This is a genomic window from Planomonospora sp. ID91781, from assembly GCF_015711595.1.
GTDB lineage: Bacteria > Actinomycetota > Actinomycetes > Streptosporangiales > Streptosporangiaceae > Planomonospora > Planomonospora parontospora.
Genome location: NZ_JABTEY010000002.1, coordinates 449398 through 560082, shown reverse-complemented (window position 1 = coordinate 560082; position 110685 = coordinate 449398). Strand labels below are relative to the sequence as shown.

Sequence of the window (110685 nt, the reverse complement as noted above, 5' to 3'; positions counted from 1 at the left end):
CCGGGCGCTTCCGGCGGGAGCTCGGGAGAGCTCCCGCCGGGACCGCCGATCAGGCGCCGCGAGCGGCGATGCGGGTGATGAACGGCTGGACCAGGCGCGCGGCCAGCGGGCCGAAAGCCGCCAGGATGAGGACGTAGGCGGCGGCCAGCGGCCCCAGGTCCGGGTGGGCGCCGGCGGCCACCGCCAGCCCGGCGATCACGATGTTGAACTCGCCGCGCGGGATGAGCGCGATGCCGGCGCGGATCCGGCCCGCCCGGGCGATGCCCGCCCGCCGGGCCGCGTAGACGCCGGTGAGCAGCTTGGTCGCCATGCTCACCAGGGCGAGCGCCGCGGCCAGCCCGGCGACGGGCAGGATCTTCGCCGGGTCGGTCTGCAGGCCGAAGAAGACGAAGAAGACCGCGGCGAACAGGTCGCGCAGCGGGGCCAGCAGCGCCTGGGCGTCCTCGGCCAGCTCCCCCGACAGGGCGATGCCGACCAGGAACGCGCCCACCGCGGCCGACACCTGCAGGTGCTGGGCGATCCCGGCGACCAGCAGCGCGAGCCCGACGACCTTCAGCAGCAGCACCTCGGAGTTCGGACTGGAGACGAACGCCTCGATGAACCGCCCGTAGCGGAGCGCGACCAGCAGCACCACGCTGACCGTGGCCAGCGCGATCGCCACGGTGACCGCCCCGCCCGCCAGGGACAGGCCCGCCAGCATGGCGGTCAGGACCGGCAGGTAGACGGCCATGGTCAGGTCCTCGAAGACCAGCAGCGAGAGCACCACCGGGGTCTCGCGGTTACCGATCCACCCCAGGTCGGACAGGACCTTGGCGGTGATGCCGGAGGAGGTGGCGTAGGTGACGCCGGCCATCGCCACGGCCGCGACCGGGCCCCAGCCGAGCAGCAGCGCGCAGACCGCGCCGGGCGCGGCGTTGAGCACCAGGTCGACGATGCCGGCCCGGGCGTTGCCCTTGAGGCTGGTCACGAGCTCGTCGGCGTTGTACTCCAGGCCGAGGGTGAGCAGCAGCAGGATGACGCCGAGCTCGGCGCCGGTGGCGATGAACTCCTCACTGGTGGCCAGGGGCACGATGCCGCCGGTGCCGAAGGCCAGACCGGCGATCAGGTAGAGGGGGATGGGGGAGATGCCGACGCGCAGCGCCAGCGCTCCGAGGATGCCGAGTCCGAGCAGGACCGCGCCGAACTCCAGGAACAGGATTGCAGTGTGGTGCACCAGCGGCCTAACCGTTGCTGAAGATGTCGGCGACGGCGTCGGTGCTGTCCGGGCTGCCCACCACGACCACGATGTCGTCGCCGGTGAGCCCGAAGTCCGGGGCCGGGCTGGCGAAGACCTGACCGGCGCGGACCACGGCCACGATGGACGCGCCGGTGCGGGAGCGCACGCGCGCGTCGCCCATGGTCCGCCCGTCGTACGGCGAGCCGGGGGCGATCGGCAGCTGCAGGCTGACCAGGCCCTCGACCTCGCGGTGCAGGGCGTTGAGGCGCTGCACGATGCGCGGGGCGCCGAGCAGCTCGACCAGGGCGTCGGCCTCCTCGTCGTTCAGCTTGACGACCTCGCACGCGCGGTCGGGGTCCTCCTTGTCGTAGATCACCAGGTCGCGGCGGCCGGTCCGGTGGGAGACGACCCCGATCCGGCGTCCGGAGCGTGTGGTGAACTCGTGCCGCAATCCGATCCCCGGCAACGCCGTCTGCTCGACTTCCACCGCGCCGATCCTCCGCTTGTCCATGTATCTCCGATGTTTCCCCGAACCTACCAACCAGGGCGGCCACCCGCCGAACGAGCCCGTGGCGGTGATCGCACCGGCCGGGGCCCTTCCGGCGCGGGGGTTGCGGAAGGGCCTCCGGCGGGGGACCCTTCCCCCATGTCCGACGACCGTCCGTACGACATCGTGCTGTTCGGCGCCACCGGGTTCACCGGTGCGCTCACCGCGCAGTACCTCGCCCGCAACGCCGGTCCGGAGCGGCGCTGGGCGCTGGCCGGGCGCGACCGGGCGCGGCTGGAGGCGGTCCGCGAGCGGATCGGCCTGCCGGAGCTGCCCCTGCTGCACGCCGACGCCTCCGACCCGGCCTCGCTGGCGGAGATCGCCCGGCGGACCCGGGTGGTCGCCACCACCGTGGGCCCGTACGTCCTCCACGGCGAGCCGCTCGTCGCCGCCTGCGCGGCGGCGGGCACCCACTACGCCGACATCACCGGCGAGCCGGAGTTCGTCGACCTGGCCTTCGCCCGGCACCACGCGACCGCCAGGGAGACCGGGGCCAAGCTCGTGCACGCCTGCGGGTTCGACTCGGTCCCGCACGACCTGGGCGTCTACTTCACCGTGCAGCGGCTCCCGGAGGGGGTGCCGATCAGCGTCGACGGATACGTGCGGGGAGGCGGGCGGCCGTCGGGCGGCACCGTGCACTCGGCCGTCACGGCGCTCTCCCGCGCCCGGCAGAGCGCGCGGGCCGCGCTCGTGCGGCGGAGGCTGGAGGAGCGCCCGGCCGGCCGCCGGGTGCGGGGCCTGCCCGGCCCGCCGCGCAACGTCGGAGGCTGGGCGCTGCCGCTGCCCACGATCGACCCGCGCATCGTCGCCCGCTCCGCCCGTGCGCTGGAGCGCTACGGCCCGGACTTCACCTACCGCCATCACCTGGCGGTCAGGCGGCTGCCCGAGGCGCTGGGCCTGGCCGCGGGGGCCGGGGCGCTGGCGCTGCTGGCGCAGCTCCCGCCGGTGCGCTCCCGGCTGCTGGAGCGCTTCCCGGCCGGCGGCGGGCCCACCCCGGAGCAGCGGGCGAAGAGCTGGTTCACCGTCACCTTCGACGGGCGCGGCGGCGGCGAGCGCGTGGTCACCGAGGTCTCCGGAGGCGACCCCGGTTACGACGAGACCGCGAAGATGCTGGGCGAGTCCGCGCTCTGCCTGGCCTTCGACGACCTGCCGGAGACGGCGGGCCAGACCACCACCGCGGCGGCGATGGGCGAGGCGCTGATCGGCCGCCTGCAGCGGGCGGGGATCACATTCAGGGTGCTGCGGGACTCACGCGGGTGAGATCCGGCGCGACCCCGGAGCGCCCTGCCGCGATGATGCGGGTGCAGCCCCGGCGGGGCGCTCCGGGAGGCCGCGGCCCGTGCGGGCGGGGCACGCCGCCGGTCCGGGTCTCCTCAGCGGCTGCGCACCCCGTGGGCGCGGAACTGCGCGTGCACGCGCTCCAGCAGCGCGGCGTCCGGCGGCTCGACGCCGGGCAGCGGGTAGGGCAGGCCGAGCCCGGCGTACTTCGCCTCGGCCATCCGGTGGTACGGCAGGACGTCGACGTGCTCGACGTTGGGCAGCGTGGCGACGAAGGCTGCGAGGCCGTCGACGTCGTCCTCGGCGTCGGTCAGGCCGGGAACCAGGACGAAGCGGATCCAGGTGGGCTTGCCCAGCCCGGCCAGGCGGCGCGCGAAGCGCAGCGTCGGAGCGAGCTCGTTCCCGGTGACCTTCCGGTAGGTCTCCGGGTTCCAGGACTTGACGTCCAGCAGGACCAGGTCGACGTCGGCCAGCATCGCGTCGCTCGCGCGCTCGCCCAGGAAGCCGGAGGTGTCCAGGGCCGTGTGCAGGCCGCTGTCGTGGCAGCGGCGCAGGAGCTCGCCGGTGAAGAGCGGCTGCTGCAGCGGCTCTCCGCCGCTGACGGTGACGCCGCCGCCGGCGATCCGGATGAACCGCCGGTAGCGCTCGGCGCGGGCCACCAGCTCGTCGACCGTGGTGGGCCGCCCGTCCCGCATCCGCCAGGTGTCGGGGTTGTGGCAGTACAGGCAGCGCAGCGGGCAGCCGGAGGTGAACACCACGAAGCGGGTGCCCGGCCCGTCCACCCCGGTGGAGAGGTCCCAGGAGTGGACGGAGCCGGTCACGGGCGCGGTCCCGGCTGTGGTGGCGGCCGTGGTGGCGGTCCGGGCCGCGGGGTCAGACCGAGCCGTGGAAGGTGCGGTTGAGGACATCGAGCTGCTGCTCTCTGGTGAGGCGGACGAAGTTGACGGCGTAGCCGGAGACGCGGATGGTGAGCTGCGGGTACTTCTCCGGGTGCGCCATCGCCTCCAGCAGGGTCTCCCGGTTGAGGACGTTGACGTTCATGTGGAAGCCGCCGCCGTCGAAGTAGCCGTCGAGCACGCCCGCGAGGTTGGCGATCCGCTCTTCGGGCGTACGTCCCAGCCCGGCCGGCGTCACCGTGCTGGTCAGCGAGATGCCGTCCTTGGCCTCCTGGTACGGGAGTTTGGCGACCGAGAGCGCGGAGGCGACCATGCCGTGCCGGTCGCGGCCGTTCATCGGGTTGGCACCGGGGGCGAACGGCTCGCCCGCGCGGCGGCCGTCGGGGGTGCTGCCGGTGTGCTTGCCGTACACCACGTTGGAGGTGATGGTCAGCACCGACTGGGTGTGCTCGGCGCCGCGGTAGGACGGGTAGGCGCGGATCTTGTTCATGAAGCTCCGGACCAGCCCGGCGGCGATGTCGTCGACCCGGTCGTCGTCGTTGCCGAAGGCGGGGTAGTCGCCCTCGACGACGTAGTCCACCGCCAGGCCGGTCTCGTCGCGGACCACCCGCACGCCGCCGTACCTGATGGCCGACAGGCTGTCGGCGGCCACCGACAGGCCGGCGATGCCGCAGGCGAGGGTGCGCTTGACCGGGTAGTCGTGCAGCGCCATCTCGATGCGCTCGTAGGCGTACTTGTCGTGCATGTAGTGGATGACGTTGAGCGCGTCGACGTAGGTCTCGGCCAGCCAGTCCATCATCCTGTCCAGGGCGGCGGCGACCTCGTCGTAGGAGAGCCGGTCGCCGGTCACCGGCGGGTGCGCGGGGCCGACCTGCTCGCCGGTGATCTCGTCGCGGCCGCCGTTGATGGCGTAGAGCAGGGTCTTGGCCAGATTCACCCGGGCGCCGAAGAACTGCATCTGCCGGCCGACGGGCGCGGCGGACACGCAGCAGGCGATGGCGGTGTCGTCGCCGAACGTAGGCCGGAGCAGGTCGTCGTTCTCGTACTGGATCGAGCTGGTCTCGATGGAGGTCCGCGCGCAGAACCGCTTGAAGCCCTCCGGCAGGTCGGGCGACCAGAGCACGGTCAGGTTGGGCTCGGGCGCGGGCCCGAGGTTGTGCAGGGTCTGCAGGAAGCGGAAGCTCGTCCTCGTGACCAGGGGGCGGCCGTCGCGGCCCATGCCGCCGATCGACTCGGTGACCCAGGTCGGGTCGCCGGAGAAGAGCTGGTCGTACTCGGGGGTGCGCAGGAACCGGACGATCCGCAGCTTGATCACGAAGTCGTCGACCAGCTCCTGGGCCCGGACCTCGTCGATCACGCCCTCGTCCAGGTCGCGCTGGAGGTAGACGTCCAGGAAGGTGGAGGTGCGGCCCAGCGACATGGCGGCGCCGTTCTGCTCCTTGACCGCGGCCAGATAGCCGAAGTACAGCCACTGGATCGCCTCCTGCGCGCTCGAGGCGGGCCGGGAGACGTCGAAGCCGTAGGAGGCGGCCATCTCCGCCAGTTCGCCCAGGGCGCGGATCTGCTCGGCCAGCTCCTCCCGGTCGCGGATGACGTCCGCGGTGGAGGGCGCCTCGTCCAGGGTGTGCAGTTCGGCCTTCTTGGCCGCAATCAGTTGATCTACACCGTAAAGGGCCACGCGTCGGTAATCGCCGATGATCCGGCCCCGGCCGTAGGCGTCGGGCAGACCGGTGACGAGGTGCGAGCGCCGGGCCGCGCGCACCCGCGGCGTGTAGGCGTCGAACACGCCGGTGTTGTGGGTCTTGCGGTACCTGGTGAAGATCTCCTTGACCCGGGGGTCGAGCGTGTACCCGTAGGCCGCCAGGCCGCTTTCGACCATCCGCAGCCCGCCGTTCGGCATGATCGCCCGCTTCAGCGGGGCGTCGGTCTGCAGGCCGACGATCAGCTCGTTCTCCCGGTCGATGTAGCCGGGGGCGTGCGAGGTGATCGTCGAGGGGGTCGAGGGGTCGGCGTCGTGGATGCCGCGCTCCCGCTCGGCGGGGAACATCGCGGTCAGGCGCTCCCAGACGGCCAGCGTGCGCGCCGTCGGCCCGGCCAGGAAGCCGTCGTCCCCGGTGTAGGGGGTGTGGTTGGCGCGCACGAAGTCCCGCACGTCGACGGCGGAGCACCAGATGCCCGGCTGGAAGCCGCGCCAGGCGCCCTGCCCGGCCACTCGCCCGGTCTCGGTCGTCGTGCTCATGGGGACCTCCTGTTTGATTCCGTCTGCGGTCAATGGTCGTCCCCCGGAGGGCGTGCGGGCCGGAGGCGGACGTCACCGGGGGATGGGACCTTCGTCACGAACCGGCCGCCCGTACGGCGTCACCACCGGCCGTTCACGCGGCGCTGAGGACCTCCGGGACCGGGCGCCGGGGCGCACGCGGCACGGCCGGCCCGTAGCCGATCCGGACGATCATCTGAGGGTGGCCGCGCCGGTGCCGCGGATCGCTGTGGCGGCGCATGTCGCGCAGGTCCAGCGGCTGGTTGAGGAACGAGGCCGACACCCCGTGCAGGGTGGCGACCAGCAGCATGCGTTGCAGCGCCTGGCCGGCGCGGAGCCAGTCCTGCGGCCCGTCCCCGGTGGTCGTCACGACCACCAGCTGCGGCCGGGCCTCGAAGCGGGCGGTCTCCCCGTTCGTCCGCGCGAAGCCGCGGACGGGCACGGAGACGCCGTCGGGGCGCGGGCCCTGGACGTAGGGCGGGAGCCCGTCGCGGCGCCGCCCGTCCCCGCCGGTCCACCGGGCGAGCTCGGCGCGGTACCCGGCGTCGCTCGCCAGCCGCTCCTCGGCCATGGCAACCTCCTCCAGCAGGGCGGTGCCCGCCGGGCCGTCCACGCGGACCAGTTCGGCGCCCTCCAGCCGGACCGCCGCGGCCAGCTCCGCCATGACCCCCGCGGGGACGAGGGCGCCGGAGAAGGGCCGGCGGTTGGTGCGCCGGTCCTGGATGGCGGCGTACAGCTCGTGCTCGGCCGCCGAGGCGAGCGGAGCCCGCACCGGCCGCACCGCGGCGAGCAGGGTGGACCCGGCGTCCCCGATCGCGGGCAGCGGCCAGGAGACGGGCCGCCAGCCGGCGACGCGCAGGGCCAGGCGCAGGTTGAACAGGGCCGCGCCGCAGCTGATGTGGAGCGACCGGCCGCGCGGGTCGGCCACCGGGAGCCGGCGGTCCGGGTCGGCGTGGAGTTCGATGTGCTCGCGGCGGTGGACGCCGAAACGCCACGGCTGGGTGTTGTGCACCGACGGTGCGGCGCCCGCCGCGGTGACGAGCCGCCGCAGGCCGGCGTGGGTGGCGAGTGGGCTGAGCATGGCGGAACCTCCTTGGTTCTCTTCGAGGCTGGCGCACCGCCCGGCCCCGCGGGCAGGGCCGAAGGTCCCCGGGGAAGGGGACCTCGGGACCGGGCAGCCCTCGCCCCGCCCCGCCGGGGCGGGCGCTCTTTCCGGCCACCCCGTGCCGGGTGGGAGACTTGGGGTGAGCCGGGGCGTGACGGAGGGATGGGCGTGGGCGAGAGATCTCTGATTCCGCACATGCGGCTGGACGACCTGCTGTCGGAGCTGCAGGACCGGCTGGAGACGGTGCTCGCCACCCGCGACCGGGTGCACGCGCTGCTGGAGGCCGTGGTCTCGGTCGGCAGCGATCTCGACCTGGAGACCGTGCTGCGGCGCATCACCGAGGCCGCGGCCAAACTGGTCGACGCCCGCTACGCGGCGCTCGGCGTGATCGGCGAGGGCGGCACGCTCGAGCGCTTCATCCCGGTGGGCCTCACCGAGGAGGAGATCGCGCGGATCGAGCACTGGCCGCACGGCAAGGGGCTGCTCGGCCTGCTGATCAAGGACCCGCAGACGCTGCGGATGGCCGACCTCGCCGAGCATCCCGAGTCCTACGGCTTCCCCGCGGGCCATCCGCCGATGCGCAGCTTCCTGGGCGTGCCGGTGCGGGTGCGCGACGAGGTGTTCGGCAACCTCTACCTGACCGAGAAGGCCGGCGGAGGGGCCTTCGAGGAGGAGGACGAGGCGGTCGTCAACGCGCTGGCCGCCGCCGCGGGCGTGGCCATCGAGAACGCCCGGCTGTACGAGGAGACCCGGCGCAGGGAGGACTGGCTGAGGGTCTCGTCGGAGGTGACCACCAGCCTGCTCTCCGGCGACGACCCGGGCGAGGTGCTCACGATCATGGCCCGCCGCGCCCGGGAGCTGACCGGGGCCGACACCGCGATGGTCAGCTTCCCGCACGAGGACGTGGTGCGGATCGAGATCGTCGAAGGGTTCGGTGAGGAGCTGCTGCGCGCGCGGGACATGCAGATGGACAGGTCGCTGGCGGGCGTGACGCTGCGCACCGGCCGGCCGCAGAGTACGCCGGACCTGCAGGAGTCCACCGGGCACCCGCCGCACCTGGAGGGCGTGCCGCTGGGCCCGGCCATCGCCGTGCCGCTGGGCGGGACCGACGGGGCCCGCGGTGTGCTCGTCCTGGCCAGGCGGAGCGGGGCGCCGCCGTTCGGCGAGCCGGACCTGCGGATGGCGGAGGCGCTGGGCGGGCAGGCGGCGATCGCGCTGGAACTGGCCGCCGCGCGCCGCGACGCCGAGCGGCTGGGCCTGCTGGAGGACCGCGACCGCATCGCCAAGGACCTGCACGACGTCGTGATCCAGCGGCTGTTCGCGGTGGCCATGACCCTGATGAGCACGGTCCGCATGGTCGAGCACCCCGCCGCGTCGGCGCGGCTGCAGCACGCGGTGGACGAGCTGGACCAGACCATCAAGGAGATCCGCTCCACCATCTTCGCACTGCAGACGCCGCCGCAGGCCGGTCCGGCCCGCACGCTGCGCGGCCGGGTGACGGAGCTGGTGGAGGCCGCCCGCGAGCAGCTCGGCTTCATGCCCGGCATCCGGATGGAGGGGCCGCTGGACAACACGGTGCCCGAGGAGATCGGAGAGCAGCTGCGGGCGGTGCTGCGCGAGGCGCTGTCCAACGTCGCCCGCCACGCCCGGGCGAGCAGGGCGCAGGTGCTCGTGGAGGTGAGCGGCGGCGCGCTGCTGCTGGAGGTGAGCGACAACGGCGTCGGGATCCCCGAGGACGGGCGGCGCAGCGGGCTGCGCAACCTGGCCGAACGGGCCGAGCGCCTGGGCGGGTCCTTCACCGCCGAGCGCGCCGAGGGCGGGGGCAGCCGCCTGCGCTGGCGGGTCCCGCTCGGCCGGGGCTGACCCCTCGGCCCGCCGCCGGGCTCACCAGGGGCGGAGGTCTCCCCGCTCGCCGCGTTCGGCCTTGAGCCGGGTGACCAAAGCCGCGGCCTGGGTACGGCGCTGCATGTCGAGTTTGCCCAGCAGGTTGGAGACGTAGTTCTTGACCGTCTTCTCCGCCAGGAACATCCGCTCGCCGATCTGCCGGTTGGTCAGGCCCTCGCCGATCAGGTCCAGGATCTGCCGCTCCTGCGGTGACAGGGCCGCCAGCGGGTCCTTGCGGCTCTCCTGCTCCCGCAGGCGCGCCAGCATGGACGCGGTCGTCTGCGGGTCCAGCAGCGACTGGCCCGAGGCCACCGTGCGCACCGCGCCGACCAGGTCGGAGCCGTGGATCTGCTTGAGGACGTACCCCGAGGCGCCCGCCATCACCGCGTCGAACAGCGCGTCGTCGTCGGCGAAGGAGGTGAGCATCAGGCAGGCCAGGCCGGGCATGCGGGAGCGGACCTCGCGGCACACGTCGATGCCGCTGCCGTCGGGCAGGCGCACGTCCAGCACCGCCACGTCCGGCTGGAGCGCGGTGATGCGGGTGACGGCCGATTCGGCGGTCCCGGCCTCCCCGACCACCTGGATGTCGTCCTCGGAGTCGAGCAGGGCCGCGACGCCGCGCCGTACCACCTCGTGGTCGTCCACCAGGACCACGCGAATCACGTCCATGCCGTCGGCTCTCCTCACCTCGGCCGCCGGTGACCGGGCCTTCCAGGCACCCCTGTCCGGCGGGAGACCATCAAAACACGGATCAGAGCGGCGCGGGCACCCGGGCGCCCGTGGGCGCCCGGGTGCAGGGGCCGCAGGATCACGGGCGGTGCCGGATCCGGCGGCCGGAGACCTCGCTGGGAACGATCTTGATGTAGAGGTCGCGGGTGCCGCCCGCCCAGGACCGCACGCCCGCCGCCTCCACGGCCGCCTGCTCGTCGGGGGAGGAGACCAGGTGCGCCCCGCCCCGGATGAGCACGCTCCAGCCCTCCCGGTTGGGGTCGTCGATCCGGTCGACCTCGAAGGCGACCTTGAACTCGACGCCCGGGACACCGGTGCGCAGGTTCTCGCCGAACGGCCCGTCGGCGGCGGTGCGGAAGACCACGGCGTTGTCGTGCAGCACGTAGTTGACCGGCAGGATCGTCGGGCCGCCGCCGTCGTCGAAGGCGACCCGGCCGACGCCGCCGGGGAAGATCAGGTGCAGGCACTGGTTGGGGTCGAGCTTCTCCAGCGAGGCCCCGGCGGCGCCGGGACCGCGTCCGGGCGGCAGGTCGACCGTGCCTCCCAGCAGCTCCTCCGGGCTGGTCTCCAGGGCGGTGGCCAGCCGCTGCACGGTCTCGCCGGCGGGGGAGGCCGCGGCCTCCTCCAGGTAGGCGAGGTAACCGAGGTCGATCCCCGCCCGCTCGGCCAGCCCCTCCCTGCTGAGGCCGAGGGTCTCACGCCTGGCCGCGACCCGGCGGCCGAGGTCGCCGGAGGCCGTGATGCGTTCGGTCATGGGTTCTCCCGATGAAGAAGGCGGAGGTGGTCCCGGCCGCCGGAGCGCCCCGGAGCGGGCGTGCCCGGAACCGGATCACTCCGGACCTCCCCCCGCTCGCGTGACTCTAACCCGTGCTCCGGCCGCCGGACGACCGTCATGATCGATCGCCATCGTAGGGCAGGGGCCGAGCCTCCGGCGGGCCGGAGGTCCCGCGCAGCGGGGTCTTTCGGCCCCTGCGCCGGGCACCGGCGGGCGGTCGAATGGGAGTGACCGCAGGAGGACGACATGGTGATGCACCGGCCGCCGGCCGCAGACGGTTCGTACGCCCTGCCTCGATCCGACGGCCTGCCCCGGGCCGCCGACGCCGGGGCCGCCCTGCCCGCGACCGGCATCCCGGCCGCGGGCGCGCCGTCCCGGGGGCCGCTGCGCACGGCCCAGAACCGCCTGGTGAACCCGTTCGTCCGTCGGCTGCTCCGCTCCCCCCTGCACGACCTGCTGAGCGCCTCGGTCGCCCTGGTGACCGTGAAGGGCCGCAGGACCGGCCGCGAGGTCACCGTACCCGCGGACTACGTGGAGAGGGACGGCGAGCTGCTGCTGGTCAGCCGCCGGAGCCGGACGTGGTGGCGCAACCTGTCCGGACCGGGGAGTGCCCCGGTCCGCGTCCGCCTGCGAGGGCGCGAGTGGGAGGGCGCCGCGAGCGTGTCCTCCGACGGCCGGCGGGTGGCGGAGACCCTGCTGGAGATGGCGGCGGCGCCCGGCCGGCCGACGGGGGCGGCCCGGCCCGCCTGGGCCCGGGACGGGGTGGCGATCCGGATCCGCCTGGAGCGGCCGGTTCCCGGCGGGCCGGGCGCGCAGGACGCGCACGGCCTGTGGCGGCGCTGGTTCCTGGCCACCCTGACCGGGGAGATCGCCGGCTTCACCCTGCCCGCCGTGGTCGCGGCCCTCGTGATCGACTCCGCACGCCTCGGGCCGCTGGCCCAGGTCTTCCTGCTGATCCTGGCGGGAGCGGGGGAGGGTGTCCTGCTCGGGCTCGGCCAGGCGTACGCGCTGCGCGGCGCGCTGCCCTCGGTGCCGACGCGCGCGTGGGTGCGGGCGACCGCCGCAGGGGCCGCGGTCGCCTGGGCGATCGGCGCGGTCCCCGTGCTGCTCGGCGAGGGGATGCAGGCCGTCCCCTGGCCGCTCCTGGCCGTCATGGGCCTGGCCCTGCTGGTGTCGATGGGGTTGTTCCAGTGGGGTGTCCTGCGCGGCCGCGTCACCGGCGCGTGGCGATGGATCGCGGCGAGCACGGGCGGCTGGTGCCTGGGCCTGGCCGCCTTCGGCCTCGTGACCACCCCGCTCTGGCAACCGGGGCAGCCTCCGGCGCTCGTGGCGCTCATCGGACTGCTCGGCGCGGTGGTCATGGCCGCCGCGGTGGCGGCCGTCACGGGGACCGCGCTGGTGGCACTGGTGCGGACGGGACCAAGGTCCCAGCGGAGGAGGACGGCAGGCCCTACGGAGTGACTCCGTCATATCGGGACGATTGCCGTGAAATTACTCTTGAGACGGAGTCCCCATGGACGTTTTGGACCTCTCCCGCTGGCAGTTCGGGATCACGACGGTCTACCACTTCCTCTTCGTGCCGCTGACGATCGGCCTGTCGGTCATCGTCGCGGGCCTGCAGACCGTCTGGCACCGCACCGGCAAGGAGCACTACCTGCGGTTGACGAAGTTCTTCGGGAAGCTCTTCCTGATCAACTTCGCGATGGGCGTGGTCACCGGCATCGTGCAGGAGTTCCAGTTCGGCATGAACTGGAGTGACTACTCCCGCTTCGTCGGTGACGTGTTCGGCGCCCCGCTGGCCATGGAAGGGCTGATGTCCTTCTTCCTGGAGTCCACCTTCCTCGGACTGTGGATCTTCGGCTGGGACCGTCTCCCGCCCCGGCTCCACCTGATGACGATCTGGCTGGCCGCGATCGGCACGAACCTGTCGGCCTACTTCATCCTGGCGGCCAACTCCTGGATGCAGCACCCGGTCGGCTACCGGCTCAACCCGGAGACCGGCCGTGCCGAACTCACCGACATCTGGGCGGTGCTCACCAACATCACCACCCTGGCGACCTTCCCGCACGTCATCTTCGGCGCGTTCGTCACCGCCGGCGCCTTCGTCCTCGGCGTCAGCGCCTGGAAGCTGATGAAGAAGAAGGACGTCGAGCTGTTCCGCGCCTCGGCGCGGATCGCGATGGCCGTCACCCTCGTCGCCTCGGCCGGCGTCGCCCTCAGCGGCCACTGGCAGGCGCAGGTCATGACCGAGCAGCAGCCGATGAAGATGGCCGCCGCCGAGGCGCTCTGGGAGGACGAGAAGTCCGCCGGGTTCTCGCTGTTCGCCGTCGGCGACGTGGAGAACGGCCGCAACCACGTCAACATCCAGATCCCGTACGGCCTCAGCCTGCTGGCCACCAACACCCTGGACGGCGAGGTCGAGGGCGTCAACGACGTCCAGGCCCGCTACGAGGCCCTCTACGGCCCCGGGGACTACACGCCCGGCATCGGCCTGGCCTACTGGACCTTCCGCCTGATGATCGGGTTCGGCGTGCTGGCCGGGCTGCTCGCCCTGGCCGGGCTCTGGCTCACCCGCCGCGGCCGGCTCCCGAGCAGCCCGTGGTTCTACCGGATCGCCGTCCTCGGCATCGGCCTGCCGTTCCTCGCCAACTCACTGGGCTGGATCTTCACCGAGATGGGCCGCCAGCCGTGGACCGTCTACGGGATCATGACCACCGCCTCGGCGGTCTCGCCAGGGGTGGACGTCGCCGAGGTCGCCACCACGCTGGTCGGTTTCACCCTGCTCTACGGGGTGCTCGCGGTGATCGAGATCCGGCTCCTGCTCAAGTTCATCAAGATCGGTCCCGTGGAAGGGACGACCGGGTCCGGCGACGAGTCCGAGACCGAGACCGGCACCACCCCCGCGCTCTCCTACTGAGGATCCCCCCATGGAACTCACCACCGTCTGGTTCCTGCTCATCGCCGTCCTGTGGATCGGCTACTTCGTCCTGGAGGGCTTCGACTTCGGCGTCGGCATCCTGCTGCCGCTCGTCAGCAGGGACGAGAGCGACCGCAGGACCGTACTGGCCACCATCGGCCCCGTCTGGGACGGCAACGAGGTCTGGCTGCTGGTCGCCGGCGGCGCCACCTTCGCGGCCTTCCCCGAGTGGTACGCCACCCTGTTCAGCGGTTTCTACCTGCCGCTCTTCCTCATCCTCGTCGCGCTCATCCTGCGCGGCGTGGCCATCGAGTACCGCAACAAGAGCGACGGCACCCGGGGCTGGGACCGCTCCCTGTTCATCGGCTCGCTGGCGCCGGCCCTGCTGTGGGGTGTGGCGTTCGCCAACATCGTCCGCGGCGTGCCGCTCGACGCCGACCACGAGTACACCGGCTCGCTGCTCACCCTGCTCAACCCCTACGCCCTGCTGGGCGGCCTGGCCACGCTGACGCTGTTCACCCTGCACGGCGCGCTCTTCCTGGCGCTGCGCACCGAGGGCGAGCTGCGCACCCGGGCGGTGGGCTGGGTCAAGAGAGCCGGCGCGGCCGCGCTGGCCTCCGGCGGAGCCTTCCTGGTGATCACCCAGATCACGGTGGGCAAACCGGCCACCTGGGCCACCGCCGTGCTGGCCGCGCTCGGCGTCGCCGGTGCGCTCCTGGCCACCCTGCGCGGCCGGGACGGCTGGGCGTTCACCGCGAACGCGGTGGCGATCCTCGCGGTGACCGTCACCCTCTTCGGGAACCTGTGGCCGAACGTGATGCCCGCGCTCGACCCGGCCAACAGCCTGACCGTCGCCAACGCCGCCTCCTCGCCCTACACGCTCACGGTGATGAGCTGGGTGGCGGCCGTCTTCACCCCCGTGGTCCTGGCCTACCAGGGCTGGACGTACTGGGTGTTCCGCAAGCGCCTGACCACGGGGGCGTAGACCCCGCGGCGGCCCCGCGACCGGTTGCGAAGGTCCCTGCCGACGAGGGACCTTCGGCGCTTATCCCGCCGGATCCGCCCGGGGATGCTGGAAGCAGGGAGGCCGACGGGAGGACGCCGGCCGGGAACGGGATGCGAGGTGCGGAGATGAACGTCCACCCGGCGAGGAGCACGACGCCCGAGGAGACCGCCTTCGCGCTCCGCACGGCGGTGGAGGCCGCCGTGCAGGCGCCGTCGGTGCACAACACCCAGCCGTGGGCCTTCACGATCGAGGGCGGGGAGATCCGGCTGGACGCCGACTCCGGCAGGAGGCTGCGGGTCGGCGATCCGGCCGGTCGCGAACTCCTGATCAGCTGCGGCGCCGCCCTGCTGAACGCGCGGCTCGCCCTGCTCAAGCTCGGCTACGAGCCGCGGGTGCGGGTGCTGCCCGATCCGGACCGCCCCGCCCTGCTGGCGACGATCCGGATCGACGGGGAGGCTCCCCCCGACGAGCACACCCGCCTGCTGCACGCCCAGATCGAGCGCCGCCGCACCCACCGGGCGGGCTTCACCGACCTGCCGGTGCCGGAGCGCCTGGTCGAGGCGCTCGTCGCGCAGGCGTCGGCCGAAGGGGCGCGCCTGACCCCCGTCCGGTCGGAGGCCGCGGTCCGGGTGCTCGCCGCGCTGACCGGCGCCGCGCAGGACGTGCAGTCGCAGGACCGGGTCTTCGGCCTGGAGGTGGTCCGCTGGGCCCGCCCGCCCGGCAGCCCCCGCGGGGACGGCGTCCCGGCGCAGGCCTACCCCCGTGAGGTGAGGACCGATCCCCCCTTCGCCCAGCGGGACTACGCCCGGGGCCACTCCTGGGGCCACGCCGCCGACCAGTTCGCCGCCACCTCCGCCGGGGTGGTGGCGGTGCTGACCACCTCCGGTGACTCCCGCGAGGAGTGGCTCGCCGCGGGCCAGGCGCTGCAGCGCGTCCTGCTGCACGCCTTCGCCTACGGGATCAGCGCGGCGTTCCACAGCCAGGCGCTGGAGATGTTCCACCTGCGGGAGTTCCTCCGGCAGGAGATCTGCTCGGGGGAGTACCCGCAGATGATCATGCGGTTGGGCTTCACCTTCGACGACACGCCGGGCGTCCGGCGGCCGGTCTCCGAGGTGCTGGAGGAGCGCTGAGCGTCCGGTCCGGACAGGAGGCCCGATGGGCCCGGCGCCCGTACGGCGCCCGCGGGCGCCCGTACCGCGCACGCGCGCGGAGCGGTTCCCCGGAGCTCCGCGCCGGGCCGCCCGGGCCGCCGGGCCGTCCGGGCGGCTCAGTCCCGGGCGTGCTCCCAGTAGGGGTCGCGGTAGAGCACCACGGTGGTGCCGCGCAGCAGCTCGTCCGGGGCCGAGACCAGCACCAGCTCGCCCGCCGCCTCCAGGCTCCGCAGGACGTCGCGCACGCGGGGACCGACCGGCAGCCGGCCCACCGGCAGGCCCAGGGCGTCCCGGACGGCGTCGGCGACCTGGGAGAGGCGGAACGGCCCGGGCAGCAGGGCGATCAGCGCGCGGACGACGTCGACGGTGATCACCGTCTCGGCCTCGGCGTAGGCGAGCTGCCACTGCAGTTGCGCCCTGCGCCGCCCGCTCCCGGCGCAGGAGGTGCAGGGCTGGGCGTAGTCGGGCACGACCTGCTCGGTCCCGGAGCCCAGGCAGGTGGTGCACTGGTCGGTCTCCATCGCGTGCAGCTCGGCCGCCGTCCGGTCGCCCAGCTGCTTGCCGCACAGGCAGAGATAGACCCGGAAACCGCCGCCGACCACGGCGAGGTCGTCGGCGTCGTCGGGGATCTCCTCCCACAGTGCGGTGATCGTGTGTTTTCTCATGGTCTCCGCGACTCTACCGACCCGCCCGGGACGGGGCCGCCGGAGGAGGCCTCCGGGGGCCGGTTATCGCTACTTTAGGGGGCATGACGACATATCGCGGGAGCGTTCAGCGGGTGCTGCGGTGGCCGGTGAAGTCGCTGCGGGGCGAGGAGATCGAGCAGGCGCGGCTCGACGAGCGGGGGATGGCCGGAGACCGGGCCTACGCGCTGGTCGACGAGCGCGACCACCACGCCGGCAGGGTGCTGACCGTGCGGCAGCGCGCGGAGATGCTCCACTGGCGCAGCGGCTACCCGGGGGAGGACCGTACGGGAGAGGGGACGCCGACGCTGACGGCGCCGGACGGCTCCGAGTGGAAGTGGGACGACCCCGGGCTGGCCGGTGCGCTGGCGGAGTCGCTGGGGACGCCGCTGCGCCTGCGGGCCGCCGACGGCCAGCAGGACCGGGGGCCCACCGTGCTGGTGACGACCGAGGCGTCCCGGGCCGCGCTGGAGGAGGAGCTGGGGGCGCCGGTGGACCTGCGCAGGTTCCGGCCGAACCTCCACCTCCTCCTGGACGCGCCCGCCTTCGCGGAGGAGGAGTGGACGGCCGGCACCGTGATCACCGTCGGGGACGCGGAGCTGGCGGTGGAGGGGACCGTGGCGGGACCGTGCATCAGGTGCGCGGTGCCGAGCTGGGACCCCGACGGGCGGGAGCGCTGGCCGCGGCTGCAGAAATGGATCATCGAGCGGCACGCCAACAAATTCGGAGTGATCATGACGGTGGCCCGTCCCGGCACCGTCCGCAGGGGCGACCCGGTGGCGGCCGCCCCGGCGACCGGAGCGTAGCCGGGGGACGGGTACGGACCCCGCCGCCCGGAGGGGAGGGCGGGGCGCGATGCCGGATGCGGGAGGCCCGGGACGGGCTCCCGGGTGAGGAGGAGACGGAGATGTCAGTGCTCGTGGCGTTCAGCGTGACGCCGATCGGAGCCGGCGAGGACGTCGGCGAGACCGTCGCCGAGGCCGTCCGGGTGGTGCGGGCCTCCGGCCTGCCGAACCGGACCGACGCGATGTTCACGACGATCGAGGGCGATGACTTCGACCAGGTCATGGGTGTCGTCAAGGACGCCGTGGCGGCGGTCGAGGCCCGGTGCGGGCGGGTCAGCCTGGTGCTGAAGGCCGACATCCGCGCGGGCGCGGGCGGCCGCATGGACGCCAAGGTCGCCACCGTGGAGCGGCATCTGGCCTGACCGCGAGGCGCGCGGCGGCCCGCGGGCCGGGGAACACCGGAGGCCGGTGATCAGTTGAACCGTCTGGGTCGACGCGCGAGGAGAGTGTGCCGCATGGCGGGAAGAGGATCGGTCGGACGACTGGTCGCGGGCGGGCTGGCGCTGGCCGCGGCCGGGTGGGCGCTGCGGGACGTCCCGGCGGAGCTGGGCGGCAGGGCCGCCGGCGAGCGGCTGGCGCGCGTGCTCCGGTCGCCGCAGTTCCGTGACGGGGCCTTCCGCAACTCCGTGCCGGCGGACCTGGTCCCGCCGAGCAGCGCGCCGGCGATCCTCGCCCGGATGCTCCTCGACCGGGACGGCCGTCGGCCGGCGGGACCCGTCCCGCTGGTGGGCTCCCCGGCCACGCCGCCGTCCGAGACCGGCCTGAGCGTCGTCTGGTACGGCCACGCGACCACGCTGGTGGAGATCGAGGGACGGCGGGTGCTGTTCGACCCGGTGTGGCGCGAGCGCGCCTCCCCCGTCCCGATGGCCGGCCCGCGGCGGCTGCACCCGCCACCGGTCCCGCTGGCGGGCCTTCCGGCGCTCGACGCGGTCGCGATCTCACACGACCACTACGACCACCTCGACCGGGCGACGGTGCGCGCGCTCACCGCGACGCAGACCGCCCCGTTCCTGGTCCCGCTGGGGATCGGCGCCCACCTGGAGCGCTGGGGCGTGCCCCCCGCCCGGATCGTCGAGCTCGGCTGGGAGGAGGAGGCGATCGTCGCGGGCCTGAGGTTCACCTCCACCGCGGCCCGCCACTTCTCCGGCCGCACCCTGCGCCGCAACGACACCCTGTGGGGCTCCTGGGTGGTCGCGAGCGCGCAGCGGCGGGTGTTCTACGCCGGCGACTCCGGCTACTTCGACGGCTACGCCCGGATCGGCGCCGCGCACGGGCCCTTCGACCTGACGCTCATGCCGATCGGCGCCTACAGCCCCAGCTGGCCCGACATCCACATGGACCCCGAGCAGGCGGTCGCCGCCCACCTGGACCTGGGCGGCGAGCTGCTCCTTCCCGTGCACTGGGCGACGTTCAGCCTCGCTCTGCACCCCTGGGCCGAGCCCGTCGACCGGTTGTGGCACGAGGCCAAGGCCCGTGACGTACGGCTCGCGATCCCCCGGCCGGGCGACCGGATCGACGCCGACGACGCGCCGCAGATCGACCCCTGGTGGGAGCTGCTCGGCGAGATGTAGAACCTTTGCATCATGCGCCCGTTATGTCGGTTTTTTTAGGGTATGGCGCCTCCGGGTCCGGCGAGCCGTGGCGGGGCCCTCGCTCAGCGCGACCGCCGCACGTGGACCGCGAGTGTGAGGGGGTGGGACGCGTGACCTCCGTTCCCCTGCCGCCCGACGAGGAGGAGCGCCTCGCCGAGCTGGCCGAGCTGCAGTCGCTGCGGACCGTGCCCGAACCCGACTTCTCCGCCATCGCCGAGCTGGCCGCGACCGTCTGCCAGACGCCGATCGCCCTCGTCACCCTGGTCGGCGCCGACGGCCAGGAGTACAAGGGCCGGGTCGGCGTCACCGCGACCCACGGCTCCAGAGAGGCGACGGCGTGCGCGTACGTCATCTGCGGCCGCCGGGTGCTGGAGATCCCCGACGCGCTGGCCGACCCGCGCTTCCGCGAGAACCCCTGGGTGACCGGGCCGCCGTACGTGCGCTTCTACGCGGGCGCGCCCATCGTCAGCAGCCACGACCACGCCCTGGGCGCGGTGGCGGTGATGGACCACGTGCCGCGCACGCTGAGCCCGCCCCAGCGGCAGGCGCTGGTCACCCTGGGAGCCAGTACCGCCGGGCTGCTGGAGGCCCACCACTACACCCAGCGGGCCGACGAGATCATCCACCGGCTGCGCGACGTGGAGGAGCTGAAGAACCAGTTCCTGCGCACCGTCAACCACGAGCTGCGCACCCCGCTGACCTCGATCGGCAGCTACCTGCAGCTCATCCAGGACGGTGATCTGGACGAGGTGACCGAGCAGAGGTTCCTGCGCGTCATCGAGCGCAACAGCCACCGCATCCTGCGGCTGATCGACGAGCTGCTGCTGATCGCCAGCCTCAACGCCCGCACCGTCTCCCACCGCCCGGCGCGGACGGACCTGGTCGCCCTCGCCCGCCGTACGGTCGACCGGTTCACCCCCGACGCCCGCACCGGCCAGCTGGACATCCGCCTGCACGCGCCGGAGCACGTGATGGTGTGGGCCGACGCCGGCCGCCTGGAGCACGCGCTGGACCAGGTGGTGGACAACGCCGTCAAGTTCACCCCGCCCGGCGGGAACGTGGACGTCACCGTCATCGCCGGTCCCGTCCCGGCGGTGGAGGTGCGCGACAGCGGCATCGGCATCGACCCCGCCGACATCGACCACGTCCTGAAGGACTTCTACCGCGCCCCCGGCGCCGAGGAGCGGGCGATCGGCGGCACCGGGGTGGGCCTGGCCATCACCGACAAGATCGTCACGATGCACGGCGGCGAGGTGCGCATCAGCAGCAGGCCCGGCCACGGCACCTGCGTGCGCATCACGCTGCCCGCCGCGACCGGCGGCCCGGTGCCGGTGGGCTGACCGCGGGGTCCGCGCCGGGACGCGGCGCCGGCCCCGCGGTCGGCCCCGGGAAGGCCGGGCTCCGGCGGGATCGGCTCCGGGAGGACCCGGCTCCGGCCGCCAGGCGGGTGCGGACGGCCAGGTCGTGCAGGACGCCGTCCGCGGTGGCGGTCTCCGACCGCCAGGCGGGGAGCGTCGCGGTCACAGCAGGGCCTTCCGCACGGCGGTCAGGTAGTCGTCGACGGCGCTGCGGTCGGGGAGTCCGGGCAGGGCGCTCCGGTCGCCGAGGGCGGTGAAGGCGGCGCCCAGCTCCGCACGCCAGCGTTCCACCTCCGGCCACGGGATCTCGCCCCGGCGCAGCGCCAGCAGCCGGTCGCGGTGGGCGTCCATCCGCACCAGCGGCTCACCCTCGCGGACCAGGTGCAACCCGCTGATCATCAACCTGATCATGTGCATCGCCTGCTTCCACTTCGGCCGGGCGGGATCGAGCCTGCGGAACTGGGCGTCGGCGTAGCCGGTGAACGTCCGGCAGGCGCGCCGGGACAGGAACGCCCGCCGCAGCTCCAGCAGGTCGCGGCCCGCCGGGGCGCAGTGCTCGACGATCGGCGACCACAGGCATTCCAGGACCGTAGGGTTGGCCTCCAGCGCCAGCACGCAGAACCGCTCGACCTCCCAGGAGAACTGCTCGGGCAGCGGTCCCTCGACGTGGGTCGGGGGTTTGTCCAGCCGCCAGAACAGCGGGGTCGGCGCGGCGAAGACGCCGCGCCGGTCCACGTCGGACTCCTCGGTCTCCAGCCCGTACGCGCGGGAGCCGACCACCACCGACAGCACCAGATGATCCGGGACGAACCGCATGCTCACCGTCCCAGCCTGCCAGAGGGGGCGCGGCTCCCCGTACGGGGTTCCGGAACGCGCGGCTCAGCCGGTCCCGAACGGGTTGTTGACGGCGTAGCGCCACACCCCGTCCGGACCCCGACGGGCGACGTCGGCCGCGGTCCCCTGAAGGCGGACCTCCTCGCCGTTGCCCGCCGTGCCCTGGACGGACCAGTCGACGATGAGCAGGGCGACGTCGCCTGCGACGTAGGCGTGCCGCAGCCGGGCGTCGATCGGGAGGCCGAGCCCGAGGAGGTGCCGGTCGGCGGCGGCCCGTGCCTCGCCCGTGACGGGATGCCCCGGTCCGGGGACGAGCACGCCCGGGTCGTCGTAGAGCCGGTCGAGGTGCTCCGCGTCGCCGGAGTTGAATGCTTCGGCGAACGCCGCGGGAAGTTGCGCGGCGTCTCCGGGGAGGATCGCACGCGAGGTGCCGTCGTCATGAGTCGTCATGACATACGCATCGTACCACATTGATGATCTTCAGGGTGGGAGCCGCTCCAACGCGCGCCGCCGGCGCCCTGGGAGGGGGCGGGCCACCGGGCGGTCGCTCTCGATCTCCCGTACCCCTCACCCCCCGCCCGGCCGGTGCGCCGCCGTGGAGGACGCACCGGCCGGGGTCGCGGCGGGCCGGGTGACCGGGGGCCGGTGGAGTACCCTCAGTCCTTCACCGCGCCGCCCAGCCCGGCGACCAGCCGCCGCTGCACGGCGACGAAGAAGACCAGGACCGGGACGGTCATCAGCGTCGACGCAGCCATGATCCCGCCCCAGTCGTTCTCATCGGGTTTGAAGAAGACGAGCAGCGCCGCGGGCAGGGTCTGGTTGTGGGTGGCCGAGATGATGAAGGTCCGGGCGAAGATGAAGTCGTTCCAGGCGGTGATGAAGGAGAACACACTGGTCGCGACGAGGCCGGGGGCGACCAGCGGGAAGATGATCCGCCACAGGACGACCGCCCGGCCCGCTCCGTCGATCATCGCCGCCTCCTCGATCGCCTCCGGCACCGCGGCGACGAAGCCCCGCATCATCCAGATCGCGAACGGCAGCGAGAAGGCGAGGTGGACCAGGACGAGCGAGCCCAGGGTGTTGAGCCCCACGCCGGGCACCACTCCGCCCAGATCCCGGACCAGGAAGAACAGCGGGATGGTGAGCGCCTCGACCGGGACCATCTGCGCCACCAGGAACATGATCAGTACGCTCGTGCGGAACCTGAACCGGAACCGGGTCACCGCGAAGGCCGCCAGGAACGCCACCACCGCGGAGAGCACGACGACCGAGAGCGCGACGGCCGCGCTGTTGAGGAGGTACCGGCCGAAGTTCTCGGCGCCGAGCACCCGCCGGAAGTGCTCCAGCGTGGGCGCCAGGGTCCACGGGCGGGCCTGGAGCGACTGGATCTCACCGGCCGGTTTCACCGCGGAGAGGACCATCCAGTAGATCGGGAAGAGCGTCACGGCGGCGGCGGCCACCGCCACCGCGTTCGCCACGAGCCGGGACCTGTTCACAGGCTCTCCCCCCTGCGGTGCAGCGCGCGGATGTAGAGCAGGGTGACCGCGAGCAGGATCAGCGTCATGACCATGCCGATCGCCGAGCCGAGGCCGTACTCGGAGGATCCGAAGGCGGTCTGGTAGGCGTACACGTTGAGCACAGAGTTCTGCCCCGCGATGCCTCCGCCGTTGGTCATCACGTAGATCTGGGTGAATATCTTGAAGTCCCAGATGATCGACTGGATGACCACGATCGTGATCAGCGGCCGCAGGATCGGTACGAGGACCTTCCAGAACGACTGCCACGCCGAGGCCCCGTCCAGCGCGGCGGCCTCGATGACCGAGGCGGGGACCGCCTGGATCCCGGCGTACAGCGTCACCATGACGAACGGGAAGGAGTGCCAGACCACGGTGGCGCCGACCACCCCGAACGCGACCCACCGGTCGTAGAACCAGTTGAAGCCCTCGATGCCCAGCACCTGGTTGACCAGGCCGAGGTCGGCGTCGAACAGGAACATCCAGACCGTGGAGCCGGTCATCGCCGGGGCCGCCCACGCCGCCATCGCCGCCAGGGAGAGCAGCAGGCGCGGCACCCGCCCCGCCCTGGACAGCACCACGGCCAGCGTCGCTCCGACGGCCAGCGTGGCGGCCACGAGCGCCGCCGCGAAGGCCACGGTCTGCCCGAGGACCGACCAGAAACGCTGGTCGCCCAGGAGGGTCGCGTAGTTGCCGAGCCCGACGAAGGTCGTCGGCTCCCCGCCGCTGACCTGGGCCTGCCGGTAGTCGAACACCGACAGCAGGCCCAGCATGTAGATCGGATAGCCGAGCAGCGGGAGCAGTACCGCCGCCGCGGGCAGCAGGTAGAGCCAGGGCCGCAGCCCGTCCCTGCGGCGGGGGCGGGGTCCCGTCCGGCGGGCCCGGGACTGCGGGCCCGCCGGGGTGGTGGCGAGCGTGGTCATGACCGGCCGAAGGCGGCGTTCACCGCCGCGGCGGCCTCGGTGGTGGCCTGCTCCACCGTGGCCTGCCCGGTCGCGACCTTCTGCAGCATGGTCGGGATGACCTTCTGGTTGTCGATCTTCACCCAGGCCGGGTCGACGGGTACGAAGCGGGTGCCGGCGGCGACCGTGTCGAGGAACGGCTTGAGGAAGGGGTCCCTGGCCGCCAGTTCCCGCCTGGCCGAGGTGAGCGTGGGCAGGTTGCCCATCGCCTCGTACATCTTGACCTGGTAGGTCTTGCCCGCGAGCAGCTGGACGAACTGTACGGCCAGCGTGCGGTGCCCGCTGCTGCGCATCACGCCGAGGTTGTTGCCGCCGGCGAACGCGGGGGCGGGCGTGCCCGCCGTGGATCCCGGGAGCGGCACCACGGCGTACTTGCCCGCCGCCGGTCCCGCGTCCACCGCGGACCGGCTGAAGTTGCCCAGGATGCCCATGGCGGCCTTGCCGCTCGCGAACAGCTCGACGGTCTTGCCGCCGGTCAGCGCGGCGCACGCCTGCGGCGGGCAGACGTCGTCGCTCAGCAGGTCGGTGTAGGCCTTGACGCCCTTGCGGGACTCGGGGCTGTCGAGCCTCTCGATGTCGCCGCCCGCGTCCCAGACGAACGGCAGCGCACCGAAGGTGTACTCGCCGCCGACCGCGATGCCGTACAGGTCGGGCTTCTTCGCGCGGACGGCGCGGGCGGTGGCGGCCAGCTCCTCCAGGGTGGCGGGCGCCTTCAAGCCGAGCTCGTCGAAGACGTCGGTCCGGTAGTAGAGCGCGCGGACGCCGATGTACCACGGCACGCCGTACAGCCTGCCGCCCGCGGTGGCCGACTTCAGCAGGTCGGCGTTGATCTCCTTGCCCTCGGCCCAGGCCCCGACGTCGGCGCCGAGGTCGGCGAAGCCGCCCGCGGCGGCGTACTCGGCGAGGTCGGTGTTGCCGTACTCGGCGACGTCGGGCGCGCTGGCGGGGTCGTTGAACGCGCCCTTGAACTTCTCGTGCCTGGCCGGGGAGGTCGGGATGTAGGAGACCTCGACCTTCACGTCCGGGTGGGCGGCGGTGAACTCCCTGACCGCCTCGGCGACGACCTTCTCCTTGGGGGCGCGGTTCGGCTCGTCGAAGAGCCACACCCGCACGGTCCCGGTCCTGTCGTCCCCGCCGGCCGACGACGGCGCGGTGGACGGTGCGCAGGCGGCAAGGGCCAGCAGGGTCAGCCCGGCGGCATACGACTTCAGGATCTTTACGCGTTTCATGGTGTTCGTTCCTTCTCGTACGGCTGGCTCAGTCTGGTCAGTTCGTTGACAACTCGTCAATATGCTGAACAGAATTTCTATAAAGAAGGTGGCCGGGGGCGGCGGTCCGGCGATGGACCTGAGAAGCTGTCACCAGCACCGGTCCGAGAAGGAGTCCCATGCCCACCCCTCCCGCGCCCGAGACCTCGGCGGCCCGAGATCTCGCCGATCTCGAACCGATCCTGCGGCCGATCATGAAGGCCGTCGCGGCCGCGGTCGGCCCGCACTGCGAGGTCGTCCTGCACGATCTCTCGGGCGACGGCATGGAGCACACCATCGCCGCGATCGAGAACGGGCACGTGACCGGGCGCGCCGTCGGCGGGCCCTCGACCAACCTGGGCCTGGAGATGCGCCGGCAGGAGGCCGAGGACCATGACGAGTACGGCTACCGCGGACGTACCGCTGACGGCCGCGAGCTCCGCTCATCCTCGGTCTACCTGCGCGACCCCGACGGCCGGGTCATCGCCGCCCTGTGCGTCAACGTCGACATGACCCCGCTGCAGGCCGCCCGGGCCAGCCTCGACGAGGTGCTCAAGAGCACCGGGGCGGCCCCCGACCGCGACGAGATCTTCGCCGGTGACATCAACGAGGTCCTGGACAACCTGATCGAGACCGCCATCGCCAACACCGGTAAAGCCGTGGCCCTCATGGATCGGGAACACAAGATCGAGGTCCTCCGGTTCCTCGACCGGAAGGGCGCGTTCTTCGTCAAACGTGCCGTCGACCGGGTGGCCCGGCGGCTCGGGGTCTCCCGCGTCACCGCCTACAACTATCTCGACCAGATCCGGGCGGGGACCGGCTGACCGCCGGCCGGGGAAGGGCAAACGGACGGCCACGCCGGGAGAAGGAGCGCCATCCGGGAAAGGGCGCCCGGGACCCGCCGGCCGCTCACGCGCCGATCGGGCCCGGACGCCCTGTCCGCTCCTCCTTCTCCGGGGTGCCTTCCCGCAGGATCAGGCGCCGGAGCCGTGCTCACGCGCCTGCGGGCTCGCGGTCCCAGCGCACCACCACGGCGCCACCGCTCTCCGAGCCGACCGAGACCCTGCCGTCCGGAAACTCGGCGGCGGCCCATCCCTCATGCGCGAGGTCGTAAGTCGCCCAGACCATGCCCACCTTCTGATAGCGCATTTCTGTGAAAGGCCGCCGAAACGTCAGCCCCCGCCGCGCCAGTACAAGCCCGTGACCAGGAGGGCTTTGCCGTCCTCAACTCGGATCCCCACCGGGTGCTCAGGATGGTCCTTCACAAAGGACTCCGGAGCCGGGCAGTCGTCGTATCCGCCGGCGAGGTAGGCCTGTCCGTAGGTGTCTGCTCCACCTCGCCCGGAGAGGGCAGGCTCATTCCGCTTGACCTGCAGAAACAGGATCACGCGAAGGCCGGTTCATACACCAACGTGTTTGCTAGGGAGGAAGGAGGTCGAGGTCTGCAGCCTCGGCATGCTGACCCCGATAGAGTTCGAGAACACGACCATCGTGGCATGAGGATCCAGAAACGCGACTCCACAGGACCCGGGGCAGAGCAGGGCCTCCACGAAACCCGGATCGGTTCAGTACGCCGCCCCGGCGCCGGCCTTGCGGTGGCGTCCTCGGCGCTGCCACGCGGTTCTTCGGGCGGGGCGCCGACGGCATCGGCCATCGGCCGGGCGCGCATGCGCCGCTCAGTAGCGCCAGCGGCTGCGCGCGACGACCTCGTCGGCGCTCACGCCGTCGAACAGGGCGATCTCGCCGCGCCGTACCGCCGCGACGGTGTCCACGACCTCGGGCCCGAGCGCCGCGCCCAGGACCGGGTCGGTCTCGAACGCGGCGACGGCCTCGGCCAGCGAACCCGGTAGCGCCGCGATCCTCCTCCTGCGCCGGGCCTGGCCGTCCAGGTCGGCGGGATCGGACTCGACCGGCTCGGGCAGGCGCGCCCCGTCGGCGATGCCCGCCCGTCCGGCGGCCAGCAACGCGGCCAGCAGCAGATACGGGTTGGCCGCCAGGTCGACGCACTTGACCTCCAGGTTGGCGGCCCGGTCCCGCTCTCCGGACGATCCGGTGACCAACCGCAGCGCCGCCTCCCGGTTCTCCCTGCCCCAGCAGGCGAACGCGCCGGCCCAGCGCGAGGGCACCAGCCGCAGGTAGCTGGCGACCGCCGGCGCGCCGACCGCGAGCAGGGCGGGCAGCCGCGCCAGGATCCCGGCGGCGAACCCCTCGCCCTCGCGCGTCAGCCCGCAGGGGCCGGGACCGCCGGACATCAGGGACACGCCGTCGCGCCACAGACTCAGATGCACATGGCCGCCGTTGCCGACCTCGCCAGCGAGCACCTGCGGTGCGAAGGTGGCGCGCATCCCGGCGCGCGCGGTGACGGCGCGGACGGTCTCGCGCACCAGCACGGCGCGGTCGGCCGCGCCGACCGGGTGCGCCGCGGCGGCGGAGACCTCGTACTGGCCGGGGGCGTATTCGGGGTGTACCTGCTCGACCGCGACCCCTTGGGCGGCCAGGGCGGAGAGGATCTGTCGCAGATAGCCGGCGAGTGCGGTGAGCCGGGCCATGCCGTAGGCGGGCCCCTGGCCGGCGGGGACGAAGTCGTCGCCGGTGCCGGTCGAGGCGCACCATTCGATCTCGAACGCCGCGCGCACCGTGTAACCGTCGTGGGCCAGCCGGCCGGTCTCGCGTCGGGCGAGCAGGCGCCCGTCCAGCGGGTGCGGCGCGCCGTCCTGGTCGTAGCGGTCGGCCGGTGCCCAGGCCCAGCCGGGAAGCGCGGCCAGCCGGGTGAGCGGGCCGAGGTCGGGGAGCAGCCGCAGGTCCCCGACCGGGCCTCCGGCGTAGCGGCCGCGGACGGCCGAGTCGTCGAGGAGGAACGTGTCGAACACCGGCGAGGCGCCGATGCCCCAGGCGGCGGCGTGCTCCAGGCGGGCCAGGGGCACCGCCTTGACGCGGGTGATGCCGCTGGTGTCCACCCAGGTCACCGCGACAGCCTGGATTCCGGTGGCCAGGCCCGCGGCAGCTGTGCGGGCCTGTTCGGCGCGGCGGGCCCGCTCGGGGGCGCTCAGCGGCCCGGCCGGCGACTCGGTCGGCGGCTGGGGTGTCGGTGGTATCGGCGCGGCCTCCACGACTCCAGCCTAAAGACCGGGCGCCCGGCGCTCTCCGGCCGGTGCTGCCCGCCGAAAGGGCTCGCGGCACGAGCGCTCCTCGGCCGCCGACCGCCCTCTGGGGAGGCGTGGAGGGTGGGTGGTACGTGGCCACACCCGGCCATCACCGGGCCGCGGCATTGCCCGCACCGCAGCGGGATGGGAATGTCGGGGTTGCGGCACAACGTCACCGGGAGATCACCATGAGCCAGGGCACGCACGGCACCGCAGATCCCAAACAGGTCCGGATGGCCGCCGTGCAGGCGGCCCTGGACCAGACCCCGATGACCACCGCGCGATTGTGGAACCCGTGGCCGCAGGTCGTCGACGACAGCCTCGACATCACCACCCTGCAGGCTCCGGCCCGGCGGGGCGAGGTCCCCGACATCATCGCCGACGGCATGACGTTCGCCACGCTCAAGCCGGTGCACCGCGCGCCTTTGGGGCAGGCCGCGGGGCTGGACGGGCCGGTGACCGAGGCCACGTTCGACCAGGCCCGCGCGGAGCTGAAGCGCAGGTACGTGGCCGCCGGGCGGGCCAAGTACCGCACGCTCGCCGACGGCAACTGCACGCTGCTGGCCTGCTGCGTCATCGGGATGCTCGCCGACCGGCCCGAGCTGCTGGGCCCCGGCGTCACGGTGGAGCTGGTCAACATCGTCGACACCACCGGCGGCCACGGCCACGCCTACGTGGTCATCGGACGCGCCGTGGGGGATGTGGGCAAGGTCGGCGGGTACGGGCCCGGCTGCTTCTTCGTCGACCCGTGGTACGCCCGCCAGCAGGCCGCCCCGCCGGGTACCCGCGCCGTCAAGGACGCCACCTCGATCTACGGCGACGGAACGAGCCCGTTCTGGGACCTGGACTTCATCGCCTTCATCGACGACGACACCACGCCCGTGGTCCGGCTCACCTTCACCAGCGACGAACTCGCCCAGCTCGGCACCTGACCACCCCGGCCTCCCCGCACCGGCCGCAGAAGGCGGGTGCCGGCCGCTTGCGGGGAGGCCGGGAGCAGACCCGTTTCCTTCCGGACCGGTCGGCGGCCGCCACGGGGGGAAGGCGGACGGCGGCCACCGGACCGATGCGTGGGAATCCGGAGGAAGCAAGGCGCCCATGGCCATGGGTGTGGTGCGGCCAGCGGCCGCGCCACGGGTGCCCGGTAGCGGTACGGCGCACCGCCGGGCGGCGCTCACCGCGCTGTACGTCACCGCGGTGCCCATCGGCCGGATGGATCTTGATCGGCGGGACGGCACCAGATCCGGCGTTCCCCCGGTAGGGCGAGAAGCGCCGCTACACCCGGCCCGGAATGCCGTCTCGAAGGCAACGACCGGGGCCGAAGTGCAGTAGTGCTTGGGGTCGGTCCGCCGAAGCCCGGGGCGGGAGGTCTTCCGGTGGCGGAGGGGTGAACCCGTCCGGGATATCGAAGTCCCAGTACTCGCTGGTCATCGAGACGAGCCCGTAAAGGGCGCGCTGGCTGCGCAGCGTGGCGGCATGGGAGCGGACGCGCCGCACGCGGTCGTCTGCGGTGAGCCAGACCTCCCAGGTCATCCGGTCGGCGCCGTACAGTCGCAGGTACTGATACAGGTCAGCGGCTACCGGATCCTCATCGTGGCGCGGTCGCAGCAGGAAGGTGTAGTGACGCAGTTCCTCCCCGTCCTGGTCTTCCCGGGCGAAGGACCGCATCTGCCCGCTGCGCTGAATCAGGGCGCTGGTCGGGCCCCACCCGCGATGGGTGTGTCCCGGCAGGCTTCTAGCCCAGATCCATCGCTTGCCGGTCTTGCGCTGCTCGGCCTCCGACAGCCGGTGGTAGATCTCAGAACCGATCCGCAGCATGCGCACCGGCCCGTCTCCCGTCGTCATCACGCCGATCTCGAGGTCATCGGCGATGTTCGCGACGCCCTGGGTACGGATCACGGTGTCGCCGTTGTGGCCGTCCAGCACAGTGGTGTGCGATGTCCGGGCGGTGCGGGGCTCCCACCGGCCGGCCAGGAAATCCACGGGCGGGCCGACCGGTGAGCGGTCTGCGGTCAGCAGTCGGCGAAGTCGCACCATGCGCCGCAGCATATGCCCAATAGGGAAGATAGCGGGCGTCTCTTCCCGGTGAGCACATTGACGCGATCTGATCTGTCAACGCTCCCGCAATTTTGGTTCTGGCACGAATTCCGTGATCTTCCAGCGGTCTCCGAGATGCCCTGTTGACCATGATGTGTGACGGTCTCGGAGTTGCTCTCGGTCCTGTTCCCCCACCTGGCTCGTCTGGACATCGACCAGGTGCACCGATCTGGGAGATCGGTACGGATCCGGGCCCGAACACGCACGTCACAGGCGGCCTGCCCAGGATGCGGAACGATCTCCGCCCGGGTGCACAGCAGCTATGAGCGGCGCCTGTGCGACACCGCCGTCAGTGGTCAGGAGATCATCGTCCATCTGCGCGTTCTACGGTTCCGGTGCGGCAACGACGACTGCACCAAGAAGACCTTCGCCGAGCAGGTGCCCGGGCTGACCATCCGCTACGGTCGCCACAGCGTCCACCTCCGCCAGGTACTGCAGATGATCGCCCTGGCCCTGGGCGGACGAGCCGGCGCCCGCCTGGCCCACCGACTCGCCACCGCGGTGAGCCGGATGACGCTGATCCGGCTGATCCGCTCCCTGCCCGACCCGCGGCCGGCTTCTGCGCCCCAGGTGCTGGGCGTGGACGACTTCGCGCTGCGGCGCGGCCACACCTACGGCACGATCCTCATCGACATCACCACCAGCCGGCCCCTCGACGTGCTGTTCGACCGGTCCGCCGATTCGCTGGCCGCCTGGCTGCGCGCCCATCCCGGCATCGAGGTCGTCTGCCGGGACCGGGCCGGTTACTACGCCGAGGGAACCAGCCGCGGCGCGCCCGAGGCCATCCAGGTCGCCGACCGCTGGCACCTGTGGCGCAATCTCAGCGAGGCCGTCGAGCGCACCGTCACCAAACACCGCTCCCACCTGCGCGACCTGGTACCCGCCAGCAGGCAGGCCGACGTGCCCGCATCGCGTCCGGCCGCCACGGCCCCCAACCCCAACCCCGAACCCGACGCGGACGGCGTGCGCTCCGGTCTGCTGGCCGATCGGACTCGTCAGCGGCACGCCGCCGTCCACCACCTGCTCTCCCAGGGCCGCGATCTCCGAGCGATCGCGCGAGAGCTCGCCCTGGCCCGCAACACCGTCCGCCGCTTCGCCCGCGCCGCCGCCCCCGAAGACCTCCTGGTGCGCAACGGCACCGGCAAACGCCTCAAGAACCTGGAGCCGTTCGCCCCCCACCTGCGGCAGCGCTGGGCGGAAGGCTGCACCAACGCCGAACAGCTCTACCAGGAGATCACCGCGATGGGCTACCGCGGCAAAAGCACCGCCCTGCGCGCGTACGTGCGACCGTGGAGGTCGCAGACTACGATCAGCCCACCGCCGCGGCCGCAACCGCCGAGCGTCCGCACGGCCACCGGCTGGTTCCTGCGCCACCCCGACAGCCTGGACGCCGACGAGCGGCGGCAGTTCGACGCCCTCACCGATGCCTGCCCGCCTCTGGCCTCCGTCCGCGACCACGTCCGCGGCTTCGCCGACATGATGCTGCAGCTGCGCGGCGAGCACCTGGAGCAGTGGATGAACGACGTCCGGGCCGACGACCTGCCCGAACTGCGCTCCTTCGTCACCGGCCTGCACCGTGACTTCGACGCGGCCAGGGCCGGGCTCAGCCTGCCCTACAGCTCCGGGAAGGTCGAAGGCCACGTGAACCGCATCAAGATGATCAAGAGGCAGATGTACGGCCGGGCCAACCCCGATCTCCTGCGCAAACGCATCCTGCTGGCCGATTGAAGAGGGTCAGCTCACGAAATTCGCGCCAAGGCCGGAGCCCGGAGCCATCCTGAGCATGTTCAACCCTCGATGGTAATGCCCATCGCACCCGCCAGGCTGTAGACCAGCCCCTGAGCGTCCCGGCTCGTGATGGTCGCACCTTTGAGGCTGGTGACGCCGTTGATCCTCACCAGGGCGCAGTCGGTGAACCGCACACCTTCCATCTGGGCGTTGGAGAACTGCGCTCCCGTCAGCTCGCAGCGCTCGAAGCGCGCACCCCGAAGGTCGGCGTTCTGGAAGTTGGCCTCCAGCATGGTGCAGTCGCGGAAGACGACGTTCTTGAAGGTGGAGAAGCGGAAACCCGCCAGGTCCATCCGGCAGGCGTCGAACACCACGTCCCGGAACACGCATTCCGACCAGGACATGCCGGTCAGCCTGCTGGCCGACACCCGGGTCCGCTGCATCACCGAGGCTCCGGCCGCCATGTTCGACAGGTCGCACCGCTCCATCTCCACGTCGCAGAAACCTGCCCGGCGCAGCTCCATGCCGGAGAGCCGCGCATCAGTGAAGCGGCATCCTTCGAAGTCGACCGCGTCCGCGCGGTGAGACGCCATGTCTGTGCCCGTGAACTCCAGGGACCGGTACATGCCGTCGTCTTCGGGTCCGTGCTCGGGAAGCTCGGCGGGGTTGAGCGGCGTGGGCAGCTTGGGCGCGAGCGGTTCTTTCAGCCTGGGTGGGTGGGCAGAGGAGGCAGGAGAAGGCATGAGCAGAGCGTAGTCCCGGCAGCGGGAGTAGACCGCTGGGGAAGGATCACGGAATTGATGCTGTTGGTGATCTCGGTGTTCAGGCGGGTGGGTGCGGAGGCAAGCGCTTGCATAACCGCTGGAAGGCGGTGAGAGACCGACTTGCTCTCGATGGGCCGGCCAGATCATATTGAGTGAGCCGGATGATGTTGGTTCCGGCGGCGGTCAAGACGTGCTGAACGTGGGTCTTGGCCAGGCCGAGGTAGCGGCAGTGGCGCAACCCGTGAGCGCGGACGGTCTCCGAGACGGTGGCCTCGCATCCGGCGCGGATGGCGTATCGCGCCCGCCACTGCCCGGTCTGCTGCTCGGCCCGAGCCCTGGTCTGGATCTCTTGCTGGGGCCGGGGCAGCAGCGTGACGTGGCGGCCTTTGCCGTCGATGTTGCCGGTGCAGGCCAGGCGGTCGGCGCAGGCCCGGCACGCCTGGCGGGGAAACAGCACCGAAAAGCGCGGACGGCCGTCATCGAACGTCGGCTTCCAGGGCGGGCTGGTCACGCCGCGCGGGCAGGTGAGGGTGTGAGCGCGCCAGTCGATGTGGAAGTCCTGCTTGGCGAAGCCCGGACGGGCCCGAGGATCCGAGCGGACCGGTCCGAGCAGGCTGATGCCCCACCGCACTGCGGCATGGTGGATGACGTCGGGGGTGATGTAGCCGGTGTCGACCACGTGCTCGGCCGGGGTCAGGCCTTGAGCGCTCAGCGCCGCGTGGATGGCGTCCAGGGCGTCGATGTCCTGTTCGGGTGCGGGCCGGGTCGCCACGTGCACGATGACGTTCGGGCCGCCCGCGTCGCAGATCTCGCTTTGGTGATCGCGGTAGCCGATCCATTCGGCCTTCCCGGCTTTCTGGCAGTACCGGGCCTCGGCGTCATGCGGGGTGACGATCTCCATTCCCGACCACGGTACCCGGGCCGAGGCAGGGTCCGGTCGCCCGCCGGTGGCCGGGGCGGTGGTTGATCTGCGCGTCTTGGTGCGGCGGCTCTGCCGGTCCCGGGTGGATTTGGGCCCGCGCCAGGCCAGCGCGCCGTCGGTGTCGGTCCAGTACTGCTGAACCCATACCCGCCGCAGGATCTGGACCTTCGGCAGGCGGCGTAATCGCGGTGGAGCGGCGGCGGCGTACACCGCATTCAAGATCGCTATTCCGTCCTGGCCGATCTGCAGGGTGTAGGCGGCCAGTTCATCCTTGCTGCGGGGCAGCCGTTCATAGCGGATCGGACGGGCATACCGCTGCGCCCACTGCGGTGTGATCAGATCGGCCAGCCAGGCGTCGTCGGTGGCAGCCAGCTCCTCCAGGGCGGCTCGCAGCGTCTCGCCCACCAGCTCCACCCGGTTCAGCCGGCGCACCGCAGCCAGTACATGGGTGGAATCGGTGCGCACCCGTCCTCTCCGGTTGACCAGACCGGCCGCCGCCAGCCGGTCGACCATCACCGCCAGCAGCCGATCGGCCCGGTCCCCGTCGGCCATCCGGTCACGGAACTCGCTGAGCACCGAGTGGTCGAAGCCGGTATCGGTCAGCTCCAGTCCCAGGCAGTATTTCCAGTCGATCCGGCAGCGCACGGCCACCGCGGCCTGGCGATCGGTCAGGTTCTCGGCGTACTGCAGCACCGACACCAGCGCCAGCATCGCCGGCGGCAGCCCTCGGCGCCCATCGGCGGGGTACCAATCGGCGAAGTCGTCATCGGTGAACAGTCCTTCCAGCCGGTCCCGGATCCACATCGCCGGCGTGCCCTTGGGGTTGCTCGCCCATGCCACGCGCACCGTCTGCGCCGGGATCATCCGTCCCGGGTCTCGTCCCATCGACATCGCCGTCTCACTTCTCGCCCGCCCGCTCGTCCTCTTCAGCGAAACACGACATCAAGGTCATGTCGCCAGCGAAGTAAAGATCACCAACAGCATCCGGAATTCGTGCCAGAACCAGTTTTCAGGAAGCAGCGACACTGATCCGCCATCGGGGACGGTACGTTCGGCCACGACGGCCTGTCGAAGGCCATCGCTAAGAACGAGGGGCCATCCCCCGCGCGGGGTGAGGTGAACGACCAGCAGAGCGATCAGCTCAAGCAGCCGTCCGGCTCCTTGGAAGAAGAACGGCGTGCCTGCCTACGCTGCACTGTCCTACGATGCGGGCGAAATGGTGGATTCCCGACGGATACCGGGTCGACCCCCTCCCGACGTCCCAGGAGACCGATCATGAACATGTTCGCCCTGCAGTCCGCGCCCACGTGGCACTGCGGCTGATGGATCGGCCGGTGTGGCTGCTCGACGTCGACGGCGTGATCAACGCCTCCCGGCCCGGCTGGGGCACCGCCCCGCGCAGCGGCACCGCCTACTCCGGCGGGACCGCCTACCGCATGCGCTGGGCGCCGGCCCTGCTGGATCGCATCCGCGCCCTGCACCGGGCCGGCGGAGTGGAGATCCGCTGGTGCAGCACCTGGTGCGCCGACGCCGACCAGCTGGAACGATTGTTCGCCCTGCTCCACCTGGCCCGCGCCTGGTCCGAGCACCTGTCCGCCACCGCCGCGGCGGCGGCCGAACTCACCGCCGCACGCCAGGTCCTGGCACGTGGGCGGCGGCTCATCTGGACCGACGACGTCGAGGTCCCCACCCGCGGGCCGGTCCATGAGGAGCTGACCGGAAGCGGCCAGGCCCTGCTGATCGCGCCCTCACCCGGCAGAGGGCTGCAGCCCGGCCACATGGCCGCCATCGAGACCTTCATCTCCGCCCCGGCCGATGACGGGCCCGGCTCGCCTGCAGGTGCCACCGCAGCGGATGACCTCCAGGGACGCTGAACACATCGGCGCCCTTTCCTGATGATCGAGGCGTGCGGGACGCCCTCCTGCACCAGTCCGCGGTGACCTAGGTGGACCGTTGTGTCCTGCCTGCCGGAGACCAGGGTCAGCGAGCCGCTGGGCGGGACCTGGATCTCCCATTCGACCGCGCTCTCGCTGAGGGTGGCCGGGGGCGGCTCGACCACGTCGACCAGCTCAGCCAGCCGACCGGCGTCGGCGGTCGGTGTGGGGTCGAGGGCCTCTCGAGCCGGGCCGTGCGGGCGAAACACCCCGGCCGGCACCGCCATGTTCAGCGCCTGGTGGGGCCGGGCGTGGTTGTAGGCGTGCACCCAGGCGTCGATGGTCTCCTGGGCGGCGGCCAGCGACTCGAACGGGGCCACGTCGTCGAGCAGTTCCCGGCGCAGGGTCTTGTGGAACCGTTCGATCTTGCCCGTGGTCGTGGGTGAGCGGGGCTTGGTGAGGCGCTGGGTGATGCCGCTCTCCCGGCAGACCCGCTCGAACAGCACCTCGACCGGCTGCGGGCGGATGTGTCGGCCGGTGAACTGCTTGCCGTTGTCGGTGAGGACCTCGAACGGCACGCCGTAGCGGCGCATCGCCGCGGTGAAGGCCTGGCAGACCGCGCGCCCGCTGGGCACCGCCACCACCTGCGCGATCACCACGAACCGGGAGTGGTCATCGATGCCCGTGACCATCTTGCACTCCCGGCCGTCGGCCAGCGGCACCCCGCCGACCAGATCCATCTGCCACAAGTGCATCGGCGCCTCCCGCTGCCAGCGCCGGTAGGTGCGCTTGTGCTCCTACTGCTGGGCGGTGACGAGACCGTTGCGGGCCAGCACCCGGTGCACCGTCGCTCGGCTCGGTACCCGCTCCAGATCACACGCGCCGAGCTCATACGCGATCCGCTGGGCGCCCCAGCGCGGGTGCCGGCGTCGCATCTGGCAGATCAACGCCTCGATCTCGGCCGCCAGGCGGGTCGGGCTGGTGCGGGGGCGTCGCGACCGGTCGGCCAGACCGGGCGTGCCTTCCTGCTGGAAGCGCTGCCGCCAGGCGTGCACCGACTGCCGCGAGGTTCCGTACCGGGCCGCGACCTCTCCGATCGGCGAGCCCGCCAGTACCTCGCGTACCGCCCGGTACCGGTGCTCCACCAACGCCTGCTGATCCACGCTCGCCGCCCTCGCGGAACCCGATCCGGCCACGTCCTTGGACGGAGGGTCCCGCATGAGCGTCAAGCATGTCTTGAGAACGACCGGTTAAGCATGTCCCGAGACCTCACACTGACACTCTAGGAAGCGGCTCACCAGGCGTGGATGCTGGAGTGGATCGACTCCGGAGCGCAGCTCTTCCGCCTGGAAAAGCCCTCCACCCCGCCCCGGCATCTGGCGGTGTACGCCGTCTTGATCGACGATCTGACCCGCTCGATCATGATCGTCGACCACCTGCTCGCCCAGGCGTGGTTGTTCCCGGGCGGGCAGGTCGACGACCTCGAAGACCCGCGCTCGGCGGTGTGCCGTGAACTGATGGAGGAACTGCGGATCAGTCCTGCGTTCCATCCGCAGACCGGAGACATCCCGTTCTTCCTGACGGTCACCCGGACGCGGGGGCGGCACAGTCACACCGACGTCACCCTGTGGTTCTGCTACTCCGCGGACCGGAACGCACCGATCACTCCGGATCGGCGCGAGTTCGGCGAAGTCCAGTGGGTGCCGATCGACGACCGGCACGCCTGGCCGGACGGAGCCTACGACCCGGGACTGGAACGCTTCCTCGGCAAACTCCGGGCGTGCCTCGACGGCGGGGGAGAGCATCGCTTCACAGGTGGCTTGCGGCCGGCAGGCGCGTGAGGCGTTCCCTCCGAAACGGCAGCCCGGTCGTCCTTGCCGTCTGCGGCACCGGTCACACCCACGACAGGGCCAGGTGCGTGTGCCGCTTGGGAAGGATCCGGCTCACCGCCGGAGACGGCACCGTGACGTCCGCCGGATACAGGGTGAACGCCAGATCAGGGCCGTAGCGTCGATCGTGGTCCCAGGTGTGAACGTGGTCATGGAGCATCCGGGCGAGGTCGGCGCCGCCGCGGCCGTGTTGCGTGGACGCCGAACTCGCGGCAGGCTCTCCCGCTTCGATCATCAGCTGACTCACATCACGCCAGCCGCCCCGGCGACCCGGTGTGGACAGGTCCGCCTCACCTCGGCTGCCCCTCGCCGGTCTTCGGTAAGTCTTCGCCAGGGCGCGGCCGGTCGCGCTGGTCGGGCGGGGCGGCAAGGGCGCTGGGCGGCGGCGCGCACCTGTTTCAGCTTCTCCTCGGCAGGGTCTGGAGGTCGTCGTCGCGGGCGAAGTCGGGGAGTTCGTCGGACAGCAGGTGTTCGGTGCCGCCTTCCAGGAGTTGGGCCATCTCGGTGGAGCGGGGAAGCATGGTGTGCTCGTAGGCGCGGATGGCGTCGTCGATGGTGGGGGCGCCGGCCAGGGCGAGGGCGAGTTCGGCGGCGTCGAGCATGGCGAGGTTGACGCCGACGCCGAGCGGGGGCATGAGGTGGGCGGCGTCGCCGAGGAGGGTGACGGTCGGGTTGTGCGCCCAGGTGTGGGGTGCGGGCAGGGTGTGGATGGGGCGGTCGACGTAGGGTCCGTCGTTGTCGCTGATCAAGCGGCGCAGCCTGGGGGACCAGTGCGCGTACTGCTTGAGGAGCAGGGCGCGGATGGCGTCGGTGTCGTCGATGGTCAGCCCGTTCTGGGTGATCCAGTCGGCGGGGGTGCGCTGGATGATGTAGACGCGGATGTGGTCGCCGCTGTTGCGCTGGGCGAACAGGCCGCGTTCACCGTCGGCCGCGGCGGCGCCGCCCTGACCGACGAGGTCGGCGATGTCGGGGTGGCGTTGGTCGACGTCGGAGAACCATGCCTCCAGGAAGCTCACTCCGCTGTAGTGGGGGACCGCCGGGGAGACGGCGGGGCGGACCCGGGAGAAGGCGCCGTCGGCGCCGATGACCAGGTCGGTCTCGACGGTGGTGCCATCGGCGAAGTGCAGCAGGCGGGGGCCGTCGGCGGGCCCGCTGATCGTGGTGAGGGCGCGGCCCCACTGCACCGTCCCCGGCTGGAGGGAGTCCAGCAGGAGGGTGCGCAGCCGGCCGCGGTCGATCTCCGGCTTGAACAGTTCGCCGTCGCCGGGGACGTGGTGGAACAGGAGCCGGCCGTCGGGGTTCATCTGGCGCATCTCCTGCCCTTCGGGGCGGGCCAGGTCGAAGAACGCCTCCAGCAGGCCGGCCTCGCGCAGCGCGACCTGGCCGTCGTCGACGCGCAGGTCCAGGGTGCCGCCCTGGTCGCGGGTGTCCGGGCCGGCGTCGCGGTCGTAGACGGTGGCCGCCAGGCCGTGCCGCTGCAGGATGCGGGCGCAGGTCAGGCCGCCCGGCCCGGCGCCGATGACGCTGATACGGGCGTGGCGGGGTACGGGAGAAGTCATGGCTGTTTCCTTGTGATCAGTGGTGGTCAGGGCTTGCGACAGGAGGGCCGGACGCTCACGTCCAGCCCTCGCGGGCACGCACGCAGAGGGACGACAAAGCCTGTGATGGGCGGGTGCTGCGGCGGTCTGGAAGGATGCGCCGCTGACCTTGGGGCCTTGTGACGCTGACGAGACTAAGCACAAAAGTGAAATGAGTCAACTAAATTACTCGGTACATAATTTGTATGGTGCCGTCATTGGGTATGCTTCATCCATGACGGTGTCTTCCATGTCTTCCATCGGCCGCCGCGAGCGCAAGAAGGCGGCCACACGGCAAGCGATCGCCGATGCGGCCCTGCGGCTCTTCCTCGAGCGGGGCTACGACCAGGTGAGCATCCGTGACATCGCCGATGCCGCGGACGTGTCGACCACCACGGTGTTCAAGCACTTCACCGGCAAGGAAGCACTCGTCTTCGACGAGGATCAGGACCGTGAGGCACAGCTCATCGCCGCGGTCGCGCGGCGCACGCCCGGCCAGAGTGTCCTCGACGCCCTCCGCCGGCATGTCCTGGACACCTGGATCCGCATCGAGACCCACCCCCAGCGAGCCGAGTTCACCCATCTGGTGGACTCCACACCCGAACTGCGCGCCTACGCCGAGCGCATGTGGACCAGGCACACCAAAGCCCTCGCCACGGCCATCGCCGACGCCTTCGGCGCCGACCATGATGACCTTGCCTGCGCCGCTCTCGCTCGCTACGTGCTGGAGATCCCCGCCCTCGCCCGTGGCCGCCACGACCCCCGGGCCGCCGTCGAGACGATCTTCGGCATTCTGACCCACGGCTGGCGCCCGCCCATCACCGGCTGACGAGCGGCATCACCACGCGACCATGCCCACCGACCGCTCGTTCCGGGCGGCGGGCTTCGCGCCGACCCCGCCAACCCGCGAGCGGGACAACCCTGTACTCCCATAGCTACGCCGAGCCGCGATTCCCGCAAGTCGACTCCCGAAAATCGGGCGTAACGGACAGTGTGGCGGGCGGTGCTCCACCGTAATAGCCACACATCCGGAGCGCCGCCCGCCCGTCACCGACCACGACGGGGAGACATGAACACCACGCGGACGCGTCCGCGCCCGTCTCGCTCCCGGCCGCGAGGGCCGCGGCCGTGACCGAGCCCGAACCCGCAGCGGGGGCCGCCCGCCAGATCGGTGAGATCACGGCCGGGCCGCAGGGCGTGCTGACCCGTGAGATCGGCCTCGTCACCGGCGAGGTGTACCTGGCCACCCAGCTGAACTCACCGCCGCCGCGGTCCAGGACCGGAGCGCCTTGGTACGGCACGGGCCTGGATGCCCGCACCCGCTACTCCGCCATGACCAATGACCGGATCAGCGCGCACCCGTAATCTGCCGCGCGGGTTCCTGGAGTCCGACGCCGATCGCGCCCGGCCCGGTGAGCCCGGCGCCCCGGCGCCCCGGCGCCGGCGGCGGGGCGGCCGGTCTCTGTGCAGACATCGATCGAATGAAACCGGCACCCCGGCGGCGGGGCGCGCAGCGCTGAGCCGTACCGGCTGAGCTCCGCACTCAGCCTCCCCGAAGGCCGGTGGGCGGCTTTTCTGCCCGTCGCGCCGTCGTCAGCGATATGGTCGCCCCGTGTCCATCGACGGTATCCGTGTCGTACTCCGTGCGCTGGCGGAAGTCCGCGACGACGAGTTCTACTCCCTGTACGTCCTCGCCAGCCGCGGACAGCCGAAGCCCTTCCCCCAGATCGAGTTCCGGATCCGTCAGGTGGCCGAGAGCGCCGACGTCCGCGTGGTCGTGCATGTAGAGGCCGGCTCGCCGGATGGCACCCGTCTGGGCTGGGCGCTCACGGTCACGACACGAGGTGATCTTCTGATCGTCGAAGGGTGTGTCGAAATGCTGGCACCCGAGGATGAACAGTGGCGTGAGGTGTTCGAGAGGTCTGCGAAGACCTCGGATCCGCGTGAGGCAGACGACCTCATTCGCGCCTTCGCGGCAGCGATCTGCAGCCGGCGCGAGTGGCTGGTCCATGCCTGACGGCCATGTCCAGCGAAGGGGTGTACGTAAGCCGACCCCCATCGGACGGGCGCGCGTTGGCGCCGACCGGCGCCCCGCAGGGCGCCCCGGCCAACGTGATCCGCATCGGCTATGCCCGCTTCTCCACCCGTGCTCAGGACCACCAGCTCCAGATGGAGGCCCTGAACGCGGCGCACTGCCGCGAGATCGTCGAGGAGACCACAGGCACCCGCCGCCGGCGGGGTGGGGCGCCGAGCCGTACCGGCTGCCCTCCCACCCGGATCCGCACCGGCAGCAGCAGCGCGGGCCCGGCCTGGGCCGGTAGTCGGCCCCGTTGCCAACGGCATCACCCCCAGCTCCCCGATACCGCCGCAGAAGGTCGGCGGGCGTGTCACCATGGCGGAGCAGTGTACGAGCTCACACCCGCGATCCTCACCTGGTACGACGTCGATCCGCAGTGCTCCGCGTTCGACGCCGCGCGTGCCCGCGCCGTGGTGGCCGGGCGCGTTTCCGCGGCCTCGGTGCCGGTCCGCCCGGCCGACGACAGGGCGGTCCTGAACTGGAAACTCGCCTGGGGATGCCCTGGGCCGAGCGGATGACCCGTGCGCTGGTGGCGTACTACGGACGCTGGGCGGTGGGCTGGGAGTGGAGCGGCCGCAACGGTGGCCCGGTGAGATCGTGGTGCTGTGTCGGACACTCGATCACCACACCGGAACAGACCCTGGACCGGGTGGCGGACGCGCTGGTGGAGTGGCGGTCCTGGCTGGAGGAGCTGGCCGTGCGCTTCGAACGGTTCCCGATCGAGGAAGGCCGACCGGAGCAGGAGCGGAGGCTCGCCTGGGAGCGCGGGACCGCGCACCTGGTGACGGCGGTGGCGGAGCGGACCTATGCGTACGACGACGCGTGGTACGACCACTGCCGCCAGGTGCTGAGATGGTTCCTCGAACGGTGGCACGTCCGAACGGACCAGGCCAGGCGGCTGGCGGACGAAGCACTCGGCGGCCGGCTCGAGAGCTGGTCCGAGCCGTCGCCGCCCCTGATCGAGGACGTCGCGGTACGGCTGGCGGGATCCTTGAGCGACCTCACCGGGCGATGACCACACCCGGCGGCCACCTTTCGACACGCAGGTGGCAGGGGCACATCCTGGAGACGGAACTCCCCGGCTTCCTACCGGGCCCGCCTTCGCCCGGGCGAGACGGTCCGGTCGGCGCCGTCATCCGACAGGACGCCGCCGTGGCGTGCCGTCTCACTCCTCGGCCCGCAGTTCGGCCAGAAGTTCCTGCCTGCGCTCGGCGGGGATCAGACGCCAGTCGACGTCGGCCAGCGCACCCTCGATCGCCCACAGTGCGTTCAGCGACAACCCCGGGATGGCGGCGTCCTGAAGCCGCCGGTAGACCTCCACCGCGCCGAGCTCGGCCAGATGCCCGACGTCGCGGACTCCCGCCCGTGCCAGCCACTCGTCGCTTCTGGGCCCCAGGTTGCGCAGATCGCTGAACTTCCTCCCGTCGCTCTCCGCCACCGTGCCCTCCCACCCGCGCCGTCGGTTTCCTGCGCTCACCACGCGCCCCAGATGGGGCGCAGCCGCCACGACTCGCCCGTCAGGCCCCGCTCCCTCAGCGGGCTCGGCCCACCCGTACAGGGCGTTCGGGGCTGCGGGTGGCTAGCCGAACCCGGTCACCGCCTCACCGGGAGCGGGCCGGAACCCGGGGTCTTCAGGCACCGGATACGGTCGTCGGCATGGGCCGTCCAGGACAGTTCGTCGTGGTCTCCGGCGGGACGTGGACACCGTATCGTGTCTCGACGCTGTATCTGCCCACCGGCCTGCTGGCCGGTCCGGCCGCCGCGCTGCGCAACATCCGGGCGCGACCCGAGCGCGAAGTGTGGTTGATCTGCGAGGGCGGTGCCCTCATCGACCTCGATCAGCGGCGGCTGCTCTGGTACGGCGCCGAGCCTGTGCACCCGGAGTGGCTCACCGCGGCCAAGCACGTGCTGGCCTGTGCCTGGCCCGGGTGGCACGTGCGCTGGGCCTGCGACGGAGTCCGCGAATTCGGCGACCACATCGGTCTCACCGGCTACGACTTGGTGACCGCCCATGCTTTCACTGATCACTTCGCCGACGACCGGCCGCAGCCTCCGGATGATCCGGATGACCCGGTCGGATGCCTGGTCACCGTGGGACGGACCGGCGGCGCCGTCACCGCGCACGCGGTCGACTGGCCTGCGCAGGACTCATTGCTGGCCTACGGACCGGAGCTCCTCGATGAGCTGCCTGCGGCACTGCCCATGGGACGGCTCCCGGTGCCGGTACCGCTCACCGCTCTCCACATCGACCCGGCCGCCCGGCAGGTCACGGCATGGGGATATGAAGTCCCGCGCGGTGCGGACGCACGCTGGCCGGGCTGGCGGCTGGAGTTCCGCGGTGACCGCTTCGCCGAGCAGAACGCCGTCTGCGGTGCCCCGATCGTCGCGCCCCTCTCGCTGGACTGGGCGTATCAGACGCTGCGGCGCTGCCTGGTCGACGCTGTCGAAGAGGTTCCGACCGGCTACTGCGCGCGGATGCGCGCCTACTACGGCGACCTTCGGGTACCGGGATGGGACTACCGGCCGGAGGAGGTGACCGCCGCGCTGACGGCGGTCGACGCCGCTGCGCGATCAACCGCGGACGCGACAGGACCCGGTCGTTGAATGGTCGTCTCAACACGAGCCCCGGGACGGCGCGGACGCGGGCGGTCGCCATGGTCAACCTCGCGCTGCTCATCGCCGACGACGACCGCGACGAGGCGATCCGCCTCAGGCACCGCACGGCCGAGGGCAGAAGCCGAGGCGTGGTGGCGGCGGGCCCTGGACGACCACGGCGGTGACCTGGACGAACCAGAGGATGAGGACTATCCGGCCTACACGGCGATCATGTTCGACCTCGCCCTCCTGCTGCAGGAGACCGGCCGCCGCCAGGAAGCGCTGCGCTGGTACGAGCGCGCGGCCGAACGCGGCGACGAGGACGCCGCAGGAGAAGCGGCGCGGCTGCACGCGGCATGCGGAGATGAGAGCACCCCGAGTGTACTGCGGACGCCGCTTCGTACCTCACTGAACGATCAGGTGTCGGCAGGCCCGCGTATCGATGATCAGGAACTGTCGTCCCGGCCTGCTTCAATCCACGCTGAGCACATGCCGATCGATCACGTGAACCGTCCCGAGGAGGCCCGAGCCGGTGGGAGAACTCATCACGTACCTGGTGGAGGAAGTCCATGACGACCCCGGGCACTGGCTGGTGATCGACGAGGCGGCCGGCGCCGGCCAGGAGATGGCCCGTGGGACCAGGAATGGCAAAGCCGGCACGAGGGCTGGATCGAGACCGGTCCCAACGCCCTGGTCTGCACCACGCCCCGGGACCTCACCGCGCATGTCCGGCTCGAACTGTGGAGCGATCGGCCTCCCGCACCCGAATCGGCCTGGGACCACTCATGGACCGGTGAGATCTTCTTCCGGTCGGGAAAGATCAAGCTCAGAGGGTTCTACAACTCGACGTGGGGCGTGCACGAGGTTTTCGACCTGGGACGCCGGGACGCCACCTGGCTCGTCCGGGCCCGGCACAAAACCTTGGACAACGACCGGGAGAGCGACTTTCCCCGCGACATCTACCGAGCCGAGATCTACACATTCCAGTTCTGGCGGCCGATCCGTCAGCAGGGGAGCTGATCGGCCGGCCTCAACGCCCGGGTCCACTGCGGCATGCGGTTCCATCACTCCTCGGGTACCTCGGTCGAACCGGTCCGAAGAACAGCGGGCAGACACGCGGCGATAGCGTCGCGGTCATGGATGAACATCCCGCCCACCTCCTGCAACAGCGCCTGGAGGCCGTACGTGAACGGCTGAGTCCCGCACACCCCGACACCCTGGCCGCCTGGCACGACCTCGCCGAACACCTGGGGGAGGCGGGGGATCCGCGACGGGCGCGGGACCTGTTCACCGACCTGGTCCCGATATGCGAACGGGTGCACGGGGCCGAGCACCCCGATACCCTGACCGCCCGGCACGAGCTCGCCTACTGGAAACGAAGAGCCAGATGGCGTCTTTGAAGCGATGGCGGTGTGGCGGCCGATGAGCGAAGACCATCTCGCGCCGATCGCCCTGCTGGCCGATCCCCGCACCAGCCGACTGATCACACCGGAACGGGGACGCGAGATCCTCGCCATGCCGCGCGGTTGACCGCCCCGGGGTCACGGCACCTGATCCGCTCCTCGGGCCCATGTCTGCGCGAGCCGGCGAGAGCGCCGCCCTGGCCCGCGACGCCGCCGCGGCCGCCGAGCAGCGCGCCACCGCCGCCGAGCAGCGCGCCGCCCAAGCGCTCGCTGCCGCTCGCGCCGACCGCGACGCCCGTGCGGCGGCCGACCGCGACGCCGACGCCGCCCACGCGCGCGCCGAAGCCGCGGCCGCCGACGAACGCACCGCCCTGCGGGATCTGGCTGATCAGCGGGCCGCGCGCGCCCGCACCGAGACCGCCCGGGACGCGGCGATGGCACCCCCGGCGTCCGGCTCGACGATGACACCACCGTGCTCGCCGAAGACGGCCAGGCCGTCCTGGTCCGGTGCGACATCCGCGACCCGTTCGCCCCGACGACGGCCGGTGCGCTGGGCCGGGCGCTGCTGGCCGTAACCGGCTACCTGCCGGATGCCCGATGACCCGGGCCGCGCCCCAGCGCCGGTCAGGGGCGCGATGCCGCGCCGTACCGAGGACCGAAGGTCATGCGCCCGCTGAATTGGGGATCCCGGCCGGGTTCGGCATCCCCGTCTACGGTGTGGGCGTCGGCTTCCCTCTCCGGCCTCAGCGCGGTGGCTGATCGGCGTGATCACCGTCGCGTTCGCTCGAGTGGGTCGCCGCCGTGCGCACCGACGGCGGGCGGCCAGGACCGCACCCGGTGCTGTGCACCCTGATCCAGCCGCCACACCCCATCACCCACTTTGCCACCCGCCTCTACCACCTCACCGACCACGACGTGGCAACAGCCCCCCGCTGGGCGCAGATCGCCCCGGCCGTGTGCGACACCCTGCAGGGGGCGTGGATCGCCGCCCACAACGCGCACGTCGACTTCCAGGCGCTGACGCGGCACCTGCCCGGCTGGGAGCCCGCCGCCGTTGTGGACACGCTGCGCCTGGCGCGCGCCGCCCTGCCGCAGGCCCCCGGCCACAGCCTGGACGCCCTGCCGGCCCACACCGGCATCACCGTCACAGACATCCCGGGCCGGCGGCACCGCGCCGCCTTCGACGCGCACGCCACCGCGCGGCTCCTGCTCACCCTCGCCGGCCGCTACCCGACCTGGGACGCCCTGACCGCGGTGGCCGTGCCGCCGGGCCTGCCCGGCGCCACAGCCGCCAAGCATGAGGAACAGACCTTATGGTGACCGTCACCGCCCGCCTGGAGATCGCCGGAACGCACGGCACCGGCACCACCACCCTGGCCCGCCGCATCGAGATGGAGTTGCGCGCCACCGGGCTGAGCGTGACCGCCCCGACGGCCGGGGACCGGGGTCGCGGACGGAGCTACTGATCCCACGATGTGGTGATTTAGATAGCCTTACTGGTCTGGGATCGACCATCCTTCGGGAGAAGGGACCGGGTACGTGCTCGACGACGCTGGGCTCCGGGCGCTTCGCGAAGCGGCGCGCCTCTCCCCGGAGAACCTCCCTCTCCGGCGGCATCTCGCCGAGCAGCTCCTGGCCGGGGGATACCTCTCCGAGGCCGAGGCCGAATACCGCGCCGCGCTCCGGTTGGTCCCCGGTGATCCGGACATCGTGGCCGGGCTGGCGGAGGCTTTCGTACGGCAGAGCTCCCACGGCGCCGCGCTGTCGGCGCTCGAACCGTTCCTGGCCGTGCCCGGTTACCCCCCGCGGCTGGGAGTGATCGCGGCCAGGGCGCTGCTCGGTGAGGGTGACACGGTCGGCGCGGCCCAGCGCTACCGGGACGCGGTCTCCCGCGACCCGGCGGTGTACGACCCCGATCTGGCCGTACGGCTGGAGCCGCCGCAGCCCGTCGCGGACGTCCCGGCATACGCCGCACCGGTGTCGTCCGGCGAGACCGGCGTGGAAGCGGTGCGCTCCCGCGTCACCTTCGCCGACGTGGCGGGGATGGACACGGTCAAGGAAGCGCTGCGGATCAAGCTCCTGCTCCCCGTCCAGCAGCCGGAGCTGTTCGCCGCGTTCGGCAAGCGAGCCGGTGGCGGGGTGATGATGTACGGCCCTCCGGGAGCCGGCAAGACCCATCTGGCCAGAGCCGCCGCCGGCGAGCTCGGCGCGTCGTTCATCGACGTCGGCCTGGCCGACATCCTGGACATGTACATCGGTTCGAGCGAGCGCAACCTGCGGGCCACGTTCAACCTGGCCCGCCGCAACCGGCCGTGCGTATTGTTCTTCGACGAGGTCGACGCGCTGGCCGCCCGCCGCGCCGACATGCGCCAGGCGCACAACCGCCAGCTGGTCAACCAGTTCCTGGCCGAACTCGACGGCGTGGACGAACGCGCCAACGAAGGGGTGCTGGTGCTGGCGGCCACCAACGCCCCCTGGTACGTCGACGCGGCCTTCCGCCGCCCCGGCCGGTTCGACCAGCTGGTGTTCGTGCCCCCGCCCGACGTCGCGGCACGGGGCGCCATCCTGCGCATCCTCTGCCGTGACAAGCCCCTGGCCGAGATGGACTTCGACGCGGTCGCGCGGGCCACCGACCAGTTCGCCGGCGCGGACCTGAAGGGCGTGGTCGACCGGGCGGTGGAGGCCAAGCTCCAGCAGTCGATCAGCGCGGGCCGCCTCGTCCCCCTGACGACGCAGGATCTGCTGGCCGCGGCCCGCAATGCCAGGCCGACCGCCGTACGGGAATGGCTGGCCACCGCGCGCAACTACGTGCTGCACGCCAACGACTCCGGGGCCTGGGACGAACTGACGCCCTGGATCAAGGACATCCGGTGACCATCGACACCCTGATCGAGCGGGCACGGACGCTGCTGAGGTTGCGCCGCCCCGCGGAGGCCGAGCGGGAACTGCGCGGGGTGCTCGCCCGGGACCCGGAGCACGCCGAGGTGCACGCCCTGCTGGGCATCGCCCTGGCCGAGCAGCGGAGGTCGTCCGAGGCGGTCGCTGAGGCGCGCGAAGCGGTACGGCTCGCGCCGGACCAGTGGTTCCCGCACTACGTGGCCGGTCAGATCCACCTGATGGCGGGACGGCCCGGCGACGCTATCGCCGCCCTCCACGCCGCCCTGGCCATCGAGCCCGACTATGCGCCGATCTGGAGGTTCCTGTCCCGGGCGCACCTGCGGGCCAGGCAGTGGGCCGAGGCGGCGGACGCATCCCGCCGCGGCCTGGTCCTCGACCCGCAGGACGCCGAGCTGGCCGGCCTGCTGGCGCTCGCCCTCACCGCACTCGGCGAGGCCGCCCAGGCTCAGGCCGCCGCCGCGCAGGCCGTACGGCTGGACCCGGAGAACGCACTGGCCCACCTGGCGTACGGGCGGGTGGCACTGGACTTCGGCGACCCCGGCCACGCCGCCCAGGCCTTCCGCGAGGTGCTCCGCCTCGATCCCGGCTTCGGTGCGGCGCGAGACCTCCTGCTGACGGCGCTGAAGCGGCGCAACCCCCTCTACCGGACGCTGGACCGGTTGCGTGGCAGGTTCTTCGGCAGGTGGTGGGTGGTACTGCTGCTGCCCGCGGCGCCGATGCTCATCATCGTTCTCCTCCTTGTCGCGCTGTTGCACTGGGCGGCCTGGACCGTCGAGGCGTTCACCGCCCTGCGCCTGGCACGCGCCAAGGACACCCGGCTGCTCTTCGAACGCGCGGAGGTCCGCGCGGCCCGCCTGTGCTGCCTCCTCCTGGCCGCGGGCGCGACGCTGATCGCGCTAGGTGTGATGTTCTCCCAGGAGGTGGTCGGCGCGACGGGCGCGGCGGCCATGGCGTTGATCACCCCCGTCCAGGAGACGGTGCACACAGGCTCACCGCTCGGACGGATCGTGCTGTACGGCTGGACGGGCCTGCTGGCACTCGTCATCGCCGTGTCGGCGGCCCTGGCCTCGATGTCCGGCGTGATGCTGAGCACCTACACCGGGCTGGCCACGATCTGGATCGCGGCGGGGGCACGGCGCCTCTTCGGACGGACGGTCATCATCTGATCATGGCCGAAGGGCTGCAGCTGGTGGCCGACCCGGCCGACTGGCTGCCGGGGACCGTGTCCGGTTGGCGTCTCGTGGCCGCAGCAGGGTGGGCGACCCTCACCGCCCCGGACGCCACCATCGTCTACGACGGCGAGCTGGCGCTGTGGCCATCCTGTCGGCAGGAGGCCATCGCCAACGGCTGGGTGTGGCTGGGCGTGGGCGTGGTCGGTCTGGGTGAGGGCTGTGACATCGGCCAGGCACTGCGCACTGCGGCGGGCGCTGGGCTGCTGGCTTCCGGTCTGGCTGCGGCCTCCTTTCCAGGCCCGCTCGCCCAGCATCGCCAGTAAGCATCGCCGGCGGGTGAAGCCGACGTGCCCCGGCCACTTGGCCGAATTGCGGGCGATTCCGCCAGCCCTTCTCTAACTAGCCATGAGCGTTTTTCATCCCTGTGGCGGTAGCGGCCCATCGCCTTCCTGGCGGCCGCGCCCGGGACGCGGAGAGGTCAGACCTGTGCGGTGGCCCGCAGCGCGGCCGCGATCAGCATCTCCACGGCATGTTGCTGGTTCGGTGTGGTGCACTCGAACTCGGTGGTGTATCTGCTGGTCAGCATGGCCCACGCCGCGGCGGGGCCGTACCGGCCGGCCAGCCGCCCGGCTTCTTCGACCACCCGGTCGAAGTCCTCGCCGGCGTGCGCGACCAGCTGCGCGGCTGCCGCCGATGCGGCGGCGCGCCCCTGCTCATGATCCGCCATGTCCATCCTGGTGCGCCTTTCGGCCGGGGTCAGCGTGCAGACGACAGATCGTAGACGGTGACGGCGATGCCCCGATCGGCGAGGCACCGGCTGATCACAGGTTCGATGTCGTTCCATGATCCACCTGCCAGGCCTGCGCCGATGCGGGGCAGATGCACACTCGCCCGGCGTTCGGCGGCAGCTTCGGCCAGGGCGGTCAGGCACTGCTGCAGGAACATAAGGTCTACGACGCGTTCACCATGTTTTCTCCCGTAAGCGGGCGATCAGGCATCGACTGATCGCCGATCAATATCGGCTTGCTCAGCCGTATCTCCTCCTCCGCGTATCCCAGCGCGCGGTAGAAGCCACGGGCTCGGGTATTGGCCGCCCCAGTCTCCAGCGTGATGCGCTGTAGGCCGCGGTCGCGCGCCCACGCCTCGGCGGCATTCACCAGAGCACGCCCGATGCCCGTCCCCTCCACCTCGGTAGAGACGACGAACTCGCCGATGGAGGCGTCCACCTGGCCGGTGAAGTGCCGACGGGTGGTCACAGCGACGAAGCCCGCGACGCTGCCGTCACCGATCGCCACCAGTACGCCATGACCGTCGCTGCTACTTGGCTCGAGAGAGTCGGTGACCCAACCGTGTACGGCATCGGCAACGACGGAAGCATCCCGCCAGGCCGCGACGCCTTCGGCCAGGCGCGAAGCCAGCGCGACAACGGCGTCACGGTCGACATCCCGATAGGGCCGGATCACGACGGAGACCTGCCCATCACTCATGATCGAGAGTCTGTCATCAGCCCTTCATGTGAAAAAACACCTCCAACGTGATTCATCGAGGGCTCATGTCGCCGTTGCCGCCTGCTGATCCTGACAGCCGAGATCGTCATCGGTTCGTGGACGGCATCACTTGAAGATCTTCATCGACTCCGATCGGTAGGACATCTCGGAGCAGTACGGCTTCTGATCGTCTACCGCCGGCCAGTGACGGCGCAGAGCGCTCGCCATCGCCCCACATCGTTACTCGTCGAAACGAGACACGCGTGATCCCGACGGTCCCCGGGGCGGCCTGCAGGCTCAGCAGACCGCCCCTCGGCACACGGGAGTCACAGGAAGGCGGCGACCATCTCGGCGAACTCCTCCGGGCCGACGATCGTCACGCCCAGGCCTTCGGCCTTGGCCCGTTTGGATCCGGCCTTCTCTCCGGCGACCAGCAGCGACGTCTTCGCTGACACGCTGAAGGAGGCCCGGTCATCGGCGCGCTCGATCAGCTCGTTCATCTGGTTGCGCGACAGCTCCTGCAGCGGGCCGGTCATCGCGCCGGTGACCACGACCGCCATACCCGCCAGTGGCAGGTCCGCGCCGGCCGGCTCCCCGCCGCCGGGGGCCTGGCCCGTGAACGCCGGTACGGTGCCGGGCTCAGTCATGTTCCCCCCGGCCGCGATCAGCTTGTCGATGAGGTCGCTCATCTCGGCCAGTTCGGCGACCACCACCGGAGCCTTCTCCGGCCCCATGCCCTCGACCGCCTGAATGTCCTCAGCGGTGGCGGTGCGGATCGCCTCCATGCTGCCGAAGTGGCGAGCGATCCGGCGGCTCATGGACCGCCCGGTGCCGAAGTGGCGAGCGATCCGGCGGCTCATGGACCGCCCGGTGCCGACTCTCGGATCATGGCCGACTTCCGGAACGCGGCCATCGGCCTGATCCGTCTGATCGGCTGGACCGACATCGCTACCGACCGCTAGTGCAGCTCTCCCGCGGACGGTCTTCAGCTACTCGGTTTCACAACATGAAAACACTTCAGCCCTATCGGCTGGACTCAGGGAATCGGGCGGGGAGTGTCGTGCCGGTCGAGGAGGGCCAGACCGGTCTGCGTGGGATGGTGCAGGACATTGCTGTGGTGTCGGCGTGTGGCGATCAGGCCTGCCTCGCGCAGCACGGCAGTGTGCTGGCTGATCGCGGCTGAGGAGACGTCCAGGCGGCGGGCCAGGGCGCCGGTGGTGGCCACGCCGTCGGCGATGGCGGTGAGCACCGCCGCGCGGGTGCGGCCGAGGAGGTTGGCCAATGCCCGCGTGGAGGTGCCGGCGGTCCAGACGCCCGCAGCGTGGTCGATGTCGAGCGTGGCAGGGTAGAGCAGGATGTAGTCAGTGGGATTGCCCGGGTCGTACATCACCCCCGGCGCTCGCAGGAAGAAGGACGGTACCAGCAGCAGCCCCCGCCCGCCGAGAGTGAAGTCGTCGTCGAACTGGTCGCCGGCATGGACGTGGAGGGTCGGCGGGGTCCACCGGATGCTCGGGTGCAGGCTGGACAGCAGGCCGTCGACGCCGCGGTCGAGCAGGATCGTGCCGCGCCGGGCGCGTTCAGCGTCCAGGTGCGCGCGCATGGCCGTCCAGTGCGGGGCGACGGCGGCGTGGTGGTACGCCTGCACCGTGGACAGCACCTCCCGCCGGGCGGTGGGGGCGTCGACGAGCCCGGCCAGTACGGTCGGCACCCGGCCGTGGTGGCCGGCGTAGAAGTCCAGCTCCGCCCGGACGGCCTGCCGGGGGCTGGCCAGGAAGGTCTCGGCGCTCTCGGCCAGGTCACGGCCGGACCCGGCTAGGAAGGCCATGTCGAAGCTCGGCAGTCGCGCGGGGACGATGGCGGACAGGACCGCGGACCGGGCGTCGAGGGCACCGCGTACTCGGCGCCGCCACCCGCCGAACACCGCCTCCTCGGTGCGCCCGCGTAGCGCGTGCAGGCTGAACAGGGTCTCGGCCATGGGACCCAGCGTGGGCGCCATCCGCACCCGCGCCACGTCGTCGGCGGTGAAATGAATTCGGTGCATTCGCTCCCCCGGTTACTCGTCGACTTCGCCGTCACAGCATGTCGCCATGCCGTCACAAAAGGCTCTGAGCGGCGCAGTTAAGCCAGGAATTACAAGCCTCGCGGTGGGTGATTTCTTCCTGCGACAGTGAGGGGACCGATTCCGCAGAAAGGGCGGCTCGACCTCGTGCCGGCCCACCGATAGAAAGGTTCACCTGAGCATGCGCAACCGAATCCGCACCGCGCTGATGAGCATGGCCGTCATGGCCGCTGCAGCTGCAAACACCTCATTGGCGTCCGCGCCGGCAAGCGCCGCGGTCGCCGCGCCGATCGCCGCGGCATCGGCCACCCAGGCAACACCGGCTGAGTCCGGCTTCGTCATGGAGTCGGTGAGCATCGGAGCCCAAGCGGCCGGCTATCTCAGGAACAGGGCCACGGGCCGATGCCTGGAGCAGGGTTGGGATGGTCATGTTTTCACGAATCCGTGCAACTACGGCCCCGCGCAGACCTGGACGTGGATCGGCGGGGAGAGGTTTAAGTCCCTTGTCAATTCGTGGAGCCAGGAGTGTCTCGACGGCACCTCAGCCACTGGCAGGGTCTACACGCTCAGCTGCAATGGTGGCGACTACCAGAAATGGAGCTTGGGTGAATACGGTCATATCACCCAACGTCAGGCGCTCCAGAACCTCGACAGCAACTGGGAAGGTTCGGTCTACCTTTCCCCGCAAGATCGCTACAACACCAACAACCACCAGAAGTGGTACTGATCTCTATCGAATCCCGTAACGGCATCGGGTGAATGGCAAGGTCAACGCCCGGCTTGATATCCGGATGCACCTGTATGATCATGATCGCCCCGCGCCCGCAGTTCTTCTACGGGACCTCGTGGGGGCGCGTCCGTCGTGCGATCATATGTCGGTCTTTCCTGCGGCCGACCCGGAAGTCGGCCGCAGGAAGCCTCACACCAGCTCTCAACCGCATCTCCAGCGATGATCTCCACAGAGATCTTCGCAGAGACCTTCACAACGGATTTCCTGAGGCCATCCATAACCCGGACATCGTCGTAGAATCCCGCTATCACCTGGCGCGCTGGCTCGGCGAGGGTGATCGGCATGCGACCGGCAGGGTTTCGCGCGTCTAGCTGGCGAAGCATCCTCAAGATTTGCTTCCGGGACAGGCTTCGCCCTGTTTTCCGGAGATTACGGCGTCACTGCTCGGCTACGCTCGGTCCTCCTGGATCGGAGGGGCCCTGATGCAGCTCTACCGCGGGCGGGCGTTCATCGCCGCGTTCACTCTGGCCGCGTTCGCCGGCGGTGCTTCCGTAGCGATCTGGAAGGTGTGGGACCGGGACCGGGACCGGGTGCCGTCGACCGCCGGAGCGGCGCTCGCCCTGTTCGGCCTGTGGTTCTGGATGATCGCCCGCACCCGGACGTTCGCCGATCCGGCCCGGCTGCGCGAGCTGATCGCGCTGACCCGCACGCTGCCGGCCAAGGCCGACGCGCCGGAGACGGTGCTTCTGAGGACCATAGATCGCGGCAGGCGATCGGTGGCGATCTCCCGCACCCCGCTGAGCGCGCCGGCCGAAGCCCAAGCCGAGCTCAACCTCGGCGCGCCCATCAGCACGGCCGGCTACGAGCTGTTCGTTGTGACCCCGTACACGATCACCTGCCACCGCGGCAGCGTGACCATGGAGCGTGACGGCAACGGCGCAACGCGGATCGGGCTGCCCGGCCCGCTGACGGACCGGGCCGTCCTGCGGGAGCTGATGTTCAACGCCAAGACCGGCACGACGTATGTCACCGACGCGGAGATCACCGAGCTGGCTCACCGGCTGCGCCAGGCCCACACGCCGCGGTGATCCCGTCCGGGCCCGCACGACACCGGCGGACCCGGGCCACGCCCACAGGAGGTGATCACCTGGTGCGCGTGAGGCGCAGCAACGGCCCGCGACCGCCGAGCCGTCAGGCCTGGGGGAGGGAGGATCCGCTTTCGGCGCCGCGGCTCACGCCCGGCGGGTCAGGCGATGCGGGACGCCGGAGCGGTCCAGGTGTTGCACGCGCCCGGGGAGGCGTTACCGAAACCGCGCCGCACCCAGGTGGCGCGACTCTTGCCGCTGCCGTGGCTGCGCTCACGCTTGAGCGCGTCATCGCCGCTGCGGCGGGAGAAGTCCACCAGCGCCTCCTTGGCCTCGGCTCCGTATTCCCATGAGGCCCAGGCGCGGCCGGTGAACGCCGCCGCCAGGCAGTCGGCCTGCAGCTCCAGGCGGCGGTTGTTCATCAGCGCCTGAGCCTTGGTGCGGACCGGCCGGCGCGCGTAGGCGCTCATGACGCCGGCGAGGTTCTGCACGTGGTGGGCGTACTCGTGTGCGAGCACGTGCAAGGCCACCGGGTGCGCGGGATCGGCGACCATGTGCTTGTCGATCAGGATGGTCAGCTGCCGCCGGTTGTGGCAGTAGCGGCCCAGGACGTACTTGCCCCGCTTGGCTCCGCAGACGCGGGTGGGCTTGGTGATGAACCGGACGGTCGGCTTGGTGAACGGCAACCCGGCCTTCCTCAGCTGCGCTGACCAGGAGGTGTTCAGGCAGCCCAGCATCGCGGTCAGGTGCTTTTTGACGGCGGTGACGCTGCCGGAGTCCTCGGGCTCGTGGTCGCAGGAGACCGTCAGCTCTCCGGTGCCATACAGCGGGTTGCGGGTCAGCGCCTTGACGCCGGTGGGGACCGGTGCACCGGTGGCAGCGGTCGCGCTGGTCGCGCGGGTGCTGCGTCCGCCGGGTTATCCGGTCGGCGGACCGTGTCTCTCGTACGGCGACAGCAGCCGCTCGGCGGCCGCGCTCAGCTGGGCGACCTCCTGCACCGGCAGCCGGGTGCCGCGCCGGGTGATCCAATGCCGTACTTGGGAGGCGCGCAGCAGCGGCACGCCGTCGACCTGAACGACCCGCAGCATCCGCGCGGTGCGCCGTTCCCCGATCGCGCCCTTGCGCCAGGTCCGCACCGCCTCGTGGGTGCGCCACCGGTACACCGCATCGGCCGCCGCGACCAGACCGGCGGCGATCACGCCCGCCGGCCAGCTCCACAGCCAGCCCACGGCGAGGGCGACGGCCAGGGCGAGCGCGGCGCGCACCAGGCGCCGTCGGCGACCTTCGGCCATGAGCTCGCGGTAGCGGGCCTGCGCCGAGGCGCCGGCACCGCCGGCGGGGGAAGACGGGTGGTCACCGGCGACCTCCGAAAGCGGGGGAGCGGAGATGTGCGCGAGGAACGGATTTTCACCGTAAGTATTGCCGGTGACACTTTCGCCGATGTCTGTCCACTCCTGTCATGATGTGGACACCGCCGGTGCGCGGCGTGCTGCGCCGTCTGCGCGCTCCGGTGGCCCGCGTGCGGCGGATTCTCGGAGAACCCGCCGAGCCGATCCCGCGGACCAGCGGGTGGTTCTGTGAGCAGTTCGCGACACCGTTTGTAGGCCGGCTTCGACACCAGCCCTGACGGGCGATGGAGTGTGTTGCTGAGTTCTGACACCACCCCGGCGGTTGTAGCGGAATCACCAGAGTGCTGCTCGCTACCGGAATCGGCGTCAATCCCCCCTCGACGTACCAGCCCGCCTGACGACCCGACCCCGGCCCGCTCTTGCGGGAAGCAGGGGCCGGGTTCCTGATGCTCAGGATGCCGGTGGCGGCGCGCTTCCGTTGTGGAACGGGTTGTCGGCCAGTCGCTCGGGTGTGACCAGGAAGCGGATCACACCGGCCCGTACCTGCCAGGCGTGCCATACGACCCAGTCACGTTCGACACGGTCGGCAGGAACCGGATCGAAGGACAGGCCTCCTGTCCGCGCGTCGATGCGGATGAGACTGAACACGGCGTGCAGATCTCGGCGGCGCGCCTCGGCCACCACGTCCCGCACGGACCGGCCATGCCGCAGGGAGACGCCGGCGAACATCTCACCCGGATCCATGGCCTGGTCAGCGTTGGCGTACTGCTCTCCGGGCCGGGCCTGGCGGCCGAGCCGGACGTTCACATGTCCGGTGAAACCGACGGGAATCCGCACCACCATGACGCAGCCGCTGTCACGGCCCGGCCGGCATCCCTTCGGAGCGGTCTCCGTCGACAAGGCGACGCCGCCGAACCGGGGGCCGGAAGGGTCCGGCTCGGTCCGCGGATCGGGAACCTGATCGCCGCCGATCACCATGCCCAGGATCTGTCCCACGGCGCCCGGGGAGACCGGCACCGGACGCAGGTCGATGTCCAGGCCGACCGCGTGGAACGCCTCGCTGTATCTGGCGTGATCGGCGAAGGGGTCGGTGATGCGCGCGACGTACTGGTCACCGTCGCGCACGATCACGACGGCGGAGTTGGCGTAACTGACGGCGCTTCGGTCGCCCAGCAGACTGGGACCGATGACGACGCCGGTGGCGAGCACGCTGACGACGGCTGCCGCGGCCATCAGCCGCATTCGCCAGCGCCGCCCGTCGGCCGGTGAAGGCGGGGCCGCGGTGTCCGGCCGTACGGCGGTGATGGCGGCGAGCAGCGTTCGCGCCCCTGCGGTGGACGCCTGCCCGGCCAACTCGGCGTCGCGGACCCGGGCCAGTTGGCTGATAACTTCATCGGTGTCGTTCATAGTGGCCTTCCTGCCGAAATCTGCGAGTTCCTAGCCGTCGGCGTGAACGTAAGGCCGGCTGCGGCCAGTCGGTGGGCGAAGCGCTTGCGGGCGCGGTGGAGCCGGATGCGTACGGCGTTGCGGGAACAGCCCAGGACACGGGCGATCTCGGCGGCGTCCAGACCTTCCCACGCGACCAGGGACAGCAGCTCGTGATCGTCGTCGGACAGCTCGCGGAACACGTGGGCCACCTGGGTGAACTCCAGGCGCTTGTGTTAGTGCACGTCAGTTCCCTGCTTCTCAGCTTCGGAGGAATCCTCCTCCCAAGGCTCTGGCCTGGAGATTCGGGAGGAGAGGAGTCAGCGAAGTCTGTTTTGAGGATTCCTCTGCAGCCACGAAAGATCCTCGGTTATGTTGATGGTCCTTCACAGAGAGTGAAGATGAGGAAGGGCGCTCATGGCTATCGCGGTTGTGAAGGACCTGCGAGACAAACGCCTGCCGACTACCGACGAAGAACTGGCTGCCTTTGAGACCGACCTGCTGGCCGGTTTCGTACTGGCTCGTGCGGCAGCCGGCATAGCCGATGTGACGATCCGCCAGAACGTGATCGACCTGGAGCAGATCCGCTCCTGGCTCAACCGGCCGCTGTGGGAGATGCAGCCGAGTGATGCCGATGAGTACTTCGGTAAGGTGCTGCGCAAGGCGGCGCCGTTGACCCGCCACAGCAAGTCCGGCAGCCTGTCGATGTTCTTCGCCTTCCTCGACCTGCGATACCGCGCTGAGATCTACGCGCTCAGCGGGCATGTCGCCCAATGCCCGATCGACGACATGAACCGACCCAAGGGCAGCCCTCAGGTGCACATCCGCGTGCCACCCAGCCCGCAGGAGATCGACACGCTCTTCACCGGGTGGGCCGACGACCTGACGACGTGCCGCAAGTTCGCTCCCGCCGCCCGTAACTACACCGCCGCCCAGCTGATGGCCCAGGTCGGGCTGAGGATTCGCGAGTGCGTCAAGCTGGATCTGGATGACGTGCGCTGGGATCTGGGCACATTCGGCAAGCTGAACGTCCGCCACGGCAAAGGCCGACGCGGCCAGGGCCCCAAGCAGCGGATCGTCCCGCTGATCAACGGCGCCCGGCGGACGCTGCAGTGGTTCGTTGAGGACGTGTGGGCTCACTTCGACGACGACTGGACCCAGCCTGGCGCACCGCTATTCGCCTCCGAGCGTAAGAGCCGGGACGGCTCCTGCCAGCGGGTCGGACCGGACGCCCTGCGCAGCGGCCTACACGAGGCGGTCGAGCGCTTCTTGCCGAACTGGCGAGGCCGATTGACTCCCCACGTTCTTCGGCACTACTGCGCCTCCCAGCTCTACGGCTCCGGCATGGATCTACTGGCGGTCCAAGAGCTCCTGGGGCACGACTGGGTGGCCACGACCATGCGGTACGTGCACGTCCAGCGCACCCACATCGAAGACGCCTGGCTGCAGGGACAGCAGCGCGCCGCGCAACGCCTGAAGGGACTGGCGCCATGAAGTGGAACCTGCGGTTGGCCGCAGCCAACCGCGGCATCTGGAGGGCCAGTGAGCTGCAGCGCTTGCTGGCCGAGCGCGGCCTGAAGATCAGCGCGGGCAAGATGTCCGGTCTGTGGTCCGGCCGCCCCAACGCGATCAAGCTCGATGAGCTGGATGTGATCTGTGCCGTGCTCGGCTGCGGAGTCGAAGAACTCCTCATCGCCGAACCGGACACGGTGACTGCAGCCCCTTCGCATGACGTCCACGTGCAGGCGGCCAGTGGCGAGAGCTCGCGCTCCACGGAGGTGCGGCCTCGGCCTCGTGGCGGCCGGTCCCTGCCGCCGCGGTGAAAGCACCACAGGCGTACCGTCCCGTCGGTAGCTGCGGGCAGTGCTATGCCTGGGGAGCACTGGCCGGCAGGCTCTGCCGGGCATGCCGGACGTTCGCGCGCAACCATCCACACGGTACCTGCCTAGCCTGCCAGCGCCATGTTCCGGAGAAGAAGGGGTTTTGTCGCCTGTGCTGGCACGAGACGGGTATGCGTGTGCCCGCCAACACGGATCATGCGGGCCGTCGTCAGGTCATGGTGGCCATCACGAGTCAGCAGTTGTTCTTCACCGACATGAAACGAGCACTGAGCTCGATCGCGGCCTACGGCCCCACACCACGGCGTACCCGCACCACCCCCGAGGCGCTACTGAGTGATCTTCCTGGCCCCGGCCAGATGCGACTGTTCGACATGCGACGCGACCTGCTCCGGGCTCAGCGTGATCGTCACATTCGCCTAGACCACGAAGTCAGTGCGATCCCGCATCTGGCACACGCCTGGCACATCGCTGGCCGTCTGGCCGAGGCACAGGGATGGTCCGAGCGGCGACTTTACGATGTGCAGCGCAACCTGGTCATCGCGCTGTCCTGCCGGGGCCCTGACGAGCCGGTCCTCTACTCCGAACTGCTGCCGCTGGCCAGTCGGCAGCTCCCGGTCGAGCGCACCGCACTCGTGCTGGACGAGATCGGCATGCTCAACGACGACCGTCCTGACCCTCTGGAGGAAAACTGGCGCCGACGCCTGCACGGCGCTACTCCTGCGATCCTCGAGCAGGCTGAAGCCTGGCTGCGTCACCTGCGTGACGGCGGCCCGCGAGATGTACCCAAAGCGCGCCTGACCGTCGCTGAATACGCGCGAGTCGCCGCGCCGATCCTGCTGCAGTGGTCACAGAGTTTCGATGACCTGCGTGAGATCACTCCGCAGGACGTCACCGACGTCCTGAACGTGCGATCCGTCGGCCGCAGCCGCAGTCACGCCCTGGTCGTCCTCCGATCACTGTTTCGCTTCCTGCACCGCACCAGACGGATCTTCCATGACCCCACCAGCCGACTCAAACCCGGCAAGGCCGTCACCGCAGCGCTGCTGCCGCTGAAGGAACACCGCTACGAGCAAGTGATCGCTGCCGCCTCCACCCCGCTGCAGCACGTCGTCCTCGCTCTGGCCGCCATCCACGCCGCCAGCCGCCACGACATCAGGAACCTGATGCTGGAGGATTTCGACCTGGGGAACCGGCACATCATCATCAACAAGGTGCGCCGCCACCTGGACGACCTCACGCGCCAGGCACTGCTGGCCTATCTGGAAGAACGCCGTATCCGCTGGCCTCGCACAGCCAACCCCCATCTCCTGGTCTCCTCCCATACGGCCATGGACACCCGCAGGGTCAGCTCCTATTTCCTGACCCAGCTCTTCAAAGGACTGATCGGTATCGATCAGCTCCGCCAAGATCGGCAATTGGAAGAAGCCCTATCCCAAGGGGCCGATCCGCTGCATCTGGCCGCGGTATTCGGAGTAGCGGAGTCCACCGCCATGCGTTACGCGGATGCTGCTCGCAAGATCCTCCAAGAGGAATACGACATCGGCACCCCGGGCCGTTGCTGAGGCCGTTGCGCAGTAGCCAGACCGCAAGAGGAACGGATCTGCGCGTTACCCGACGACCTTGATGACACGGTGCGGGGACGCCATCGCATCGAGTGTCCCCCCCCCGCGGTATCACCACGGCCCGACACCCGTTCTACGCGCCTGCGCCGGCGGGGGCGCCGAAGGTGTCGGCCGCGTAGGCGGCCAGCTGCATGGCGATGCCACCGGGGATGGCGAGGTCGGCGGCCGCGGCCAGCACGGCGCCGGCGGCGGTGTGGTGGGCCGGCAGATGGCGGGCGATACGGCCGAGCAGCTCGTCGTGCTGAGCGGCGGTCAGGCCCAGGCGCTGGGCCAGGGCCGCCGAGCCGGTGGTGGCCGAGCACACCCCGGTCTCCGGCAGCTCCAGCCGCACGTCCCGGGTGGCCTCCCAGTCCCCGGCCAGGGCGGCGACGACGGAGCGGACCTGCTCGTAGCCGGTGGCCATCAGGAAAGTCGGAGCGCGGCCATAGCTCTTCATCCCGGTGATGTAGTAACCGGGTTCGGGGTGGGCGAGCTCGTCGGCGCCGTGGGCGGTGACGGTGCCGCACGAGTGGGCGTTGGGGTCGATCAGCGGCGCCAGCGCGCGAGCCGCGCCGAGGACCGCATCGCAGTCCAAGCGCACCTCGCTGGTGATGGCGTGGTCGGGGCGATAGCCGGTGGCGGCCACGATGCGGTCGGCGGTGAGGGTCTGCTCGGTGCCGTCGCCGGAACGGGAGACGAGCTCAATACGGCCGTCGCGGACGCGGACGGCGTGGGTGAGGAAGTTCGGGGCCAGGAGGATGCGGCCGGCCTCGACGAGCAGGGCCAGACCGGAACCGAGTGCACCCCGGGAGGGGAGGACGTCGGCGGCGCTGCCGTAGGCGCGCTCGGGGAGCCAGCGTGACTCAGCCCGCCATTGGCCGCGCTGGCCGGTGGGGCCGTGGGCGCTGCCGGGGCCAGCGCTTTCCTGGCGGTGGGTGTGGCTTTCCTGCTCGTGCCGTTCGGGCTGCGCCCCGCCGCCACCTGACAGCTGCGGCGGGGCGTGAGCGCCGGCCGCGTCAGGCCGGGGCCGCGGGTCCAGCATCACCTGCACGGCGGGAGCCAGCACCGGGTGAAAGGCCGCGTCCAGCACGGCCGGGATGGCGGTGATCTCCTCATCCACCCACCGTGACAACAAGGCCATGAACGCCCCGACGGCACCGATCGCCACCAGATCCAGCGCAAGCGCCTTGGGCAAGCACCTCATCACGGATCAAGGTCTGCAGCAGGGCTCGTCGTGGGCCGTCACCACCCGGCCGCCGCGCCGCCCGAGCAACGTCCGCACCAGCCTGCGCCGCTGGTGGACGTACTCGAACACCACCACGCTGAATCGGCTCGTGACCCGATTCGCTGCCGTGGTTTTCCGCACTGCAGTGCCCTGTAGGTAGGGCCGTTGAGCGTTCCCGTCGGTGGCAACCGTCTGGCACCTCTCGTGCTCTTTTCCTGCTACGCCGAGCGGGCTTCATGGAGAAAGACGGCCGGTCACCGGCCGCATGGGCCTTCAGACCCGAGCACTCCCTTCCGGCCTGGGCCGAGGGACGTCCTGCTGCCTGATGAAGGAGCTTCTTTCTCCATGACTTTCACCATCCGTTCCCCGCGTTCTCGTGTGCTGGCCACCGCTGCGGGCCTGGGCCTTGTCGCCGGAGTCGCTTTCACGATCAGCGGTACGGCTCACGCCCACCCCTCACCCTCGGACGCCTCCACCTCGGCCGAGAGCCTGCCGCGGGTCACGGCGGATGACCTCCTGAAGATCGCCGAAGAGCAGATCGGTATCACGGAGAACGCCGACGGCGGCGGCACCAAGTTCCAGGACTGGTACGTCACCTCCCAGCGGGCCAAGGAGACCGTTGAGCGCGACGGCGGCAACGTCAACGCCTACGCCAACGCCCCCTGGTGCGCGATGTTCGTCTCCTGGGTCGGCGAGCAGGCCGGTATCCGTCCCACGGTCGGCTGGGACGCCTACACCGTCACCTGGGCCAAGTGGTTCCAGGACAACGAGCGCTGGGGCTCCAAGACCACGCCAGGCGCTGTTGTGTACTTCGACTGGAAGAAGGGCGACAGCATCTACGGCATCGACCACATGGCCCTGGTGAAGAAGGACAACGGTGACGGCACGATCACCACGATCGAGGGCAACACCGGCAACGGCAAGGTCGAGCAGCGCGTCCGGCCCAAGGCCGAAGTCGTCGGGTACGGGTACCCGCAGTACGCGGCCTGACATCGACAGCTGACGGAAGGGGGCACAGCATGCGCTGTGCCCCCTTCGTTGGGTCGTGTGCCTTCCCACGCGCGTTGGTGGCCGTAGTCACCGTGGGTCCGATCGGGGCGTTTCGTGAGATTCCGGCCGCCGCACGCATGATGGGGGTTCGCTCACCCGGATGAGCGCTCTGTCGTTCACCGGCGCCGTCACGCCTCGGCCGGGTGGCCGCAGAAGCCGCAGAACCGGTGGGCGTGGCCCAGCCGCATCCCGCAGGCGGTGCAGTACTTCTGGACGGCCGCGCCCGGGTTCGTCCCGGCGGCCCCCGCTCCGGCTCCCGGGGCGGTGTCGCCGCCGTTGGGCGCGGTCCCCTCCGGTCGCCCGGGGTCGCGGGCGACCAGCACGGGTCTGCCGGGGCCGGTGGACGGCCCGCCCGGAGCCGCGGACGGCCCGCCGGGACCGGTGGGCGGGTCTCCGGGTGCGATCTTCGGCAGGGCGGGGAAGGACCGCCCGACCACCACCGTGGGGTTGGCCCCCTCGTCGACCGGGGGCCGGCGCGGGATGGCGACGGGCGGCTCGGGGACCGGCACGCCCGTCTCGACGGTCCCGGCCTCCGCGGGGTCCGGGTCCTGCGCGGCCCCGCGCCGCCACAGCAGCAGCGCCCCGGCGGCCACCGCGGCCACCAGCACGCCGCCGCCGGCCAGGAACGGCCAGAGCGGCACTCCCCCGCCGCCCGCGTCCTCGTCCGCGGCGGCCCGCCTGGTGCCCTCGTCCTCGGCGGTGCCGCGCTTGGCCTGCGAGGTCTTCAGGTGCGCGGCGGCCACGACGTGGCCGGGGTAGAGGTCCAGGACGCGCTGGAAGGCCGGGACGGCGTCACCGTAGTACCCGGTGTGGAAGCGGGTCAGCGCCTGCTCGAACGCGGCGTCGATCGGGCCGCGCCGCGCGGGCGCCTTCGCCTCGGCCAGCGCCGTGGTGATCTCCCGGACGCCGATCATCCGGGCCTCCTTGCCGCCGCCCACGAGCAGCCCGACGACCTCGCCCTTCTTGTCCTCGATCACCGGGCCGCCGAGCAGTCCCTTGTCGACGAGGGCGCCCAGCTTCACCGGCTCGTCGGCCTTGCCCTCGGGGTCCTTGAACCGCCTCCCGCCGTCCCCGGCGCCCCCGGCCTGCAGGTGCGCGATCTCCACGGTCTCCGGCCGGTCGGCCGCGGGCCGCCCGGTGAACCCGGCGACCGCGACCGGGGAGCCCTCCTTGTCGGGCACCTTGGCGGCCAGCGGCGCGGTGGGCATGCCCGCCCCGCCGTCGGCGCGCCCGACCGGCACCAGCACCGCCGGGCTGTCGGGCCCGTCCCCGGCGCGGGCGATCTCGGCCCGGAACCCCTCGGCGTCGGCGGGGGCGATGTTGGGGAAGATGCGGATCTCGGTGCTGACGTCGGCGATGCAGGTCGCCGTGGAGCTCTTCGGCGGGTAGCACTCCTGCAGGTGGTGGTCGAGCTTGTCGTCGCCGAGCTTGTGCCGCTCGAAGTCGTCGGGGATCTTCACCTTGTGGTGCTCGGCGAAGATGCGGTTCGCGGCGTACACCGCGACGTCCTTGCCGGTCTCCACCACGCGGGTCAGGGTGACGACCGCGCCGTCGGGGTTGACCACGGTCCCGGTGCCGCTGCCGATCGGCACCTCGTAGCTTCGCTCGACGTGGACCAGCTCGTCAGCGCGATCGAACAGGGTGATGTCCACCTTCGCCGTCGCCTCGACGCGCACCACCGCGGGGGTCACCAGGTCGGTGATCCCGCTGGGATGTTCGTGCGCCAGGGCAGGAGCGACGGCGGTAACCGCCAACGAGAGTCCAGCCGATACCGCAAGGACGCCACCACGACATCGCATCGCCACTCCTATGCCGGATAGGACAAGAGTCTCAGACCGTGGTGAATAAGTAAGCCTCCTTCGGGGTGCTTCTTGCGCGCGAGGCACGCGGCTGCCTGGACCGATCGACCTGCTCGCCTGGGCGACGGAGACCGGGGACACCCCCGTGGCGGACAAGATGGGGCATGGATCCCAACCGCGACGATCCGGCAGACTGCGGTCACATGACACTGCCCTTCCCCGTCGAAGACATCATCGCCACCTACCTGCGGGCGGTCGACGCCGAAGCCGACGGCCTCATCGAAGGGCTCTACCTCGAAGGGTCGGTGGCCCTGGGCGACTTCCGTCCCCGCACCAGCGACATCGACTTCGTCGCCGTGACCGCCGCCCCGCCGCAAGGCGCCGCCCTGGCCGCGCTGGAGCGCGTCCATGCGCGGCTGCGTGACCGGTGGCCGCGCCCGTTCTTCGATGGTGTCTACCTGACGTGGGACGATCTGCGAGCCGGCCCCACCGGCGCGAGCCCGCGGCTCCACAGCCACGAAGGCCGCCTTAACGCCGGCGCCAGTCCCGTCAGCCCGGTCACCTGGCACACCATCGCCGACCACGGCGTGATCTGCCGCGGCCCCACACCCGCCAAGCTGGACCTGTGGCGCGATCCGCATGCCTTGGCGGCCTGGACCGACGACAACCTCGACCGGTACTGGCGCCGGCTCTGCGAGCGGGCCTGTCGGCCGCTCAGCGCGTGGGGCCTGGCCACCCAGAGCTCCTATGGCGCCGTCTGGATCGTCACCGGTGTCGTGCGTCTGCACTACACCCTGGCCACCGGCGGCATCACCTCCAAGGACGGCGCCGGTCGCTACGCGCTGGAGACCTTCCCGGCGCGGTGGCACCGTGTGATCAACGAAGCCCTGCGCATCCGACGGGCGGACCGGGCCCGGCCCGCGCTCTCCAGCCTCATCGCCGGCCTGGCCGAGTTCCTGCCCGTCGGATTCACCTGCGACCGGCGATCGCTGTATGCGACACCGCAGGCCCGCCGCCGTGACGTCCTGGCCTTTGCCGACACCGTCATCACCGACGCGCACCGGCTCCACTGCGGACGGCGGGGAGGAAGAGAGCGCGATGAACCGCCGAGTACACAGGAGTGACCGGCGGCCCGACTCCGTACTGGGACGGCTGATCACGGCTCTGCGTCCGCCCCTGCACCGCGGCGGTCAGAACATGGATCCCTTCGCCTCTGCACGGAGGCGCAGCGGTCCTCGGCTCCGGAAGGCGCTCAACCGGCTTCCGGCGTCAGCGCGATGCGTCAACGCGCCGGGCGCAACCCGGCCAGCGCGACCGTGACGAGCCGCTGGACCGCGGCTTCGGACGGCAGGCTGCCGGCTGCGCCGAGGGCGTGGATGCAGTAGGCCGCGAGTTCGTCGGGCGCGACGTCATCCCGCAGATCACCGGCCTCGGCGCCTTCGGCCAGCAGGCCGCAGATGAAGTCGTGGAGGTGCTGCCGCGCCCGGACGACGTGCTCACCTCGGTGGAGGAGCGCCGCCAGCTCGGTGCCGTGATGCTCGTGCTGGATGAGCGCGTAGGCCTCGAGGACGGCTTTGAGGCGCTCACCGGCGGTGCCGGCCTGGTCGCGGAGCCGGGCGAGATGCTCGAGGTGGCGGAGGATCTGACGTTCGTGCCACGCGGTCAAGATGGCTTCGACGTCGGGGAAGTACTTGTACAGCGTGGCCCGGCCGACACCGGTCTCCTTGGCGATCTGTGACATCGTCACCGACCGCAACCCGTGCTCGGCCACCAGCGCCGCGGCGGCGTCGAGGGCCGCATCGCGGACCGCGCGGCGGTGCGTCTCGATCGTCTCATTCCACAGCTTTGGCATTAACTCAGTATACGCAGCGACACTGTCAATACATTATGTATTGACAGAGACATCGTGTATCGAAAAGCTGTTGTAGCGACAGCCGCGAGACACCTGCGCCGCAGAGGAGACACCCATGACCGATCCGCGCTCACCCCGCGACCCAGACCCGAATTCCGAACACCGGGGGATGCCACGCTGGGTGAAAGTGTTCGGGATCATCGCCGCCGCGGTGATCCTCCTCGCCGTCATCGTGATGCTCATCAGCGGCGGCGACCACGGTCCCGGCCGTCACCTGCCGTCCGGCGGCGGTGATCAGATCCAGCCCTCCCGCAGCGCAGAGCACAGCGGCCATCAGCAGCCATGATCATGACGCCGCCCGTGCGCAAGTTCGCGCTCACCGTGCACGTCACGTCCTCGATCGGCTGGCTGGGCGCGGTCATCACCTTCCTGGTACTCGCGATCATCGGCCTGGCCGGCAAGGATGAGCCGATGGTGCGCGCCGCTTATGTCGCGATGGGGCCGATCACCTGGTACGCCATCGTCCCGTTGGCCCTGGCATCGCTGCTGACCGGCCTCATCTCCTCCCTGGGTACCGTGTGGGGCCTGTTTCGGCACTACTGGGTCCTGCTGAAGTTCCTGCTGATCATCTTCGCCACCGTCGTCCTGCTGATGCAGTTGGGGCCGATCAGCCATGTGGCAGGCACGGCGGCGGAGACGACGCTGTCCGCCACCGTGCTGCGCGAGGCGCGGATCTCGCTGGTGGTCCACGCCGGCGGCGGCCTGCTGGTCCTGCTCACGGCCACGGTCCTGGCGGTGTACAAGCCGAAGGGCAGAACCCGCTACGGGCGACGCAAGTAACGCAACGGCAGCCGCTCATCTCATAAACGCGACCGGCTCCACCCCGCCCCGAACAGGGGGATCCGAACCGGCCGCACCGGACGACACCGCGGTTCCCCCGCGGGACGCTCGTCGAGGCCCGCCACGCAGGCGGCCGCATCGCCGGCCGCGACAGGGCCCGCCGGGCCGTACCGGTGGACCGCATGATCCGGTCGCAGGAAACGCACCGATCTTACTATGGACCGTAGTGGGCATTTCCCCGCTGGAAGCAGGCGGCACCGAAGGCGGCGAGGCGCCCGGCACGCCCTAAGCCTCTCCAATTAATGCTCCCTGACCAGGAGATTTGCTCAGCGGCCCGCTGAGAGCGTCGGATCCTGCCGGGGAGAGTGCCACTGCGAGATCACCGTGATCGAGAAGGGAAGTACGGATCAAACGGTGAATCAACCGGCGCTGCTTCTGTAGCATTTCGCCCGACATCCGGGCAAAGGGAAGGCGTCACCGTGACCGTGGCAGGCATGCCGCTGAAGTTCGGACGGATAGCCGCGGCGGTGGGGCTCATCACCATCACGCTGCTCCCGCTCGACGGGGCGGTCGCCGAACCGCAGCCCACCATCGCCCAGGCCAAGGCGAAACTGAAGAAGCTGAACGACCAGGCCGACAAGATCGTCGACCGCTATAACCTGGCCAACCAGCGGTGGAAGAAAGCCAAGAAGACCTACGACCGGTTGAACGAGGACTACACCCGGCAGCGCAAAACCGTCGAGGCGCTGCGCCGCGACCTCGTCACGGTGGCGATCAGCTCCTACCAGTTCGGCGGCCTGACCACCAGCGAAGGACTCATCACCAACAGCGACCCAAGATCGATCCTGAGCAGCATGGCCACGGTCAACCAGATCGCGGCCGGCCACACCGCGTCCCTGCGCGCCTTCGACGCCGCCAACCAGACCCTCAAAGCGAAACACAGCCAGGCGAAAGAGGCCTTGGCCGAAGCGGACACGGCGCGAGACACCCTGGCCGCCGAGAAGACCAAGACCGAACGCACCATCGCCGAGCAGACGAAACTGCTGCGCAGGCTGGGCGCCTTCCGGGCCGGTGATCCCAACAGCCCCGGCATCGTCTACAGCGGGCCGGCCTCGGGCAACGCCCGCACGGCACTGGAGTTCGCGTTCAGACAGGTCGGCAAGCCCTACCAGTACGGCGGTGAAGGGCCGGGATCGTACGACTGCTCGGGACTGACTCAGGCGTCCTGGCGGGCAGCGGGAGTCGAGCTGCCCCGCACGACCTGGGAGCAGTGGAGCTGGGGCGCCGATCGGCGCATCCCTTTGGACCTGAACCAGCTGCAGCCTGGAGACCTGCTGTTCAGCAAGGGCCTGGGGCACATGGGCATGTACGCCGGTGACGGCAAGATGGTGCACGCCCCGCGCACCGGTGACGTCATCAAGGTCGTCGACCTGGATGATTACTGGTGGGGCCGGCTCCTGGGGGCTGTCCGTCCGTGACCGGCTGCCCTGCGGCGAGGCTGACGCCCGCACCGAGGCACGCCGATCGCGCCACGAAGCCGGTGCGCCGTACCCGCGCGCCGGGCGGTTTTCGAACCGGCGGGGAAGGGGTGACGGTTGTTTCCGCGGTGGAGATCACCTGGGGGCGTAGCGAGTGGTCCAGGTGATGCCGCCGTCGGCGCTGGCGACGACCCGGTCGCCGTCCAGCGCGGCGAGCACGGTGCCCTGGTGAGCGGTGAGCGCGTGAGCCGGTCCGCCCAGGGTGCCGCGTCGCTGCCAGGTGGTGCCGCCGTCACCTGAACGCCACACGGTCCCGTCGGGTGCGGCGCCCCACGCCTGGTCCGCCTGGTTCCAAGCCAGCGTCGCCAGCGCCGGCGCGTCAGGCACCAGATACCAGGTGCGGCCGCCGTCGGTGGAACGCCCGACCCCGTCGCGGCCGATGGCGAGGATGGTCTGCGCATCGGCCGGGCTGACGGCGAAGGCTCCCACGGCGATCGTGGAGCGCTGCTGCCAGGTGCGCCGGTCGGAGCTGACCAGGAACGCACCGTCGGCGGAGTTGTAGCCGTAGACCAGCCCGTGGGCGGCCTGCAGGCCGTGGAAGTCCGCCGCTCCGGGCAGGGACATCGTCGTCCAGGTCACGCCGCCGTCGGTCGACTCGATCAGGCCGAGATCGCTCGGGCCGTCGTCGTGCTCACCGGGATGGCCCGAGGCCAGGAAGCGGCCCGGTCCGGCGGCGGTGAATCCCATCAGGTCCGAGGTGTTCTGCGAGACCCGCACGGCGGTGCCCGTGTCAGTCAGGCGGAACAGGCCGACATGCGTGGCCACGTAGGGCACACCGGTGCCGGGGTCGACCACCATGCCGTGCACGTGCCCGAACGCCTCACTCGCGGCGCCGCCCCCGGAGCCGGAGCCGTCCTGGCTGCGCATGACGAGCACACCTGCGACCGTGATGACCATCACCACCGCCAGGGCCGCCAGCAGCGGCCGATGCTTCATGCGGCGCGACGGCGGAGCCGGCGCCGCACGTCGGGTTGTCTTCGGGACCGCTGGTTTTGCCGCGGTCGTCTTCTCGCTCATCGGATGTCGGTGTCCCTCGTGGGTTGTGGTCGGCCGGCCGGTGCTGTCCCGGTGGTGGCGATACCGTGCCGCGGCCATCGGGGGGGCGCATCCGTGCGGGAGTGTCAGTGCAGGGCTGCCAGACGCCGGGTGTACTCGTCGGTGTCCAGTTCACCACGGGCGTAGCGCTCGGCCAGGATGCGTCGGGCCGAAGCGGTGACGTCGGCGTTCGCCGCCGGCGGCGCGGCGGGAGCGCCTCCGGCGCGAGCCGGAGTGGAGCGGACGACCAGCCAGACGACCAGCGCGGTCAGCGCCAGCCAGAGCAGCATCATGCCGCCCATGGGCCACATCATCGTTCCGTATCCATGGTGCATCGTGATCGTTTCCTCCTCGTGCTGGGGGAGTGGCTCTGCCGGCGGCAGAAGGCGGTTCACGCCGCGCCGACCTTGAACAGGCCGGTCGCGCCGCGGGCGGCGTCGGCGAAGCGATGGCTGACCACCGGGTACTCGCCGGGTTCGGCGAAGGTGAACTCCACGAATCCGCCCTGGGACGGGGCCAGGTCGAGGACCTGCGCGCCGCCGCCCGCCGTGTCGTCGGGGCGGACCGTGTAGCCGCCGTCCTTGAAGACGGTGTCGAACACGGCGCCCACGACGTGGAAGGCCGAGGGCGCTGACGGGCCGGCGTCGACGACCCAGATACGGGTGCGCTCACCCGCGGTGGCCGTCAGCGGAGCGAAGCGGTACTGCCCGGCGTAGCCGTTGAAGGCGACCGCGTCGTAGTCGGCCGTATACAGCTTGCTGAGCTTGGCCAGGCCGTCCTGGGGGCCGAGGGCCAGCTCGGACTGGACGACGACGAACTCCTGGTCGACGTCCGGCAGGTTCGGCGGGTCGATGACGATCGCGCCGTACATGCCGTTGCCGATGTGGTGCAGGGCGGGGGCGCTGCCGCAGTGGTACATGAACGCCCCGGCACGCTCGGCGGTGAAGGTGTAGGTGAGCTGCTCGCCTGGTTCGATGGTACGCATCTTTCGGTCGGGGGCGACCTGGGAGGCATGGAAGTCGATGGAGTGGCCGGTGGAGCCCTTGTTGACCAGGGTGATGGCGAAGGTGTCGCCGACTCTGCCGCGCAGGACCGGGCCGGGCAGGGTGCCGTTGTAGGTCCAGGCGCGCTGCCGTACGCCCGGGGCGACCTCGATGACCTTCTCGGTGATGGTCAAGGTCGCCTTGTGCGTGCGTCCGGTCGGCGCGGGCGGGAGGACGGCGTCGCGGGGGCGGAAGCCGAAACCGGGTACGGCGGTCGCGTCGTAGGTGGCGGGCGTGCCCTTGCTGCCTTCGTGGCCGGCGTGGTCGTGGCCGTCCTCGGTGGTCAGCTTCGGATCCTCCTCATGCCCGGAGGGTCCGCTCTCGGGGTGGTTCGTGCCGCCGGATGCCGGTGTGCTGTCGTGCCCGCTTTCGCCGGTCGCGATGCCGGCCCCGAAACCGGCCCCGAAACCGGCACTGGCCAGTAGCACCGCGCTCAGTGCACTCGCTGCGATGATCAGAGGTCTGCGCATTGGTGGTCGTCTTCCTGCTGATGGTGATCGCCGGGAAAGCAGCGGATCCACGGCGCCGGTCGAGGATTCGGCGTGACGGCCCTGAAAGTCTGATGAAGTCATCAGCGCTTGCCTCTCATGGCTGCTGCGGTTTCCTCTGGTTGCTCACCAGACTGCCCGCTCATACCCCTTAGGGGTAGTGTCGTTGGCCTCGAGGCAAGGGGACGAAGGTCCCTGCTGGGCAGAAAAAACTATGGGAGATAGTCGATCGTATGCGAGGTGGATGGATGACCGTCGTCAGCGCCTCAACTCGCTGATCACATCTTTCCGATTTCCCCTTGCCGACCCGACTCTTCTCCGGTCGAGGCACTGCCCGCGCTGTGAAAATGGCTGGTCATCTTCAACGATCCCACGTCGTAGAAAACAGGGGGACGGCCCGACGGCCTTGCCCGCGGGAACCAGCTGAAGAGCACACCTGCCCTCGCACCGGACCTCCGGCGTGAGGGCTTCACTGCGATAGGGGGCCGCCCTGTCCTGAAACGGGAACGGCGCAGACCGGGTACCCATCGTCCCCGCTCTGCGCAGTTGCGCGCCCCTTCGCCGGACCGGGATAACTTCCTGCTGGACCGCATGGCCGGCCGGATGCGGAAGCCGGTGAGCTCCGGCTCCCGAACGACGGTTGCCGAGGCGGCCGTCATCCGTGGTCCGGCGGACGGCACAGGGCGTGGCTCCCGCAGCTCCCGATGCCTCCGGTGGGTGCTCTACGCCGCCGGGCCGGCCGTGCCAGAGTCAGGAGGCCTGTTCCGGGGGGCCAGGGCGGAGGCGAGGGTGGCCTCGAGGACATCGGACACATCGGCGGCGGGCAGCCGCCCGGCCTCGACCTCGGCCGCAGCCGTGTGCAGAAGGCTGTAGACGGTGGCGAGCAGCCAGTCGTGCGGCAGGTCGGCGCGGACGGTGCCGTCCTTGTGACCGCGGGCCAGCAGGTCGCTCACCACGGCCATGGGCTCGTCGTGGTGGGCGCGCATGCGCTCAGGACCGAGGACGCGCACGGCGGCGGCCTGCAGGCTGCGGTACCGGTCCAGGACCTGCCAACAGGAACGGACCACCTCGGCCAATGCCTGGTCGGCGGGCAGGTCCTGCACCGGTACCGCGTCCAGGACGGTGCGCGCCTCGCCGATCGCGCGGCCCATCACCTCCTCGAGCAGGTCCTCCCGCGAGGGGAAATGGCTGTAGAGGGTGACCCGGCCGACTCCGGCGGCGCGGGCGATGTCGGCCATGGTGGCGTCGGCGTCGCGGCCGAAGACGGCGAGTGCGGCCTCGACGATGGCGGCGATGCTCCGCTCGGCGTCGGCCCGGCGCCGGACGCGCGGGCCGGCGCCGGCAGCGGTACTGGTGCGGTCGGTGGCCATGGGGCAAGCGTACGGGCCGGCTCAGTGGACGAAGATCGGCCCGTCGCCTGCCGGGGGTCGCCCCTTGGGCAGCGCCGCCGCGGCGGCCACCGCCACGGCGGCGGCGCCGATCGCCGCGGCCCGGTAGGCGTCGGCGAACCCACCGGCTTGTGCGGCGCCGATGCCGGTCGCGGCCAGGGTGGAGAAGACCGCGACACCGAGACCGGCCCCGAGCTCGTGGCCGGTGTTGACCAGCCCGGAGACGACACCGGCTTCCTCGTGGGCGACGTGGGTCATGGCGGTGGTGGTGGCCGTGACGAACGCCGCACCGAGCCCCAGCGCGGCCAGCACGAATCCGGGCTCGACGTCGGTCAGCACGTCCGGCCGGACCGGCAGACGCGACAGCAGCGCCATCCCGGCCGCGGTGCAGGCGAAGGCGGAGGCGGCCACGATCCGGCCGCCGACCCGGACCACCAGGCGGGAACCGAGGTGGGCGCCGGCGACCGTGGCGACGGCCACCGGCAGGAACGCCAGACCGGTCTCCAGGGCCGACAGGCCCGCCACGTGCTGCAGGTACTGCGAGGTGAGGAAGAAGGCGGCCAGCAGCAGCCCGGAAGCAGTCAGCATGACGAGGTTGCCGGTGATCACCGGACGCCGGGTGAGCAGCCCGAGCCGCACCAGCGGCGCCTGGGCGCGCCGTTCGACGACGGCGAAGGCCGCGGACAGGACCAGCCCGCCGCCCAGCGCGGCGCGGGTCCACCGGTCGCTCCAGCCCGCGTCCCCGGCCCGCAGCAGGCCGTACACGACCAGCGCCGTCGCCGCGGTGACCAGGGCCGCGCCGGTCAGGTCCAGTCGGCCGCCGCGGGCGGCCGGACCTGCGGCCACCAGGCGGGGCAGCGCCACGGCGACCAGCAGGCCGACGGGCACGTTGACGAAGAACACCCACGGCCAGCCGGGTCCGGAGGTGAGCACTCCGCCGAGCAGGACGCCCGCCGCGGCGCCGCCGCCGCCGATCGCCGCCCACACACCGAGCGCGCGGTGCCGCTCCGGTCCGTGGAAGGTGGTGGTCACGATCGACAGCGCCGACGGTGACAGCAGCGCGGCGCCCGCGCCCTGGACGGCCCGTGCGGCGATGAGCATCGGGCCCGAGCCGGTCAGGCCCGCCACCAGCGAGGCCAGCGTGAACAGGGCCAGGCCCGCCAGGAAGACGCGGCGGCGGCCGTACAGGTCCGCCAGGCGCCCGCCGAGCAGCATCAGGCCGCCGAAGCACAGGGTGTAGGCGGTGACCACCCAGGTGGCGGCGGATCGGTCGAGGTCGAGGTCGGCGCCGATGGCGGGCAGCGCGATGTTCACCACGGTGACGTCGAGGATCACCATGAACTGCGCCAGGCACAGCACGGCCAGCGCCTGCCATCGGCGCGGGGCGGGTGGGACCGCGTGGGAGGTCACGTGGGGGCGGGCGGTGGGGTGGGCCATGACGGCATGCCTCCTAATCCGAACATTGATGTTCGGATTAGACCGTAACATAATCCGAACATGCCTGTTCGGTTTACCTGTTCGGCGTTACATCCGAACAGCGAAAGAGTGCTCCTGCCTGCACATATCCATAGGAAGCAGTGCCGCGCTGCCGCTGCCGGTCCACGGTCTCATCGGCCCTGCGGTCAGCTCCTGCGGCTCTGAGCAACGCACCCGCTTGAGGAATTAAACCCATAGGGGGTATGTTACGGTCGCACGAACGGATACCCCACCGGGGTAAATAGAGAGGGGTGCACCTATGTGCACGGCATGCTCCTGCAGCACCACCGACGCCACCGCCACGCAGGCGAAGAACGGTGAGGGCACCGTCTACACGGTCACCGGCATGACCTGCGGCCACTGCGTCTCGTCGGTCTCCGCCGAGATCGGCAAGGTTCCCGGCGTGAGCGGCGTCGCGGTGGACCTGTCCACCGGCGCGGTCACCGTCGACGGCGCGGGCTTCTCCGACGAGCAGATCCGCGAAGCGGTGGAGCGGGCCGGCTACAGCCTGGCCGGTGCGACGCCCGTGGCCGCGTCCTAGCGACCAGGCCCGGAAACAGATGGTGGGCGTGCACTGGCATGCACGCCCACCGGCGGGGCCGACCTGAGATCACAACATCACACCCAACCCCCTACGACGCATCCTGCCATCTTCGGCACGGAGGCGAGAAACCAGGAGTACGGCATGAACGCCGTCAATCCCCGCAGGTGGCAGGCACTCATCGTGCTCGCCGCCGCGCAGTTCATGGTCATCATGGACACCTCCATCATCGGTGTCGCCCTGCCGGACATGCAGCGCGACCTCGGGTTTTCCCCCGGCGGCCTGCAGTGGGTGTTCAACGCCTACGTCATCGCCTTCGGCGGCCTGCTGCTGCTCGGCGGGCGGCTGTCGGACCTGCTGGGCGCCCGCAGGGTCTTCACCACCGGCTGGATCATCCTGATCGCCGGATCCGTGCTCGCCGCGGCCGCCTCCACCGCCTGGGTCGAGATCCTCGGCCGGGGGATCCAGGGCGTCGGCGGCGCGCTCATCGCCCCGGCCTCGATGACGCTGCTCATGATGCTGTTCGGCCACGACCCGCGCGAGCTGGGCAAGGCCATGGCCCTGTACGGCGCCGCCGCCCCGGCGGGCGGCACCGCCGGCGTCTTCCTCGGCGGCGTCATCACCGAGTACCTGAGCTGGCCGTGGGTCTTCATCGTCTATGTCCCGATCGGCTTGGCCACCCTGGCCGCCGTCCCCGCCCTGCTCCCGGCCGTGCAGGGCCGGCGCGGCTCGGTCGACGTGCTGGGCGCCGTCGCGGTCACCGCGGGCATCGCGCTGGCGGTGTTCGCCATCGTGCGCGCCCCGGAGCAGGGATGGAGCTCAGCCGCCACGCTGGCGGAACTGGCCGGGGCGGTCGCGCTGCTGGTGGTCTTCCTGCTCATCCAGCGCGGCGTGCGCGAGCCGCTGATGCCGCTCGCGATCTGGCGCACCCCGGGCCTGGCGGTGGCCAACCTGGCCATGGCGCTGCTGGGCGCGGCGTGGATTCCGATGTGGTATTTCCTCAACCTGTATCTGCAGCAGGTCCTCGGCTACGGCGCCTTCGCCAGCGGCGCGGCGCTGCTGCCGATGACCGTCGCCATCATGATCTTCATGATCGGTATCACCGCCCGGCTGCTCGGCCGCCTCGGCGCCAAGCCGCTCATCACCGGTGGTCTGCTGGTGCTGGCCGCCGGGGTGGCGGGCCTGTCGCTGGTGCGTCCCGACGGGGCGTTCGTCTCCGATGTGCTGCCCGCCTCCCTGGTGGCGGCGGTCGGCATGTCGCTGGCCTACATCCCGGCGATGATGTCGGCGATGTCCGGGGCGCGTCCCGAGGACAGCGGGCTGGCCTCCGGCATCGTCAACACCACCTACCAGGTGGGCTCCGCGCTCGGCCTGGCGGTCATGACCGCGATCGCCACCTCCTCCGGTGCCGACCGGTTGGGCGACCTGCCCCGGCTCACCGACGGCTTCCAGGCCGCTTTCATCGGCGCCGGGATCGTCGCGGCGGCCGGCGCGGTGCTGACCCTGGTGCTCATGCGCCGTCCCAAGCCGGCAACTGCCGAGGCGGATGCGCGGCAGGAAGCGGTACGCGCCTGATCCGGCCCGAGCGCGGGGCGCCGGTCTCCGCTCGACCGGGCCGTACGTGCCCGTCATCACGATCCCGGTACGGGCCGCGATGGCGGGCACGCGGCGGTCCGGACACCGGGTGACCGGGAGCCGGGGACGCGGATGCGCCGGTTGAAGCGGACCGGACGCACAGGACGTTGCGAGAGTCAGGGGTTACCTAACGTCTGAGGAGCCGGCGTGCTCGATGGGGCAGGCGCTGGAGAAGCGTTCGCGGTAGGCGGCCGGGGCGATGCCCAGGACCCGCTGGAAGGCGCGGCGCATCGTCTCGGCCGAGCCGAACCCGCAACGACGGGCGACGGTCTCCATCGCGATCTCCTCACCGCTTTCCAGCAGCACCTGGGCGGCTCTGACCCGGATCTGCTCGACGTAGCGGCCGGGCGTGGTGCCCACGTCCTTGGTGAAGCGGCGGGAGAAGTGCCGCGGGCTCATCATGGCGCGGGCGGCCATGGCCTCGGCGGAATGGTCGGCGGCCGGATCGCGGGCGACGGCCTCCATGGCCTGGCGCAGGGCCTGGTCGCCGATGTCGGTGGGGCGGGCGCTGGTGGCGAACTGGGCTTGCCCGCCGGGCCGGCGCAGGTAGACCAGGAACAGCTTGCCGATCCGCCGGGCCAGGTCGGCGCCGTGGTCTTCCTCGATGAGCGCCAGGGACAGGTCGATGCCCGCAGTGGTCGCGGCGGCGGTGGAGATGCGGCCGTCGCGCACGACGATGGCGTCGGCGTCGACGCGGACCCCGGGGAACAGGGTGGCCAGCTCGGCGCACGAGGACCAGTGGGTGGTGGCGCGCCGTCCGTCGAGCAGCCCGGCGGCGGCCAGGACGAAGGCGCCGGTGCACACCGAGGCCACCCGCCGACAGTGGCCGGCCAGTCTGCGGACCTGCTCGACCAGGGCCCTGGCCTGGCCGCCGGCATCGGTGGCCACCTCCTCGTCCCCGCCGGCCACGATCAGGGTGTCGATCGAACCGGTGAGGTCGGCCAGGGCGACATCGACCGCGATGCGCACGCCGCCGACGGCCCGGACCGGCCGGCCGTCGGGGGAGGCGACGCGCACGGTGTAGGCGCCGGTCTGCTCGGCCGCCTCGCTGAACACGTCCACCGGACCGGCCAGGTCCAGCAGTTGCACCCCGTCATAGACGGCGATCACCACCAGGCGGCTGCCGGTGGAGGCGCGGTCGGTCGCTGCGTCGTTCACGACCGACAGCTTGGCGGCACCGCCTGCCCGTCCGCAATGACGTGCACCCCCCCGATCCGGACACGGCGGTGATGTCCGGATCGGGGGGACGCGTGTCATTGCGGCCAGCGGTGAAGCCTCAGCAAGCTTGGGGCACCGAGAACGGCGGCGTGCCCCGCTCCTTGAGCGGCAGGGCATCGCACTGACCCGGTTTCCCGTCGGCGCTCTTCATCGGAGCACCGGCCCGCATATACCCCCTATCGGTAAAAGCTTCGAGGAGTTCACTGTGACCACCACGATCGCGATCACCGGCTCGGGCAGCCCGAGCCGCGCCATCGTCTGCCATCTCCATGGGCACTGACCGGGGACGGGGCATGCCGGCCGTACGAGAGCTGACCCGCCCCGACGATGTGGCCACACTGGCCGGTGGCGACCCCTTCACCGTCTGGGCGGCGCAAGGCCTGGGTCCGGCCGTGCGCGCCTGGTCCTGCGGCGAGGCCGTCGCGGTGGCCAGCCCGGACCTGGTCGGCCAGGACCGGCTGGCCGTGTGCGGGCCGGCCGGGCAGGTGGCCGTCCTCGTCCGGCACGCGCTGACCGAGAGCGGCCCCTCCCACGCCGTCAGCGGCGATCACGACCTGGTCGTCGAGGTCGCCGACCGGCTGGGGTTGAGTGCGTGCGAACCGGTGGGGTGGATGGACACCAGGCATCCGCCCGAGGGCGACACCTCACCCCAGGCCCGGTGGCTGCCCCCTGATCGGGACCGCGACGTCGACGCCCTGCTCGACATCGGGTTCCCCTCCTCCTTCGCCCGCCCGGGCGGACGCGGGGTCCGCCGGTGGGCCGCGATCACCGGTCCCGGAGGCGGCCTGCTGGCCGCGGTGGCCGAGGCGTGGACGGTTGCGCAGGTGGGCTTCATCGGAGGCGTCGTCACCCATCCGGCGCATCGGGGCCGGGGTCACGCCTCAGCGGTGTGCGGCCTGCTCCTGCGTGACCTGCTCGCCGAGCACGACCGGGCCGCTCTGCTGGTCGATCCGGCCAACACCGCGGCCATCGGCCTGTACCGGCGGCTGGGGCTGCGGCCCCGGGCCGTGGTTTCGGCCGCGGCCGGCGATCTGTGGCCCCGCGCCTGCGCGTCGCGGCACCCGCTGCGCCGACCGACCCCGGGCGCCTTCGACCCGGCGGCAGCAGATCCTCAAAACATCGGAATACGGTAGGGGGGTATAGTGTTATGCGGGTCGAGACGCGAACGACCGGAGGCGAGGACATGGCGGGATACAGCCACGACAAGCAGGACCACCTCAAGCGGCTGCGCCGCATCGAGGGCCAGGTCCGCGGCCTGCAGCGGATGGTCACCGAGGACCAGTACTGCATCGACATCCTCACCCAGGTCTCGGCCGCCAACCGCGCCCTGCAGTCCTTCGCCCTGGCCCTGCTGGAGGAGCACATGGCGCACTGCGTGGCCGACGCCACCGCCAAGGGCGGCGCCGAGGCCGAGGCCAAGGTCAAGGAGGCCTCCGAGGCCATCGCCCGCCTGGTGCGCTCCTGACCCCCGGAAGCACCCGTTCGATCAGCAACGACAAGGAGTGATCATCATGACCACCACCATCTACACCGTCGCCGGCATGACCTGTGGCCACTGTGTCAGCTCCGTCACCGAAGAGGTCGGCGCCGTGCCCGGCGTCACCGGTGTCGACGTCGACCTGGCCACCGGCCGGGTGAGCGTCGACAGCGACGGCCCCGTCGACGACGCCGCGATCGTGGCGGCCGTCGCGGAGGCCGGATACGAAGTGGTGGCCCCGTCGTGAACACCCCCGCCAAGCTCGGGGCCTACGTCCTCGGCCTCGCGGTGGTTTTCGGCGGGGCGCTGGGCGTCGGCAGCGCCGTCGGCGCCGCCGACACTCCGCCCACCGCGCCATCCCACACCGTTCACGGAGCCTCGAGTGCGGCTCCCAGCCGGTCCGCCACGGCAGCGGCTCCGGCGTCCCTGCCCGGAGGGCTGCAGATGTCCGACAGCGGCTACACCCTCACCCCCGACACCACGACGATCACGCCCGGTGAGGCCACCGACTTCCGGTTCACCGTCACCGGCCCCGACGGCCGCCCGCTCACCGGTTACCAGACCCAGCACGGCAAGAAGCTGCACCTCATCGTGGTCTCCCGCGACCTGGGCGACTACCGGCACCTGCACCCGGCCATGGAGGCCGACGGGACCTGGTCGGTGAAGCTGACCCTGCCGCGCGCGGGCGTCTACCGGGCGTTCGCCGACTTCGCCCCCGACGGGGGCCACGGGCTGACCCTGGGAGCCGACCTGCACGCCGCCGGCGACTACACGCCCCAGGCGCTGCCCGAGGTGAGCCGTACCGCCACCGTCGACGGCTACACGGTGCAGCTGGACGGCGACCTGATCCCCGGCGCCTCCAGCACGCTGACGCTGACGGTCAGTAAGGACGGCGAGCCGGTCACCGACCTGCAACCGTATCTGGGCGCCTACGGCCACCTGGTCGCATTGCGCGCCGGCGACCTGGCCTACCTGCACGTGCACCCCGACGGCGAACCCGGCGACGGCACGACCGCGGCCGGCCCGGGCATCACCTTCCACGCCGAGGTGCCCAGCCGCGGCGACTACCGCCTCTTCCTGGACTTCCAGCACGAGGGAGTCGTGCGGACCGCGGCCTTCACCGCCCGCGCGGGCCAGAGCCCGGCACCGGCGGCGACCGCCGGCCCCACCGGCGCGACCTCGACCCCCGCACCCGCGCCCTCACCCGGTAAGCCCGGCTCGCACGGCGAGCACACCCACTGACCCGCGCGACGCGAGAAAGGAACGGTGACCTTGATGTCCCCCGTGACCGACGACAGGCCGCCGACCGCCACCGGCGCGGTCGAACTCTCGATCGGCGGCATGACCTGCGCGTCCTGCGCCAACCGGATCGAACGCAAACTCAACAAGCTCGACGGCGTGACCGCGACGGTCAACTACGCCACCGAGAAAGCCAAGGTCACCTTCCCCGAGGGCCTCGACCCGCAGACGCTGATCGAGCAGGTGGAGCAGGCCGGATACACCGCCGCGCTGCCCGCCCCGCCCGCCGGCGGCACCGCCGAGACCGCCGGCGCGCAGGAAGAAGCCGACGAGCTCGCACCGCTGCGCGCCCGCCTGATCACCTCCATCGTGCTGGCCGTGCCGGTCATCGCGATGGCGATGATCCCGCCCCTGCAGTTCACCCACTGGCAGTGGCTCTCGCTCACCCTGGCCGCGCCCGTCGTGGTCTACGCCGGCTGGCCGTTCCACAAGGCGGCCTGGACCAACCTGCGCCACGGCGCCGCCACCATGGACACCCTGGTCTCGCTCGGCACCATCGCCGCGCTCGGCTGGTCGCTGTGGGCGCTGTTCTTCGGCACCGCCGGCACGCCGGGGATGACCCACCCGTTCGCGTTCACCATCGAGCGCACCGACGGCTCGGGCAACATCTACCTGGAGGCCGCCGCCGGGGTGACCGCGTTCATCCTGGCCGGCCGCTATTTTGAGGCCCGCTCCAAGCGCCGCGCCGGCGCCGCCCTGCGGGCCCTGCTGGAACTCGGCGCCAAAGACGTCGCCGTGCTGCGCGGCGGCACCGAGGTCCGCGTCCCCAGCGACCAGCTGACGGTCGGGATGCGGTTCGTGGTCCGGCCCGGCGAGAAGATCGCCACGGACGGCGTGGTCGAGGAGGGCTCCTCGGCGGTCGACGCCTCCATGCTCACCGGCGAGTCCGTGCCGGTGGAGGTCCGGCCCGGCGACGCCGTGGTCGGCGCGACCGTCAACGCCGGCGGGCGCCTGGTGGTGCGCGCCACCCGCGTCGGATCCGACACCCAGCTCGCCCAGATGGCCAAGCTGGTGGAGGACGCCCAGACCGGCAAGGCGGCCGTGCAGCGCCTGGCCGACCGAATCTCCGGCATCTTCGTCCCCATCGTGATCGCGCTGGCCGTCGGCACGCTCGGCTACTGGCTCGGCACCGGCGACGGCGCCGGGGCGGCCTTCACCGCCGCGGTCGCCGTGCTGATCATCGCCTGCCCCTGCGCCCTCGGGCTGGCCACCCCGACCGCGCTGCTGGTCGGCACCGGCCGCGGCGCCCAGCTCGGCATCCTGATCAAGGGCCCCGAAGTCCTGGAGTCGACCCGGAAGATCGACACCGTCGTGCTGGACAAGACCGGCACCGTCACCGAGGGCAAGATGACCCTGGTGGAGGTGCACCTGGCCGACGGCGAGGACGCCGAGGAGGTGCTGCGCCTGGCCGGCGCCCTAGAGCACGCCTCCGAACACCCCATCGCCCAGGCGATCGCCCGCGGCGCGGCCGAGCGGGTGGGCGCCCTGCCCTCACCCGAGGACTTCGCCAACGTCGAAGGCCGCGGCGTGCAGGGCGTCGTCGACGGCCACGCCGTCCTGGTCGGACGGCCCACGCTGCTGGCCGAGTGGTCCCAGCACCTGCCCGCCGAACTGGAGCGGGCGCTGGAGCGGGCGCAGGCCGCGGGCCGTACCGCGGTCGCCGTCGGCTGGGACGGAGCAGCGCGCGCCGTCCTGGTCGTCGCCGACACCGTCAAGCCGACGAGCAAGGAGGCGATCGGGCAACTGCGCGCCCTGGGCCTGACCCCGGTGCTGCTCACCGGCGACAACGAGGCCGTCGCCCGCACGGTCGCGGCCGAGGTCGGCATCGCCGAGGTGATCGCCGAAGTGCTGCCCGCCGACAAGGTGGACGTGGTCAAGCGGCTGCAGGCCGAAGGCAGGTCGGTGGCGATGGTCGGCGACGGCGTCAACGACGCCGCCGCCCTGGCCCAGGCCGACCTCGGCCTGGCCATGGGCACCGGCACCGACGCCGCCATCGAGGCCTCCGACCTCACCCTGGTCCGCGGCGACCTGCGGGTGGCCGCCGACGCGATCCGCCTGTCCCGGCGGACCCTGGCCACCATCAAGGGCAACCTGTTCTGGGCCTTCGCCTACAACGTGGCCGCCCTGCCCCTGGCCGCGCTCGGCCTGCTCAACCCGATGATCGCCGGCGCGGCGATGGCGTTCTCCAGCGTGTTCGTGGTCACCAACAGCCTGCGCCTGCGCGGCTTCAAGTAAAAGTCGCCGCAAACGAGTGGGGCCCTCTCCCGGACCGGGAGAGGGCCCCACTCGTTTGCGGTATGAACGACGGTCTGCCGCACCCCGACAACCTGCAGCAGCTGAGCGGTCCATGGGTCCAGGCAACCTTTCAGCACCCCCCGTGCTCCTGCTTCCGCTACGTCCGGCGGGTCCAGTGGGGAGGACGATCGCTCAACGGCGGCCCCGGCTCCGGCGCCGCCTCGGTTGAGGACGCCTTTGTCTTCCGTTGGAGGGTCTTCTTTCCTATGACTCCTGCCGTCCGCCGTACCGGCCGTTCCGGCATGCTGGCCGCCGCTGTAGGGCTGGCCCTGGCCACCGGGACGACCGTCACCGGCGGCGTCGCACAGGCGGACAACGAGCAGCAGGTCATGCTGAAGGGGTCTACCACCGCCTCCTACTTCTGGGATGACGGCTCCGGCCGGGCCGGGGACACCGGGCTGCCGGCGTCGGGCAAGCCCATGCAGAAGGGCCTGGCGGCCTCCCCGTCCTGGCCCCTGATGACTGAGGGCTACGTCGTCTACAAGGGGAAGAAGGCGCCGTTCTTCGTGGGCGACCGCGGCCCGGGAGAGCCCTCCACCCGCGGCATCATGCTGGATCTGGACGCCAAGACCTTCGCCGACCTGACCGGCGGCACCTTCGACCCGGACACGCTGACCGTGCGGGGCAACGGCGGCCTCGGCCACATCGAGGTCGACTACGTCATCACCGCATGGGGCTCGGGTGTCGGCAAGAAGAACCACCCGGTCCCGTTCTCCACCCGCGCCTGGTCGATCAAGGACACCGACCCCGCCGAGCCCATGACCCTTCCGGCCGCGCCCAAGGCCGGACCGGAGAGGACCACGGCCCCTCCGGTGGGAGGCGTCCCGGCCGGAACGAAGATCCCGGCGGCGTCCCCCACCCCGAAGCAGGCCACCGGGAGCGGGACTGCCGCTTCTTCGACCGCCGACGACTCCGGTGGCATCCCCGTCGCGGTCATCGTCGCGGTCCTGGGCGCGGCCGCCGGAGGAACGGCCATCGGCAGGCGGCTCCTGAACCGGCGTCTGACCGGCCGAGATGGCTCACCGGCGCCGAGGCGCTCCTTCTCGCGCCGGCGGGCGCGGGGACGGCACCGGAGCGCGGGTGGTCGCCAAGCACGCCTTCACTGAACCCCCACCTGGGCGGTGCGTTCCGCCGTGCCCTCGGTCAGTAGACCGAGATGTGCGGGTGGTCGTAGTGGTTGGCGGTGACGCCGCCGCGGTCCGACATGGTCCGCCAGGTGCCGGTGCGCACGTGCCAGATGCGCTGGCGGAAGATGACGTACATGATGCCGAGTCTCCGGGCGTTCTCGACCGCCCAGGCGGAGATCTCGTTGCCCCGCCGGGTCTCGGCCGCCGTCGGCATGGCGCCCCCGCTGCTGAGCATGAAGTCGCAGGCCCGCCCCAGCGGATGCTCCCCGCCCCCGGCGATGCCCCCGTCGACCCGGTAGCAGCCGATCCCGAACCGGGAGCCGAAACGCTGCGCGATCAGCTGCCGGACCAGCCGCATCCGGGGGGTGATGTGGTCCGGCCCGGACGGCAGCTGGGGCACCCAGGTGCCGTCGGCCCGGCGGATCCCGGGGGTCGGGTAGAGCAGGTCTATCTTGTCCTTGATCTGCTCGATCAGCTCCTCTGCCCGCTTCTTGTCGTCGTCGAGCTCCTCGAGCGCGTCGCGGAGCTCGGCGGCGCGCTCCCGCGCCGACTCGCGGGCCCGCAGGTGGGCGTCGCGCACCTCGGTGAAACTCCGCAGCCTGGCGTCCTGGTCGGCGACGACCTGCCGGGTGAGGGCCAGGCGGTCCAGCAGGGCGGTGGCGTCGGCCTCGCCCACCAGCGCCGCCACCGACGTCAGGCCACCGGTGCGGTACCGCTCGGCGGCCAGCAGGCGGATCTCCTGCGCGGCCAGGTCGAAGTTCCGCTGCGCGCGCTCCAGGTTGCCGCGGGCCACCTTCTCCACCCGCTCGACCTTCTGCAGCTGGACGCGTCCCTCGTAGTACTCGGCGATCAGGGTCTCCGACCGCTTCTGCAGCTGGGCCAGTTCCTTGCGGAGCTGCTTGGCGCCCGGCTTGGGCGCGGCATGGCCCGCCGAGGTCGCGCCCAGGCACAGGGGCACCGCGACGAGCGAGGCGAGCAGGGCCCGGAGCGCATCGCGGTACCGCTCCCCGCGGAGTGCCGCCGCCACGCTTCCCCTCTCCTCGAAGACAAAGGGCGCACCTCACCTGGCTGTCGCATCGAGAGCCCTCAGTCCGATGGAGGATAGTAGGGGATTGCAGTGGTTGTGGCGTAAATGGGAGCGAATCTGACGGAGGTGGTGATTCGCGATAGGTCTTCAGGTCGGGAGCGTCTGGGATTTCCGGCCGGGTGTCAGCCGCTTCGACCGGTCGAGCGCGAAGACGGCCGTTGCGCAGACGGCTCCGGTCGCGAGCAGCCCCCACCAGGCGAGACCGGGAACTCCCACGGCGCGGCCGGCATCGAGCACTGCGCCGGTCAGTAGGTTGCCCGCGGCGATGCCGATTCCCGACAGCGTGTTGTAGAAGCCGTAGTAGGTGCCCATCATGCGCTCCCCGCCGAGGGCGGCGACGGTCGCCATCTCGAACGGATAGACGATCATGGTGGCGATGCTGAGCAGACCGCTCGTCACGAGCACCGGCGCCAGCGCCAGCGCGTGCGCCCACCAGGACACCGCGTCCGGCGAGGGGACCATGGATGCCGTCAGGGCGAGCGGCAGGAACGACGCAGCCATCAGCCACAGACCCCGGACCATCGCCTGACCGGGTGTCCAGCGCCGTTTGGCCCAGGCGGTGATGCGGACCTGCCCGACGATGGCCAGCCCACCCGAGAGCATGAACAGCAGCGTGACACCGAGCTCGCCTCCGGTCACCCGGCGGACCTCGATGGGCAGGCCCAGGTAGACCTGGAAGTTGAGCACGTAGGAACCGATCATCGCCAGGGAGAACAGCAGGAAGGCGCGGTTGCCGATCACCTGGCGCCAGTCGTGCAGCAGACCGGTCGGCGCACCCGATCTGCCCCCGGCGCGGCCCGGCAGGGCGCGAACCTGGACGACGGCCAAGACAGTGAACAAAGCAGCGGCGACCAGGCAGAGGAGGCGGAAGGCCACACCGCCCAGCACCAGCCCGACCAGCGGGCCGACCAGGATGCCCGTCTGGTAGAAGACGTTGAAGACGGCGAACGCCTCCACTTTGCGCTCGCCCGCCTCTTGAGCCAGATAGGCGCGGGCCGCCGGATTGAACAGGGCTCCGGCCAGGCCGGTCAGCACGGAGGCGACGATCAGCCACGGCACCGATTCGGCCAGACCGAACAGTGCGAACCCGACACTGCGCAGCGCCAGCCCCGCCATGATCATCGGTTTGTAGCCGATCCGGTCGGCCAGGCTCCCGCCGAGCAGGAACATGCCCTGCTGGCTGAGATTGCGGATCCCGAGGATGAGCCCGACCAGCCAGACCGCCATCCCCAGACCGCTGGACAGGTACAGGGCCAGGTAGGGCATCAGCATGTAGAAGCCGATGTTGATGGTGAGCTGGTTGATCAGCAGTAGCCGGATCGGTCGGTTGAACGAGCGGACCTGGGCGACGGTGGCCTTCATGCGCGGCCCGCCAACGGGTCGAGCACCGTCTCGCAGCGCGTCCACCGCATCACCTCGGTGTCGGCCGGATGCGCGATCGTATCGGGTTCAGGCGCGGGCTTGGCCCCGAGCAGTCCGCGTTCGGCGCAGTAGGCGTCGTTGTAGACGGTGTCGAAGTAACGCTCGGGGCCGTCGGGGAAGACCGCGGCGATCCGGGTCCCGGGGGGTTCGGTGCGGGCCAGCCAGGACGCCACCAGGGCGACTGCCCCTACGCTCCATCCGCCGGTGGCGTACCTGGCCTCGGCGAGCCGGCGGCAGGCCCAGACGGCTTCGCCGGGAGCCACCCAGTGCACCTGGCTGAAGGCGTCGTAGGCCACGTTGCGCGGGTGGATGCTGCTGCCCAGGCCACGCATGAGCCGGGTGCGGGCGGGCTGGCCGAAGATGGTCGAGCCGACGGTGTCGACGCCCACCAGGCGCAGGCCCGGGCAGCGCTCCCGAAGCACGCGGAAGATCCCGGCGCTGTGGCCGCCGGTCCCGACGCTGCACACCAGCACGTCGATGTGGCCAAGCTGGTCGGCCAGCTCGCCGGCGAGGCCCGCGTAAGCGAAGACGTTGTCGGGGTTGTTGTACTGGTCCGGGCTGTAGGCGCCCGGGTAGCACGCCAGCAGCTCGCCGACCCGCCGGCGGCGCGCCTGCTGCCAGCCGCCGGTGGAGTGCGGCGCGGTGACCGTCTCGACGCGGGCGCCGTAGGCGTACAGGAGCCGCTGCATCAGCGGTTCCATGCCCGGGTCGCTCACCAGCGTCACCGGGTGGTGGTAGACGATGCCGGCCAGCGCGAGGCCGAGGCCGAGCGTTCCGCTGGTCGACTCGATGATCGGCCGTCCCGGCTCCAGGTCCCCGCGCAGCCGCGCCTGCTCGATCATGTGCAGTGCGGGCCGGTCCTTGATGCCACCGGGGTTGTAACCTTCCAGCTTGGCGTGGAAACCGCGTTCTGTGCCGTTCCACAGCTCCGGTATCCACAGGACCGGAGTGCCGCCGACCAGATCGGCGGGTGATGTGGTCGTCACAGATCGTGTCGGTGCAGCCCAAAGTTGAGGGCGGGTGCTCTTCATCGGACGTTCCCCTGCAAGGCGCGATTGTGCGAGTCGGATGGAGTCGATGACGTGCGAGCGCCGAGCAGTGCGAAGGACGCGATCGTCGCTCAGATGCCTTCGGTGTGACGCGGCACGCAGTGAGCCTCTACACCCGTGACTGGCAGATGAGCGTGAGCAGATGAGCGCCGGATGGGCTCGATGGCAGTGAGGTCCGGTCGGTGTCAGGCCGTGCCACCGCAGAAGCGTTCTCCTGCGCAAGGAGGGGTGAAAGCAGCCAACCGCTGGTCAACGCCGGAAGCGGTGAGGTGGCATCCCGGTGGCTGGAGGCGGTCTGCATGGGCATGTCGCAGGGAAGCGATTGCTCATGGTGACCGAGCGGGGAATGACCATGGTCGTGGGCCAGGGCGATCGAGGAGGACGCGGGAGGGCTCTGCGCGTGCCCGTGGGGCCCGATGGTGCATACGACCAGCAAGAAGGTGAGAAGCATCACGAGCATGCCGATCCCGTGCCTGGAGGCCGCGACCAAGCGGGCAGGCAGAGAGTCGGTGGATGCAGTCACAACTCCCACCGTATATCGCTTTGATAAACGTCAGGTATCTCTTCTGTAAATGCAGCTTCAATAGTGCGGCGGGTGGATGCGAGAAAGGACCCGCTGCCGATCGGCATGGCCGCATGGATCTACGATCGAAGGTCGTAGACTGGAGAGGGTACCCGGTTGGTTGTGAAGGCGCAGGAGGAGGCGATGGGCGACGTGGTCCGCCGGTCCGCCGCGCGCGCGGCCCGCTGGACGCTGCTCGTCGCGCTGGTGGTCGGCGTCGCCGGAATGCACACCCTGGGGCACCTGGACCATGGGCGCGGCCACGGCGGTCACGGCGGCCCGGTGTTCGCCGGGCCTGTGCTCGATCACGCATCCGCCTCGATCCACGCTCCGGCCGCCCCCGGGACGGCCGCTTCGATCCGGTGGACGACCGATCCCGGAGACGGCCCGCCGGGCTTGGATCCGACCTCGGTCTGCCTGGCCGTCCTGAGCGCACTGCTGCTGTTCCTGGTTGCGGCCGGTCGGGCGCGGATGCGGCCGTCGACTCGGGCCGCCACCCGCCCCGGTCAGGCGCCGCTGGTGACCCGGCCGCCGCCGCAGCCGGTCGCGGTGCGTCTGGCCTGCCTTTCGGTTCTGCGCATATAAGCCGGCCGCCGAGACGGGCGAGGCATCTGACCCCTGCCCGCAGCCGATGCGCGACCAGGCACAACGAACCGGAAAGAGACAACCGCGATGTTCACCACCCGATTCACCGTCCGCAAGCTCGCGCTGACCGCCGCGACGGCGGCCGGCACCATGGCGGTGCTGACCGCCTGCGGCAGCGGCGGCGACGACTCGATGGTCGGCCATGACGGCATGACCAGCAGTGCCTCGGCTCCCGCTCCCGCCGCCACGACCGCGAGCGTGCAGCCGACGGCCGACTTCAACGACGACGACGTCATGTTCGCCCAGATGATGATCCCGCACCACGAGCAGGCCGTGGAGATGGCCAAGCTTGCCGAGACCCGGGCCGCCGATCCGGAGATCAAGGAGCTCGCGGCGAAGATCCAGGCCGCCCAGGACCCGGAGATCGCCGCCATGACCGGCTGGCTGACGGCGTGGGGCAAGGCCACCATGCCGGAAGGAGAACACGGCGGGCACGGCATGCCCGGCATGATGACCGAAGAGGACATGGTCAAGCTCCAGCAGGCCAAGGGCGCGGCGTTCGACCGGATGTTCGCCGAGTTGATGATCGCTCACCACAAGGGCGCGATCGAGATGGCCAAGACCGAGCAGGAGCGGGGCGTCAACCCGGCGGCCCGGCAGCTCGCCGCCACCATCGAGACCGCCCAGCAGGCCGAGATCGAGCAGATGAACAAGATCCTCGAGCGGCTGTAAGGCCCGCCGAACGGGGTAGGGTCCAGCAGACCTGGGCCCTACCCCGTGTGACGCGACCGATAGAAAAGGCCACACCACCTACCCCAACGAGCGGAATCGGCCACGGAGGCAGAGACCGCGTCAGCCGGAAAGAAGGATGAGGTACAGGCGGGCCGGGGCGGCATTCCGGGAAGGAAATCCCGCCACGCTTATACATGATTTCCTGAATTCAGGATTCTGTGTACTATCACGGTATGTTGACGATCGCCCCCGAGATCGAGGTCCTGGCCCGGTTCGGCCGCGCGCTGGCCGACCCGATCCGCTGCCGCATCCTCCTGGCGCTGCGTGAGGCCCCCGCCCACCCGGCCGAACTGGCCGAAGCGCTGGCCATCTCCCGCACCCGCCTGTCCAACCACCTGGCCTGCCTGCGCGACTGCGGCCTGGTCGTGGCCGTCCCCGTCGGCCGGCGCACCCGCTACGAACTGGCCGACGCCCGCCTCGGCCACGCCCTAGACGACCTGCGCACCGCCGTGGTCGCGGTCGCCGCCGACGCCGAACGCACCTGCGCCGCCGTCGCGACCGAGGACTGCTGCTGATGGCCGTCCTCTCCGCCGGCCCCGCTCCGGCCCGCCGCGCCGTGCTGACCCGGCGCATCCGGCTGCTGATGGCCGCCACCATCACCTACAACGTCATCGAGGCCGCCGTTGCCATTACCGCCGGCGCCCTGGCCTCCTCGGCGGCACTGATCGGGTTCGGCCTGGACTCGATCGTGGAGGTCGCCTCGGCCGCCGCGGTGACCTGGCAGTTCTCCGCCGCCGACCACGAACGGCGGGAGAAGACCGCGCTGCGCGTCATCGCGGTCTCCTTCTTCGCGCTGGCCGCCTACGTCGGCGTGGAGGCCGTCCGGGCCTTGCTCGGCACCAATGAGGCGGACCATTCCACGCCCGGGCTGATCCTGGCCGCGCTCAGCTTGGCCATCATGCCGCTGCTGTCGTCCGCCCAGCGCCGCGCCGGGCGCGAACTCGGCTCGGCCTCGGCGGTGGCCGACTCCAAGCAGACCCTGCTGTGCACCTACCTGTCGGCGGTGCTCCTGGTCGGTCTGGCCGTCAACAGCCTGTTCGGCTGGTGGTGGGCCGACCCGATCGCCGCCCTGGTGATCGCCGCCGTGGCGGTCAAGGAAGGCCGCGAGGCCTGGCGCGGGGACGCCTGCTGCGGTCCAGCCACCGCCCTGGTCCCCGCCACCGTTCCCGTATCCGGTTCGGCTACCTCCAGCGGGTGCGGCGACGGCTGCTGCACCACCGACGCCGCCGACGCCACCGGCAAGGAGTGATCATGGCAGTTACCGCGCTCATCGTGTACCTGGTGGCGATGGGCCTGGCCTTCGGCTGGCGCACGTTCGCACACTGGCGCCGCACCGGCGACAGCGGCCTGCGCCTGAACGCCGGTCCGGCCGGCTCGATCGCCTGGTGGGCCAAGACGGCGTTCGTGGCCGCGATCATGCTGGGCCTGGCCGGGCCACTCGCCGCCATCACCGGCCTGGCACCCCTGGCCGTTCTCGACTCCCCGCTGGCCGCGGCCGCCGGCGTGGTGATCGCCATCGGCGGCACCGTGGCCACGTTGGCTGCCCAGCTGGCCATGGGTGCCTCCTGGCGGATCGGCGTGGACGCCGGCGAGCGCACCGATCTGGTCACCGGCGGCCCGTTCGCCCTGGCCCGCAACCCGATCTTCACCGCGATGGTCACCACCAGTGCCGGGCTGACGCTGATGGTGCCCAACCCTGTGGCGCTCCTCGCTTTGGTGGTGCTGGTGGCCGCCATCGAGCTGCAGGTGCGCGCGGTGGAGGAGCCCTATCTGCTGGCCGCTCACGGCCGCGCCTACCAGAGGTATGCCTCGCAGGTGGGCCGCTTCGTGCCCGGCCTGGGCCGCCTGCCCGGCCCGGACACCATCGCACGGGCGGGGGGATCACCCCCGGCCCGCGGCCACTGAAGTCGTTCACCCCAGCAACGAAGGAGCATTTCGTGGGCAGCAACCACGCATCCGGTCACGGTCACGGTCACGGGCACGGGCAGCTGAGTCCGACCGGCCGCCACCGCGGGCGCCTGGTCGGCGTGCTGGCCATCACCGGCACCGTCATGCTCGTGCAGGTGGCCGGGGCACTGGCCTCGGGCAGCATCGCGCTGCTGGCCGACGCCGGGCACATGCTCACCGACAGCGCCGGCATCGCCCTGGCCCTGGCGGCCATCGTCCTGGCCGCCCGCCCGGCCACCTCGAGGCGCACCTTCGGCCTGGCCCGGGCCGAGATCCTGGCCGCGGCCGTCAACGCCGCGGTGCTCTTCGGCCTCGGGGCGTACGTGCTGTACGAGGCGGTCTCCCGCCTGGTCTCGGCGGAGGCTCCGCACCTCGCCACCGGCTCCATGCTGCTCTTCGGCGTCGTCGGCCTGGTCGGCAACCTGGCCTCGATGCTGGTGCTGATCGGCGTGCAGGGCGAGAGTCTCAACCTGCGCGGCGCCTTCCTGGAGGTGGCCACCGACGCGCTCACCTCCGTGGGCGTCATCGCCGCCGCGATCGCGGCCCACCTGACCGGGTTCACCCGCGCCGACGCCGTCGTCGCGGTGCTGATCGGCCTGCTCATCGTGCCGCGCGCGCTCAAGCTGCTGCACGCGGCCGTCAACGTGCTCCTGGAGGCCACCCCCGCCCACCTGGACCTGGACCAGGTCCGCGCGCAGCTGCTGGCGGTGCCGCACGTACGGGCCGTGCACGACCTGCACGCCTGGACCGTCACCTCGGGCCTGGCCGCGCTCAGCGCGCACATCGTCATCGACGACGAGTGCTTCACCGACGGCCACGCCCCGCGGCTGCTGGACGTCCTGCAGGAGTGCCTCAAGGACCGTTTCGACCTGCACCACGCCACCCTGCAGCTGGAGTCGCCGGCCCACGCCCGGCACGAGCAACCCGCCCACGCCTGACGGCCAAGGGCTCCCCCGGACCGACCGGTCCGTCCTCTGGTCAGGCCCGCACCCGGCAGGGCTCTCGGGTCTCAGCCTGAGTAGGCCGGGTGGCCGAACCCGACGATGGTGTCCATGGTGCGCGTGCGCGCGATCACCTTGTCGCTGATGTTGCCCTCCACCGTGGAGACCGAACCGTCGGGGTTCACGCCGGTCACCAGGCCGACGTGGTCGATGGCCGAGATGTTCTTGGAGCCGCCCCAGTCGAAGAAGACGAGGTCGCCGACCTGCGGGGCGCGGTCGAAGCGGCCCTGCTTCTTGAACCACTGCGCGTGCCAGGGGGTGTAGGCGTAGATGCCCATCGCATCCTGCGCGCCGTGCTCGACGGCCACCCACGCCAGGAACATGTCGCACCAGGGGGCGGCGGCGAACCCCTTCTGCTTGGTGTACTTGTCGTACCACTTGCCGTAGAAGGACGTGCCGTCCGCGGCCTCGCCCTCGCCGACCTTGCTGAGGGCGGTGGCGATGAGCTGCTGGACCTTGGTGCCTGCGGTCAGCGGCGCGGCCGGTCCGGAAAGACCCTTTGCCTGGGACCGGTCCGGCATCTGCAGCTCTGGGAGCTGGTCCGGCGCCGCAAGCGCGTCGCTTCGGCCATCGGTGGTCAGGTTCTGATCGGGCGACTGGATGACCTCACTGCGCGGCTGGGCCGGTGCTGAGGTCTCGGGGGCCGGGGCCTGAGACGGCATCGTCCCCTGCTCGATCATCGCGATCTGGGCTTCGATCTCGGCGATCCGGGTCTGCATCTGCGAGAAGGGAGCCGCGCCGGAGTCGCTGTCGGTGATCGACGGGATGTCGGCTGCATGAGCCGTCCCAGCGGACAGGACGGTGAAGCTTGCCATGCCGGCGACGATCAGGCTGATGGACAGGCTCTGGCGGCCGAAGGCGTGCGACAGAACGGGCAACGGTACGTTCCTTTACTGACCTGCGCGGGGAAAGGGCTCTCATGACGCGGGACACGAAGCTCCTGCCGGTACGGCGTAAGCCACAGCCGCCCTCTCCGGCCACGCGTCAAGGCGTGGTCGTGCAGGAACAGCCCGGGGTCATCCTGTTGTCGCCTGGACATTCGACTACGGCAGATAGTTCCTGAGGAAAGTCAGGGATTCGATTCGCTGACCCCGATAGGAGGCGGGGAGTGGAGCTGCCGTCCCCCGGGGTGCGGGGCGGAATCCGCTGCAGGGCACCGCAGAGACAGTGGCGTGCATCATCGAAGCCGGTGTTCGTCCCGCACCCTTGCTGCAACCGTCATGAGCAGGCGGAGAGGCTCTCATGCGCAAGTGAAACCGCATCCAGGTGAGTGCGGGCGCGGCCGGGAACTGGGGCATCCGGATGGGCAAGACCTTGCGATCGTGCGGCCGGAAGATCTTACGGACAGCCCTGGCCAAGGTAGAGCTTTCGGACGTTATGTGACGTTTTATTCATCTTGCCGACACGCATCTACTACATCGCATCGTAACGTCTGATGATCTGCCTTCATCGGGAAGACGGCCCGCCTGCCGTCGGATCCCGCGCCGGCCCAGACGCCTCCGCCGGGGGAACCGGGGACCCATCGCGCGAACCCGCGGACCTTTCCACGAGCGCGCAGGGTGAATCCGTCCCGTCGGCGGTAGGGCGACTCTTGGCCCGAACCCGTCAGTTCGCCCGGTAGGCGGTCACGAAAAGGAGAGACGCGAGTGAAGCACGCCGGTTCCTCACCGCAGGCTGCGCCGTATGGGGCGCCTCATCGGGCGTCCGACCGTAAACAGCCGCTGGACGGCGATCACCTGACCGAGCCGCCGACGTGCCGCCCCGCTACGTCGGCCTGCTGTGTCGATGGCCCACAATGGTGCGCGGACAACGCCGTCCCTCATGCAAGGAGCTCCCCCGACGTGTCGCATCCACCTCCCGGCCCTGCAGCCGTGCTCACCGCGCTGGCCGGCTACGGCGAGCGCTACCGGCTGCAGGACGGCCTGGACGCGGGCGAGGACTGGGTCGCCGCCGACCGGCTGCTGGACCCCGCCTCCGAGGAGCTGACCCGGGTGCTCGAAGCCGAGCGGACCGCCAGCGGACAGGTGTCGGCGCACGCCACGGCGCTGACCGTGATGGCCGTCTACGCGGGCACGGTCACGGCTCCCGCCCTGCTGGCCTGGGCACTGTACGGTGAGGTGCTGGATGTGCGGCCGGACAACGTGGCGCTCCGGCTCGACGACCACCACGGGTTCGGCGCCGTCGCGCTGCGCCGCCCCCGGCTGGCCGAGACCTCACAGATGACCGCGGACGTACGGCTGAAGCTGCTGGTCGGCCAGGTGCTCGATGAGCACCTGTTCCCGCTCGCCGATGCGCTGCGGGTGCGCAGCCGCGCGGGCCAGCGCCAGCTGCACGGCGGAATCGCCCAGGGGTGCGCCGCGGCGTTCGGCGCCGCGAGCAGGACGCCCGGGGCCGACGTCGACCTGCTGCACCGTTCCCATGATGCCTTCCTCGCCGCCTGCCCGCCGGGGCTGGGCGGGCTGGGGGAGATGGTCCGGCTCTCCGAGGGCGGCAGGGAGGGCTTGTTCTACCTGCGCCGGACGTGCTGCCTGTTCTACACCGCCGTCCATGGAGAGAAGTGCGCCAGCTGCTGCCTGGACAGTGTCGAGGACCGCGTCTGCGCCTACCGCCGGGTCCTCGCCGGCGCGGCGAGCTCGCACTGATCCGGCCCCGGCCTCCGGCTGCGATCAGTGACGACGCGGCGCCCGCGGACGGAACGGGGGCGGTCGGAGAAGGTGCGGGCGTGCGGCTCAGCTGAGGGCGGGCCGGTAGACGACGGAGAAGCCGCGTCCTCCGTCCGTTGATTCCAGGACGGTCCCGTCCTGCAGCGCCGCAAGGAGACGCTGCCGGTCGACGGCGGTGAAAGCCGCGGCCTGGCCGGGCAGGCGGCCTGCGGCCTGCCACGTTGCGCCGCCGTCGGCGCTGGCGTGCACACGGCCATCGGCGCCGACCCCCACCAGGTCGTCTTTGCCGAGCGCGTCAAGGTGGGACAACAAAGGGGAGCCGGCGAGCCCGGCGAAGGTCAGGCCGCCGTCCTTGCTGACCTGCACTCCCTCGGAAGTGGTCGCGTGGACCCGGTTCGGCTCCTCCTCGTGAGCGGCCAAGTCGATCACTTGCAGCGCGGCTCCCGGCGCCCAGCCTTGGCCTTCATTGCCGCTGCGCCGCACCTGCCCGCTCTGGCTGTCGTAGGCGTACAGGGTCGTCCCCGCCGGTGCGATGGCGTGGAAGTCGGCGATGCCTGCCTGCGAGACCGTGCTCCAGGTGAGGCCGGCGTCCGTGGTGCGGATCAGGCCCAGGTGCGGGGAGCCGCCGGATGGGACGTCGTTCGCCGCGGGGTGCCCGCTGGCCAGGAAGGTCTTCGGCCCGATCACGATGAAGCCCATGTGATCCTGAACGCGATCGGCGACCCGCCGGGCAGTGTCGGTGGAACGGACCTGGAACAGGCCGTAGTGCCCGGCGATGTAGATCGTGCCGTCGGCCGGGTCGACCCCCAGCCCGTGAACGTGACCGATCCCAGGATCGGCGGCATCGGCGGTCTGCGTGGACGGCTGTGCGGCGCATGCCGTACCGGACAGCAGCGCGAGCGCCAGGACGGCGCCTGCGCGCACACGACGATGCCGGTCGATCGAGGCCATGGCATGATGCTACCGCCATCTACTATCCATCATCGTAGAAGGTGCGGTGTCTAGAAGATCGAAAGCGTATGGCAGTGGTGGGCCAGCAGCGACGCCACACCCGGGATCGCGGCCACGACCGCAGGACCGGCGAGCAGCAGAGCGACAGCGGCCAAGCCGGCCAGGCGCTCCTTGCGGCCGAGGGGAGCGGCCGGATTGAGCATGCGCTTGACCCGGGTCAGCGCCGTCTCGCCACCGGCACCCAGCATGAACGCCGGAGTCCTGCCGGTGGCCAGCCGTACCAGGGCGGCGGCGATGTGGATGCGCGGATGCTGGCGGGCAGCGACATCGTCGGCGAGCAACTCGACCAGCCGGGTGACCTCGGTGCGGGCCTGGGCGAACAGCGGCAGGCGGGGAAAGGCGACGAAGAAGGCTTCAGCGGCGGCCAGCACGAGATGGTGACGCCCCCGCAGATGGGCCCGCTCGTGGGCGAGCACGGCGGCGATCTGCTCGGGAGCCAGGGACTGCAGAGCCGCGGTCGTGATGACCGTCCTGCCCTGCCGTCCGGGCAGGCAGTAGGCCGCGGCCTCGTCGTGCTCCAGTACCACCGCTTCCAGATCACCGTCGTGGCGGCCGAGGATGTTCAACATGTCGGCGTGCCGCCGGCGTTCGCGCTGTGCACGGACGAGCACGGCCGCCCCGCAGTAGACCACCCTGCCTGCGACCAGAGCGGCACCGAACAAAGCGGCGCGGGCGCCCGTGGAGATGGCGGCTTCTCCATCGGTGAGCAGCTCCGCGCATGCCTCGAAGAACGCGGCCAGCCCATGCCCGACCACGGAGGCCGGAACCGCGGCGGCGAACGCCGCGAAGAGACCGGAGGCGACCACCGAGACGCACGCGGCCAGCCATACGGAGATCGCCAGTCGCGGAGCACGCTCGGCCCACGCGCCGCGGTCGAGCAGCCGGGGCAGCCAGGCCGCGGCGACGACGGCGTACGACGCCAGGATCACGGCGGCGATCATGCGCGGCCCTTGGTCGGATACACTTTGAGCGCGGCCTCGAGCGCTTCGGACTCCTCCGGGGACAGCCGCTCCAGGAAGTGCACCAGCGTGGCCGCCTGGTTGCCGCCGGAGGTGAGCGTGGCACGCATCAGCTCGGCGGTGTAGGCCTCCTTGCTGGCCACCGTCTCGTAGACATACGCCCGGCCGACCTGTTTACGGCGCAGCAGGCCCTTGGTGTGCAGTTTGTCCATCACCGTCATGACCGTCGTGTAAGCGATCTCCCGATCGCGGCGCAGATCGTCGAGCACATCCCTGACCGACGCAGGCCGGTGATACGACCACAGGCGATCCATGATCGCGGACTCCAGGTCTCCCAGACCACGCATCGTGTGCGTCTCCCCTCTGCCTGCGGATAGTTCAATGCTACCGGCCGTCGTAGGTGCCGGCAGGTGCTCGATCCTCCGCGGGAGAAGGCGGCCTGGGCGGAGCTGAGTGATCCGCTGCGGCGGCACCGGCCTGGCAGTGCGCTGCTTACGAACCCGGCGGCGCGATGATCACCGGCCATTGTCGACCCATCGCCGACCCTCCATAGTAGGTTCCCTGCTCGCCGGGATCCCGCCCCGGTCCGGCCATCGGCGGGCGGCGGATCCGCCGGTGGCGCCCCTCGGGGAAGATCGGCTTGCCCGATACCCCTATGGGGTATATCTTGAAGCGTGTCAGTCCTGATCGACGAAGGAGCTCACCATGTCGGAACCGACGCACCACTCAGGGCACGAGATGCACCACGGTCATGGGCAGCCGGAGGGACACCATGGACACGGGGGACACGACCACCACGCCCACGCGGGCCATGATCAGAAGACCACCTGGAAGATGGCCGCCTCGGCCACCCTGCACTGCCTCACCGGCTGCGCGATCGGCGAGGTCCTCGGCCTGGTGATCGGCACCGCCCTGGGTTGGTCCACCGCGCCCACCATCATCCTGGCCGTCGCCCTGGCCTTCTTCTTCGGTTACCTGCTCACCCTGATCCCGCTGCGCCGGGCCGGCGTGAACTGGGGCACCGCGATCAAGCTGGCGCTGGCCGCCGACACCGTCTCGATCATCGTCATGGAGATCGTCGACAACGGCGTCATGCTGGTGATCCCCGGCGCCATGGACGCCGGCCTGACCACCGGCCTGTTCTGGGGCGCCCTCGCCTTCGCCTTCCTGGTGGCCTTCCTCGTCACCACTCCGGTCAACAAGTGGATCATCGGCCGCGGCAAGGGGCACGCCGTCGTCCACGCCTACCGCCACTGATCCCCCGGCCGGCCGACGACGAGACGGAGACCCATGGACGGACTCGACCGCCGGGTGCGCCGCACCCGGCGAGCCGTACAAGACGCCCTGGTCGACGCGATCGTGGACAAGGGCTACGACGCCGTCACCGTCACCGACCTGATCGAGCGAGCCGACATCGGCCGCTCGACCTTCTACTCCCACTTCACCGGCAAGCAGGACGTCCTGTTCCACACCATCGACGAACTCGTCGACCAGTTGGGATCCGCTCGGCCGGCCACGCCGGAGGAGATGTTCACCTTCAGCCTCCCCCTGCTGGAGCACGTCGACGAGCAGCGGCACCTGGTCCGCGCCTTGCTGGGGCCGCGCGGCGGAGCGGCCGTGCACGCCCGTATCCGGTACGTCCTGTCATCGATCATCCGTACCGAACTGCTGGCCGCCCTGCCGCCGGACACCCCTGCTCCCGCTGACCTGGACCTGGCCGTCACCTGCGCCGCCGGCGCGTTCATGGCCCTGCTCACCCGCTGGGTGGAGGACGGCACGGCCGAGACTCCCGCACGGATGGACGCCGTCTTCCGTACGGTGCTGACGAAAGGCGTCGCGGCGGCATTGGCAGGCGCCCGCGAGGGGGAGTAGCAGCCCTCGGCACAGCGGATCCCGGTTCCCGAACAGACAGCCGCCAAGTGTGCGCTTGTGAACGGTCGGGACCTGTTCGGCGATTGCCGTCACCCCTGACCACCGGTAACTCCTACCGGGACGCCTCAGTTCAGCCGAGGAACCCCCACCGGATCAGGAGCAGCCCATGTCGTTGTACGTCCCGCCCCAGCCTGCGCCCGTCACCGTCGGGCGGCGCACCGTCGTCCCGCTGATCGACGCGGCCGGTCACGTCCTGCCGCCCGAGCGCCTGTTCCCCCACCTGCCGGCGGCGGACCTCGAACGACTGCTCGCGATGGACGGCATGCGCGAGCCGATGGTCGTCGCCGGCTTCGCCATCCTGGGCGCCGGAACCACGATCCTGGTCGACACCTGCCTCGGCGGCGGCAAGCAGGGGAAAAGAGGCCCCTTCCCCGGCTTCACCTCCCGATGGATGACCACCCTCGCCGAGGCCGGCATCGAGCCCGCCACCGTGGACACCGTGGTCAACACCCACCTGCACCACGACCACGTCGGCTGGAACACCACCGACGACCTGAAACCGGCCTTCCCCCGTGCGCGCTACCTGCTGGCCGCAGCGGAGTACGAGCACTTCACCGCCGGCCGCGCCCGGCACGCCGACCGAATCGGCGCATGCGTCCTGCCGCTGGAGGCGGCCGGCCTGCTGGACCTGGTCACCGGGACCCACCGGATCGACGACGGCGTCCGACTGCTCCCCGCTCCCGGGCACACCCCCGGCCATCTCGTCGTGGAGATCACCGACAGCGGTCGGACCGCGGTGATCGCAGGCGACCTGCTCCACCATCCTCTGCAGTTGATCCGCCCGGATGTCTCCTCGTCTCTTTGCGAGGATCCTGTCCGTGCTGCGGAATCCCGCCGTCGCGTACTGAACGATCTCGCCGACCGTTCGGGTGTCCTGCTGGCCGCCCATCTTGCCCGCTCCGGGACGATCGTCAGGAAGGGCGCTGGTTTCGATGTGCATGCGGAGTGAGGCCAGCCGGAACGGCCAGGACCGGCTTCTGGAAACACTCGTACGTGGAAGACGCGGCTGACACGTCAACTTTTAGCGGCCACCATCATCCGCCCCTGCGCAGCTGAGTTCCCACGCGGCCGCCTCCCGGAGAGCACGTTCAAGCCCGCCACCAGGTAGAGGGATCCCTGCCAGGCCGGCGCGTAGGTGACGTCAGCGGTCCAGCTCCGGTTCGGCTCGTCGGCGGTGAATGCCCGCCCGGCCGGGCCGGAGGAGGCCGCAGCGCACCGATCGATCTCCAAAGCGCTGTTGCGGGATCACTCTGGTGATCACATCTCGGGCTCTCGCCATGATGAGGATCACGTCCAGTTGTTTGGGTCGGCTATCTGGTTGCGCTAAACAACTATCTAGTTGTACGGTCGAACCATGGCGGATGATCGCGAACTCCAGGAAGCCGTGGCGCGCTTCGTCCGAGCCTTCGGCCTCCACCAGCCCGACCAGACCCCCTGCGGGCAGCCCATCCCGACCTCGGAGGCCCACGCGCTGGGCGAACTGGCCAGGGACGGCTCATTACGCCAAAGCGAGCTGGCGCACCGGCTCCGCCTAGAAAAAAGCACCACCAGCCGCCTGGTCACGCAGCTCATCAACCGCGGCTGGGCCGAGCGCACCCCCGCGCCCGACGACGGGCGCGGCGTGCTGGTCCGGCTCACCCCGCACGGGGTGCAGGCCGCAGGTCGGCTGGCCGAGGCCAGGACCAAGCGGTTCTCCGCCGTTTTAGACCGTGTCCCCCAGGGCGAACGCGCCGACGTGCTGCGCGCCCTGACCATCCTCACGGAGGCCATCGATGAAACTTAAGAATCGACGCACCCAGACGCTCATCACGGTGCTCGCGCTCATCGTCGTCGCCACGACGGCGTACATACTCATCGACCGGGGTGAGCAGCAGGCGCAGGCCGCCCGGCAGGCCGAGATCGCGGCCAGGAGCCGGCAGGTGATGCCGTTCGACCTGGAGCGCACCACGCACCGCTTCGCCAAGTCCGCCGATGGCGGCGTGCAGACCGTCACCTCCGACGATCCGGCCGACGCCGAGCAGGTCGCTCTGATCCGCGAGCACCTGACCGAGGAGGCGGCGGGCTTCAGCAAGGGCGACTACGGCGACCCCGCCTCCATCCACGGCGGCGACATGCCGGGCCTGCGCGAGCTTGAACAAGGCCACGACCGCATCGCCATCGATTACGCCGAGCTGCCCGCCGGCGCCCAGATCACCTACACCACCACCGAGACCTCCCTGATCACAGCGCTGCACGCGTGGTTCGACGCCCAGGTCACCGACCACGGCCAGCACGCCGAACACGGCTGAACCCGCCACCCGAACGCTTTTCCGCCGGATCCGTCTATCCCATCTATACCTAGCGGAGGTACGGTTTCTTCTGCTCATCTATATACCTAACCCCCGTACCGTGTTGACTTACTCGACGGATCCCCCGGCTGTCAGACCACCCCAACCGTCACTGGGGAGGCATAACGCCTCCCCAGCCCGACGACCGAAAGGACAACTCGTGACGACCGCGGACACCGGCTCCGGCCCGCGCACCGGCGTGAAACAGTGGCTCGGCCTGGGCGTGCTGATCCTGCCCCCGCTATTGCTGTTCATGATGCTGACCATCCTGTTCCTGGCCATCCCCCAACTGACCGCAGACCTGCGGCCAAGCAGCACCCAGATGTTGTGGATCATCGACATCTACGGCTTCTTGATGGCCGGCCTCCTGGTCACCATGGGCACGCTCGGCGACCGGGTCGGCCACCGGCGGCTGCTGACCGTCGGCGCGGCCGTCTTCGCCGTCGTCTCGATCCTGGCCGCCAACACCTCCGACCCCACCTGGCTGATCGTCTGGCGAGCCGTCCTGGGCATCGCCGCAGCCACCCAGATGCCCGCCACGCTGGGCCTGATCTTCACCACGTTCACCGACCCCCGCCAGCGCGGCGTCGCGGTCGGGGCCTGGTCGGGCGCCATCTCGGTCGGCACCGGACTGGGCCCGGTCCTCGGCGGGGCGCTGCTGGAGGCCTTCTCCTGGCGAGCGGCCTTCCTGGTCGGCGTGCCCGTCATGGCGATCGTGGCGATCGGGGCGCCGCTGCTGCTGCCCGCCCACCGCAACCCCGCCGCCGGGCGGGTAGACCTGGCCAGCGTGCTGCTGTCGCTGGCCACCGTGCTGCCGATCGTCTACGGCGTCAAAGAACTCGGCAAGGACGGCCGCCTGGCCGTCGCGGTGGCCGCCCTCGTGATCGGACTGGCGTTCGGCGCCTGGCTCGTCATGCGCCAGCTACGCTTGCCCGAGCCGCTGCTGGACGTGCGGCTGTTCGCCCACCGCGCGGTCAGCGGCGCCCTGGGCGTGTTCCTGCTCGCGGCCACCGCGCTCGGCGGCGTCTACCTGCTCATCACCCAGTACCTGCAACTGGTGGAGGGCCTGTCACCGCTGCAGGCGGGGCTGTGGGTGCTGCCGGCCGCGGCGCTGCTGGTGCTCGTCTCGACGGCCTCGCCCATCGCGGCCCGGCGTATTCGCCCGGGACGTCTCATCGCGGCCGGGCTGGCCGTCCAGGTGGTCGGCTACCTGATGCTCACCCAGGTCGGCGCCACCGGCGGGCTGCCGCTCCTGGTCGCGGGCTTCATCGTCCTGTATCCGGCCGTCGCGCCGTCCATGGCGCTGACCACCAACCTGGTCGTCGGCTCGGTGCCGCCACAGAAGGCGGGCGCGGCCTCCGGGCTGGCCACTACCTGCAGCGACCTGGGCATCTCCCTCGGTATCGCGATCATCGGCAGCATCGCCACCGCCGTTTACCGCGGTCAGGTCACCGGTGGGCTGCCCGGCGGCCTGCCGCCCGAGGCCGCCGCGGCCAGCCGCGACAGTCTCGGCGGCGCGGTCACCGCCGCGCAGACGCTGCCAGGCGAGCTGGCCGCAGCCGTGCTCGCCCCCGCCCGGACGGCGTTCGCCGGCGGGCTCACCACGGCGGCCGTCATCGCCGCGGTCATCGCCGCCGGCGCGGCGGTGCTGGCGCTGCGCCGGCTGGGCCACATCCCGCCCACCGGCAGCACTCCCGGCCAGTAACCATCGAGCGCAGCCGTTTGCTCGCCCGCCCGGCAGCCGGCGGCAACCGGTCTGGAAGCGCACACCGCCCCAACCCGCCCTCTGAACCCTCATCTGGAAGGACCACCGTGATTGTGATCCGACGCGCCACGCCCGATGACGCCTCCACCGTGCACGACCTCATCCACGGGTTGGCCGAGCACCAAGACCAGACCTGGGGCGTCACGGTAAGCGTCGACGACCTGAAGCGGATGCTCACCCGCCCGGAGATCACCTACCTGATCGCCGAGCGGGACGGGCGGGCCATCGGCTACGTCTCCTGGCTGCAGCGCATCAGCTTCTGGTCCGGCCAGGATTACCTCCACTTGGACGACCTGTACGTGACCGGCGCCGAACGCGGCAACGGCGTGGGAGAACAGCTGATGCGCGCCGCCGCCGAAGCCGCCGACGGCAAGGTGATCCGCTGGGAGGTGGCCGAGGTCAACATGTCCGCGCAACGCTTCTATGAGCGCATCGGCGCCGCCCTCGTCTCCAAGAAGATCGGCCGCTGGCAGCCGAAGTAGCCCGAACACCGCCGCACGCGTCACGCCCGCAATAGGGAGGCTCGTAGCAAGGACCGTGCTCCCGTGTGGCGATCACGGTGCGTCCACCCTCTACGCAAACGGAGATGGCAGCCCGGATCGAATGACTTGGAGCAATCGGCGGAAGCGCGGTCGAGAGCCGGGAGGTTCTCTTCCATCGTTAATCGACGATGGAAGATGAAGGGGCCGAGGTGCAATACACCTCGTCACTCCGTGCTGCCTTCCGGGGGCGCGCCATCGTTCAGCTCTGCGCGGCTGAGCTTCCGTACGGTTGTCCATGAGTCCGGTATGAACCCGCGGCTCCACCTCCTGAAATCTGCTGATGAGTCCGTAGGTTCGCTCTGAGTGCCCTTCACTGGCCGCGAACTCCCGGCAGAACATCGGACGGGGCCGTACGGGTGTAGAGGGCGACGACATCCTCGTCCAGGGGCGTGTGGCGATTGCGCTGCCGCAGGCGGCCCCTGCGGTGATTGGCCACGACGTTGCGCGCCACGCCGTACAGCCACAGCCGCGCCTCGTCGCCGACGGGCAGGTCCTCTATACGGCGCCACGCGATCTCGAATGTCTCGGCCACCACGTCGGCTGCGTCCTGGGCGCAGTCGCAGCGGCGGATCGCATAGCCCAGGATCTGTTCGTAGGTGTCGAGGTAGACCTTCTCGAACCGGGCTTGGCGGTTGTCATCCACTGGTAGTCCTCATGACCGGCCTTCTGCGTGACGGGGGTTCGCGTACGCCCCTTCATGTCGCAGATGCCGCGATCATTTCTCCGCCCTGCAGACATCTCTCGTTTTACTGTGACGGACAGGTCCGCGTGGCCAGTGGGCTTCATAGCGTGCGATACCGGCGAGCGGCCGTCGTTCCCGCTTGATGGTTCTGTCGCGGGAAGACGCAGCGCGTGCGGGCGGTGCTGTCAGTTCTCACCAACACTTCCAGGTCTTGTGATCAGCGAGCGGTGCCCGAACTCGTCGACAAGCGGTGTCCGTTCCCGCCTACGAAGCCAAGCGGGCTCAAGGGCCGTCTCGGGACGGTGGTATGCAACCCCCATACGTCGTAGATCGCAATCTTTGTGCCGGATGCGGCTACTTCGACGCCGATCCTGGATTTGCGACAGCGGTTCAACACCGCGATGTGGCGGTTCCGCACCCGCAGCTCAGGCTGGATGGGGCATGAAGATCACACAATACGGTGGGAGTCAGGCATTCGATGTCTGCCGCCGCACGGTCGGCGAACGGCCCACTCAGCTCGCGCAACCGGGGAAGGGCCTCTCCGGGGGAGGCCCCGAGCCGGTGCAGCGAGTCGAGCTGAGCGCTGAAGTAGACGTCGAACTCGCCGTCGACCCGCCGCCTGGTGTCCCACAGCAGGACGTCACCGTTCTCGCTGAACGCGAACACGACGAGGCCGCCGATCATCGACCAGGCGCCGTCCGGCGCGATCATCCAGTCGAACTCCTCGGTGCGCCCCTCGGCGTAGCTCCGCCGGAACACCTTGGTCAGATGGGCGACCCGGTGCTGCCAGCCGTCCGTGAAACCGTCCCGTGCCGGCGGGTGGACGAACCAGAGCCCGAACAGGCGGGAGAACCCGGCCCGGGAGACGTACTCGCGATAAGAGGCCGGGAACCCCTCACCGTCGGCGAAACGGTGCCCGGTCAGCAGGTCCTGGGCGACCGCGCCGAGCGCGGGAGCACCGGTCATCGACAGCTCGTCCATGGCGCCTGAGCCCGCCCTCCTGCCGCTCGCGACGTCAACAGCGGAATCCCGACATCAGAACAGCCCCCTTGAGTCCCTCTCCTGATCAGACCTAACCCGCCGCCACCGCCTCGATCTCCACCAGCCAGTCACTGGTGAGCGTCTGCGCCACGATCGCCGTCGTGGGCACCCGCCGCCCGCCCAAGGCGGCCACCCTGGCCTTCGCATTCGCCTCGGCGTACGAAGGATCACGCAGGTAACTCGTGAGCCTCACGATGTTGTCCACACCCATCCCCGCCTCCGCGAGAATCGTCCGAAGGTTCGCCCAGATGAGCTCGAGTTGCTCCTCGAGTGTCGCCCCGGGGACGCCCTCGGAATCGAGTCCCATCGTTCCCGCGATGAACAGGAACCGGGACGGGTTCCGTACCTCGATCGCGTGCACGAAGTCATCGGTGGCGGCGTAGACGCCCTCGGCCGGGTTGTGAACGATCATCTCCATGACGATCATCCTGCCCCCTCCGCAGAGCTCACTCCAAGAGCCAGTCCGATGCAATCGGCCCCCAATCAAGATGAACTCTTAGGAGGGTGTGATCTCGTGCGGCACCGTCAGGTACGCCGTCTGCATGGCCGTGTCCCACCGCAGTGCGCCGATGCCCTCCAAGGCGGCGGCTCGGCCGACCTCACGGGCCCGGGCGACAGGAGACCAAACGGCCGAGAATTCACAGGACGGACTCTCAGGAATCGGCGAAGAAGGCCTGAAGATGGCGGTTGACCGGCTCTGGGCAGTCCAGCTGAGGGACATGACCGCAACCGTCCAGGATCTGGAGCCGGGCGTCGGGCAGCAACTCGGCGAAACGGCGGGCGCGCTCAACGGGCTGGACGGTGTCCTGGGCGCCCCACAGCACCAGGGCCGGGGTCGCGGTCGAGGGGAGGGCGCGTTCGGTCTGTGCCCAGTCCAGGCGGCGTTCCAGCAGGTAGGTGGCGCGGATGTTGTCGTGGAAGGTCATCGGCGCCCACCACTCGTCCAGCAGCCGGTCGGTGAGGCGCCACTTGTTGACCATCATTCCCTCGACCAGGCCGCGGACGGTCGACTTGCCGGTGGACAGTTTGACGGCCAGCTCCCCGACGACGGGAATCTTCAACGACTCCCACATCCACGTGCCGGGCAGGTCCAGCCCGGTGGCGTCCAGCAGGGCGAGCCTGCTGACGCGCTCGGGGTGACGCTGAGCGAAGGCCAGAGCCCAGCCGCCGCTCCAGGAGTTGCCCGCCAGGGCGGCCCGCCGTACGCCGACGGCGTCCAGGAACGCACCGACGGCGCTGGTCATGGCCTCCAGGTCGAAAGCGAAATCGGCGTCCTTGAGCCGGGTGTAGCCCTGACCCGGAAGATCGACCACATAGACGGTGTGATCGCGGGCCAATGCCGCTACCTGCTCCTTCCAGCCGATGACCGAGGTGCCGCCGGGCGACAGGAGGATCACCGGGGAGCCGGAACCGGCCTGAACGTAGTGGAAACGAGCGATCGGGGTGTCGGCATAGCGGGACCCGGCCTGGGCCAGGTACGGCGAGCGGAAGGCCCGGCCGTCCTCGGCCGGCTGCCAGCCGTACGCGCCGAAGAGCACCGCCGCCAGCAGCAGCGCGGTCGCGACCGCCGGCAGGCGGCGTCGGCGGCGCTGGCGCACCGGCTGCCCGGTGGAGCTTCGAAGGGTGTCAAGGCGGACCATGGTCGTCCTTTAGTCGTCGGTCGAGGCGTTCACCCGTCCAGACGGGTGAACGGGGGACCGGCGTGACATGCGCGGTGAGTGATCCGGCTCACGTGTCGAATCGGCGGCCACGGCGGCCACGGCGGCCACGGCGGCCACGGCGGCCACGGCGGCCACACTGTCAGACAGAACCACGCGCCGTCTGGATCCGCCGGCGGATCCAGACGGCCGTAACGAAGAAGACCGGAAGCCGTCGGTTTCCCACTGCAGACAACCGGGGTCGGGTCCGTCGTCGGCATCGGCTTGACGAGCCGTCCACAGCAGGAGGCGATGTGAGTACCGGTGAGCGCGGCAAGGTGGGATGCGCCGTCTGGCTGATCCTCGCCGGCGACCTGCTCGTGATCCCGGCCGTTGCCGCGGTGCTGCGCCACCTGCTCGGGCCCGGTCCCCTTTCCGCGGTCACGATCATCATTGCCGTCCTCGTCCTGCTGGCCGCGGGCCCCGTGCTGCTCGGCCATCTCGATGCCCGCGACGAACGGCGCCGCGGCCGGGCCGGACCCCGCGACCGCGGTGGCGCCCCGCCCGGAGCAGCCGGGTGAGGCGCGTGCGCGGATGTTCTACGATCACGCGATGAACGCCGTGGACTGGATCCTGATCGCCCTGATGATCCTTCTGCTGCTGAGAGCCGTGATCCAGGTGGGACGCAGGCCCCGAGAAGTCCTGCGGATCCTGGTGACGCCTTTCCTGTTCATAGGCGTCGCCTTCCCTGCCTATGCGATCATCGCAACGGCCCGCCTGCTGGGCCCGTCCGTCACGGTCAGCCCGCACAATTTCACGACCTCCCTGAGGGTGGGGTTCTTCTGCCTGGCCCTCTCTTTCTTCTTCCTGATCGGTGATCTGGTCAGGCGGCAGGTGGAACTGTCCAGGAGGCAGGCGACCCGTGATCGGGGCCGGCTCCGTGACGGTGGGAACCAGGACGGCGGTGCGTGAAAGCGGTGGCGGATGCTGAGGCCGCCTCGTGCGCGGGGTTCATCGCGAGCGGCGGCTTCCGCTTCTGCGGCGGTGCTGCGAGCTGAGCGTGCTCGATGCGTCGAGAAGGAACGCGCCGCAAATGCAGCATAAGAGCTCCTAACAGAATGACCTCCGTTGTGCTTTGATCTCTCGCTGTAGCGGCGGCGAGAGGAGCAGCAGGTGGCACGACTGAAGCCGTGGGAGGTCAGTGACGAGCTGTGGGCGGTCATCGAGCCGCTGCTGCCGAAGAAACCGCGCCGTACCCGCTGGCCAGGACGTAAGCGGCTGGATGACCGCCTGGCGCTAGGGCATCCTGTTCGTGCTGCACACCGGCATCTCCTGGGAGCACCAGCGCAGGAGAGGAACGTCCAGGCCCAGGGCGAAGGGCGCGAAGGTGAGGTCCGTCACGCGGCTCTTGGAGACCTCGTCGTCCACGCGGCCCCGCAGCCGCTCGGCGATCTCCTCGGCGGAGGCCGCCGGCTCCGCGGGCATCGGCAGCGCGGGCATCTTCCTCGCCCCCCCCAGTGGCTGGTGTCGACGCTCTGGCTGTGTCGCTACCGCCGGGACCCGCTGGAGTGGCTCTGGCGCTGGGCCACCTGGGCCCGCCGCCCACCCCTGCGCCGTACTCCCGCTGCGGAAGAAGGACGAACACGGCTCCCGTCCGACCCTTCGAGGAGCGATCATCAATACCTGCAGATCAAGATCTTCTAGGTGGCTGAGGATGAGGGCTGCTCATCGAACCGCTCGAAGGGCTCGCCACCGGTGAAGGTCGCTCCGGCGCAGACCGGCACGCCGTCGGCTAACGCAGGTTCGGCGGCGATCCGCACGCGCTCGACCACCTGATGGACGGGCTGCGCTCCCACCGCCGGCGAAGCAGGTCGCCTGCGGTCTTCTTCCAGCGGCTCGCCGTGAAGCGGGTCATCCGGCGGCCGCGCTCGCCGGTGCCGGGGTCGACGGGGAGACCAGCCGTACGCCTTCGATCCGGAGATCTGCCAGCAGCGCGACGTGGTCGAGCGATCGCGCGGCTGAGACGGTACCGCGCGCCGACCCCCCGCCATGCCGAGCGCGCGGTCGTCCACCGCTGTCAGATCCTGCTGGCCGCCGCCTTGGACCGGCTCTCATGATGCATGGGGGCAGGCTTCAGTCCCTGCCGGGGACGAGGGCGCCGGAGGGCAGGCCGGCGGTGACGTACTCGTCGTAGAGCATGTCCCACGAGACCGCCGGGCCGTTGCGCGGGTCGGCGGCCGACGATCTTCTTGCCGGCGTCGATGCCCTGGGTGACGGTGGGCGCCGAAGATGCCGCTGAACAAGGACGGCCCCTGTGAGCCGGCCAGCGATCGCCCGTCTGGATACCGCCGGGGCGGTGACGGCGTGGAACAGCGCGGCGGTGCACTTGTTCGGCCGCCCGGTCGCCGAGGCCGTCGGCCGGCCGCTCAGCGAGCTGATCAGCCCCGAGCGGCTACGGGACGACGGCGAGCGGCTCCTGCGTGGGCTCTGCGACGGGGAGGGCCCGGCCCAGCAGGTGCACCGGCTGGAGCCGGCCTGCGCCGACCGCTCAGGCCGGGGTTTCCCGCCGAACTGGTCGCGCAGGCCGACGGCGTGGTCACCGCCGTCACCGACGCACTGGACTGGACCTGCGGCGAGTACCGGCAGGTCGAGGAGGACCAGGTGTCCATCGTCCGCGTCGGCTCCTGGAGCAGGACCGGACGGGACCTGTCGGCCTTCACCGGTGACCAGATGGTCGTCTTCCCCGCGGCAAGGCCCTGCCCGGACTGGCCTGGGAGCGCGGCGAGCCGGTCTGGATCGCCGACCTGGCAAGCGACCCGTGCGAGTTCTCCCGCAAGCCGGGCGCGCTGGAGGCCGGCCTGCGCTCGGCCATGGCCCTGCCGGTGCGCAGCGGCGACCACGTGCTGGGCGTGCCGATCTTCGGCGCGGGGAACGACGTCGTAGCCGTCCCGGATCCGCTCAGGATGAGAGCGGAGGCACCGATGGTGTGCTCGGCAGCACTATCGGGAGGAAACCGTCAACTATGTCACGACTCATCGGCCGCTGGAAGGTGGGCACCCGTCTCATCGCGTGCTTCAGCATGATCGTCGCCCTGTTCGGCGGCGCGGCGCTGGTGGGCCTGAACGCGCTGCGCACGCAGGACGCGGCGATCGAGCACATGGAGCAGATGACCGTGCTCGGCCGTGATGTCCAGGAGATCAAGTACTTCAACTCCGATGTCAGCGGCTGGCAGGTCGCCTACGCCTGGGAGGCCGCGCTGGGCGATCCGGCGGCCGCCGTCAAGGCCGACGCCGCCAGCCGCGCCGGATACCTGGAAGTCGTCGGGCGGCTGCGCAAGCACCTGCAGAGCGTCGACACCACGGCGATGACCGCCGAGGAGAAGAAGACGTTCCAGACCCTCATCGCCGACTGGGACGCCTTCCTGGCCATGGACGACAAGATCGCCGATCTGTTCGCCAAGGGGACGCGCGCGGCCCTTGAGGAGGCCAACACCATCATCGGCGGTGCCTCCTGGGACATCTACTACCGCATCATGGAGAACACCGACCGGCTGGTCGACAGCGCCACGGCCCGCAGTGACGCCGCCGCCGACGGCGCCGCCGCCGCATCGCGCTCAGCCAAGATCCAGATGGGCGCGGCCGTGCTGGCCGCGCTCGTCATGTCGGTCCCCCTGCTGCGCCTGCTGCGGCGCAGCATCACCGTTCCGCTGGCGGAATCCACCGGAGCGCTGAAGGCGCTGGCCGCCAAGGACCTCACCCGCCAGGCCGACACCTCCGCCATGGGCGGAGAGCTGCACGAGATGGGGACGGCGATCAACGAGGCCGTCGGCGTGCTGCGCGGCGC

Annotated in this window: 117 protein-coding genes, 3 pseudogenes and 1 riboswitch (1 of these 121 only partly in view); of the genes and pseudogenes, 68 read left to right on the top strand and 52 right to left on the bottom strand. The window is 71.0% G+C overall.

Annotated features, from left to right (window positions below; all coding sequences use genetic code 11):
* Positions 1-49: 49 nt before the first annotated feature.
* Both HS048_RS21860 and HS048_RS21855 read right to left on the bottom strand, forming a co-directional pair.
* Positions 50-1213 (bottom strand): cation:proton antiporter, encoded by a 1164-nt coding sequence (locus HS048_RS21860; protein WP_068897188.1) that lies wholly within the window; start codon positions 1211-1213, stop codon positions 50-52.
* Between the two features lie 7 nt (positions 1214-1220).
* Positions 1221-1703 carry a cation:proton antiporter regulatory subunit gene (locus tag HS048_RS21855; protein WP_068897450.1) on the bottom strand — a complete coding sequence of 161 codons (483 nt, stop codon included), beginning with the start codon at positions 1701-1703 and terminating at the stop codon, positions 1221-1223.
* Positions 1704-1862: 159 nt separating this feature from the next.
* Between HS048_RS21855 and HS048_RS21850 the strand changes: the two genes are divergently transcribed.
* The gene (locus HS048_RS21850; protein ID WP_196468487.1) at positions 1863-3023 is read left to right on the top strand and encodes a trans-acting enoyl reductase family protein; all 1161 of its coding nucleotides are present in this window, start codon (positions 1863-1865) and stop codon (positions 3021-3023) included.
* A 113-nt stretch (positions 3024-3136) separates the two neighbouring features.
* Here HS048_RS21850 and pflA read toward each other — a convergent pair whose 3' ends face one another.
* The 3 genes from pflA to HS048_RS21835 form a co-directional block, all read right to left on the bottom strand.
* Positions 3137-3862 (bottom strand): pyruvate formate-lyase-activating protein, encoded by a 726-nt coding sequence (gene pflA, locus HS048_RS21845; protein WP_196468486.1) that lies wholly within the window; start codon positions 3860-3862, stop codon positions 3137-3139.
* A gap of 52 nt (positions 3863-3914) precedes the next feature.
* Positions 3915-6176 (bottom strand): formate C-acetyltransferase, encoded by a 2262-nt coding sequence (gene pflB / locus HS048_RS21840; RefSeq protein WP_196468485.1) that lies wholly within the window; start codon positions 6174-6176, stop codon positions 3915-3917.
* 133 nt (positions 6177-6309) lie between these two features.
* Positions 6310-7275 (bottom strand): hypothetical protein, encoded by a 966-nt coding sequence (locus HS048_RS21835; protein ID WP_196468484.1) that lies wholly within the window; start codon positions 7273-7275, stop codon positions 6310-6312.
* Positions 7276-7461: 186 nt separating this feature from the next.
* Between HS048_RS21835 and HS048_RS21830 the strand changes: the two genes are divergently transcribed.
* Positions 7462-9162, top strand: coding sequence for a GAF domain-containing protein (locus tag HS048_RS21830; protein ID WP_196468483.1), 1701 nt, complete (start codon positions 7462-7464; stop codon positions 9160-9162).
* Between the two features lie 21 nt (positions 9163-9183).
* On the opposite strand, the gene HS048_RS21825 is transcribed toward HS048_RS21830, so the two are convergent.
* On the bottom strand, positions 9184-9852 hold the full coding sequence (locus HS048_RS21825; RefSeq protein ID WP_068901603.1) for a response regulator transcription factor: 669 nt from the start codon (positions 9850-9852) through the stop codon (positions 9184-9186).
* A gap of 139 nt (positions 9853-9991) precedes the next feature.
* Positions 9992-10666 (bottom strand): pyridoxamine 5'-phosphate oxidase family protein, encoded by a 675-nt coding sequence (locus HS048_RS21820; RefSeq protein ID WP_196468482.1) that lies wholly within the window; start codon positions 10664-10666, stop codon positions 9992-9994.
* A gap of 267 nt (positions 10667-10933) precedes the next feature.
* On the opposite strand from HS048_RS21820, the gene HS048_RS21815 reads away from it, so the two are divergent.
* From HS048_RS21815 to HS048_RS21800, 4 genes are all read left to right on the top strand, one after another.
* Positions 10934-12148: a nitroreductase/quinone reductase family protein gene (locus HS048_RS21815; protein WP_196468481.1), complete on the top strand. Its 1215-nt coding sequence runs from the start codon at positions 10934-10936 to the stop codon at positions 12146-12148.
* A gap of 52 nt (positions 12149-12200) precedes the next feature.
* Entirely contained in the window at positions 12201-13604 is a 1404-nt protein-coding gene (locus tag HS048_RS21810) for a cytochrome ubiquinol oxidase subunit I (protein WP_196468480.1), read from the top strand.
* A gap of 10 nt (positions 13605-13614) precedes the next feature.
* A complete protein-coding gene (gene cydB / locus HS048_RS21805; RefSeq protein ID WP_196468479.1) occupies positions 13615-14589 on the top strand; it encodes a cytochrome d ubiquinol oxidase subunit II in 975 nt (324 codons plus the stop codon).
* 146 nt (positions 14590-14735) lie between these two features.
* Entirely contained in the window at positions 14736-15740 is a 1005-nt protein-coding gene (locus HS048_RS21800; protein ID WP_068897178.1) for a nitroreductase family protein, read from the top strand.
* Positions 15741-15877: 137 nt separating this feature from the next.
* Here the strand turns inward: HS048_RS21800 and HS048_RS21795 are convergent, their stop codons facing one another.
* Positions 15878-16426 carry a hypothetical protein gene (locus HS048_RS21795; protein ID WP_196468478.1) on the bottom strand — a complete coding sequence of 183 codons (549 nt, stop codon included), beginning with the start codon at positions 16424-16426 and terminating at the stop codon, positions 15878-15880.
* Positions 16427-16509: 83 nt separating this feature from the next.
* Between HS048_RS21795 and HS048_RS21790 the strand changes: the two genes are divergently transcribed.
* The 4 genes from HS048_RS21790 (at position 16510) to HS048_RS21775 (ending at position 20221) form a co-directional block, all read left to right on the top strand.
* Positions 16510-17250 (top strand): MOSC domain-containing protein, encoded by a 741-nt coding sequence (locus HS048_RS21790; protein ID WP_196468477.1) that lies wholly within the window; start codon positions 16510-16512, stop codon positions 17248-17250.
* Between the two features lie 107 nt (positions 17251-17357).
* Complete coding sequence (locus HS048_RS21785) at positions 17358-17651, top strand: MTH1187 family thiamine-binding protein (protein WP_196469439.1); 294 nt, start codon at positions 17358-17360, stop codon at positions 17649-17651.
* Between the two features lie 93 nt (positions 17652-17744).
* Positions 17745-18860, top strand: coding sequence for an MBL fold metallo-hydrolase (locus HS048_RS21780; RefSeq protein ID WP_196468476.1), 1116 nt, complete (start codon positions 17745-17747; stop codon positions 18858-18860).
* Positions 18861-18991: 131 nt separating this feature from the next.
* Positions 18992-20221 carry a cell wall metabolism sensor histidine kinase WalK gene (locus tag HS048_RS21775; protein WP_196468475.1) on the top strand — a complete coding sequence of 410 codons (1230 nt, stop codon included), beginning with the start codon at positions 18992-18994 and terminating at the stop codon, positions 20219-20221.
* A 180-nt stretch (positions 20222-20401) separates the two neighbouring features.
* On the opposite strand, the gene HS048_RS21770 is transcribed toward HS048_RS21775, so the two are convergent.
* The 5 genes from HS048_RS21770 to HS048_RS21750 all read right to left on the bottom strand — a co-directional run bounded on the left by HS048_RS21770 (position 20402) and on the right by HS048_RS21750 (position 24778).
* Positions 20402-21055, bottom strand: a complete 654-nt coding sequence (locus HS048_RS21770; protein WP_230882016.1) for a DNA polymerase beta superfamily protein — start codon at positions 21053-21055, stop codon at positions 20402-20404.
* Between the two features lie 63 nt (positions 21056-21118).
* Entirely contained in the window at positions 21119-21523 is a 405-nt protein-coding gene (locus HS048_RS21765) for a DUF4440 domain-containing protein (RefSeq protein ID WP_196468473.1), read from the bottom strand.
* Between the two features lie 206 nt (positions 21524-21729).
* Positions 21730-22569, bottom strand: a complete 840-nt coding sequence (locus tag HS048_RS21760) for a carbohydrate ABC transporter permease (protein WP_068897170.1) — start codon at positions 22567-22569, stop codon at positions 21730-21732.
* Complete coding sequence (locus tag HS048_RS21755) at positions 22566-23510, bottom strand: carbohydrate ABC transporter permease (protein ID WP_068897169.1); 945 nt, start codon at positions 23508-23510, stop codon at positions 22566-22568. The genes HS048_RS21760 and HS048_RS21755 overlap by 4 nt, the downstream gene beginning before the upstream one ends.
* On the bottom strand, positions 23507-24778 hold the full coding sequence (locus HS048_RS21750) for an extracellular solute-binding protein (protein WP_196468472.1): 1272 nt from the start codon (positions 24776-24778) through the stop codon (positions 23507-23509). Before HS048_RS21750 ends, HS048_RS21755 begins: the two co-directional genes overlap by 4 nt.
* Before the next feature lie 158 nt (positions 24779-24936).
* Between HS048_RS21750 and HS048_RS21745 the strand changes: the two genes are divergently transcribed.
* Positions 24937-25620: a transcriptional regulator gene (locus tag HS048_RS21745; protein WP_084008309.1), complete on the top strand. Its 684-nt coding sequence runs from the start codon at positions 24937-24939 to the stop codon at positions 25618-25620.
* 169 nt (positions 25621-25789) lie between these two features.
* Here HS048_RS21745 and HS048_RS38235 read toward each other — a convergent pair whose 3' ends face one another.
* A complete protein-coding gene (locus tag HS048_RS38235) occupies positions 25790-25924 on the bottom strand; it encodes a hypothetical protein (RefSeq protein ID WP_255529725.1) in 135 nt (44 codons plus the stop codon).
* A gap of 548 nt (positions 25925-26472) precedes the next feature.
* Positions 26473-27906, bottom strand: coding sequence for a glutamine synthetase family protein (locus tag HS048_RS21740; protein ID WP_307832584.1), 1434 nt, complete (start codon positions 27904-27906; stop codon positions 26473-26475).
* Positions 27907-28127: 221 nt separating this feature from the next.
* Here HS048_RS21740 and HS048_RS21735 point away from each other — a divergent pair, with 221 nt between their 5' ends.
* Positions 28128-28871 carry a hypothetical protein gene (locus tag HS048_RS21735; protein ID WP_196468471.1) on the top strand — a complete coding sequence of 248 codons (744 nt, stop codon included), beginning with the start codon at positions 28128-28130 and terminating at the stop codon, positions 28869-28871.
* Between the two features lie 343 nt (positions 28872-29214).
* Here the strand turns inward: HS048_RS21735 and HS048_RS21730 are convergent, their stop codons facing one another.
* Positions 29215-29976: a hypothetical protein gene (locus tag HS048_RS21730; protein WP_196468470.1), complete on the bottom strand. Its 762-nt coding sequence runs from the start codon at positions 29974-29976 to the stop codon at positions 29215-29217.
* Positions 29977-30132: 156 nt separating this feature from the next.
* Between HS048_RS21730 and HS048_RS21725 the strand changes: the two genes are divergently transcribed.
* Entirely contained in the window at positions 30133-31764 is a 1632-nt protein-coding gene (locus HS048_RS21725; protein ID WP_307832583.1) for an ISL3 family transposase, read from the top strand.
* Positions 31765-31823: 59 nt separating this feature from the next.
* Here the strand turns inward: HS048_RS21725 and HS048_RS21720 are convergent, their stop codons facing one another.
* From HS048_RS21720 to HS048_RS37405, 3 genes and pseudogenes are all read right to left on the bottom strand, one after another.
* Positions 31824-32507 (bottom strand): pentapeptide repeat-containing protein, encoded by a 684-nt coding sequence (locus HS048_RS21720; RefSeq protein WP_196468468.1) that lies wholly within the window; start codon positions 32505-32507, stop codon positions 31824-31826.
* 79 nt (positions 32508-32586) lie between these two features.
* Positions 32587-34341 carry an IS1182 family transposase gene (locus HS048_RS21715; RefSeq protein WP_230880883.1) on the bottom strand — a complete coding sequence of 585 codons (1755 nt, stop codon included), beginning with the start codon at positions 34339-34341 and terminating at the stop codon, positions 32587-32589.
* A gap of 1069 nt (positions 34342-35410) precedes the next feature.
* Positions 35411-36487 (bottom strand): annotated as a pseudogene (locus HS048_RS37405) (IS481 family transposase); the annotation flags it as partial.
* A gap of 144 nt (positions 36488-36631) precedes the next feature.
* Here HS048_RS37405 and HS048_RS21700 point away from each other — a divergent pair.
* The gene (locus tag HS048_RS21700) at positions 36632-37165 is read left to right on the top strand and encodes an NUDIX domain-containing protein (RefSeq protein ID WP_196468465.1); all 534 of its coding nucleotides are present in this window, start codon (positions 36632-36634) and stop codon (positions 37163-37165) included.
* Positions 37166-37217: 52 nt separating this feature from the next.
* Here HS048_RS21700 and HS048_RS21695 read toward each other — a convergent pair whose 3' ends face one another.
* Positions 37218-37448: a hypothetical protein gene (locus HS048_RS21695; protein WP_068897164.1), complete on the bottom strand. Its 231-nt coding sequence runs from the start codon at positions 37446-37448 to the stop codon at positions 37218-37220.
* A gap of 163 nt (positions 37449-37611) precedes the next feature.
* A complete protein-coding gene (locus tag HS048_RS21690; protein WP_196468464.1) occupies positions 37612-38772 on the bottom strand; it encodes an NAD(P)/FAD-dependent oxidoreductase in 1161 nt (386 codons plus the stop codon).
* Between the two features lie 268 nt (positions 38773-39040).
* Between HS048_RS21690 and HS048_RS21685 the strand changes: the two genes are divergently transcribed.
* The 5 genes from HS048_RS21685 (at position 39041) to HS048_RS21665 (ending at position 41882) form a co-directional block, all read left to right on the top strand.
* The gene (locus HS048_RS21685) at positions 39041-39619 is read left to right on the top strand and encodes a TetR/AcrR family transcriptional regulator (RefSeq protein ID WP_230881825.1); all 579 of its coding nucleotides are present in this window, start codon (positions 39041-39043) and stop codon (positions 39617-39619) included.
* Positions 39620-39918: 299 nt separating this feature from the next.
* Positions 39919-40155: a hypothetical protein gene (locus tag HS048_RS21680; RefSeq protein WP_196468462.1), complete on the top strand. Its 237-nt coding sequence runs from the start codon at positions 39919-39921 to the stop codon at positions 40153-40155.
* A gap of 247 nt (positions 40156-40402) precedes the next feature.
* Complete coding sequence (locus HS048_RS21675) at positions 40403-40807, top strand: hypothetical protein (RefSeq protein WP_196468461.1); 405 nt, start codon at positions 40403-40405, stop codon at positions 40805-40807.
* A gap of 386 nt (positions 40808-41193) precedes the next feature.
* Positions 41194-41385, top strand: a complete 192-nt coding sequence (locus HS048_RS21670; RefSeq protein WP_196468460.1) for a hypothetical protein — start codon at positions 41194-41196, stop codon at positions 41383-41385.
* Positions 41364-41882, top strand: coding sequence for a hypothetical protein (locus HS048_RS21665; RefSeq protein WP_196468459.1), 519 nt, complete (start codon positions 41364-41366; stop codon positions 41880-41882). Before HS048_RS21670 ends, HS048_RS21665 begins: the two co-directional genes overlap by 22 nt.
* Positions 41883-42032: 150 nt before the next feature.
* On the opposite strand, the gene HS048_RS21660 is transcribed toward HS048_RS21665, so the two are convergent.
* Positions 42033-42305: a TfoX/Sxy family protein gene (locus tag HS048_RS21660; RefSeq protein WP_196468458.1), complete on the bottom strand. Its 273-nt coding sequence runs from the start codon at positions 42303-42305 to the stop codon at positions 42033-42035.
* Between the two features lie 218 nt (positions 42306-42523).
* On the opposite strand from HS048_RS21660, the gene HS048_RS21655 reads away from it, so the two are divergent.
* From HS048_RS21655 to HS048_RS21605, 11 genes are all read left to right on the top strand, one after another.
* Positions 42524-43471 (top strand): hypothetical protein, encoded by a 948-nt coding sequence (locus HS048_RS21655; protein ID WP_196468457.1) that lies wholly within the window; start codon positions 42524-42526, stop codon positions 43469-43471.
* Positions 43468-43647, top strand: coding sequence for a hypothetical protein (locus HS048_RS21650; protein ID WP_196468456.1), 180 nt, complete (start codon positions 43468-43470; stop codon positions 43645-43647). Before HS048_RS21655 ends, HS048_RS21650 begins: the two co-directional genes overlap by 4 nt.
* 46 nt (positions 43648-43693) lie before the next feature.
* Complete coding sequence (locus HS048_RS21645; RefSeq protein WP_196468455.1) at positions 43694-44035, top strand: hypothetical protein; 342 nt, start codon at positions 43694-43696, stop codon at positions 44033-44035.
* A 282-nt stretch (positions 44036-44317) separates the two neighbouring features.
* Complete coding sequence (locus tag HS048_RS21640) at positions 44318-44482, top strand: hypothetical protein (protein ID WP_196468454.1); 165 nt, start codon at positions 44318-44320, stop codon at positions 44480-44482.
* 116 nt (positions 44483-44598) lie between these two features.
* Positions 44599-44862 (top strand): tetratricopeptide repeat protein, encoded by a 264-nt coding sequence (locus tag HS048_RS21635; protein WP_196468453.1) that lies wholly within the window; start codon positions 44599-44601, stop codon positions 44860-44862.
* A 170-nt stretch (positions 44863-45032) separates the two neighbouring features.
* Entirely contained in the window at positions 45033-45440 is a 408-nt protein-coding gene (locus tag HS048_RS21630) for a hypothetical protein (RefSeq protein ID WP_196468452.1), read from the top strand.
* A 226-nt stretch (positions 45441-45666) separates the two neighbouring features.
* A complete protein-coding gene (locus HS048_RS21625) occupies positions 45667-46185 on the top strand; it encodes a 3'-5' exonuclease (RefSeq protein WP_196468451.1) in 519 nt (172 codons plus the stop codon).
* Positions 46179-46331 carry a hypothetical protein gene (locus tag HS048_RS21620; protein ID WP_196468450.1) on the top strand — a complete coding sequence of 51 codons (153 nt, stop codon included), beginning with the start codon at positions 46179-46181 and terminating at the stop codon, positions 46329-46331. The genes HS048_RS21625 and HS048_RS21620 overlap by 7 nt, the downstream gene beginning before the upstream one ends.
* Before the next feature lie 73 nt (positions 46332-46404).
* A complete protein-coding gene (locus HS048_RS38930; RefSeq protein ID WP_196468449.1) occupies positions 46405-47739 on the top strand; it encodes an ATP-binding protein in 1335 nt (444 codons plus the stop codon).
* Positions 47736-48929: a tetratricopeptide repeat protein gene (locus HS048_RS21610; protein WP_196468448.1), complete on the top strand. Its 1194-nt coding sequence runs from the start codon at positions 47736-47738 to the stop codon at positions 48927-48929. Before HS048_RS38930 ends, HS048_RS21610 begins: the two co-directional genes overlap by 4 nt.
* Positions 48930-48931: 2 nt before the next feature.
* Positions 48932-49258 carry a hypothetical protein gene (locus tag HS048_RS21605; RefSeq protein ID WP_196468447.1) on the top strand — a complete coding sequence of 109 codons (327 nt, stop codon included), beginning with the start codon at positions 48932-48934 and terminating at the stop codon, positions 49256-49258.
* A 155-nt stretch (positions 49259-49413) separates the two neighbouring features.
* Here the strand turns inward: HS048_RS21605 and HS048_RS21600 are convergent, their stop codons facing one another.
* From HS048_RS21600 to HS048_RS21580, 5 genes are all read right to left on the bottom strand, one after another.
* Positions 49414-49662, bottom strand: a complete 249-nt coding sequence (locus HS048_RS21600) for a hypothetical protein (protein WP_153054667.1) — start codon at positions 49660-49662, stop codon at positions 49414-49416.
* Positions 49663-49691: 29 nt separating this feature from the next.
* Positions 49692-49880 (bottom strand): hypothetical protein, encoded by a 189-nt coding sequence (locus HS048_RS21595; RefSeq protein ID WP_153054666.1) that lies wholly within the window; start codon positions 49878-49880, stop codon positions 49692-49694.
* Between the two features lie 5 nt (positions 49881-49885).
* Positions 49886-50422, bottom strand: a complete 537-nt coding sequence (locus tag HS048_RS21590) for a GNAT family N-acetyltransferase (RefSeq protein WP_196468446.1) — start codon at positions 50420-50422, stop codon at positions 49886-49888.
* Positions 50423-50748: 326 nt separating this feature from the next.
* The gene (locus HS048_RS21585) at positions 50749-51282 is read right to left on the bottom strand and encodes a helix-hairpin-helix domain-containing protein (protein WP_196468445.1); all 534 of its coding nucleotides are present in this window, start codon (positions 51280-51282) and stop codon (positions 50749-50751) included.
* Positions 51283-51458: 176 nt separating this feature from the next.
* The gene (locus tag HS048_RS21580; RefSeq protein ID WP_196468444.1) at positions 51459-52463 is read right to left on the bottom strand and encodes a helix-turn-helix transcriptional regulator; all 1005 of its coding nucleotides are present in this window, start codon (positions 52461-52463) and stop codon (positions 51459-51461) included.
* 199 nt (positions 52464-52662) lie between these two features.
* Here HS048_RS21580 and HS048_RS21575 point away from each other — a divergent pair, with 199 nt between their 5' ends.
* Both HS048_RS21575 and HS048_RS21570 read left to right on the top strand, forming a co-directional pair.
* Positions 52663-53208, top strand: a complete 546-nt coding sequence (locus HS048_RS21575) for a ricin-type beta-trefoil lectin domain protein (RefSeq protein WP_196468443.1) — start codon at positions 52663-52665, stop codon at positions 53206-53208.
* 485 nt (positions 53209-53693) lie between these two features.
* Positions 53694-54299, top strand: a complete 606-nt coding sequence (locus tag HS048_RS21570) for a hypothetical protein (protein WP_196468442.1) — start codon at positions 53694-53696, stop codon at positions 54297-54299.
* A 158-nt stretch (positions 54300-54457) separates the two neighbouring features.
* Here the strand turns inward: HS048_RS21570 and HS048_RS21565 are convergent, their stop codons facing one another.
* The 4 genes from HS048_RS21565 to HS048_RS21550 form a co-directional block, all read right to left on the bottom strand.
* Positions 54458-55042 (bottom strand): neutral zinc metallopeptidase, encoded by a 585-nt coding sequence (locus tag HS048_RS21565; protein ID WP_255529755.1) that lies wholly within the window; start codon positions 55040-55042, stop codon positions 54458-54460.
* Positions 55043-55213: 171 nt separating this feature from the next.
* On the bottom strand, positions 55214-55588 hold the full coding sequence (locus HS048_RS21560) for a hypothetical protein (RefSeq protein WP_196468440.1): 375 nt from the start codon (positions 55586-55588) through the stop codon (positions 55214-55216).
* A gap of 507 nt (positions 55589-56095) precedes the next feature.
* Positions 56096-57052 carry a hypothetical protein gene (locus tag HS048_RS21555; RefSeq protein WP_196468439.1) on the bottom strand — a complete coding sequence of 319 codons (957 nt, stop codon included), beginning with the start codon at positions 57050-57052 and terminating at the stop codon, positions 56096-56098.
* The gene (locus HS048_RS21550; protein ID WP_374058788.1) at positions 57049-57273 is read right to left on the bottom strand and encodes an RNA polymerase sigma factor; all 225 of its coding nucleotides are present in this window, start codon (positions 57271-57273) and stop codon (positions 57049-57051) included. The genes HS048_RS21555 and HS048_RS21550 overlap by 4 nt, the downstream gene beginning before the upstream one ends.
* Before the next feature lie 214 nt (positions 57274-57487).
* On the opposite strand from HS048_RS21550, the gene HS048_RS21545 reads away from it, so the two are divergent.
* From HS048_RS21545 to HS048_RS21535, 3 genes are all read left to right on the top strand, one after another.
* The gene (locus HS048_RS21545; RefSeq protein WP_196468438.1) at positions 57488-58564 is read left to right on the top strand and encodes a tyrosine-type recombinase/integrase; all 1077 of its coding nucleotides are present in this window, start codon (positions 57488-57490) and stop codon (positions 58562-58564) included.
* Positions 58561-58893 carry a helix-turn-helix transcriptional regulator gene (locus HS048_RS21540; protein WP_196468437.1) on the top strand — a complete coding sequence of 111 codons (333 nt, stop codon included), beginning with the start codon at positions 58561-58563 and terminating at the stop codon, positions 58891-58893. The genes HS048_RS21545 and HS048_RS21540 overlap by 4 nt, the downstream gene beginning before the upstream one ends.
* Before the next feature lie 194 nt (positions 58894-59087).
* Positions 59088-60473, top strand: a complete 1386-nt coding sequence (locus tag HS048_RS21535) for a hypothetical protein (protein WP_196468436.1) — start codon at positions 59088-59090, stop codon at positions 60471-60473.
* A gap of 133 nt (positions 60474-60606) precedes the next feature.
* Here HS048_RS21535 and HS048_RS21530 read toward each other — a convergent pair whose 3' ends face one another.
* Complete coding sequence (locus HS048_RS21530; protein ID WP_196468435.1) at positions 60607-61707, bottom strand: hypothetical protein; 1101 nt, start codon at positions 61705-61707, stop codon at positions 60607-60609.
* Positions 61708-62082: 375 nt separating this feature from the next.
* Between HS048_RS21530 and HS048_RS21525 the strand changes: the two genes are divergently transcribed.
* Entirely contained in the window at positions 62083-62727 is a 645-nt protein-coding gene (locus HS048_RS21525; protein ID WP_196468434.1) for a CHAP domain-containing protein, read from the top strand.
* Positions 62728-62915: 188 nt separating this feature from the next.
* Here HS048_RS21525 and HS048_RS21520 read toward each other — a convergent pair whose 3' ends face one another.
* Positions 62916-64541: a tol-pal system YbgF family protein gene (locus HS048_RS21520; protein WP_230881823.1), complete on the bottom strand. Its 1626-nt coding sequence runs from the start codon at positions 64539-64541 to the stop codon at positions 62916-62918.
* A 248-nt stretch (positions 64542-64789) separates the two neighbouring features.
* Between HS048_RS21520 and HS048_RS21515 the strand changes: the two genes are divergently transcribed.
* A complete protein-coding gene (locus tag HS048_RS21515) occupies positions 64790-65710 on the top strand; it encodes a nucleotidyltransferase domain-containing protein (protein WP_196468432.1) in 921 nt (306 codons plus the stop codon).
* A gap of 158 nt (positions 65711-65868) precedes the next feature.
* Here HS048_RS21515 and HS048_RS21510 read toward each other — a convergent pair whose 3' ends face one another.
* Entirely contained in the window at positions 65869-66438 is a 570-nt protein-coding gene (locus tag HS048_RS21510) for a TetR/AcrR family transcriptional regulator (RefSeq protein WP_196468431.1), read from the bottom strand.
* 115 nt (positions 66439-66553) lie between these two features.
* Here HS048_RS21510 and HS048_RS21505 point away from each other — a divergent pair, with 115 nt between their 5' ends.
* The 3 genes from HS048_RS21505 (at position 66554) to HS048_RS21495 (ending at position 68756) form a co-directional block, all read left to right on the top strand.
* On the top strand, positions 66554-66784 hold the full coding sequence (locus HS048_RS21505; RefSeq protein ID WP_196468430.1) for a hypothetical protein: 231 nt from the start codon (positions 66554-66556) through the stop codon (positions 66782-66784).
* A complete protein-coding gene (locus HS048_RS21500) occupies positions 66781-67278 on the top strand; it encodes a hypothetical protein (RefSeq protein WP_196468429.1) in 498 nt (165 codons plus the stop codon). Before HS048_RS21505 ends, HS048_RS21500 begins: the two co-directional genes overlap by 4 nt.
* 479 nt (positions 67279-67757) lie before the next feature.
* A complete protein-coding gene (locus tag HS048_RS21495; protein ID WP_307832582.1) occupies positions 67758-68756 on the top strand; it encodes an NlpC/P60 family protein in 999 nt (332 codons plus the stop codon).
* Between the two features lie 135 nt (positions 68757-68891).
* On the opposite strand, the gene HS048_RS21490 is transcribed toward HS048_RS21495, so the two are convergent.
* From HS048_RS21490 to HS048_RS21470, 5 genes are all read right to left on the bottom strand, one after another.
* Positions 68892-69752, bottom strand: a complete 861-nt coding sequence (locus tag HS048_RS21490) for a F510_1955 family glycosylhydrolase (RefSeq protein ID WP_196468428.1) — start codon at positions 69750-69752, stop codon at positions 68892-68894.
* 185 nt (positions 69753-69937) lie between these two features.
* Entirely contained in the window at positions 69938-70153 is a 216-nt protein-coding gene (locus tag HS048_RS21485) for an SHOCT domain-containing protein (RefSeq protein WP_196468427.1), read from the bottom strand.
* An 89-nt stretch (positions 70154-70242) separates the two neighbouring features.
* Positions 70243-71364, bottom strand: a complete 1122-nt coding sequence (locus tag HS048_RS21480; protein WP_196468426.1) for a multicopper oxidase domain-containing protein — start codon at positions 71362-71364, stop codon at positions 70243-70245.
* Between the two features lie 740 nt (positions 71365-72104).
* A complete protein-coding gene (locus HS048_RS21475; protein ID WP_196468425.1) occupies positions 72105-72752 on the bottom strand; it encodes a TetR/AcrR family transcriptional regulator in 648 nt (215 codons plus the stop codon).
* Between the two features lie 21 nt (positions 72753-72773).
* Positions 72774-74207: an MFS transporter gene (locus HS048_RS21470; RefSeq protein ID WP_196468424.1), complete on the bottom strand. Its 1434-nt coding sequence runs from the start codon at positions 74205-74207 to the stop codon at positions 72774-72776.
* Between the two features lie 298 nt (positions 74208-74505).
* On the opposite strand from HS048_RS21470, the gene HS048_RS21465 reads away from it, so the two are divergent.
* A complete protein-coding gene (locus HS048_RS21465) occupies positions 74506-74787 on the top strand; it encodes a heavy-metal-associated domain-containing protein (protein WP_196468423.1) in 282 nt (93 codons plus the stop codon).
* Positions 74788-74931: 144 nt separating this feature from the next.
* Positions 74932-76362 (top strand): MFS transporter, encoded by a 1431-nt coding sequence (locus HS048_RS21460; RefSeq protein WP_196468422.1) that lies wholly within the window; start codon positions 74932-74934, stop codon positions 76360-76362.
* Between the two features lie 183 nt (positions 76363-76545).
* On the opposite strand, the gene HS048_RS21455 is transcribed toward HS048_RS21460, so the two are convergent.
* Positions 76546-77580, bottom strand: coding sequence for a DJ-1/PfpI family protein (locus HS048_RS21455; protein WP_307832580.1), 1035 nt, complete (start codon positions 77578-77580; stop codon positions 76546-76548).
* Between the two features lie 353 nt (positions 77581-77933).
* On the opposite strand from HS048_RS21455, the gene HS048_RS21450 reads away from it, so the two are divergent.
* The 6 genes from HS048_RS21450 to HS048_RS37395 all read left to right on the top strand — a co-directional run bounded on the left by HS048_RS21450 (position 77934) and on the right by HS048_RS37395 (position 83817).
* The gene (locus tag HS048_RS21450; RefSeq protein WP_196468420.1) at positions 77934-78773 is read left to right on the top strand and encodes a GNAT family N-acetyltransferase; all 840 of its coding nucleotides are present in this window, start codon (positions 77934-77936) and stop codon (positions 78771-78773) included.
* Between the two features lie 50 nt (positions 78774-78823).
* Positions 78824-79105: a metal-sensitive transcriptional regulator gene (locus tag HS048_RS21445; RefSeq protein ID WP_196468419.1), complete on the top strand. Its 282-nt coding sequence runs from the start codon at positions 78824-78826 to the stop codon at positions 79103-79105.
* 46 nt (positions 79106-79151) lie between these two features.
* Positions 79152-79364, top strand: a complete 213-nt coding sequence (locus HS048_RS21440) for a heavy-metal-associated domain-containing protein (protein WP_196468418.1) — start codon at positions 79152-79154, stop codon at positions 79362-79364.
* On the top strand, positions 79361-80359 hold the full coding sequence (locus tag HS048_RS21435) for a hypothetical protein (protein ID WP_196468417.1): 999 nt from the start codon (positions 79361-79363) through the stop codon (positions 80357-80359). The genes HS048_RS21440 and HS048_RS21435 overlap by 4 nt, the downstream gene beginning before the upstream one ends.
* Before the next feature lie 33 nt (positions 80360-80392).
* Positions 80393-82651 (top strand): cation-translocating P-type ATPase, encoded by a 2259-nt coding sequence (locus HS048_RS21430; protein WP_196468416.1) that lies wholly within the window; start codon positions 80393-80395, stop codon positions 82649-82651.
* Positions 82652-82917: 266 nt separating this feature from the next.
* On the top strand, positions 82918-83817 hold the full coding sequence (locus HS048_RS37395) for a hypothetical protein (protein ID WP_374058787.1): 900 nt from the start codon (positions 82918-82920) through the stop codon (positions 83815-83817).
* A gap of 37 nt (positions 83818-83854) precedes the next feature.
* On the opposite strand, the gene HS048_RS21420 is transcribed toward HS048_RS37395, so the two are convergent.
* The 3 genes from HS048_RS21420 to HS048_RS21410 all read right to left on the bottom strand — a co-directional run bounded on the left by HS048_RS21420 (position 83855) and on the right by HS048_RS21410 (position 87333).
* Positions 83855-84865 carry a hypothetical protein gene (locus HS048_RS21420; protein WP_196468415.1) on the bottom strand — a complete coding sequence of 337 codons (1011 nt, stop codon included), beginning with the start codon at positions 84863-84865 and terminating at the stop codon, positions 83855-83857.
* A gap of 147 nt (positions 84866-85012) precedes the next feature.
* A complete protein-coding gene (locus HS048_RS21415) occupies positions 85013-86287 on the bottom strand; it encodes an MFS transporter (protein WP_196468414.1) in 1275 nt (424 codons plus the stop codon).
* On the bottom strand, positions 86284-87333 hold the full coding sequence (locus HS048_RS21410) for a PLP-dependent cysteine synthase family protein (protein WP_307832579.1): 1050 nt from the start codon (positions 87331-87333) through the stop codon (positions 86284-86286). Before HS048_RS21410 ends, HS048_RS21415 begins: the two co-directional genes overlap by 4 nt.
* A gap of 748 nt (positions 87334-88081) precedes the next feature.
* Here HS048_RS21410 and HS048_RS21405 point away from each other — a divergent pair.
* The 6 genes from HS048_RS21405 (at position 88082) to HS048_RS21380 (ending at position 92220) form a co-directional block, all read left to right on the top strand.
* Positions 88082-88543, top strand: coding sequence for a DUF6153 family protein (locus tag HS048_RS21405; RefSeq protein WP_196468412.1), 462 nt, complete (start codon positions 88082-88084; stop codon positions 88541-88543).
* Positions 88544-88630: 87 nt separating this feature from the next.
* Complete coding sequence (locus HS048_RS21400) at positions 88631-89275, top strand: DUF305 domain-containing protein (protein WP_196468411.1); 645 nt, start codon at positions 88631-88633, stop codon at positions 89273-89275.
* Positions 89276-89508: 233 nt separating this feature from the next.
* Complete coding sequence (locus HS048_RS21395; RefSeq protein WP_196468410.1) at positions 89509-89850, top strand: helix-turn-helix transcriptional regulator; 342 nt, start codon at positions 89509-89511, stop codon at positions 89848-89850.
* On the top strand, positions 89850-90584 hold the full coding sequence (locus HS048_RS21390) for a cation transporter (RefSeq protein ID WP_196468409.1): 735 nt from the start codon (positions 89850-89852) through the stop codon (positions 90582-90584). Before HS048_RS21395 ends, HS048_RS21390 begins: the two co-directional genes overlap by 1 nt.
* A 2-nt stretch (positions 90585-90586) precedes the next feature.
* Entirely contained in the window at positions 90587-91240 is a 654-nt protein-coding gene (locus tag HS048_RS21385; RefSeq protein ID WP_196468408.1) for an isoprenylcysteine carboxylmethyltransferase family protein, read from the top strand.
* Between the two features lie 32 nt (positions 91241-91272).
* Entirely contained in the window at positions 91273-92220 is a 948-nt protein-coding gene (locus tag HS048_RS21380) for a cation diffusion facilitator family transporter (RefSeq protein WP_196468407.1), read from the top strand.
* A gap of 71 nt (positions 92221-92291) precedes the next feature.
* Here HS048_RS21380 and HS048_RS21375 read toward each other — a convergent pair whose 3' ends face one another.
* A complete protein-coding gene (locus tag HS048_RS21375) occupies positions 92292-93161 on the bottom strand; it encodes a CHAP domain-containing protein (protein ID WP_196468406.1) in 870 nt (289 codons plus the stop codon).
* Between the two features lie 606 nt (positions 93162-93767).
* Positions 93768-93922, top strand: a riboswitch (cyclic di-AMP (ydaO/yuaA leader).
* 202 nt (positions 93923-94124) lie between these two features.
* On the opposite strand from HS048_RS21375, the gene HS048_RS21370 reads away from it, so the two are divergent.
* Positions 94125-94925, top strand: a complete 801-nt coding sequence (locus HS048_RS21370; RefSeq protein WP_196468405.1) for an IucA/IucC family C-terminal-domain containing protein — start codon at positions 94125-94127, stop codon at positions 94923-94925.
* Positions 94926-95012: 87 nt separating this feature from the next.
* Here the strand turns inward: HS048_RS21370 and HS048_RS21365 are convergent, their stop codons facing one another.
* Genes HS048_RS21365 through HS048_RS21355 form a run of 3 tightly spaced genes read right to left on the bottom strand, consistent with a single transcriptional unit; the run spans position 95013 to position 97263 of the window.
* The gene (locus HS048_RS21365; protein ID WP_196468404.1) at positions 95013-95897 is read right to left on the bottom strand and encodes a F510_1955 family glycosylhydrolase; all 885 of its coding nucleotides are present in this window, start codon (positions 95895-95897) and stop codon (positions 95013-95015) included.
* A gap of 50 nt (positions 95898-95947) precedes the next feature.
* Positions 95948-96898, bottom strand: a complete 951-nt coding sequence (locus HS048_RS21360) for a M56 family metallopeptidase (RefSeq protein WP_196468403.1) — start codon at positions 96896-96898, stop codon at positions 95948-95950.
* Positions 96895-97263, bottom strand: coding sequence for a BlaI/MecI/CopY family transcriptional regulator (locus HS048_RS21355; RefSeq protein WP_196468402.1), 369 nt, complete (start codon positions 97261-97263; stop codon positions 96895-96897). Before HS048_RS21355 ends, HS048_RS21360 begins: the two co-directional genes overlap by 4 nt.
* 358 nt (positions 97264-97621) lie before the next feature.
* Here HS048_RS21355 and HS048_RS21350 point away from each other — a divergent pair, with 358 nt between their 5' ends.
* From HS048_RS21350 to HS048_RS21320, 7 genes are all read left to right on the top strand, one after another.
* Complete coding sequence (locus tag HS048_RS21350; RefSeq protein WP_196468401.1) at positions 97622-98173, top strand: DUF4396 domain-containing protein; 552 nt, start codon at positions 97622-97624, stop codon at positions 98171-98173.
* A 33-nt stretch (positions 98174-98206) separates the two neighbouring features.
* Entirely contained in the window at positions 98207-98788 is a 582-nt protein-coding gene (locus HS048_RS21345) for a TetR/AcrR family transcriptional regulator (RefSeq protein WP_196468400.1), read from the top strand.
* A 166-nt stretch (positions 98789-98954) separates the two neighbouring features.
* The gene (locus HS048_RS21340) at positions 98955-99797 is read left to right on the top strand and encodes an MBL fold metallo-hydrolase (protein WP_196468399.1); all 843 of its coding nucleotides are present in this window, start codon (positions 98955-98957) and stop codon (positions 99795-99797) included.
* Between the two features lie 405 nt (positions 99798-100202).
* On the top strand, positions 100203-100631 hold the full coding sequence (locus tag HS048_RS21335) for a MarR family winged helix-turn-helix transcriptional regulator (RefSeq protein ID WP_196468398.1): 429 nt from the start codon (positions 100203-100205) through the stop codon (positions 100629-100631).
* Complete coding sequence (locus HS048_RS21330; RefSeq protein WP_196468397.1) at positions 100621-101136, top strand: hypothetical protein; 516 nt, start codon at positions 100621-100623, stop codon at positions 101134-101136. Before HS048_RS21335 ends, HS048_RS21330 begins: the two co-directional genes overlap by 11 nt.
* A gap of 199 nt (positions 101137-101335) precedes the next feature.
* On the top strand, positions 101336-102880 hold the full coding sequence (locus tag HS048_RS21325; RefSeq protein WP_196468396.1) for an MFS transporter: 1545 nt from the start codon (positions 101336-101338) through the stop codon (positions 102878-102880).
* Between the two features lie 107 nt (positions 102881-102987).
* Complete coding sequence (locus HS048_RS21320; RefSeq protein WP_196468395.1) at positions 102988-103422, top strand: GNAT family N-acetyltransferase; 435 nt, start codon at positions 102988-102990, stop codon at positions 103420-103422.
* Positions 103423-103792: 370 nt separating this feature from the next.
* Here the strand turns inward: HS048_RS21320 and HS048_RS21315 are convergent, their stop codons facing one another.
* The 4 genes from HS048_RS21315 to HS048_RS21300 all read right to left on the bottom strand — a co-directional run bounded on the left by HS048_RS21315 (position 103793) and on the right by HS048_RS21300 (position 106845).
* Positions 103793-104125 (bottom strand): RNA polymerase sigma factor, encoded by a 333-nt coding sequence (locus HS048_RS21315; protein ID WP_196468394.1) that lies wholly within the window; start codon positions 104123-104125, stop codon positions 103793-103795.
* A gap of 429 nt (positions 104126-104554) precedes the next feature.
* Positions 104555-105145: a hypothetical protein gene (locus HS048_RS21310; protein ID WP_196468393.1), complete on the bottom strand. Its 591-nt coding sequence runs from the start codon at positions 105143-105145 to the stop codon at positions 104555-104557.
* 91 nt (positions 105146-105236) lie between these two features.
* Entirely contained in the window at positions 105237-105623 is a 387-nt protein-coding gene (locus HS048_RS21305) for a RidA family protein (protein ID WP_196468392.1), read from the bottom strand.
* Between the two features lie 235 nt (positions 105624-105858).
* A complete protein-coding gene (locus tag HS048_RS21300) occupies positions 105859-106845 on the bottom strand; it encodes an alpha/beta fold hydrolase (protein ID WP_084009098.1) in 987 nt (328 codons plus the stop codon).
* Between the two features lie 311 nt (positions 106846-107156).
* Between HS048_RS21300 and HS048_RS21295 the strand changes: the two genes are divergently transcribed.
* The 3 genes and pseudogenes from HS048_RS21295 to HS048_RS37390 all read left to right on the top strand — a co-directional run.
* Positions 107157-107423, top strand: a complete 267-nt coding sequence (locus tag HS048_RS21295) for a hypothetical protein (protein ID WP_068904315.1) — start codon at positions 107157-107159, stop codon at positions 107421-107423.
* A 31-nt stretch (positions 107424-107454) separates the two neighbouring features.
* Entirely contained in the window at positions 107455-107814 is a 360-nt protein-coding gene (locus HS048_RS21290) for a hypothetical protein (RefSeq protein ID WP_153054655.1), read from the top strand.
* 210 nt (positions 107815-108024) lie between these two features.
* Positions 108025-108184 (top strand): annotated as a pseudogene (locus tag HS048_RS37390) (transposase); the annotation flags it as partial.
* Between the two features lie 358 nt (positions 108185-108542).
* Here the strand turns inward: HS048_RS37390 and HS048_RS21280 are convergent.
* Positions 108543-108914: a hypothetical protein gene (locus tag HS048_RS21280; RefSeq protein ID WP_153054656.1), complete on the bottom strand. Its 372-nt coding sequence runs from the start codon at positions 108912-108914 to the stop codon at positions 108543-108545.
* A gap of 242 nt (positions 108915-109156) precedes the next feature.
* Between HS048_RS21280 and HS048_RS39155 the strand changes: the two are divergent.
* The 3 genes and pseudogenes from HS048_RS39155 to HS048_RS21275 form a co-directional block, all read left to right on the top strand.
* A pseudogene (locus HS048_RS39155) lies at positions 109157-109378 on the top strand (PAS domain-containing protein); the annotation flags it as partial.
* A gap of 220 nt (positions 109379-109598) precedes the next feature.
* Positions 109599-109925 carry a GAF domain-containing protein gene (locus HS048_RS39150; RefSeq protein WP_374058800.1) on the top strand — a complete coding sequence of 109 codons (327 nt, stop codon included), beginning with the start codon at positions 109599-109601 and terminating at the stop codon, positions 109923-109925.
* On the top strand, positions 109865-110685 hold the 5' portion of the coding sequence (locus HS048_RS21275) for a methyl-accepting chemotaxis protein (RefSeq protein ID WP_230881822.1). Its footprint extends 799 nt past the window's final position; the window shows 821 of its 1620 coding nt (coding positions 1-821); its start codon is at positions 109865-109867; the stop codon falls past the right edge of the window. Before HS048_RS39150 ends, HS048_RS21275 begins: the two co-directional genes overlap by 61 nt.

Bases quoted from the DNA above. Each gene is read 5' to 3' on its own strand.
- HS048_RS21795 (WP_196468478.1), bottom strand. From the start codon at position 16,426: ATGAGAAAACACACGATCACCGCACTGTGGGAGGAGATCCCCGACGAC.
- HS048_RS21765 (WP_196468473.1), bottom strand. From the start codon at position 21,523: ATGACGACTCATGACGACGGCACCTCGCGTGCGATCCTCCCCGGAGAC.
- HS048_RS21630 (WP_196468452.1), top strand. From the start codon at position 45,033: ATGTCTGCGCGAGCCGGCGAGAGCGCCGCCCTGGCCCGCGACGCCGCC.
- HS048_RS21620 (WP_196468450.1), top strand. From the start codon at position 46,179: ATGGTGACCGTCACCGCCCGCCTGGAGATCGCCGGAACGCACGGCACC.
- HS048_RS21340 (WP_196468399.1), top strand. From the start codon at position 98,955: ATGTCGTTGTACGTCCCGCCCCAGCCTGCGCCCGTCACCGTCGGGCGG.
- HS048_RS21790 (WP_196468477.1), top strand. From the start codon at position 16,510: ATGACGACATATCGCGGGAGCGTTCAGCGGGTGCTGCGGTGGCCGGTG.
- HS048_RS21720 (WP_196468468.1), bottom strand. From the start codon at position 32,507: ATGCCTTCTCCTGCCTCCTCTGCCCACCCACCCAGGCTGAAAGAACCG.
- HS048_RS21585 (WP_196468445.1), bottom strand. From the start codon at position 51,282: ATGAGCCGCCGGATCGCTCGCCACTTCGGCACCGGGCGGTCCATGAGC.
- HS048_RS21690 (WP_196468464.1), bottom strand. From the start codon at position 38,772: ATGACTTCTCCCGTACCCCGCCACGCCCGTATCAGCGTCATCGGCGCC.
- HS048_RS21830 (WP_196468483.1), top strand. From the start codon at position 7,462: ATGGGCGTGGGCGAGAGATCTCTGATTCCGCACATGCGGCTGGACGAC.
- HS048_RS21460 (WP_196468422.1), top strand. From the start codon at position 74,932: ATGAACGCCGTCAATCCCCGCAGGTGGCAGGCACTCATCGTGCTCGCC.
- HS048_RS21515 (WP_196468432.1), top strand. From the start codon at position 64,790: ATGACACTGCCCTTCCCCGTCGAAGACATCATCGCCACCTACCTGCGG.
- HS048_RS21835 (WP_196468484.1), bottom strand. From the start codon at position 7,275: ATGCTCAGCCCACTCGCCACCCACGCCGGCCTGCGGCGGCTCGTCACC.
- HS048_RS21335 (WP_196468398.1), top strand. From the start codon at position 100,203: ATGGCGGATGATCGCGAACTCCAGGAAGCCGTGGCGCGCTTCGTCCGA.
- HS048_RS21465 (WP_196468423.1), top strand. From the start codon at position 74,506: ATGTGCACGGCATGCTCCTGCAGCACCACCGACGCCACCGCCACGCAG.
- HS048_RS21540 (WP_196468437.1), top strand. From the start codon at position 58,561: ATGAAGTGGAACCTGCGGTTGGCCGCAGCCAACCGCGGCATCTGGAGG.
- HS048_RS21395 (WP_196468410.1), top strand. From the start codon at position 89,509: ATGTTGACGATCGCCCCCGAGATCGAGGTCCTGGCCCGGTTCGGCCGC.
- HS048_RS21505 (WP_196468430.1), top strand. From the start codon at position 66,554: ATGACCGATCCGCGCTCACCCCGCGACCCAGACCCGAATTCCGAACAC.
- HS048_RS21415 (WP_196468414.1), bottom strand. From the start codon at position 86,287: ATGAAGGCCACCGTCGCCCAGGTCCGCTCGTTCAACCGACCGATCCGG.
- HS048_RS21350 (WP_196468401.1), top strand. From the start codon at position 97,622: ATGTCGGAACCGACGCACCACTCAGGGCACGAGATGCACCACGGTCAT.
- HS048_RS21365 (WP_196468404.1), bottom strand. From the start codon at position 95,897: ATGGCCTCGATCGACCGGCATCGTCGTGTGCGCGCAGGCGCCGTCCTG.
- HS048_RS21485 (WP_196468427.1), bottom strand. From the start codon at position 70,153: ATGGGCGGCATGATGCTGCTCTGGCTGGCGCTGACCGCGCTGGTCGTC.
- HS048_RS21385 (WP_196468408.1), top strand. From the start codon at position 90,587: ATGGCAGTTACCGCGCTCATCGTGTACCTGGTGGCGATGGGCCTGGCC.
- HS048_RS21590 (WP_196468446.1), bottom strand. From the start codon at position 50,422: ATGAGTGATGGGCAGGTCTCCGTCGTGATCCGGCCCTATCGGGATGTC.
- HS048_RS21655 (WP_196468457.1), top strand. From the start codon at position 42,524: ATGGGCCGTCCAGGACAGTTCGTCGTGGTCTCCGGCGGGACGTGGACA.
- HS048_RS21685 (WP_230881825.1), top strand. From the start codon at position 39,041: ATGTCTTCCATCGGCCGCCGCGAGCGCAAGAAGGCGGCCACACGGCAA.
- HS048_RS21810 (WP_196468480.1), top strand. From the start codon at position 12,201: ATGGACGTTTTGGACCTCTCCCGCTGGCAGTTCGGGATCACGACGGTC.
- HS048_RS21635 (WP_196468453.1), top strand. From the start codon at position 44,599: ATGGATGAACATCCCGCCCACCTCCTGCAACAGCGCCTGGAGGCCGTA.
- HS048_RS21500 (WP_196468429.1), top strand. From the start codon at position 66,781: ATGATCATGACGCCGCCCGTGCGCAAGTTCGCGCTCACCGTGCACGTC.
- HS048_RS21700 (WP_196468465.1), top strand. From the start codon at position 36,632: ATGCTGGAGTGGATCGACTCCGGAGCGCAGCTCTTCCGCCTGGAAAAG.
- HS048_RS21580 (WP_196468444.1), bottom strand. From the start codon at position 52,463: ATGCACCGAATTCATTTCACCGCCGACGACGTGGCGCGGGTGCGGATG.
- pflB (WP_196468485.1), bottom strand. From the start codon at position 6,176: ATGAGCACGACGACCGAGACCGGGCGAGTGGCCGGGCAGGGCGCCTGG.
- HS048_RS21750 (WP_196468472.1), bottom strand. From the start codon at position 24,778: ATGAAACGCGTAAAGATCCTGAAGTCGTATGCCGCCGGGCTGACCCTG.
- HS048_RS21360 (WP_196468403.1), bottom strand. From the start codon at position 96,898: ATGATCGCCGCCGTGATCCTGGCGTCGTACGCCGTCGTCGCCGCGGCC.
- HS048_RS21330 (WP_196468397.1), top strand. From the start codon at position 100,621: ATGAAACTTAAGAATCGACGCACCCAGACGCTCATCACGGTGCTCGCG.
- HS048_RS21665 (WP_196468459.1), top strand. From the start codon at position 41,364: ATGCCCTGGGCCGAGCGGATGACCCGTGCGCTGGTGGCGTACTACGGA.
- HS048_RS38235 (WP_255529725.1), bottom strand. From the start codon at position 25,924: ATGGTCTGGGCGACTTACGACCTCGCGCATGAGGGATGGGCCGCCGCC.
- HS048_RS21490 (WP_196468428.1), bottom strand. From the start codon at position 69,752: ATGAAGCATCGGCCGCTGCTGGCGGCCCTGGCGGTGGTGATGGTCATC.
- HS048_RS21480 (WP_196468426.1), bottom strand. From the start codon at position 71,364: ATGCGCAGACCTCTGATCATCGCAGCGAGTGCACTGAGCGCGGTGCTA.
- HS048_RS21825 (WP_068901603.1), bottom strand. From the start codon at position 9,852: ATGGACGTGATTCGCGTGGTCCTGGTGGACGACCACGAGGTGGTACGG.
- HS048_RS21780 (WP_196468476.1), top strand. From the start codon at position 17,745: ATGGCGGGAAGAGGATCGGTCGGACGACTGGTCGCGGGCGGGCTGGCG.
- HS048_RS21820 (WP_196468482.1), bottom strand. From the start codon at position 10,666: ATGACCGAACGCATCACGGCCTCCGGCGACCTCGGCCGCCGGGTCGCG.
- HS048_RS21695 (WP_068897164.1), bottom strand. From the start codon at position 37,448: ATGATCGAAGCGGGAGAGCCTGCCGCGAGTTCGGCGTCCACGCAACAC.
- HS048_RS21605 (WP_196468447.1), top strand. From the start codon at position 48,932: ATGGCCGAAGGGCTGCAGCTGGTGGCCGACCCGGCCGACTGGCTGCCG.
- HS048_RS21310 (WP_196468393.1), bottom strand. From the start codon at position 105,145: ATGGACGAGCTGTCGATGACCGGTGCTCCCGCGCTCGGCGCGGTCGCC.
- HS048_RS21735 (WP_196468471.1), top strand. From the start codon at position 28,128: ATGAGCCAGGGCACGCACGGCACCGCAGATCCCAAACAGGTCCGGATG.
- HS048_RS21510 (WP_196468431.1), bottom strand. From the start codon at position 66,438: ATGCCAAAGCTGTGGAATGAGACGATCGAGACGCACCGCCGCGCGGTC.
- HS048_RS21595 (WP_153054666.1), bottom strand. From the start codon at position 49,880: ATGTTCCTGCAGCAGTGCCTGACCGCCCTGGCCGAAGCTGCCGCCGAA.
- HS048_RS21645 (WP_196468455.1), top strand. From the start codon at position 43,694: ATGTTCGACCTCGCCCTCCTGCTGCAGGAGACCGGCCGCCGCCAGGAA.
- HS048_RS21560 (WP_196468440.1), bottom strand. From the start codon at position 55,588: ATGGCCGAAGGTCGCCGACGGCGCCTGGTGCGCGCCGCGCTCGCCCTG.
- HS048_RS21600 (WP_153054667.1), bottom strand. From the start codon at position 49,662: ATGGCGGATCATGAGCAGGGGCGCGCCGCCGCATCGGCGGCAGCCGCG.
- HS048_RS21815 (WP_196468481.1), top strand. From the start codon at position 10,934: ATGGTGATGCACCGGCCGCCGGCCGCAGACGGTTCGTACGCCCTGCCT.
- HS048_RS21450 (WP_196468420.1), top strand. From the start codon at position 77,934: ATGCCGGCCGTACGAGAGCTGACCCGCCCCGACGATGTGGCCACACTG.
- HS048_RS21400 (WP_196468411.1), top strand. From the start codon at position 88,631: ATGTTCACCACCCGATTCACCGTCCGCAAGCTCGCGCTGACCGCCGCG.
- HS048_RS21345 (WP_196468400.1), top strand. From the start codon at position 98,207: ATGGACGGACTCGACCGCCGGGTGCGCCGCACCCGGCGAGCCGTACAA.
- HS048_RS21715 (WP_230880883.1), bottom strand. From the start codon at position 34,341: ATGTCGATGGGACGAGACCCGGGACGGATGATCCCGGCGCAGACGGTG.
- HS048_RS37395 (WP_374058787.1), top strand. From the start codon at position 82,918: ATGACTCCTGCCGTCCGCCGTACCGGCCGTTCCGGCATGCTGGCCGCC.
- HS048_RS21300 (WP_084009098.1), bottom strand. From the start codon at position 106,845: ATGGTCCGCCTTGACACCCTTCGAAGCTCCACCGGGCAGCCGGTGCGC.
- HS048_RS21570 (WP_196468442.1), top strand. From the start codon at position 53,694: ATGCAGCTCTACCGCGGGCGGGCGTTCATCGCCGCGTTCACTCTGGCC.
- HS048_RS21555 (WP_196468439.1), bottom strand. From the start codon at position 57,052: ATGAACGACACCGATGAAGTTATCAGCCAACTGGCCCGGGTCCGCGAC.
- HS048_RS21290 (WP_153054655.1), top strand. From the start codon at position 107,455: ATGAACGCCGTGGACTGGATCCTGATCGCCCTGATGATCCTTCTGCTG.
- HS048_RS21470 (WP_196468424.1), bottom strand. From the start codon at position 74,207: ATGGCCCACCCCACCGCCCGCCCCCACGTGACCTCCCACGCGGTCCCA.
- HS048_RS21475 (WP_196468425.1), bottom strand. From the start codon at position 72,752: ATGGCCACCGACCGCACCAGTACCGCTGCCGGCGCCGGCCCGCGCGTC.
- HS048_RS21730 (WP_196468470.1), bottom strand. From the start codon at position 29,976: ATGGTGCGACTTCGCCGACTGCTGACCGCAGACCGCTCACCGGTCGGC.
- HS048_RS21305 (WP_196468392.1), bottom strand. From the start codon at position 105,623: ATGGAGATGATCGTTCACAACCCGGCCGAGGGCGTCTACGCCGCCACC.
- HS048_RS21755 (WP_068897169.1), bottom strand. From the start codon at position 23,510: ATGACCACGCTCGCCACCACCCCGGCGGGCCCGCAGTCCCGGGCCCGC.
- HS048_RS21355 (WP_196468402.1), bottom strand. From the start codon at position 97,263: ATGCGTGGTCTGGGAGACCTGGAGTCCGCGATCATGGATCGCCTGTGG.
- HS048_RS21445 (WP_196468419.1), top strand. From the start codon at position 78,824: ATGGCGGGATACAGCCACGACAAGCAGGACCACCTCAAGCGGCTGCGC.
- HS048_RS21390 (WP_196468409.1), top strand. From the start codon at position 89,850: ATGGCCGTCCTCTCCGCCGGCCCCGCTCCGGCCCGCCGCGCCGTGCTG.
- HS048_RS21440 (WP_196468418.1), top strand. From the start codon at position 79,152: ATGACCACCACCATCTACACCGTCGCCGGCATGACCTGTGGCCACTGT.
- HS048_RS21800 (WP_068897178.1), top strand. From the start codon at position 14,736: ATGAACGTCCACCCGGCGAGGAGCACGACGCCCGAGGAGACCGCCTTC.
- HS048_RS21430 (WP_196468416.1), top strand. From the start codon at position 80,393: ATGTCCCCCGTGACCGACGACAGGCCGCCGACCGCCACCGGCGCGGTC.
- HS048_RS21545 (WP_196468438.1), top strand. From the start codon at position 57,488: ATGGCTATCGCGGTTGTGAAGGACCTGCGAGACAAACGCCTGCCGACT.
- cydB (WP_196468479.1), top strand. From the start codon at position 13,615: ATGGAACTCACCACCGTCTGGTTCCTGCTCATCGCCGTCCTGTGGATC.
- HS048_RS21575 (WP_196468443.1), top strand. From the start codon at position 52,663: ATGCGCAACCGAATCCGCACCGCGCTGATGAGCATGGCCGTCATGGCC.
- HS048_RS21770 (WP_230882016.1), bottom strand. From the start codon at position 21,055: ATGCGGTTCGTCCCGGATCATCTGGTGCTGTCGGTGGTGGTCGGCTCC.
- HS048_RS21745 (WP_084008309.1), top strand. From the start codon at position 24,937: ATGCCCACCCCTCCCGCGCCCGAGACCTCGGCGGCCCGAGATCTCGCC.
- HS048_RS21850 (WP_196468487.1), top strand. From the start codon at position 1,863: ATGTCCGACGACCGTCCGTACGACATCGTGCTGTTCGGCGCCACCGGG.
- HS048_RS21525 (WP_196468434.1), top strand. From the start codon at position 62,083: ATGACTTTCACCATCCGTTCCCCGCGTTCTCGTGTGCTGGCCACCGCT.